At 34.2% G+C, this 96,676-nt stretch carries 91 protein-coding genes and 1 pseudogene; 44 read left to right on the top strand and 48 right to left on the bottom strand.

Annotated features, from left to right (window positions below; translation table 11 throughout):
* Window positions 1–214 precede the first annotated feature (214 nt).
* Complete coding sequence (locus B6C99_RS06150) at window positions 215–478, bottom strand: SWEET family sugar transporter (protein ID WP_254045950.1); 264 nt, start codon at window positions 476–478, stop codon at window positions 215–217.
* Window positions 479–705: 227 nt separating this feature from the next.
* On the opposite strand from B6C99_RS06150, the gene B6C99_RS13370 reads away from it, so the two are divergent.
* Window positions 706–948, top strand: coding sequence for a hypothetical protein (locus tag B6C99_RS13370; RefSeq protein WP_216819398.1), 243 nt, complete (start codon window positions 706–708; stop codon window positions 946–948).
* Between the two features lie 4 nt (window positions 949–952).
* Here B6C99_RS13370 and B6C99_RS13365 read toward each other — a convergent pair whose 3' ends face one another.
* Genes B6C99_RS13365 through B6C99_RS06140 form a run of 3 tightly spaced genes read right to left on the bottom strand, consistent with a single transcriptional unit; the run spans window position 953 to window position 2,389 of the window.
* Entirely contained in the window at window positions 953–1,177 is a 225-nt protein-coding gene (locus B6C99_RS13365; RefSeq protein WP_216819397.1) for a 2-keto-3-deoxygluconate permease, read from the bottom strand.
* Window positions 1,178–1,221: 44 nt separating this feature from the next.
* Window positions 1,222–1,440: a 2-keto-3-deoxygluconate permease gene (locus tag B6C99_RS13665; protein ID WP_216819396.1), complete on the bottom strand. Its 219-nt coding sequence runs from the start codon at window positions 1,438–1,440 to the stop codon at window positions 1,222–1,224.
* Window positions 1,441–1,498: 58 nt separating this feature from the next.
* Entirely contained in the window at window positions 1,499–2,389 is an 891-nt protein-coding gene (locus B6C99_RS06140; protein ID WP_086359038.1) for a dihydrodipicolinate synthase family protein, read from the bottom strand.
* Window positions 2,390–2,603: 214 nt separating this feature from the next.
* Here B6C99_RS06140 and B6C99_RS06135 point away from each other — a divergent pair, with 214 nt between their 5' ends.
* Window positions 2,604–3,356, top strand: a complete 753-nt coding sequence (locus B6C99_RS06135; protein WP_086359037.1) for an IclR family transcriptional regulator — start codon at window positions 2,604–2,606, stop codon at window positions 3,354–3,356.
* A gap of 54 nt (window positions 3,357–3,410) precedes the next feature.
* Here the strand turns inward: B6C99_RS06135 and B6C99_RS06130 are convergent, their stop codons facing one another.
* Window positions 3,411–4,631: an MFS transporter gene (locus B6C99_RS06130; protein WP_086359036.1), complete on the bottom strand. Its 1,221-nt coding sequence runs from the start codon at window positions 4,629–4,631 to the stop codon at window positions 3,411–3,413.
* A gap of 35 nt (window positions 4,632–4,666) precedes the next feature.
* Window positions 4,667–6,067, bottom strand: coding sequence for a PLP-dependent aminotransferase family protein (locus tag B6C99_RS06125; RefSeq protein ID WP_086359035.1), 1,401 nt, complete (start codon window positions 6,065–6,067; stop codon window positions 4,667–4,669).
* 150 nt (window positions 6,068–6,217) lie between these two features.
* On the opposite strand from B6C99_RS06125, the gene pdxS reads away from it, so the two are divergent.
* The 3 genes from pdxS (at window position 6,218) to B6C99_RS06110 (ending at window position 8,330) form a co-directional block, all read left to right on the top strand.
* The gene (gene pdxS / locus B6C99_RS06120) at window positions 6,218–7,105 is read left to right on the top strand and encodes a pyridoxal 5'-phosphate synthase lyase subunit PdxS (RefSeq protein WP_065578948.1); all 888 of its coding nucleotides are present in this window, start codon (window positions 6,218–6,220) and stop codon (window positions 7,103–7,105) included.
* The gene (gene pdxT, locus B6C99_RS06115; RefSeq protein WP_086359034.1) at window positions 7,105–7,698 is read left to right on the top strand and encodes a pyridoxal 5'-phosphate synthase glutaminase subunit PdxT; all 594 of its coding nucleotides are present in this window, start codon (window positions 7,105–7,107) and stop codon (window positions 7,696–7,698) included. The genes pdxS and pdxT overlap by 1 nt, the downstream gene beginning before the upstream one ends.
* A 227-nt stretch (window positions 7,699–7,925) precedes the next feature.
* Complete coding sequence (locus B6C99_RS06110) at window positions 7,926–8,330, top strand: GFA family protein (RefSeq protein ID WP_086359033.1); 405 nt, start codon at window positions 7,926–7,928, stop codon at window positions 8,328–8,330.
* 87 nt (window positions 8,331–8,417) lie between these two features.
* Here the strand turns inward: B6C99_RS06110 and B6C99_RS06105 are convergent, their stop codons facing one another.
* The 6 genes from B6C99_RS06105 to nlpD all read right to left on the bottom strand — a co-directional run bounded on the left by B6C99_RS06105 (window position 8,418) and on the right by nlpD (window position 13,539).
* Window positions 8,418–8,867: a pyridoxamine 5'-phosphate oxidase family protein gene (locus B6C99_RS06105; RefSeq protein ID WP_086359032.1), complete on the bottom strand. Its 450-nt coding sequence runs from the start codon at window positions 8,865–8,867 to the stop codon at window positions 8,418–8,420.
* A gap of 11 nt (window positions 8,868–8,878) precedes the next feature.
* Window positions 8,879–9,466 (bottom strand): UbiX family flavin prenyltransferase, encoded by a 588-nt coding sequence (locus tag B6C99_RS06100; RefSeq protein ID WP_086359031.1) that lies wholly within the window; start codon window positions 9,464–9,466, stop codon window positions 8,879–8,881.
* Between the two features lie 159 nt (window positions 9,467–9,625).
* Window positions 9,626–10,837, bottom strand: a complete 1,212-nt coding sequence (locus B6C99_RS06095) for an aldose 1-epimerase family protein (RefSeq protein ID WP_086359030.1) — start codon at window positions 10,835–10,837, stop codon at window positions 9,626–9,628.
* 95 nt (window positions 10,838–10,932) lie between these two features.
* On the bottom strand, window positions 10,933–11,511 hold the full coding sequence (locus B6C99_RS06090) for a thymidine kinase (RefSeq protein WP_143413923.1): 579 nt from the start codon (window positions 11,509–11,511) through the stop codon (window positions 10,933–10,935).
* A gap of 88 nt (window positions 11,512–11,599) precedes the next feature.
* Window positions 11,600–12,352 carry a 2,3-diphosphoglycerate-dependent phosphoglycerate mutase gene (gene gpmA, locus B6C99_RS06085; RefSeq protein ID WP_086359028.1) on the bottom strand — a complete coding sequence of 251 codons (753 nt, stop codon included), beginning with the start codon at window positions 12,350–12,352 and terminating at the stop codon, window positions 11,600–11,602.
* A 134-nt stretch (window positions 12,353–12,486) separates the two neighbouring features.
* On the bottom strand, window positions 12,487–13,539 hold the full coding sequence (gene nlpD, locus B6C99_RS06080) for a murein hydrolase activator NlpD (protein ID WP_216819395.1): 1,053 nt from the start codon (window positions 13,537–13,539) through the stop codon (window positions 12,487–12,489).
* Window positions 13,540–13,875: 336 nt separating this feature from the next.
* On the opposite strand from nlpD, the gene rsmI reads away from it, so the two are divergent.
* The 3 genes from rsmI to B6C99_RS06065 all read left to right on the top strand — a co-directional run bounded on the left by rsmI (window position 13,876) and on the right by B6C99_RS06065 (window position 15,931).
* Window positions 13,876–14,739 carry a 16S rRNA (cytidine(1402)-2'-O)-methyltransferase gene (gene rsmI, locus B6C99_RS06075; protein ID WP_086359026.1) on the top strand — a complete coding sequence of 288 codons (864 nt, stop codon included), beginning with the start codon at window positions 13,876–13,878 and terminating at the stop codon, window positions 14,737–14,739.
* 95 nt (window positions 14,740–14,834) lie between these two features.
* On the top strand, window positions 14,835–15,602 hold the full coding sequence (locus B6C99_RS06070) for a hypothetical protein (RefSeq protein WP_086359025.1): 768 nt from the start codon (window positions 14,835–14,837) through the stop codon (window positions 15,600–15,602).
* The gene (locus B6C99_RS06065) at window positions 15,602–15,931 is read left to right on the top strand and encodes a hypothetical protein (RefSeq protein ID WP_034901483.1); all 330 of its coding nucleotides are present in this window, start codon (window positions 15,602–15,604) and stop codon (window positions 15,929–15,931) included. The genes B6C99_RS06070 and B6C99_RS06065 overlap by 1 nt, the downstream gene beginning before the upstream one ends.
* A gap of 70 nt (window positions 15,932–16,001) precedes the next feature.
* On the opposite strand, the gene B6C99_RS13660 is transcribed toward B6C99_RS06065, so the two are convergent.
* Window positions 16,002–16,220, bottom strand: a complete 219-nt coding sequence (locus B6C99_RS13660; protein WP_086359024.1) for a SymE family type I addiction module toxin — start codon at window positions 16,218–16,220, stop codon at window positions 16,002–16,004.
* Window positions 16,169–16,861: an IS1 family transposase gene (locus B6C99_RS13040; RefSeq protein ID WP_143413924.1), complete on the bottom strand. Its 693-nt coding sequence runs from the start codon at window positions 16,859–16,861 to the stop codon at window positions 16,169–16,171. Before B6C99_RS13040 ends, B6C99_RS13660 begins: the two co-directional genes overlap by 52 nt.
* Before the next feature lie 279 nt (window positions 16,862–17,140).
* Here B6C99_RS13040 and ychF point away from each other — a divergent pair, with 279 nt between their 5' ends.
* Together ychF and moeA are read left to right on the top strand one after the other, a co-directional pair.
* Window positions 17,141–18,232 (top strand): redox-regulated ATPase YchF, encoded by a 1,092-nt coding sequence (ychF, locus tag B6C99_RS06055; RefSeq protein ID WP_086359023.1) that lies wholly within the window; start codon window positions 17,141–17,143, stop codon window positions 18,230–18,232.
* Window positions 18,233–18,357: 125 nt separating this feature from the next.
* Window positions 18,358–19,581: a molybdopterin molybdotransferase MoeA gene (gene moeA, locus B6C99_RS06050; protein WP_086359022.1), complete on the top strand. Its 1,224-nt coding sequence runs from the start codon at window positions 18,358–18,360 to the stop codon at window positions 19,579–19,581.
* Here the strand turns inward: moeA and B6C99_RS06045 are convergent.
* Genes B6C99_RS06045 through folB form a run of 4 tightly spaced genes read right to left on the bottom strand, consistent with a single transcriptional unit; the run spans window position 19,573 to window position 21,650 of the window.
* Window positions 19,573–20,001: an EamA family transporter gene (locus B6C99_RS06045; protein ID WP_086359021.1), complete on the bottom strand. Its 429-nt coding sequence runs from the start codon at window positions 19,999–20,001 to the stop codon at window positions 19,573–19,575. The two genes, moeA and B6C99_RS06045, sit on opposite strands and share 9 nt — an antisense overlap.
* Before the next feature lie 5 nt (window positions 20,002–20,006).
* On the bottom strand, window positions 20,007–20,213 hold the full coding sequence (locus tag B6C99_RS06040) for a hypothetical protein (protein WP_034902220.1): 207 nt from the start codon (window positions 20,211–20,213) through the stop codon (window positions 20,007–20,009).
* Between the two features lie 49 nt (window positions 20,214–20,262).
* Entirely contained in the window at window positions 20,263–21,261 is a 999-nt protein-coding gene (locus B6C99_RS06035) for an MBL fold metallo-hydrolase (RefSeq protein ID WP_086359020.1), read from the bottom strand.
* Between the two features lie 20 nt (window positions 21,262–21,281).
* Window positions 21,282–21,650 carry a dihydroneopterin aldolase gene (gene folB / locus B6C99_RS06030; RefSeq protein ID WP_065651006.1) on the bottom strand — a complete coding sequence of 123 codons (369 nt, stop codon included), beginning with the start codon at window positions 21,648–21,650 and terminating at the stop codon, window positions 21,282–21,284.
* A 98-nt stretch (window positions 21,651–21,748) separates the two neighbouring features.
* Here folB and rsmE point away from each other — a divergent pair, with 98 nt between their 5' ends.
* From rsmE to B6C99_RS05990, 8 genes are all read left to right on the top strand, one after another.
* Window positions 21,749–22,474: a 16S rRNA (uracil(1498)-N(3))-methyltransferase gene (rsmE, locus tag B6C99_RS06025; protein WP_086359019.1), complete on the top strand. Its 726-nt coding sequence runs from the start codon at window positions 21,749–21,751 to the stop codon at window positions 22,472–22,474.
* A gap of 195 nt (window positions 22,475–22,669) precedes the next feature.
* Window positions 22,670–23,626: a glutathione synthase gene (gene gshB / locus B6C99_RS06020; protein WP_086359018.1), complete on the top strand. Its 957-nt coding sequence runs from the start codon at window positions 22,670–22,672 to the stop codon at window positions 23,624–23,626.
* A 2-nt stretch (window positions 23,627–23,628) separates the two neighbouring features.
* Window positions 23,629–24,084 (top strand): GNAT family N-acetyltransferase, encoded by a 456-nt coding sequence (locus B6C99_RS06015; protein ID WP_086359017.1) that lies wholly within the window; start codon window positions 23,629–23,631, stop codon window positions 24,082–24,084.
* Window positions 24,085–24,105: 21 nt separating this feature from the next.
* On the top strand, window positions 24,106–24,663 hold the full coding sequence (locus B6C99_RS06010) for a YqgE/AlgH family protein (protein ID WP_086359016.1): 558 nt from the start codon (window positions 24,106–24,108) through the stop codon (window positions 24,661–24,663).
* A gap of 3 nt (window positions 24,664–24,666) precedes the next feature.
* Window positions 24,667–25,083 (top strand): Holliday junction resolvase RuvX, encoded by a 417-nt coding sequence (ruvX, locus tag B6C99_RS06005; protein ID WP_086359015.1) that lies wholly within the window; start codon window positions 24,667–24,669, stop codon window positions 25,081–25,083.
* Window positions 25,084–25,178: 95 nt separating this feature from the next.
* Complete coding sequence (purM, locus tag B6C99_RS06000; protein ID WP_086359014.1) at window positions 25,179–26,216, top strand: phosphoribosylformylglycinamidine cyclo-ligase; 1,038 nt, start codon at window positions 25,179–25,181, stop codon at window positions 26,214–26,216.
* A 289-nt stretch (window positions 26,217–26,505) separates the two neighbouring features.
* Window positions 26,506–30,048 carry a pyruvate:ferredoxin (flavodoxin) oxidoreductase gene (nifJ, locus tag B6C99_RS05995; protein WP_086359013.1) on the top strand — a complete coding sequence of 1,181 codons (3,543 nt, stop codon included), beginning with the start codon at window positions 26,506–26,508 and terminating at the stop codon, window positions 30,046–30,048.
* A 288-nt stretch (window positions 30,049–30,336) separates the two neighbouring features.
* A complete protein-coding gene (locus B6C99_RS05990; RefSeq protein ID WP_086359012.1) occupies window positions 30,337–31,524 on the top strand; it encodes a histidinol-phosphate transaminase in 1,188 nt (395 codons plus the stop codon).
* A 60-nt stretch (window positions 31,525–31,584) separates the two neighbouring features.
* Here B6C99_RS05990 and B6C99_RS05985 read toward each other — a convergent pair whose 3' ends face one another.
* The 4 genes from B6C99_RS05985 to zapB form a co-directional block, all read right to left on the bottom strand.
* A complete protein-coding gene (locus tag B6C99_RS05985) occupies window positions 31,585–32,121 on the bottom strand; it encodes a C40 family peptidase (RefSeq protein WP_086359011.1) in 537 nt (178 codons plus the stop codon).
* Window positions 32,069–33,427 carry a DUF3482 domain-containing protein gene (locus B6C99_RS05980; RefSeq protein WP_086359010.1) on the bottom strand — a complete coding sequence of 453 codons (1,359 nt, stop codon included), beginning with the start codon at window positions 33,425–33,427 and terminating at the stop codon, window positions 32,069–32,071. Before B6C99_RS05980 ends, B6C99_RS05985 begins: the two co-directional genes overlap by 53 nt.
* 1 nt (window position 33,428) lies before the next feature.
* A complete protein-coding gene (locus tag B6C99_RS05975) occupies window positions 33,429–34,730 on the bottom strand; it encodes a DUF2868 domain-containing protein (RefSeq protein ID WP_086359009.1) in 1,302 nt (433 codons plus the stop codon).
* Window positions 34,731–34,806: 76 nt separating this feature from the next.
* On the bottom strand, window positions 34,807–35,052 hold the full coding sequence (zapB, locus tag B6C99_RS05970) for a cell division protein ZapB (RefSeq protein WP_086359008.1): 246 nt from the start codon (window positions 35,050–35,052) through the stop codon (window positions 34,807–34,809).
* 100 nt (window positions 35,053–35,152) lie between these two features.
* On the opposite strand from zapB, the gene tpiA reads away from it, so the two are divergent.
* Window positions 35,153–35,917, top strand: a complete 765-nt coding sequence (tpiA, locus tag B6C99_RS05965; protein WP_086359007.1) for a triose-phosphate isomerase — start codon at window positions 35,153–35,155, stop codon at window positions 35,915–35,917.
* A gap of 54 nt (window positions 35,918–35,971) precedes the next feature.
* Here the strand turns inward: tpiA and B6C99_RS05960 are convergent, their stop codons facing one another.
* Window positions 35,972–36,199 carry a helix-turn-helix domain-containing protein gene (locus tag B6C99_RS05960; protein WP_086359006.1) on the bottom strand — a complete coding sequence of 76 codons (228 nt, stop codon included), beginning with the start codon at window positions 36,197–36,199 and terminating at the stop codon, window positions 35,972–35,974.
* 155 nt (window positions 36,200–36,354) lie between these two features.
* Here B6C99_RS05960 and B6C99_RS05955 point away from each other — a divergent pair, with 155 nt between their 5' ends.
* The 8 genes from B6C99_RS05955 (at window position 36,355) to B6C99_RS05920 (ending at window position 44,545) form a co-directional block, all read left to right on the top strand.
* Window positions 36,355–37,041, top strand: coding sequence for a LexA family transcriptional regulator (locus tag B6C99_RS05955; protein WP_086359005.1), 687 nt, complete (start codon window positions 36,355–36,357; stop codon window positions 37,039–37,041).
* Window positions 37,042–37,258: 217 nt separating this feature from the next.
* Window positions 37,259–38,377 (top strand): tRNA 2-thiouridine(34) synthase MnmA, encoded by a 1,119-nt coding sequence (mnmA, locus tag B6C99_RS05950; protein ID WP_086359004.1) that lies wholly within the window; start codon window positions 37,259–37,261, stop codon window positions 38,375–38,377.
* A gap of 1 nt (window position 38,378) precedes the next feature.
* Window positions 38,379–39,029, top strand: coding sequence for a high frequency lysogenization protein HflD (gene hflD, locus B6C99_RS05945; RefSeq protein WP_158092445.1), 651 nt, complete (start codon window positions 38,379–38,381; stop codon window positions 39,027–39,029).
* A gap of 30 nt (window positions 39,030–39,059) precedes the next feature.
* Entirely contained in the window at window positions 39,060–40,427 is a 1,368-nt protein-coding gene (purB, locus tag B6C99_RS05940) for an adenylosuccinate lyase (RefSeq protein WP_086359002.1), read from the top strand.
* Between the two features lie 118 nt (window positions 40,428–40,545).
* Window positions 40,546–41,463 (top strand): hydroxymethylbilane synthase, encoded by a 918-nt coding sequence (gene hemC, locus B6C99_RS05935; protein ID WP_086359001.1) that lies wholly within the window; start codon window positions 40,546–40,548, stop codon window positions 41,461–41,463.
* Window positions 41,463–42,197 (top strand): uroporphyrinogen-III synthase, encoded by a 735-nt coding sequence (locus tag B6C99_RS05930; RefSeq protein ID WP_086359000.1) that lies wholly within the window; start codon window positions 41,463–41,465, stop codon window positions 42,195–42,197. The genes hemC and B6C99_RS05930 overlap by 1 nt, the downstream gene beginning before the upstream one ends.
* Window positions 42,198–42,219: 22 nt before the next feature.
* Window positions 42,220–43,635, top strand: a complete 1,416-nt coding sequence (locus tag B6C99_RS05925; protein ID WP_086358999.1) for a uroporphyrinogen-III C-methyltransferase — start codon at window positions 42,220–42,222, stop codon at window positions 43,633–43,635.
* Between the two features lie 10 nt (window positions 43,636–43,645).
* Window positions 43,646–44,545 (top strand): heme biosynthesis HemY N-terminal domain-containing protein, encoded by a 900-nt coding sequence (locus tag B6C99_RS05920; protein WP_086358998.1) that lies wholly within the window; start codon window positions 43,646–43,648, stop codon window positions 44,543–44,545.
* A gap of 59 nt (window positions 44,546–44,604) precedes the next feature.
* Here B6C99_RS05920 and B6C99_RS05915 read toward each other — a convergent pair whose 3' ends face one another.
* Together B6C99_RS05915 and B6C99_RS05910 are read right to left on the bottom strand one after the other, a co-directional pair.
* Window positions 44,605–44,928: an AzlD domain-containing protein gene (locus tag B6C99_RS05915; RefSeq protein ID WP_086358997.1), complete on the bottom strand. Its 324-nt coding sequence runs from the start codon at window positions 44,926–44,928 to the stop codon at window positions 44,605–44,607.
* The gene (locus B6C99_RS05910) at window positions 44,925–45,620 is read right to left on the bottom strand and encodes an AzlC family ABC transporter permease (protein ID WP_086358996.1); all 696 of its coding nucleotides are present in this window, start codon (window positions 45,618–45,620) and stop codon (window positions 44,925–44,927) included. The genes B6C99_RS05915 and B6C99_RS05910 overlap by 4 nt, the downstream gene beginning before the upstream one ends.
* Before the next feature lie 220 nt (window positions 45,621–45,840).
* Between B6C99_RS05910 and gmk the strand changes: the two genes are divergently transcribed.
* Window positions 45,841–46,470, top strand: coding sequence for a guanylate kinase (gmk, locus tag B6C99_RS05905; RefSeq protein ID WP_086358995.1), 630 nt, complete (start codon window positions 45,841–45,843; stop codon window positions 46,468–46,470).
* Window positions 46,471–46,530: 60 nt separating this feature from the next.
* Here gmk and gloA read toward each other — a convergent pair whose 3' ends face one another.
* Together gloA and B6C99_RS05895 are read right to left on the bottom strand one after the other, a co-directional pair.
* Window positions 46,531–46,938: a lactoylglutathione lyase gene (gloA, locus tag B6C99_RS05900; RefSeq protein ID WP_086358994.1), complete on the bottom strand. Its 408-nt coding sequence runs from the start codon at window positions 46,936–46,938 to the stop codon at window positions 46,531–46,533.
* A gap of 228 nt (window positions 46,939–47,166) precedes the next feature.
* Window positions 47,167–47,658 (bottom strand): glycine zipper 2TM domain-containing protein, encoded by a 492-nt coding sequence (locus B6C99_RS05895; RefSeq protein WP_086358993.1) that lies wholly within the window; start codon window positions 47,656–47,658, stop codon window positions 47,167–47,169.
* A 163-nt stretch (window positions 47,659–47,821) separates the two neighbouring features.
* Between B6C99_RS05895 and B6C99_RS05890 the strand changes: the two genes are divergently transcribed.
* From B6C99_RS05890 to pgm, 3 genes are all read left to right on the top strand, one after another.
* Window positions 47,822–48,007: a hypothetical protein gene (locus B6C99_RS05890; RefSeq protein WP_086358992.1), complete on the top strand. Its 186-nt coding sequence runs from the start codon at window positions 47,822–47,824 to the stop codon at window positions 48,005–48,007.
* A gap of 21 nt (window positions 48,008–48,028) precedes the next feature.
* Window positions 48,029–48,532 carry a hypothetical protein gene (locus B6C99_RS05885; RefSeq protein WP_086358991.1) on the top strand — a complete coding sequence of 168 codons (504 nt, stop codon included), beginning with the start codon at window positions 48,029–48,031 and terminating at the stop codon, window positions 48,530–48,532.
* Window positions 48,533–48,606: 74 nt separating this feature from the next.
* Entirely contained in the window at window positions 48,607–50,244 is a 1,638-nt protein-coding gene (pgm, locus tag B6C99_RS05880) for a phosphoglucomutase (alpha-D-glucose-1,6-bisphosphate-dependent) (RefSeq protein WP_086358990.1), read from the top strand.
* A 61-nt stretch (window positions 50,245–50,305) separates the two neighbouring features.
* On the opposite strand, the gene B6C99_RS05875 is transcribed toward pgm, so the two are convergent.
* A complete protein-coding gene (locus B6C99_RS05875) occupies window positions 50,306–52,204 on the bottom strand; it encodes a hypothetical protein (protein WP_086358989.1) in 1,899 nt (632 codons plus the stop codon).
* 617 nt (window positions 52,205–52,821) lie between these two features.
* On the opposite strand from B6C99_RS05875, the gene B6C99_RS05870 reads away from it, so the two are divergent.
* The 9 genes from B6C99_RS05870 (at window position 52,822) to B6C99_RS05830 (ending at window position 64,925) form a co-directional block, all read left to right on the top strand.
* A complete protein-coding gene (locus B6C99_RS05870) occupies window positions 52,822–54,195 on the top strand; it encodes a sodium-dependent transporter (RefSeq protein ID WP_216819393.1) in 1,374 nt (457 codons plus the stop codon).
* Window positions 54,196–54,469: 274 nt separating this feature from the next.
* Window positions 54,470–56,344, top strand: a complete 1,875-nt coding sequence (gene htpG, locus B6C99_RS05865; protein ID WP_086358988.1) for a molecular chaperone HtpG — start codon at window positions 54,470–54,472, stop codon at window positions 56,342–56,344.
* 186 nt (window positions 56,345–56,530) lie between these two features.
* A complete protein-coding gene (licT, locus tag B6C99_RS05860) occupies window positions 56,531–57,376 on the top strand; it encodes a BglG family transcription antiterminator LicT (protein ID WP_086358987.1) in 846 nt (281 codons plus the stop codon).
* 175 nt (window positions 57,377–57,551) lie between these two features.
* On the top strand, window positions 57,552–59,453 hold the full coding sequence (locus B6C99_RS13355; RefSeq protein WP_086358986.1) for a beta-glucoside-specific PTS transporter subunit IIABC: 1,902 nt from the start codon (window positions 57,552–57,554) through the stop codon (window positions 59,451–59,453).
* Window positions 59,454–59,456: 3 nt separating this feature from the next.
* Complete coding sequence (locus tag B6C99_RS13350; RefSeq protein ID WP_086358985.1) at window positions 59,457–60,848, top strand: glycoside hydrolase family 1 protein; 1,392 nt, start codon at window positions 59,457–59,459, stop codon at window positions 60,846–60,848.
* Between the two features lie 80 nt (window positions 60,849–60,928).
* On the top strand, window positions 60,929–61,747 hold the full coding sequence (locus B6C99_RS05845; RefSeq protein ID WP_086358984.1) for a histidine phosphatase family protein: 819 nt from the start codon (window positions 60,929–60,931) through the stop codon (window positions 61,745–61,747).
* Window positions 61,748–61,922: 175 nt separating this feature from the next.
* Window positions 61,923–63,248 carry an OprD family outer membrane porin gene (locus B6C99_RS05840; protein WP_086358983.1) on the top strand — a complete coding sequence of 442 codons (1,326 nt, stop codon included), beginning with the start codon at window positions 61,923–61,925 and terminating at the stop codon, window positions 63,246–63,248.
* Between the two features lie 12 nt (window positions 63,249–63,260).
* Window positions 63,261–64,025, top strand: coding sequence for a histidine phosphatase family protein (locus B6C99_RS05835; protein ID WP_086358982.1), 765 nt, complete (start codon window positions 63,261–63,263; stop codon window positions 64,023–64,025).
* 360 nt (window positions 64,026–64,385) lie between these two features.
* Window positions 64,386–64,925, top strand: coding sequence for a methylated-DNA--[protein]-cysteine S-methyltransferase (locus B6C99_RS05830; RefSeq protein ID WP_086358981.1), 540 nt, complete (start codon window positions 64,386–64,388; stop codon window positions 64,923–64,925).
* A 199-nt stretch (window positions 64,926–65,124) separates the two neighbouring features.
* Here the strand turns inward: B6C99_RS05830 and B6C99_RS05825 are convergent, their stop codons facing one another.
* Both B6C99_RS05825 and B6C99_RS05820 read right to left on the bottom strand, forming a co-directional pair.
* Complete coding sequence (locus B6C99_RS05825) at window positions 65,125–65,562, bottom strand: hypothetical protein (RefSeq protein WP_086358980.1); 438 nt, start codon at window positions 65,560–65,562, stop codon at window positions 65,125–65,127.
* Window positions 65,563–65,694: 132 nt separating this feature from the next.
* On the bottom strand, window positions 65,695–66,840 hold the full coding sequence (locus B6C99_RS05820; protein ID WP_086358979.1) for a hypothetical protein: 1,146 nt from the start codon (window positions 66,838–66,840) through the stop codon (window positions 65,695–65,697).
* Between the two features lie 52 nt (window positions 66,841–66,892).
* Between B6C99_RS05820 and B6C99_RS05815 the strand changes: the two genes are divergently transcribed.
* Complete coding sequence (locus B6C99_RS05815; RefSeq protein ID WP_086358978.1) at window positions 66,893–67,096, top strand: hypothetical protein; 204 nt, start codon at window positions 66,893–66,895, stop codon at window positions 67,094–67,096.
* A 786-nt stretch (window positions 67,097–67,882) separates the two neighbouring features.
* Here the strand turns inward: B6C99_RS05815 and B6C99_RS05805 are convergent.
* The 9 genes from B6C99_RS05805 to ilvI all read right to left on the bottom strand — a co-directional run bounded on the left by B6C99_RS05805 (window position 67,883) and on the right by ilvI (window position 82,499).
* Complete coding sequence (locus B6C99_RS05805; RefSeq protein ID WP_086358976.1) at window positions 67,883–68,791, bottom strand: lysine exporter LysO family protein; 909 nt, start codon at window positions 68,789–68,791, stop codon at window positions 67,883–67,885.
* Between the two features lie 100 nt (window positions 68,792–68,891).
* Window positions 68,892–69,818 carry a VirK/YbjX family protein gene (locus B6C99_RS05800; protein ID WP_158092444.1) on the bottom strand — a complete coding sequence of 309 codons (927 nt, stop codon included), beginning with the start codon at window positions 69,816–69,818 and terminating at the stop codon, window positions 68,892–68,894.
* A 261-nt stretch (window positions 69,819–70,079) separates the two neighbouring features.
* Complete coding sequence (gene eno, locus B6C99_RS05795) at window positions 70,080–71,381, bottom strand: phosphopyruvate hydratase (RefSeq protein WP_086358974.1); 1,302 nt, start codon at window positions 71,379–71,381, stop codon at window positions 70,080–70,082.
* 46 nt (window positions 71,382–71,427) lie between these two features.
* Window positions 71,428–73,065, bottom strand: a complete 1,638-nt coding sequence (pyrG, locus tag B6C99_RS05790) for a glutamine hydrolyzing CTP synthase (protein WP_086358973.1) — start codon at window positions 73,063–73,065, stop codon at window positions 71,428–71,430.
* A 202-nt stretch (window positions 73,066–73,267) separates the two neighbouring features.
* Window positions 73,268–75,556 carry an IgaA/UmoB family intracellular growth attenuator gene (locus B6C99_RS05785; RefSeq protein WP_086358972.1) on the bottom strand — a complete coding sequence of 763 codons (2,289 nt, stop codon included), beginning with the start codon at window positions 75,554–75,556 and terminating at the stop codon, window positions 73,268–73,270.
* A 45-nt stretch (window positions 75,557–75,601) separates the two neighbouring features.
* Entirely contained in the window at window positions 75,602–77,881 is a 2,280-nt protein-coding gene (locus tag B6C99_RS05780) for an IgaA/UmoB family intracellular growth attenuator (protein WP_086358971.1), read from the bottom strand.
* Between the two features lie 75 nt (window positions 77,882–77,956).
* On the bottom strand, window positions 77,957–80,128 hold the full coding sequence (locus tag B6C99_RS05775) for an IgaA/UmoB family intracellular growth attenuator (protein ID WP_086358970.1): 2,172 nt from the start codon (window positions 80,126–80,128) through the stop codon (window positions 77,957–77,959).
* A gap of 158 nt (window positions 80,129–80,286) precedes the next feature.
* Window positions 80,287–80,781: an acetolactate synthase small subunit gene (ilvN, locus tag B6C99_RS05770; protein ID WP_086358969.1), complete on the bottom strand. Its 495-nt coding sequence runs from the start codon at window positions 80,779–80,781 to the stop codon at window positions 80,287–80,289.
* Window positions 80,781–82,499 (bottom strand): acetolactate synthase 3 large subunit, encoded by a 1,719-nt coding sequence (ilvI, locus tag B6C99_RS05765; RefSeq protein WP_086358968.1) that lies wholly within the window; start codon window positions 82,497–82,499, stop codon window positions 80,781–80,783. The genes ilvN and ilvI overlap by 1 nt, the downstream gene beginning before the upstream one ends.
* 317 nt (window positions 82,500–82,816) lie before the next feature.
* Between ilvI and ygfZ the strand changes: the two genes are divergently transcribed.
* A complete protein-coding gene (gene ygfZ / locus B6C99_RS05760; RefSeq protein ID WP_086358967.1) occupies window positions 82,817–83,695 on the top strand; it encodes a tRNA-modifying protein YgfZ in 879 nt (292 codons plus the stop codon).
* Between the two features lie 57 nt (window positions 83,696–83,752).
* Here ygfZ and B6C99_RS05755 read toward each other — a convergent pair whose 3' ends face one another.
* From B6C99_RS05755 to ppdD, 5 genes are all read right to left on the bottom strand, one after another.
* Window positions 83,753–84,919 (bottom strand): M20 aminoacylase family protein, encoded by a 1,167-nt coding sequence (locus B6C99_RS05755; RefSeq protein ID WP_086358966.1) that lies wholly within the window; start codon window positions 84,917–84,919, stop codon window positions 83,753–83,755.
* Window positions 84,920–85,099: 180 nt separating this feature from the next.
* Complete coding sequence (locus B6C99_RS05750) at window positions 85,100–85,840, bottom strand: A24 family peptidase (RefSeq protein ID WP_086358965.1); 741 nt, start codon at window positions 85,838–85,840, stop codon at window positions 85,100–85,102.
* Window positions 85,840–87,009, bottom strand: a complete 1,170-nt coding sequence (gene hofC, locus B6C99_RS05745) for a protein transport protein HofC (RefSeq protein ID WP_086358964.1) — start codon at window positions 87,007–87,009, stop codon at window positions 85,840–85,842. Before hofC ends, B6C99_RS05750 begins: the two co-directional genes overlap by 1 nt.
* 6 nt (window positions 87,010–87,015) lie before the next feature.
* Window positions 87,016–88,131, bottom strand: a complete 1,116-nt coding sequence (locus B6C99_RS05740; protein ID WP_158092443.1) for an ATPase, T2SS/T4P/T4SS family — start codon at window positions 88,129–88,131, stop codon at window positions 87,016–87,018.
* 33 nt (window positions 88,132–88,164) lie between these two features.
* Window positions 88,165–88,596, bottom strand: coding sequence for a prepilin peptidase-dependent pilin (gene ppdD / locus B6C99_RS05735; RefSeq protein ID WP_086358962.1), 432 nt, complete (start codon window positions 88,594–88,596; stop codon window positions 88,165–88,167).
* 84 nt (window positions 88,597–88,680) lie between these two features.
* Here ppdD and ampD point away from each other — a divergent pair, with 84 nt between their 5' ends.
* On the top strand, window positions 88,681–89,664 hold the full coding sequence (gene ampD / locus B6C99_RS13345; protein WP_086358961.1) for a 1,6-anhydro-N-acetylmuramyl-L-alanine amidase AmpD: 984 nt from the start codon (window positions 88,681–88,683) through the stop codon (window positions 89,662–89,664).
* 52 nt (window positions 89,665–89,716) lie between these two features.
* On the opposite strand, the gene mltG is transcribed toward ampD, so the two are convergent.
* Both mltG and alr read right to left on the bottom strand, forming a co-directional pair.
* Window positions 89,717–90,733 carry an endolytic transglycosylase MltG gene (gene mltG, locus B6C99_RS05725; RefSeq protein WP_086358960.1) on the bottom strand — a complete coding sequence of 339 codons (1,017 nt, stop codon included), beginning with the start codon at window positions 90,731–90,733 and terminating at the stop codon, window positions 89,717–89,719.
* A 3-nt stretch (window positions 90,734–90,736) separates the two neighbouring features.
* Window positions 90,737–91,810, bottom strand: a complete 1,074-nt coding sequence (gene alr, locus B6C99_RS05720; protein WP_086358959.1) for an alanine racemase — start codon at window positions 91,808–91,810, stop codon at window positions 90,737–90,739.
* 237 nt (window positions 91,811–92,047) lie between these two features.
* Here alr and B6C99_RS05715 point away from each other — a divergent pair, with 237 nt between their 5' ends.
* Window positions 92,048–94,183: a TonB-dependent siderophore receptor gene (locus tag B6C99_RS05715; protein WP_086358958.1), complete on the top strand. Its 2,136-nt coding sequence runs from the start codon at window positions 92,048–92,050 to the stop codon at window positions 94,181–94,183.
* Window positions 94,184–94,388: 205 nt separating this feature from the next.
* Here the strand turns inward: B6C99_RS05715 and B6C99_RS05710 are convergent, their stop codons facing one another.
* Together B6C99_RS05710 and B6C99_RS13175 are read right to left on the bottom strand one after the other, a co-directional pair.
* On the bottom strand, window positions 94,389–94,958 hold the full coding sequence (locus tag B6C99_RS05710; RefSeq protein WP_086358957.1) for a hypothetical protein: 570 nt from the start codon (window positions 94,956–94,958) through the stop codon (window positions 94,389–94,391).
* 364 nt (window positions 94,959–95,322) lie between these two features.
* Window positions 95,323–96,676 (bottom strand): annotated as a pseudogene (locus B6C99_RS13175) (hypothetical protein); the annotation flags it as partial.

Genomic DNA, 96,676 nt, shown 5'->3' with positions numbered 1-96,676 from the left:
GTATTTAATAAACCTGTTAATAACTATCTAATACTATGATTATTAACTTTTTATTTTAAAGATTAAATTTTAACCTTCAAAATTTTCTATATCTTTTAGTAAAAAGATCAAGTCTATTTTACAAAGATTATGATTTATTTGAGCGATAAAAAATAAAAAAATACAGCATAACATTTACATTATGCTGTAAAAAACACAAAGTAAAAACAATAATTTATAAAGCAGTAAAAAAAGCGATTAAACCAAATAATACACCTGGAGAATTAGCTATAGCAATTGGCCAATCTTTTTTTTCTTGTAACAAACCATAACAGACCCATAATGAGCAGTTGATTGCTGCAGCTAAAGGTTGAGTGGGATTGGTTTTAGCTCCATGAAGATTATCAATAATTTGTGGAATATAGGACACGTACATACCTAATGACGCAATAGTTGCAATAATACCCAAATAGTGAAAAGCTTTTGGCGAAAGATTCAAGATCAACCTACCTGCTTAAATATGAATGGAACAAACAATCTAACATATATAACAAAGGAGTTAAACCTTGCTATATAAGGTATTGAGATAATTTTTTGTAAATTAAATGATAAAATATTTTATCTACATTATTTTTAATAAATAAAACAATAGTATTTATTTGCTGTTGTTTGTTGAATTTCTGATTTCGTCTAATTTTAGAAGCAATGTAATTGTAATACAGTGATGTGATTATTAGTACAAATTTTGAGATTATTGCTACTAAAGTCGCAACTAAAATTGTCGCGATTGACACGATTGGCGCAAATGATGGTGCAATTTCCGCAACGACTAATGGTGTGGCAACCTTTGCTACGGCCTTACTTGAAATGGTAATAACAAATAGTGCAACAAAAACACCTAGTAACCCAGTTTTTAATATAACAGTAAGATCAATGGTATTAACTATAGCTAAAGGCAAAAAAGGATAAGTGTTCAAGTTCCAACACTAAGTAGATTTCTCAACTCTTCACCTAAATTACCAAGCACAAAAACAATAAAAAATGAAATTAATACACCAATAAGATGTTCTGGTTGGAATGATGCTAAACCAATAGAGCCAATGATAATCATGGTCATTAATGCTCCTGATTCCATTGATATCAATACTGATGCAACAATAGCAAACACAGATGAACCAGTAAAAAAACCTGTTTGCACTAGTCCTCATCTGGCTAAATCTGCGAAAAAATAAAAACACAACATTATGCAACAGCTAGTTTTGTGTCAACTAAGATACCGGATTTGCTCAACACTGTAACTGTGGCATTTACTTTAATTGACGTTCCCATGCAAAATAACCAAACTGATAATATAAATATGGCGCCAGCGATAAGTTCATATGTAAACGATTTAAAGTATTTTCCTGTCTCTGGTGTAAATGTATGTAAACATGCCCCTAAAAGGGGCAGTATTAGCCTCATTCCGCTGGGAACTTTATCAATGCATTGTTTTTATTTCATACAACCCTCTTTTGTTTTTTCATATTTTGAATAATTGTTTTACATTTTTTATCTGTTCAGCATTTAGTTCACCACCAAAATTTCTTGATTTAGCTTCTAAATAACCGTGTTTTTCAGCGACAGCTACTTTTATTGTGGTAACAAAGTCTTCACCAATATTATAGATATTTGATAATTGACTGATCTCTTTTTGTAATAGTTGGATCTGTTCGAAATCATTTTCTTTAAATGCTTTCATTACACTTGCGAAAAGTTCTGGCACAACGTTGTTTAAACCAGATAAAACACCTGCCCCCCCATTAAGTAAGTTTGGGATAAAATATTCATCAAAACCTGCAAATACCGAAAAATCTTTACGAATTGTTTGAGAAGCAAGCACAATTGAACGAGTGTGTGAGGCACAATCAATCGTATCTTTAATACCAATAAACCTTGGACAATTCACCATCAGTTTTGAAACAAGTTTTGCATCAACATCACAGCCAGTACGAGCAGGAAAATTATAAATAAACCAATCTCCAAGAAATAACGAATCCAGATATTTATAATATTCATACAATTGATTAGCTGTCTGAGCTAAATAGTAGTGTGGTAATACCATTACCGCCAGATATCCCGCTTCATACGCAGCGTCCGCTAAACGAACCATATCATTAACAACTGTGGTAGAAACATTGACAATTAGCGGCAAGTTAGTAAATTGATGAGCTTGTTTGATAATAGCTAATCGTTCGTTGATGCTTAATGTTGCAAACTCACCAATTGTACCCATCACCAAAATACCGTTGATTTTTGCATCGGTTAACATTTGGTAATGCTTTTCCATAGCGACAAAGTCAACTTTATTTTTGGTATTAAATGGCGTGATAGCAGGACAAATTGTTCCTGATATCTTAGGGGTTTTATTCATAATGTTATCCTTATTTTAACACCAATATATTGAAATAAAATTTAATCAATTATATAAAGGTCAATAATTAATCAATATAATAATTACTCAATTTTATTTTTTTACTTATTTGATCTGGATCACAAAATTATTCATAAAATGAATAAAAAGTTTTGCAAAAGATAATATATATATATTTAGACAAAATTAACTTCAATATATTGGTGTAATAAGTATGAATAAAATATCTCAAACTCCAGCCATCGATAAAGCTGCTCTAATTTTAAGTTTTATTGCTCAAAATGGTGGGATGACTTATACACAAATTTATCAAGGTCTTTCATTACCACAAAGTTCTTCGTCATTAATCTTAAAAAGTATGGTGACTAATGGTTTGTTACGGCAAAAAGGAAATAAATACTTTTTAGGGCTTAATCTGTATGAGTTTGGTAACAAAGCGATTGAGCAATTTAATATTAAAGATTTAGCTCTAGAACCACTTTCGTTTTTACGAGATAAAACTCAGCTAGCTTGTCATTTAGGTATTTTGGATGGCGATGCGGCAATCTACTTAGCTAAAATTGAAAGCGATAATGCAATACAGATTAAAAGTTGGTTAGGTCGCCGATTATCTTTACATAGTTCAGCATTGGGTAAGGTTTTGTTAGCTTGGTTACCGGAGCAATATATTGATGAGCTGTTTCCTAATGAACAATTACCGAGTAAAACCAAAAATACCATTGCAACCAAAACTGATTATAAAAAGGCATTACAAGTCGTAAGAAAACAAGGTTGGGCGTTTGACGATGGCGAAGATTATGATGAAGTAACTTGCTTAGCTGCACCGATTTTTGATAAACATGGTAATGTTATCGCCGCCATAAGTACCTCAGGAATAAGATTTCAAATGCCGCAAGAACGAATTGCTGAATTTACAGAGTATTTAGTGACCGCTGCCAGTATGTTAACTAGGAAAATAATTGGTTAGTTAAGATATAAACCTTTTTCAATATTCAATTTAATTGAAAAAGGTTTTAATGCGTTAGCAAAGACGAGTCTGTTTGGTCTCTTTGCCCAGCAATAATATTGCTAAGATAGCAACCAGAATTGATAAACTAAATAGAGCAAATATCATGCTTACACCAACTTGGTTAGCCATTAGGAATCCAACCATTAATGGACCTAGTATGCCACCAATTCGACCAATAGAGGCTGCCATGCCAGCACCGGTAGCACGAATATTTGTGCTATATTGTTCTGGAGTATAAGCATACATTGCTCCCCATGCCCCTAAATTGAAAAAGGATAATAACGCTCCACTGATAAGCAATTGGTTAATTGAGTCAGCAATACCAAATAAATAAGCACTGATTAAAGTACCCAATAAATATGCTATTAATACCCATTTACGCCCGACTCGTTCAATCAACCACGCAACTGTGAAATAGCCAGGTAATTGGGCTAAGGTCATCATGAGAATATAACCAAAGCTTTTTACCATATCAAAGCCTTTAAGCATCATTACGCTTGGTAACCATAAGAACATGCCATAGTATGAAAATACTACACAAAACCACACTATCCATAACATTATTGTTTGACGTCGGAATGAGTTTGATAATAGTGATTGTATTTTTTTGATAACTGGCTCTTTTTGAGCATAGCTATTTTGATGTTGATATGATTGTGAATCAGGTAAATTAAAGCGTAAGTAAAGCGCATAAAAAGCCGGTATTGCACATAATATCATTGCACCACGCCAACCAACTGCAGGCAGAGGAATTAGAAAATAAGCAATTAGCGCAGCTAAAATCCAACCTACTGCCCAAAAACTTTCAAGTAATACCACAATGCGCCCACGTACTTCAGGCTCAACACTTTCACTAACTAGCGTCGATGCAACGGGTAATTCACCGCCTAGCCCCATACCAATAAAGAATCGTAAAACTAATAAACTACCTAATCCCCAAGCAAAAGCACTTAAGCCACTGGCAATACTAAACATTAATAAAGTGAATAGAAAAGCTGATTTGCGCCCTTTTTTATCGGCATAAATACCAAATAAAAAGGCACCAACGGCCATACCAATTGAATTAACACTACCAATCCAACCAAGTTGTGACGGTGTTAATCCCCAATCTTGCTTTAAAGCAGCTAAAATAAAAGATAATAATCCAACATCCATTGCATCAAAAAGCCAGCCAGTGCCAGCAATAAGCAATAATTTATTGGTAGATAATAATGCGGTTTTAGATCTTTCCATAATCAATAAGTCAATACAAATTTTAGAATGTGTGATCAAAGCAAATTTTTTTCAAAATGTCCATAACTTAATCGGATAGAACCCACATTATCGCCAAAGTCAGAACCTTGCGAAACAATAATATGTTTTGACAACAATTGATTTAATATTGTCAGTTCTTGTGCAGCATTATTAACTGGTAAATGAGCATATAAATGAAAACCTCCGGTTGGGACTCGGTAAATAACATCACCATTAAAATAATCATCAAGCCAATCCATCAATTGATTAGCTTTATTCTGCAATTGTTGGCGGAGCCATTTTTGATGTGTTTGATAATGGTGACTTAAATATTCCTCAGCTAATAGTTGCGGTAAAATACTTAAGCCAGAGTCAATATGATGCCGGATATTGGCTAATTTTTCGATAATTTCACTTGGTGCTATCATCCAACCAATACGTATATTACGGCCGATATATTTGGATAAAGATCCTAAATAGACCACTTGATTACTTACATCAAATTTTTTAATCGGTAAAATATTGGTCTTTTCATCAAAAGCTAATCCACTATAGGCATCATCTTCAACAATACCAATACATTGTTTTCGACAAAATGCCAGTACCTGCTTCTTGCGCTGATTACTCATCACACAACCAATTGGATTTTGAAAGATAGGATTTAGAAATAACCATTTTATTTGTCGCTCTAAGGTAACTTTTTGTAAACTCTCTAAAGTAATACCCTCTTCATCACATTCAATACCGTATAAACGCAATCCTGCAGCTTGAAATAATGGTAATGAATAAAAATATGATGGTGATTCAATACCTATCGCATCGCCAGGTTTTAATAATCCTTGGGTAATCAAAAAAAGAGATTGTTGAGTGCCTGAGGTAATAAGAATTTGTTCGGTATCAACCACCATAGCAAATTGTTTCTTCATATAATGCGCAATTTGCTGCTTAAGCGAAGGAAGCCCTAATTGCAACATGTCGCTCTTCTTTTCGTAAGCTACCATTTCATGGGAAGTAATATTAGGTAATATTAATTTGGGGATCATATTAGTAGGCAAATCACCATTAGCTAAATCACAAATATGATCCATTTGTTGCCGAACCTGTGTCACTTTTTGTTGGTATACATTTTGACGATGATGATAAAAATTGGCTGGCAATCGCCAATTAATGGTCGAATAAGCTTGCATCCCCCATTTTTGTTCATTAACAAAAGTCCCACTACCCTGCTTTCGCACTAATATCCCCCGTTCAGTTAAGATATCTAACGCATGCACAATAGTTGAACGGTTAACTTGTAGATCCTTGGCTAAATTACGCTCAGATGGTAATCGTTCACCGGCTATTAACACACCTTGTTCGATATAGTTCTCAATCAATTGCGTGACTTTTTTAAATAATGCGCCATTAAAAGGGCTTAATTTTTGCTTATTCCACATCTTTTATTTACTAAGTTTTTTAGAACTTATTACCTTAAATGCAAAATTGGATGGGTTAATTATAGTCCAATTGGCTGTTTTTTGCAGTGCTTTAATTTTGAATAATAGTCCTGACATTAGACAACTAACTTTAATTAACAAGGAGTAGCAATGAAACAACATACCGGTACACAAACAGTAAAACGTGGAATGGCACAAATGCAAAAAGGTGGCGTGATAATGGATGTCGTCAATGCTGAACAAGCCAAAATTGCTGAACAAGCTGGTGCCGTAGCAGTTATGGCTTTAGAACGTGTTCCTTCCGATATTCGTGCTGCCGGTGGTGTTGCAAGAATGGCAGATCCAACCATAGTTGAAGAAGTAATGAAAGCTGTAACAATTCCTGTTATGGCGAAAGCAAGAATTGGCCATATTGTTGAAGCACGCATTTTAGAATCAATGGGTGTGGATTATATTGATGAAAGCGAAGTGCTGACGCCTGCTGATGAACAATATCACTTATTGAAAGATGAATTCACTGTACCTTTTGTCTGTGGCTGTCGAGATTTGGGTGAAGCATTACGCCGAATTGGTGAAGGTGCCTCTATGTTACGCACCAAAGGCGAACCCGGAACAGGCAATATTGTTGAAGCAGTTAGACACATGCGTCGTGTCAATGAACAAATTCGTTTAGTCGTTGGCAAATCAAAAGATGAACTTATGACATTGGCTAAAGAAATTGGCGCACCATATGAGTTAGTATTACAAATTAAACAACTTGGAAAATTACCTGTGGTTAATTTTGCTGCTGGTGGTGTAGCCACGCCTGCTGATGCAGCATTAATGATGCAACTTGGTGCTGATGGTGTATTTGTTGGTTCTGGTATTTTTAAATCACAAAATCCAGAAAAATTTGCTAAAGCGATTGTTCAAGCGACTACTTATTTTGATGATTATCCAAGATTAGCTGAATTATCCAAAGGATTGGGTGAAGCCATGAAAGGGATTGAAATCAGTAAATTAACCGAATCAGAAAGAATGCAAGATCGAGGCTGGTAATGACAAAAACTACCAACTTAAAAGCTAACAAAATCATTGGGGTGCTTAACTTACAAGGTGCCGTCACTGAACATTTAAACATGCTTGCTAGCATTGAATTGGTGCGTCCTATTGCAGTTAAAAAACCTGAACAATTGTGTCAACTTGATGGTTTAATTATTCCCGGTGGTGAATCAACAGCAATCAGTCGTTTAATTAGACAAAATGATTTATTTGAGCCAATCCAAGCATTTGCTAAACAAGGTAAAGGTATTTTTGGCACCTGTGCTGGGTTAGTTCTTTGCGGAACTGAAACCAGCCATAATGAGGTTGAACAACTGGGACTAATAGATATTATTGTCGAACGAAATGGCTTTGGACGGCAAATAAATAGCTTCGAAACAGTGTTAGATATTGCACCTATCGGTCAGCAAATTCCAGCGGTATTTATTCGTGCCCCCTATATTGCCACAGCAGGTAAACAAGTAAAACCACTCGCTTTTGTTGATAATCATTGTGTAATGGCGGAACAAGATAATATTTTGGTATGTTCATTCCACCCAGAACTAACTACCGATAACGGTATAATGCGCTATTTTGTTGAAAGATGTTAACGATTAAAATGTAGTCCATTTTTAAACTATAAAAATAGCAAATTTTAGTAATATTTGATTATTGGCACTAATTATTAGTGCCATTTTTTTGTCTTAAAAACCCTGTTCCTCAAATTTTTTGTGCTTTTGTTGAATTATCCTCATCATTTAGCTATCTATAGCTTATTTTAAATTTACATGTAAAATGCGGTAATAATACGGCTATAAATAATATAAGGAAATTAATCATGATGACAGGTAACTGCTTATGTGGTGAAATTGTCTATCAACTAAATAGTGATATCAAAGCGATTGTTTTTTGTCACTGTTCACGTTGTCGCAAACAAACTGGTTCAGCCTTTAATTCTGCCACACTCATTAACAAGGAAGATTTAACTTTCATCAAAGGGGTAGAAAATATAAAAGTTTTTTCTAACTTAGGTGTCAACCGTCATTTTTGTGGTAATTGTGGTTCACATCTATTTTCTAGTCGTGATAATGATAATAGTACTTACCGATTACGTATAGGATTGATTAATGAGCCAATTAATGCTGAAAAGCGTATACACATTTATACTGGTTCAAAAGCCAATTGGGATACTATTTGTGATGGCGATACTGAATATGAGGAAAATATACCATCCAAGTTGTGATAACTCATTTTTGATTTAAGTTATCAGTGGGTTTTAGTTTGTAATTAGATAATGATTATGCTAAAACCTAACATACCATTTATCAAATTAATTATTTATAAGATCTTCGTCTCGTTGCCAATAGCTTTTGTGCGCAAAACCAATTAGATTATTTGTCATCTTAATTTCTTGCAATCGTAGTGACCAAATCGGTGCTTTCATAACTCTTGCAAAAGGAAAGGCGGAATAATAAAGTTTATAAGCATTGCTAGCTTCATAATCAATGAGTTGTTCAGCTATAGCGCTAAATTGAATACCTTGAATTTTAGTTATCGATTTTGGATTAATACTTATAGTACCAGCAACATTTGGATTCTGTAGCATTGCTTGTGCATGCTTAGTTTTCAATTCCGATAAGAAATATAAACACCAGTTATCTTTATCAAATACATAGAATACATTACATGCCCATGGCTGGCTATTAGCTAATATCACACATAAATTTAGTACATGTTGTTTCTGGATAAATTGCGCTATTTTAGACTCGGTTGTCTTCATGATATTACTGATTATTCAGGCTTTTGATTAAGATGCATATCTTCACCCCAGCGAGGTAAACAAGGTACATCAATATCAAACAGATCAAGTGCTCTAGCAACACTATGGGTAATAAGATCATCAACACTTTCAATCTGTTGATATAACGCAGGAACTGGCGGAAAAATAATTCCTCCCATTAAAGTCACAGCCTCCATGTTTTTAATATGACCTAAATGTAATGGCGCTTCTCGCGTCATTAAAACCAATCGACGACGCTCTTTCAATACCACATCTGCTGCTCGAGTAAGTAAATTATCTGACAAACTATTCGCTATAGCTGAAAGTGTTCGCATTGAACATGGTGCAACTAACATTCCCATTGTTTTAAATGAACCACTTGCTATTGCAGCGCCAATATTATCGATCGGATATACAACATCAGCTAACGCTTGCAATTGAGTTAATTGTGATTTCGAATGTTCATAATGACCAGTAATTTTTGCCGCTTTTGAGATCACTAGATGTGTCTGAATATCCATTGGTTTTAATAGTTCTAAAGCTTTGATACCATAAGCAAAGCCTGTAGCACCACTTATGCCAATTATCATCCTTCTCATATTAATTCCTGTTTTTAAATAGAAATTCTAAATTTAGAATGTATTTTAGCTTAAATTAGCAATTTAAAGATAATAATATATTTTCTATGTAAAACTAGTTTAATCGAGGAGAAAAAGAACACCGTCAACTATGTCGCCAACGGTGATATTTGATATAACTTATTCTTTAGCCATTGGTTGTTCAATTACCTTCGTTTCTTGGCTTCCTTGGATAGCCTTTATTTTGTCCTCGTAAGTTTTCACCGCTTCTTTATCAGATAACAAACTATATTTTAACCTAAATTCGGCACTTTTCCCTGGTTCCAATTGACGAACACGTTTTTGTTCACGTTCGATTGTTACTGGATAAGCAAAACTTGTACCGGGCTCAATACCTGTTACATAACCTTGTTTGAGCGTATCTGTATTTTTCCATAAAGTAAGCACTGGTAACTCTTCGGTATTAAACTCAACACCTACTCCTTTATCACCAGTTTTATTAGCTAACATTACTTGAGTTTGTTTGTTTGCATCAGAATAAGGAAAAATGTTAAATACCATTTCATCAAAGTCTTTGGTTGGCCCCAAATAAGTTTGCCAATTTTTTAAACCTGTTGCTGCATAGTCATTAAACGGTGAAACTTCTTTAACTGGTGCAATAAATTTTGCTCCTTCTTCAAGAATCGGCGTACCAAAATTGCTATGATAAATGATTTGATAATCTCGAGGATAATCACCTTGATTTGTCACAGTATCATGAATTGTGAATTCTTTACTACCTGGAATGTAACTAAGTGTAACCCATGTTTCTAAATTAGTTTTTTTAAAGGCATTTTCTTTAATAAGACCTTTAATGGTTATGGTGTATGGAGCTTGATCCTCGATATCTATAAGCAGTTTTGAAACTGGGGTATTTTGTGCACGACCGTGAAGTGTATACATCATGCCATCCGCTTGAACTGCGTGTCCTGTCCATTCAAAACCACAACGAACCATCATTTCATTAAAACCGTCTAACCAACCAACTCCACCTCGGCTTTCTAAATTGATATATTTTGGATTGACAATTTCGTTGACTGGAGAGTCCCAACCTAAACGAATACCATCACCTTCAACAGAAATAATACCTAAGCCACGTGTTGGGCTTAATTTAATAGTTAATCCATTTTCACTGTTAATTGAAAGTAATTCTGAACCATCTTGTTTACCACCTTTAAGAATAATGTTATTAATAGTAAAATTGGGCACATCAGCGTTTATTTCTTGACTACTAAGTGACCATAACCCTTTTTGGATTCCATTATCTACATCAGTAATAACATAATTTTTTGCACTAGCAGAATACGAAACTATACCTAATAAAACAGCTAGTGATGTATTTTTAATTTTCATGAGATAAGTTCCTTGCAATAATTTAAAATTTTTGTACACCAAGTATAAACATTATTTTTTAATAGTATAATATTTATCCAAATGCACAAGTAAACTTAATGATTTGGTCTTACCTGTCCAGCTTTCCAGTGTTTTCGACAAACGGAATGATACTCACTATCACCTATATGTATCGAATTTCCAAATTTAATTATTTGCCCATTTTCTCCTTCTAAAAGAATCATGGTGGCTTTTTTACCACACCAGCAAACCGTTTTAAGTTCTCTATAATTATCAGCAATTTCTAATAGAGTTTTCGAACCTTCAAATAAATGCCCCATGTAATCTGTTTTTAAACCAAAAAACATCATAGGAACACTGTATTCATCACAAACATCAGATAATTTCCAGATGGTGTTAGATGATAAGAACTGACTTTCATCAATTAAAATACAAGCGTAATTATTTTGTTTGATGTGCTCAATTATGCCATCCACTGTACTATCGTCAAGTTGTAATGCTTTTTTACGTAAGCCTAGCCGAGATACAATTTCAACAGCAGAATCTCGAGTATCAACCGAAGATTTAAGCAATAATGTTTGCATATTATTACTTAAGTAGTTATGGTCGATTTGCAGTAATTCGGTAGATTTTCCAGCGTTCATTACGCCATAAATATAATAAATTTTCGACAAAATTAGCGTCTCAAAAAGTTAAATATTTATTCCCTGTGTTAGGAAATAAAAGGTAAGTTATTCAACTTACCCTTTAGATTAATTAATACTATTTTGCTTTACCTTGGTTCGCTACCGCTGCTTGTTTAGCGGCGATTTCATCAGCATTACCTAAGTAGTAGTGTTTAACAACTTTCATGTTGTCATCAAATTCATAAACGAGTGGCACACCTGTTGGGATATTTAGATCGATAATGTCATCATCACTGATGTTATCTAAATGCTTAACTAGCGCACGAAGTGAGTTGCCGTGAGCAGCAATAATTACACGTTCACCTTTAGCAACACGTGGCGCAATAGTTGATTCCCAGTAAGGAAGTACACGTTTAATTGTTAATGCTAAACTTTCAGTTAAAGGTAATTCAGATTCTGGTAATTTGCTATAACGTGAATCATGTCCAGGGAAACGTTCATCTGATTTTTCAAGAGCAGGTGGAGTAATTGCAAAACCGCGGCGCCATAATTTAACTTGCTCATCACCATATTTAGCAGCAGTTTCAGCTTTATTTAGACCTTGCAGTGCTCCATAATGACGTTCATTTAATTTCCAGCTTTTTTCAACCGGTAACCACGCTTGATCAACTGCATCTAAAACGTGCCATAATGTATGAATTGCACGTTTTAAAACAGAAGTATAAGCATAATCAAATTTGAAACCTTCTTGTTTTAATAATTGACCAGCTTCTGATGCTTCTTTATTACCTTTGTCAGATAAATCAACATCAGTCCAACCACAAAAACGGTTTTCTTGATTCCAAACGCTTTCTCCGTGACGAATAAGAACTAATTTTTTTACTGCCATGAATATAACTCCTTAGTTACGTAAAATAAAATGGTTAAATCAAATTGGTTTGCACTAAAACATATAATTAATTGGTGCATTTATCATTAGCTTATTATAATAAGCTAGTTTTCCACCTTTATTTAAAATATCAACTATTTCGATAAGTATTTTAATGGATCAACTGATTGTGCTTTATAACGAATTTCAAAATGTAATCGCACTGATGATGTCCCAGTTGCTCCCATAGTCGCAATTTGTTCGCCTGCTCGAACATTTTGTTGTTCTTTAACTAAAATTGTTTGATTATGTGCATATGCTGTTAAATAGTCATCATTGTGTTTTATAATAATTAAGTTACCATAACCGGGTAATGCATTACCAGAATAAACCACGCGCCCATTAGCAGCCGCAACAACTTTGGAACCTAAAGTACCTGAGATATCAATTCCTTTACTAGAATTTGAAAATTTTTCAATGATCTTACCTTGAGCTGGCCATTGCCATATAATATTAGAAACGTTCGAAGTAGTTGGTAAAGTTGTTGGCACTGATGAATCGACCGGTTCGGTTACAGTTTCAGTAGTTTCAATCGTATTAGTTGGCTGATTTTTACCAGATGTTGTAGTAGTTGTAGTTGTAACTGTTGTTACAACTGGCTTAGTCCTGATCGTGTTATTTGTAGCTGATTCAACATTGTGATTATTAGATGCAATGGCTTGCGTAGTTGAAGTTGTTTTTTTAGTTTCAACAATAGTTGTACCTCCACTGACATCAAGCACTTGACCAACATTAACTGCGAATGGTTCTCTTATATTATTTTTAGCAGCTAAGGCACGATAATCATTGCCGGTAACCCAAGCAATATAAAAAAGTGTATCACCTCTTTTTACTGTATAAGTATTACCTTGATAACCTCCTTTCGGAATATCATTATAATTACGATTATAAACAATGCGCTCATTAGATGTAATTACATCTTGTTTATTGCTATTGGATGTTACTGTTGAGCCAGATGCTGGCACCTGTGATGAATAATTTATTGAAGAAGAGCGATTACCTGTAGAAATATTTGTCGGAGGCTTAGAATAAACCGATGAAGTAGAAGAACTTGAAGAATCAGAAATATCGTCAATTTCAGCTGGATTAGTTTGTGTACATGCTGCAATCATCAAACTAAAACAACTTAATGTGAGTATTTTTTTCACAATAACACCTTTCATTAATTTATATTATTTTATATATGCACATTTTATCGTTTTTAAGACACAAAGCTATTATATTAATTACTTATAAAGTAAATCAATAAAATCAGTTGCAAAAATGTACAATTCTTGAGTAAAAGCTATAAATTCATCTCATTTAATGGCTAATTGTTCGCAGAATTTGCAAATAACTCTCCTATTCTAACTATCCTGTTATACGGCCGAATAAATATCATTAGCATAAAAAGCATTTCAGCCATATTTTAGCCGATAATGATTAACACTAATTTCACGGTAATGAGTATATACAATAAAACAAGGTTTGGTATAGTATATTTAATGTCTTACTACAAAATTTACAGTGATAAAAATAGAATGACTTTATATGTTGTTGCAACACCCATTGGCAATTTAGATGATATTACACTAAGAGCCATTAATACACTTAAAAGTGTTGATCTTATTGCGGCTGAAGATACTAGACATAGTGGACTACTATTACAACATCTAGGTATTAAAGCTAAACTTTTTGCTTTACACGATCACAATGAACAAGAAAAAGCACAAGTTTTGATCGAAAAACTAAAATCAGGTTTATCAATTGCATTAATTTCAGATGCAGGCACACCACTAATTAATGATCCTGGTTATCACCTAGTGAAAGCCTGTCGAGAAAATAATATAAATGTGGTACCAATTCCGGGCGCTTGTGCCGCTATTGCCGCATTATCGGTTGCAGGATTACCTTCTGATAAGTTCAGTTATGAAGGTTTTTTACCAGCAAAAACCAAAGCACGTCAAGATTATCTAACAGATCTTTGCCAAGAGAGTCGAACAATGATTTTTTATGAATCAACTCATCGACTGTTAGAAACCTTAAATGATATGCAAACAGTTTGGGGCAGTGATAAACATATTGTTTTAGCAAAAGAACTCACTAAAACATGGGAAACGATTGTCAGCTACCCAGTAGATGAGTTAATTGATTGGTTACAAGAAGATAATAATCGTCAAAAAGGCGAATTTGTTCTAATTGTTGAAGGACATAGCAAAACTGATAATGCTATGGATGCCAAAGTAATGACCACCTTAAAATTATTAATTAAAGAGTTACCATTAAAAAAAGCAGCGGCAATTACCGCAGAGATGTATGGGTTGAAGAAAAATCAATTATATCAAATTGGTTTATCATTGGAAAATTAGTCAAGAAGTCAATTAATACTTAATTATAAAGATAGAAATAACAAATTTTCAGTTCCAAAACTTAACACGCTAGTTTTGTTGTTGAGAATAACTCTTTGGCGGGTGACTATATCCGAGACGAACATAAAGGCAGTATTACTTACTGGAAAGATCAGGTAAGAGAAACGGTAGGTGAAAATACAATCTCGCAAATCACCAATGGTGTACTGACTGCTTATGGTGATACAGTCGATCTTGGTGTAGGTATTGCAGATACTGTTCTTGATGCAGTCCTTGCTTTGAATAGCTGCGCCGTAGGGGCGAGTTATTGTGACACAGCAATGAGTGACTTGAGAAAATCAGATCAAACCATAGGAAATGCCATGGATGCGATCATTAATGGTCAGGCATGGGACGCAATTAAAGGTAATGTTGTTAAAGCAGCTAATGGTGATCAGGTAGCCCTTGAGAATACTGCGGCATTGTTAACGAGTATAATTGCGCCATCTAAGGTATTAGGAAATATAGGTAAACCCGGTAATATTGTTAATAAGGTTGATGATATTGCTGTAAAAGGGAGTATTCCCGAAATTAAAGGTACTCAAGTCGGATTAAGAGATCCTGCTCAAATTGATTTAATGAAAAGCGATATGCTAAACGGAAGTTTTGAGTTCACGGCTACAAGAGGAAAAATTGCAGGATATATTGATAGTAAAGAAAATTATTATATTACCGGAGGTCATCATAGAATGGCAGCAGCTCAAGAAATATACAAAACTACAGGTGATGCAACATATATCCATAAGCTATTAGAAAATGGTAAATGGGATAAAACTAATAAAGTCCTTGTTGATGCACGGCCTCTACCAACAAGGAAACCATGATGAAGAAAAATGAAATATATGTGGAAATGTTAGGACGAACATTAACTTATATAAGAAACGTGCAATCACAAGACTCGATTAGAAAGGCGAAAGATATATCATGTTATTATGAGGCTGAATTAGTTCATAATTTATTAATTACTATTTTTGATGCTGAATTTGAGCAGCATGACATTTGGTTTTTAAATCATCAGGCTCGATATTATTATGAGAACTGTAATACCGAAATATCTATTAATTATGACAAGCAAGTTAGTTTTATTAAAGAACTCTTTGCTATGGTTCCTGTAGAACTTAAAAATAAGCTAACATGGAATGGACCCATATAATTTGATCCATTACATGCCATTAGTGAAGTTAACCTCAACTCAATGATAAGGTGGATTCTGACTATCCGTTTTACTGATTAAGCTTAACGGTGATATCACAGATGCGCTGCAGGGTCTGTTGTATCTCTTCGAGTAACTTACGGTTATCCATCTGGTGTTTAGGTTCGGTGGCGATGACTAAACAACCCTGCATCCCCCGGATAATCAGCGGTGTACCGGTGGTAAACCCGGCCTGATTTAGCCATTTACCCTTGTCTGCCGGTAATGCCGACGTCGCAAGGTTCGACAATGGTTAGCGAGTAAGGTAAAACCTTGCTGGCTCATTATCCAAAGAAAATAGCGTTGCCACTTAGCAGCGGTAGCGGTATTAATGCCCAGTTGCCGGTTCACTGTTTTACAGGTCTCGCCTTGTAATAACATATCAATAAACGGTAGCCATAACTCACAATGAGATAGCTTATCGAGCTGATATATCTTAAGTGGGTTAAAAGTACGTCGGCAGGCTTTGCAGCGGAAGTTAAGACGCTGACCGATACGAACGGTGTTGAGAGATGCACAATAGGCGCAAGGCATGACGGATGTGCTAAGCAGCTCAGAGAGCCATGACTTAAATGCGAATGCTTGCCGGGTGACTTCATCAGGCGTGGCCTGTTCAAGGTTAAGAACGGCTTGATAGAGGTCGGGCTCATGTAGCACTAGCAACTGGCGGATGACATTATCCCGTCGCCGTGCTGCTCTGGGGGACAGGTCAAACTGAGCGGCAATGAAGCTGTGAGGTTGTGCGGCCAGCGTAAAGGGTGCAATGTCAATGAGTAATGAAACCGGCTTAAGGCGTCGGCACAACGGGCTTGTGGTAGCAAGCTCAGGTAACTGCTGTAAAAAGCGCTGTGCGGCGTGATGATACTGATTAGGTAAAATAGCATGGTACATAATCGCCTCTTATAACGGTATAGACACGACAATAGCTTTAACAAATAATATAGCCTGAACAGTGCTTCTGGGGGAATTTTTTGCTAAAATAATGCGATTAATGACATTGGCTCTTTAACACCTTGAACCCACTAGAGAAATTAACTTCTGAATGAAGTTATGCCTCGGCAAAAACTGTTGAATATTTTATATCAGTATCAACATTAGTATAATTAGCCTAATTTAGTATATAATTGCCATCTATTTTTGAGATTTTTATAACACAAGGTAATAAACAGTATGGGATTTAAATGTGGTATTGTCGGACTACCAAATGTAGGCAAATCAACACTTTTTAATGCACTAACCAAAGCTGGAATAGAAGCTGCTAACTTTCCGTTTTGTACGATTGAACCAAACACAGGTGTAGTGCCAATGCCTGATCCGCGTTTAGATCAACTTGCGGAAATTGTTAAACCACAACGCACTTTACCAACCACAATGGAATTTGTTGATATTGCTGGACTAGTTAAAGGTGCGTCTAAAGGTGAAGGACTTGGTAACCAATTTTTAGCTAATATTCGTGAAACAGAAGCGATTGGCCACGTTGTTCGTTGTTTTGAAAATGAAAATATTGTTCACGTTGCAGGTAAAATCGATCCGGCTGAAGATATTGAAATCATTAATACTGAACTTGCGTTAGCTGATCTTGAGGCTTGCGAAAGAGCCATTACCCGTTTACAAAAACGTGCTAAAGGTGGTGATAAAGACGCCCAGTACGAACTTGAAATCTTAGATAAATGTTTACCTCATCTTGAACAAGGCAAAAAACTATTATTACTTGATTTTAGTAAAGAAGAATTAGATGCAATTAAATATCTAAGCTTTTTAACCCTAAAACCAACAATGTATATTGCTAATGTTAATGAAGATGGTTTTGAAAACAATCCATATTTAGAAAAAGTCAAAGCTATTGCTGAGCAAGAAAAAGCCGTCGTTGTACCTGTCTGTGCTGCTATTGAAGCTGAATTAGCTGAACTTGATGACGCTGATCGCGATGAATTTATGCAAGACCTTGGCTTAACTGAACCAGGCTTAAATAGAGTGATTCGCGCAGGTTATAGTTTACTTAATCTGCAAACTTACTTTACTGCTGGTGTCAAGGAAGTTCGGGCATGGACAATTTCAGTTGGAGATACTGCGCCACAAGCAGCAGGTAAAATTCATACCGATTTTGAAAAAGGCTTTATCCGAGCACAAACGATCGCCTTTGATGACTTTATTAAATATGGTGGTGAACAAGGTGCTAAAGAAGCAGGTAAAATGCGTTCTGAAGGGAAAGATTATATCGTGCAAGATGGTGATATTATGAATTTCTTATTTAATGTTTAATCTTTGTTGATGCCGTGTATTGCGGCATCATATATCATATATTTATATAACTCATTAGAGATTATCTGCAATCTATTAACTACTTGCCTAATATAACGGACAATCGATTACAAGGAGCTTCATTTATGTTATTAACCTTTGAACAAGCCAAAAAAAATATACTTGAAGCAGCAAATAATCATAAACCGGCAATGGAAAAAGTAGCATTATTTGATGCCTTAGATCGAATCACTGCTGAACCTGTTATTTCGCCAATTAATGTACCTAGCTTTAATAATTCGGCAATGGATGGTTATGCTGTAAGATTATCTGATATCAATCAATCGACGTTATTACCGTTAGCTGGAGTAATTTATGCTGGTGACGATATTTCATCACTAAATTGGCCTAAAGGTAGTTGCTTACGAATTATGACTGGTGCACCTGTTCCTAACGAAGCTAGTGCCGTTGTAATGCAAGAAGAGGCAGAACAAACTGAATCAGGAATTAAATTTTTAAAGGAAATAAAACCAGCTAGTAATATTCGTTATATAGGTGAAGATGCTAAACAAGGTGCGGTTATTGTCGAAAAAGGTTCTCGATTAACTATTCCGACCTTATCCAGTTTAGCAACACTTGGTATTGCTGAGTTAACAGTATATCGAAGGTTAAAAGTTGCAATATTTTCCACCGGTAATGAATTAACCGAGATTGGCACCCCATTAGCAAATAATAGTGCAATTTATGATAGTAACCGATTTACCCTCAAATTATTATTAAACAAATTAAATTGTGAAATTATTGATTTAGGGATTATTGTCGATAATCCGAGCAAAATTAAGCAAACACTCGAAACCGCATCCAAACAAGCTGATTTAGTGATTAGTAGTGGCGGTGTTTCAGTCGGGGATGCTGATTATACTAAAATGGCACTAGAGGAACTGGGTAAAGTTAACTTCTGGAAAATTGCCATAAAACCAGGAAAACCGTTTGCCTTTGGCAATATAGGTAATGCGTTATTTTGCGGATTGCCGGGTAATCCTGTTTCAACTCTCGTCACTTTTTATCAATTGGTTCAGCCATTAATATTGGCGCTTACTGGACAAAATTTAACCGAAGCTGAGTTATCACTTAAAGTAAAAACAGCAACAAATCTGAAAAAAAGTATCGGTAGATTGGATTTTCAACGAGGTATATTGCAAATTTCAGCTAATGGCGAGTTGGAGGTTGTTTCAACTGGTCAACAAGGCTCCCATCTCACGCAATCGTTTAATCATGCTAATTGCTTTATCTTACTTGAAAAAGATAGAGGCAATGTAACTAAAGGAGAGCTAGTAACTGTTGAGCTGTTTAATACACTATTAAAATAGTGCAACTAATATTGCCCCAGCAGCTATCATGGCAACGCCTATAGCCGAAAGAAATGAAATTTTTTCGCCAAATATGATGGCTGCAAAAATAACCGCAAAAACGACACTAAGTTTATCAATGGGGGCAACTTGCGATACTTTGCCTTCTTTTATTGCCATAAAGTAAAATAACCACGATAACGCCCCAGCAACGCCACTCAATGCAATAATAAGCAATGCTTTTTTATCATTAAAAAAAGTATTTATTAAATTTAGTTTTCCCTGTACAACAACAACACCAACTAAGAATACTGCCATCACTATAGATCTGATTGCTGTCGCAGTATTAGCATCAAGATGTTGTAAACCAATTTTACCGAGAATAGCCACACAAGCAGCAGTAATCGCCGATAATAATGCATAAATAAGCCATGCACTCATATAAGTTAATACCTATCAATTTGGAATAAATATTGCTGATTATTTGAATTTTTTTGACATTGCTCTGATTTATTCATTACTCCACGGCAATCTTCGAGAACTCCATGGGCTTTTGACCAATGATATTGTTTACCTTCATCATTTTTACCGCCACAAGCAGTTAACGCTAAACTAAACGTTAGACAAGTTAATGCAATAATTACTGATTTCATCATATTTCCCTCGCAAATATCAAAATGTGGTTTAAATTATTATTGTTAATTATTTTAGTTCATTATTAAGCTTATTGATAGCTAAGCTATCACCTATTTTTAATATATGAAAAGATCTATCTCCCTTTAATGAGTTTAATAATGTTGGTGGCTCATCTAATGGTTCATCTGCCAATTCAAACGCTCCCCAATGAATTGCAATGGCTGACTGACAGTTTAATTCATCATAAAGTTTTAAAGCTTGTTGTGGATCTATATGCTGCGATTGCATAAACCAACGAGGAGCATAAGCGCCAATCGGTATCAAAGCAATATCTATTTGCTTAAATTTATCTGCTATTTTCTTTAAGCTTGCACAATAACCGGTATCCCCCATAAAGTAGACAGTTTTAGTCGATAGTGGTTTATCAATATCTGTCTGCATAACCCATCCACACCATAATGCTTTATTAACATCAAACGCTCCCCGATTACTCCAATGCTTTGCCGGTGTAGCGGTAAAGGTAATTCCATTAACATTGGTTGACTGCCACCAATCTAACTCAATGACTTGCTTGGCCCCCCATTTTAATAATTTGCTTTTAAGTCCTAAGGGAACCAGAATAGTGAGTTGCGGATACCGCGTTATAAGTTGTTGAATACTATTAAAATCAAGATGATCATAATGGCTATGAGAGATTACAATTACATTAATTGAAGGTAAGTTATCAATGGTAATTGCTGGTTTTGTTCGTCGTTTCGGCCCAATAAATTGAACGGGCGATACTCGGTTAGAAAACACTGGATCAGTTAATATCCATTGTTCATTAAGCTTTATCAAGGTGGTAGAATGCCCGATCCACCAAACTCTATCACCGCTTAAGCTAATATCAATTGGACTAAACCAATTTTGTGTGAATGCTTGATATCCACCTTGTGGTGGTAAAACTTTACGTTGCAGTCGCCAACGCAAAGCATCAGTTAATTTAATTGAAAAAGGTTCAGTATTATCAAAACCTTTCTTTTTATGATGTGATTGATCACATATTATTTTGTTCGCTTTACTCATTAAGGGATATCTAAATGTAGTTATTTGGCTCTGCGTTCTATTAGTACCGCAACATTCCCTGCATTAGCAATAGCATCAGGTTTTGACACTTTTATTTTCAACCATTGTACAGAGAATTTCTCAATGACTAACATTGCAACACGTTCTGCTACTGTTTCAATCAATTCAAATTTATTTTGTTCAATAAATGACGTTATTGATTGCGACACAACAAAATAGTCTAAACAAAACTTCACATCATCACTTTGTCCGGCAGGTTGATTATCCCATGCCATTTCGAGATCAAGAACTAACTTTTGTTTAATCGTTTTTTCCCAATCATAAACACCAATTGTGGTATAAACCGTTAGTGATTCAATGAATACTCTATCTTTAATTGTTAAGGTCATATTCTATTCCAGATATAGATATTGTTTAAAATAGAGATTACCGAATCTTAATAAATTACGCTATAATTTATTTTAAATAATAGTAAATAATAGTTTATATGACGCGAATTTTTCAGCCTTACACAATTAATCAAAATAGTTTGATCACTTTAGATGATAATGCTTTCAATCACCTTATTCGAGTATTAAGAATGAAAACCGGGGAATCGATTACGCTTTTTGATGGTTCCAACCAAATTACGCCTGCCGTAATACATGAAATTAATAAAAAAACCGTTATTGTAAAAACAGCAAACAGTGTATTAGATAATCGAGAATCACCATTAAACATTCATTTAGGACAAGTGATTTCTCGTGGCGATAAGATGGAATTTACTATTCAAAAATCGGTCGAATTAGGTGTTAATACCATTACCCCCCTACTTTCAGAACGTTGTGGCGTCAAACTCGATCAAGAAAGGCTTGAAAAGAAAGTTCAACAATGGCAAAAAATTGTTATTTCGGCTTGTGAACAGTGCGGACGAAATATTATCCCAAACATCAATCCAGTAATGAAATTAGAAACTTGGTGTGCAAATTTAACCGATAGTTTAAAACTTAACTTACACCCTAAAGCCAAACAAGGAATTAACCAATTACCTTGTGATAACAAAAATATTAGTTTATTAATTGGACCGGAAGGTGGTCTATCTAATGAAGAAATTAGCATGACTCATCAATATCAATTTACTGATATTTTGCTCGGACCGAGAGTATTACGAACTGAAACAGCGGCGTTAACTGCAATAACAGCCCTTCAAGTTCGTTTTGGTGATTTAGGTTAGTCACAAGAAATAAATAAGTTAACAAATGATTGCTTTGCTTATTAATCGGTAACGAGTATGATAGTTGAAAATTTGATTATTATTGCTAATACCTCTTTCTACCTTGGTTTTATCTAAATTATTAAATAGGTAGAGCAGCAGCAAATCATCAACACCGAATTCAGTAAAATCAAATATAATCAGTAAGGAGTTACCATGATCAAACTTGGTATTGTTATGGACCCCATTAGCCATATCAAATTAAAAAAAGATACCAGTTTTGCGATGCTACTTGAAGCACAAAAACGCGGCTATCAACTTTATTATATGGAAATGAATGATCTGTTTTTACGCAATGGAGAAGCTAGTGCCACGACTCGTACAGTAACAGTTCATAACAATAGTGAGCATTGGTTTGATTTTGGAGACGAACAGACTATAGCATTAAGTGAACTTGATGTAATATTAATGCGCAAAGATCCGCCTTTTGATACTGAATTTATCTATGCAACCTATATTTTAGAGCGTGCAGAAGAGAAAGGAGTATTGATAGTAAATAAACCTCAAAGTCTACGCGACTGTAACGAAAAATTATTTACTGCTTGGTTTGCTGACTTTACACCTGAAACATTAGTTACTCGTCAAACATCACAAATCAAAGCTTTTCATCAACAATATCATGACATCATTTTAAAACCACTAGATGGCATGGGTGGTTCATCAATTTTTCGCGTGAAACAAGATGATCCTAATGTTTCGGTGATTATAGAGACACTTACTGAACATAATACCCGTTATTGCATGGCACAAACATTTATTCCTGCAATCAAAGATGGCGATAAACGGGTTTTAGTTGTCAACGGTGTACCCGTGCCTTACTGCTTAGCACGAATCCCACAAAAAGGGGAAACACGAGGAAACTTAGCAGCTGGTGGACATGGTGAAGTCAGACCATTAAGTGATAATGATTGGCAAATCGCTAACAGTATCGGTCCTGTTTTAAAACAAAAAGGACTACTATTTGTGGGACTTGATATTATTGGTGACAAACTAACCGAAATTAACGTTACTAGCCCGACTTGTGTTCGAGAAATTGAAGCTGCTAACCCAGATTTATCAATCACAGGTTTATTAATGGATGCGATTGAATCAAGATTAAATATAAAGAGTTAAAAATGATTAGAGAATATCAAACAAAAGATTTAGATGCCATAATGACAATTTGGCTTCAAGGTAATGAACAAGCACATAATTTTATCGATCCTGAGTTTTTTAAACAAAACTTTGAATTAGTGAAGATGTTGATCCCAATGTCAACAATATATGTTCAAGATATCAACGGCATTGTGGTTGGTTTTATTGGCCTAACTGAAAATTATATCTCAGGTTTATATGTTGAAAAAAATTCTCGTCATCAAGGTACAGGGTCAGCATTAGTTGAAAAGGCCAAACAACGTCATAACGAATTAATGGTACATGTTTACAAACAAAATAGTGATGCAATTAACTTTTATTTATCACAAAATTTTGAAATTGTTGGTGAATCAATTAATGAAGAAACCAATCATCCTGAAATATTAATGCGCTGTAATATTGAACATAAAGTCAAAATAGGTAAATGTGCATTATAAATTTAACAACAATGTGATCATATGAATTTAAAAAATCATTTTATTATAGCCATGCCTACTGTTAATGACTCAATTTTTAGTCGTTCAGTAGTATATATTTGTGAACATAATCGTGATGGTGCAATGGGGATTATTATTAATAAACCCATAGTTGATCTCAACGTAGAAACGGTATTATCCCGTTTAGAAATAACTGCATCAAAAAGTTGTGCTGAACTTGAACACCCGGTGTTTTGTGGCGGCCCACTTGCTGAAGAGCAAGGATTTATTCTTCATACTCCTCATCAAGGGTTTGCTTCAAGTATACAAATCTCTGATGATATCATGATTACTACATCTCTCGATGCATTAAAATCTATTGGCTCACCAGAACAACCAAAAGATCTTTTCTTAGCGTTAGGTTATTCTAGTTGGCAATCATTACAACTTGAAAGTGAAGTAGCAAAAAATGATTGGTTAGTTACCGATGTTGATCCTGCAATTATCTTTGAGGTGGCTATTGAAGATCGTTGGCAGAAAGCAGCTGAATCATTGGGCATTAATATTAAAACAATTTCACATCAAATGGGCACCGCGTAAGTTATGGCTACCATTATTGCATTTGATTTTGGAACAGCCAGCATCGGCGCAGCTATCGGTCAAGATATAACTAAGACCGCAAATTCACTTTGTTCATTCAAAGCTCGAGATGGCATTCCTAATTGGCAGTCAATAGAGAAAGTACTCAATGAATGGCGACCTGATTATTTAGTGGTAGGATTGCCACTAAATATGGATGGCACCGAGCAACCGCTAACCGCAAGAGCACGCAAATTTGCTAACCGTCTGCATGGAATGTTTGGCTATCAAGTTCATTTACAAGATGAACGATTATCAACCGTTGAAGCAAAATCACATATTTTTGCTTCACGTGGCTACCGAGCCCTTGAAAAAAGCCATGTTGATGCGACTTCGGCAATTATTATTTTAGAAAGTTGGTTCGAAAATAGAGAATCTTGATAATGAATAGATTATTTTAACAATAACTAGTCGCCAATAAATTTCATCCTTGCTAAAATAACAGGCAATTTTTTCTATTGAAAGGACTGCTCCCCGTGTCAAATAATAAATCTCTAAGCTATAAAGATGCTGGTGTTGATATCGATGCTGGCAATGAATTGGTTGATCGTATTAAATCTGTCGTTAAAGAGACCAAACGTCCTGAAGTTATGGGTGGACTTGGTGGTTTTGGTGCATTATGTGCAATTCCAGAAAAATATAAACAACCTATTTTAGTTTCAGGTACTGATGGTGTTGGCACTAAATTACGCCTTGCAATGGATTTAAATCGTCATGAATCAATAGGTATTGATTTGGTTGCCATGTGCGTTAATGATTTGATCGTTCAAGGAGCTGAGCCTTTATTTTTCCTAGACTATTATGCTACTGGCAAATTAAATGTCGATGTCGCCACAACAGTCGTTACTGGTATTGCCGAAGGTTGTAAACAATCTGGGTGTGCATTGGTTGGCGGTGAAACCGCAGAAATGCCAGGTATGTATCATGGTGATGATTATGACCTAGCAGGCTTTTGTGTCGGTGTAGTTGAAAAATCAGAAATGATTGATGGTAGTAAAGTTCAAGATGGTGATGCACTAATTGCCCTTGCATCAAGTGGTGCGCATTCAAATGGTTATTCATTAGTACGCAAAATTATCGAAGTAAGTGGTGTTAATCCAACGACAGAACAATTAGACGGAAAACCATTAGCAGACCACTTACTTGCGCCAACTAAAATTTATGTAAAATCAGTGCTTGATTTGATTTCGAAAATTGATGTTCATGCTATTGCACACATTACTGGTGGTGGTTTTTGGGAAAACATTCCACGAGTTTTACCTGATAATACTCAAGCTATTATTGATGAATCTAGTTGGCAATGGCCGGCCATCTTTAATTGGTTACAACAAGCAGGTAATGTAAGCCGTCATGAAATGTACCGTACTTTCAATTGTGGAGTAGGTTTAATCATCGCTTTACCAAAACAGTTAGCTGAACAAGCCATTAATTTACTTAACCAGCATGGTGAAAAAGCTTGGTTGCTTGGCGAAATAAAACACTCTTCATCAACTGAACGAGTTGTTATTCAGTAATATATACGATATCAATTTTTGTCTAGTAATAGTAACTAATCAGTCAATATTACTGGACAAAAATTATTGATATAAAAATCCTCAAAAAAATTCCTTTTAGTATCAATCTGCAATATCTACCTTATGTTTTAATATGCAAATCCCCTGCCTTTTTTATTTTTACTAAAAACGTATAGTTAGCCAAAAATTTAACTTAAAAATAACTAAAAGCTATCTTAGTTTCTGGTACAATAAGCAAAATTATTATAACTAAGTAATGTCATAATACTCTAAGATACAAGGTTTTTTAATGATCATATCAGATGCTAATAGTGCGGTGTCATCTGTCGCATATCGTGCAAACGAAGTCATTGCTATTTATCCAATAACTCCAAGTTCATCTATGGCTGAACAAGCCAGCACGTGGGCGGAGTTCAATAAACCTAATGTTTTTGGTGATACACCGAAAGTTGTTGAAATGCAATCGGAAGCGGGAGCAATATCAACTGTACACGGTGCATTAATGACTGGGGCATTAGCAACATCATTTACTTCATCGCAAGGTCTGTTATTAATGATTCCTTCGCTATATAAAATAGCTGGGGAATTAACACCATTTGTATTACATGTTGCCGCCCGTACTGTTGCAACTCATGCCTTATCTATTTTTGGCGATCATTCTGATGTTATGTCAGTTAGGCAAACTGGTTTTGCCATGCTGTGTTCTAGCTCGGTACAAGAAGCCCAAGATTTAGCCTTAATCGCACAAATAGCGACACTCAATAGTAGAGTACCATTTATTCACTTTTTTGATGGTTTTAGAACTTCACACGAAGTAAATAAAATTTATCCAATCAGTGATGAACAGATTCGTAATTTGCTTCCCAATCAAGCTATTGATGCTTTTCGCCACCGTGCCTTAACGCCTGATAACCCAGTCATTCGTGGTACATCAGCTAATCCTGATACATATTTCCAGTGCCGTGAAGCAGTTAATCCATATTATGAGAATACTTTCAATCATGTTGCTGATGCTATGCAAGCCTTTGAAAAAGAGACAGGTAGGAAGTATCAACCTTTCGAATATTATGGCGCAAAAGATGCTGAACGTATCATTGTCATTATGGGCTCCGGCGTCAGCACCACGAAAGAAGTTGTCGATCATCTGATTAAAAATGACGAAAAAGTTGGCGTCGTTATCGTAAGATTATTCCGACCATTTTCAGCAACTCATCTACTTGACGTTATTCCGCAAACTGTGAAAAAAATCGCAGTACTAGATCGTACCAAAGAACCAGGAGCACAAGCTGAACCTCTTTATCTAGATGTAATGACAGCCTTTGCCGAGAGTTTTTCACGTGGCGAACGAAACCATTTACCGCAAATTATTGGTGGTCGTTATGGTTTATCATCGAAAGAGTTCGATCCTCGCTGTGTGTTAGCCATTTTTAATGAACTAACAACAGAGAAACCTAAACCTCGCTTTACAGTGGGTATTTATGACGATATAACCGGCTTGTCACTACCATTACCAGAAAAATCCATTCCACAAAAATCAGCACTTGAAGCTCTATTTTATGGTTTAGGCAGTGATGGTACAGTTTCAGCGACCAAAAATAATATCAAAATCATTGGTGATAGTTCACCATTTTATGTACAAGGTTATTTCGTTTACGATTCGAAAAAAGCAGGTGGTTTAACCACTTCTCACCTTCGAGTTAACCTTGAACCAATAGATTCACCATATTTGATAACCAGTGCCCATTTTATTGGTTGTCATCAAGATCAGTTTATCGACAAATATCAAATAGTTGAAAAATTAAAAGATGATGGTATTTTCTTACTAAATACACCTTATAGTAAGGATGAAGTTTGGCATAGATTACCTAAAGAAGTGCAAATTCAACTAATTAAGAAAAGAGCACATTTTTATATAATTAATGCAGCTAAAATTGCTCGAGAATGTAATTTAGGGGCAAGAATTAATACGGTCATGCAGGCCGCTTTCTTCCATTTATCAGAAATATTTAAAAATGATTTTAGCATTTCACAACTAAAAGAAGTTATTGCCAAAAGTTACAGCAGTAAAGGACAAGATATTGTTGAAAATAACTGGAAAGCACTTGATTTAGCCATTGCATCTCTTGAGAAAATTCCATTAAGTTGCGTTGATGAAAGTAGTCCATCACGTCCACCAGTTGTACCAAGCAATGCTCCTGATTTTGTTAAAATGGTTACTGCAACTATGTTAGCTGGCTTAGGTGATAGTTTACCTGTTTCAGTTTTTCCTCCCGATGGAACATGGCCTGTTGGCACCACAAAATGGGAAAAACGTAATATTGCTGAAGAAATACCAATCTGGCAACCAGAATTTTGTACTCAATGTAACCATTGTGTGGTTGCTTGTCCGCATGCAGCCATTCGAGCAAAAGTTGTTGAACCAGATGATATGCTCAATGCACCTGAGTCACTAAGCTCACTTGAAGTAAAAGCTCGTGATATGAAAGGTCAACGTTATGTTTTACAAGTTGCGCCTGAAGATTGTACCGGATGTAATTTATGTGTTGAAGTTTGTCCTTCTCGTGACCGTAATAACTTTGATATCAAAGCCATTAACATGCGTTCACGAATTGACAATCTAAAAACTCAGCGTGCTAACTATGAGTATTTCACCGACCTTCCTGATCGGGAAATCAAAACATTAGAACGAATTGATGTACGTACATCACAACTATTAACACCGTTATTTGAATATTCGGGTGCTTGTGCTGGTTGTGGTGAAACACCATACATTAAACTACTAACCCAATTATATGGTGATCATCTTGCTATTGCTAATGCAACTGGTTGCTCATCAATTTATGGTGGTAATTTACCATCATCCCCATATACAACCGATCGCAATGGCCGTGGACCAGCTTGGGCAAATTCATTATTTGAAGATAATGCCGAATTTGCACTTGGTTATCGTATTACTTATGATCAACATAAAAAACGAGCATTACGTTTGCTTGAACATATTGCAGGTGAAGTTTCACCAGAGATTGTTATCAATTTACAATCACCAGATTTATCTATTGATGAAAAACGAACTCAAGTTAATTTATTACGTCAACAATTAGCACATTTAACTTCAGCTGAAGCTAAAGAGTTAATGCAAGATGCTAATTATTTGATTGATAAATCAGTATGGGCTATTGGTGGTGATGGTTGGGCTTATGATATTGGCTTTGGTGGACTCGATCATGTAATGAGTTTAACCGAAAACGTTAACATCTTAGTGCTTGATACCCAATGCTACTCTAATACTGGCGGACAACAATCGAAAGCAACACCAATGGGGGCAGTATCTAAATTTGCTGATTTAGGTAAACATAAAGCTCGTAAAGATCTTGGGGTCAGTGTAATGATGTATGGTCACGTTTATGTCGCCCAAGTTGCTTTAGGATCGCAATTGAACCAAACACTTAAAGCATTACAAGAAGCTGAAGCTTATGATGGCCCTTCTCTGGTTATTGCTTATAGCCCTTGTGAAGAACATGGTTACGATTTATCTAAATCTCATGAACAGATGAAAGATTTAGTTAAATCAGGTTTCTGGCCACTATATCGTTATGATCCGCGTCGTATGCAAGAAGGAAAACCAGGTTTAGTGTTAGACTCTAAAGCACCAAACAGTGAATCATTAACGGAAGTTTTACTTAAAGAGCAACGTTTCCGTCGTTTAGAAACACTCGAACCAGTTATTGCCAATACTTTACATGCGCAATCAACTAAAATGGTAAATTCTAAATATAAATTCTTGCAAATGCTGGCAACCTATTCTGATATTGAAACGCCAGCAGAGAGTTAATCACAAAATAACTATCAGGCAAAAATAGCCTTAGTTATGAGATATTAAGATCATTGTTAATATATTCATTAATATTAGCAATGATCTTAAATATTGACATAATGTAGTGCAAACTCGAACTAAATTAGTGCTTTTTTCAATCTAGCTATTTAGTATTCACACATCATAAATTCACCAATCTTTAATTTTATCAATTTGATATCAGCTAATTCTATCTGTTTTTTTTAATTGGTATAAATTTTGCAATATTTTATATTTATAAAAGCGGGCTGAACTGTGAGGTGAATTATGGTAACAAATTTGAACATTAGTCGTAGAACATTATTGGGTTTCTCTACCGCTGCTATTGCTGGGTTATCTGTAAATCAATTGTTATCTAAAGCTTATGCTAGCGAGTTACAAAAAACGATTTCATTTTCACTGCCAGTAATGGATACAGCTGTTACACCTAGCCTAGATAATCCTGTTAGACTCAACTTTAACGAAAATGCCATAGGCATGTCGGGAACAGCCAAACAAGCAGCCATCGATGCAGTACCAAAAGCGAATCGATATGCAAAAGCTGAAATTCCACTATTGAGTAAAAAACTAGCACAATATCATAATGTTAGTGATGAACATATTTTATTAACAGCAGGATCATCAGAGGGTATTCGTAGTGCTATAGCTGCCCACATAAACCCTAACACTCAACTTGTTATTCCAGAATTAACTTATGGTGATGGAGAACACTTCGCAAAAATCTTTAATTTGAAAGTAACTAAAGTTCCCTCTTTAGAAGATTGGCAAATTGATATTAACGGTTTGCGCAAGGCGGTTGAAAATCATCAAGGATTTTCGATTGTTTATTTAGTAAATCCTAACAATCCAACATCTACAGTAATTGGTTATAAAGAAGTTAAATCATGGATAACAAGTAAGCCTAAAAATACATTATTTGTTATTGATGAAGCTTATGCTGAATTTGTCAATGACCCTGCTTTCCGTTCTGTCGATAGTTTAATTTTAGAAGGTTATAGCAATATTATTTTACTAAAAACCTTTTCAAAAATTCATGCTATGGCCGGTTTGCGCGTCGGTTATATTGTTAGTTCCCCCGACAATATCAAAAATATTGGTCAATATGTAGCAGGTGAAAAACTTAATTACTGTGGTGTTTGTGCCGCTCTTGCATCAATCGATGACAAGCAATTTTTAACCTACTCAAAGAAAGCAACTGATGTATCACGTAATATTATGGAGAAAGTATTATCAGAATTAGGATTACACTATCTTAAATCGGAAACAAACTTTATGTTTCATAAAAGCCCAATTGAGTTGGGACAATATCGTGAATTAATGAAGAAAAATTTTATATTGATAGGTCGTGATTTTAATCCAGCTACCAACTGGTGTCGAATATCATTAGGAACACCTGGTGAAATGTTGTATGTTGCCAATGTATTGTATGGTTTAAGGGAAAAATCACTGATATAAAATTGAAACAACCATGGAAAAAATTCTAAAGACTCACTGTATATCAGTGAGTCTATAATTTTACTTAACTTTGGTATCGATAACTCGACGAGTCATCCAGTAATGTTTTTTCCAATAATCTTCTTTTAAACTAGAATAGATTACACCTTTAGAAGTTGACGCATGTAAAAACTTACCATCAGCATAGTAAATACCTACGTGTAAACCGCTACGACTACGACCGGTTTTAAAGAATACTAAATCACCCGCTTTAGGTGTAGTAACTTTATAGCCTAGTTTAGCTTGCTCTACAGTACTTCTTGGTAAAGTTTTTGATAATCTATTTTTAAAGAAATTCATAACCAAACCAGAACAATCACTACCAGCTAAGGTTGTACCACCATAACGATATGGCGTTTTTTTCCATTTTTTATAATGTTGATCGATTTTTGCCAAAATAACTGGATCTGATTTATTTACCGCTACTTGACCTTGACTACTACTACAACCAAACAATACAAACAGAGAAAAAATAATCGAAATTACTAAACATCGTTTTTTAACACTACCGCAATTGTTGCGCAACTTGGTTAATAACCGACTGTCTTTTTTTATCATTTCTTTTTGTTCCTTTATTTAAAGTCGACCAATGCGAATAACGTCTTGCTACCTTTAGACTTTTAGGTAACACACCTTTTTGCCACTCATTTTTATCTAGCTTAGATAATCTAATCGGGCTGGTGTTCGCATGGCTGCGATAATTTAAACTCTCTTTAAGTTGAACTAATCGTAAAGAAAGAAAACAAATAATCACATCATCAACACTTAATTTACTATATCCAGAAAGCTGATAACGCATTCTAGAACCGTAATGCTTTGCAGTTTGCATCAAACTGCCCACGGCTGCACCAATTAATGCAGCTGAACCAAAGGATAATCCACCAGTAGCTAAATCAATACTTGCTCCGATAGTTGCACCAGACACAAATCCTTTAGTCAAATGTATACCCATCAATTTCAACGCATCTAAATTAAACAAATCAGCGTTATATCTACCTTTAATTAAAGGTAGATTTTCTTCACTCTCTTGAGTTGAATCAAATTGATAGAGTTGCAATAAATCATTTATTACTTTTTGTTCACGTAACCTAACTTTATTTTGCATATCAGTTACAGCTTGCTTATCATCTGATTTTGCCATTTTATAAAAAGCAGTCACATCAACCAATGCTTCGGCAATAAGCTTATTTGCTGTATGATTACGTGATTCACGAATCCTCGTTAGATTATCTAACCAATTATCCAATATTTTTTTAGCTGATTCAATTAGTAAAGCTAAACTTTTGTATAATTTCTCTTCACCATCTATGGGTGGAAATACAGCGTCGAACCCAATGATAGCATGGATACCTATTATTGAAAGCAATCTTTTCCATTCCTTTTCATTCTGTTCTTTGGTTGAAGTAAAATTAAGGACAGCAAGAATAGGTTTATCACTATTCGCTAATATGGCTAATTCATCGTGATATTTAGGTAGCACAGGCTCTCTTACATCGATAACATAGATAGCTGCATCACAATTTAATACTTGTCTAATGACTTTTGCTTCTTGATTGAAGAGGTTTTCAGCTTCTGGACTTTGTAAAAAATTCGTTAATTTATCGATACCATCTAGCTTAGTATTAGCTGGTAGAATTTGTGTTATATAATCATAAAGCGCCAAACTATCTTCAAAACCCGGAGTATCATAAAAAGTAATGTCGGTATTATTAGACAAAGACAATTTAATCGATTCAACGTGTCTTGTTGTGCCCGGTTTATCTGAAACATCACCAAAATGACTATTATGCGACAATGCTCGCAAAAGTGAAGTTTTTCCAAAATTGGCATGGCCAACTATTGCTAATTTCAATGAAGTAATCATATTAATTATCCTTCTCTAACCAATTAGGTTCGGCTAATGGTAAAGATAACGATTGCCAATTATGAAATTGCTTACCGTGATTAATAAACCATATCCGAGTTTGCTGTGATTTATTAATTAGCTGTTGAATAAAGTTTAATAATCCACGATCAGGCGCGCGATCCGTATCGATGGCGATTAATAATTTTTTCGCTGGTTTTAATTGTAAGTAGTCCAATATAGCAACCCGTTGTTCACGGGTATTGAGAAAGCCATAGAACGGAACTGTAGTTGTAGGTTTCCAACTTTCAACGATATCCACTGCCACCAAATAGATACCATGCCCTTCTTCAATTTGCGAAATCGGCAATTGCCATCTGTTTTCACCTAATTTATCTTCATCTTCTACGTTAGTGACTAATGGCTGTAATTGTTGAGCTAGGATTTGATAATCAGGATCATCTAAATTTAACTTAATTTTTCGACTGGTTACCATCAAGGTGACACCACAAAAAATCATCAGAAGTAAACGAACAGTTAAGCCATAAAAAATAAAAACACCAAGTAACCATATCGCCCATGAAGAACGAATATCACCAGAACTTAATGCATGTTCACTCAGTTTAATCACATCATCTTTTGGAATAGAAAATCCAAACCAAGATGGCAAATAACCTAGATAATGAGTTAATTTAATAATTGAATCTGCACTTAATAAAGTTGTTTTCCATTCAAAACTATAATGTTGGGTAGAAAAAAGCACTAACAAAACAATTAAAGCACTAGTTAAAATAACTGTCCAAAACAAATTAAGAACAAAACCTAGCAACCAACGAATTCGGTAGCCAAATAATGAAACAAAAGCAGGAACAAGTTGTTGCACAGTCTTTTTTTGATAGAGTTTTTCCGCTATCCATAACCAACCATGAATTAATAAACTACCACCAAAGCGAGAAAAAAATAAAAATGAACAAAGCCAGATAATTAGCGTAATAAAATGAACACCCAATAAACTAAATAATGCCCAATATAAATTGATTGGATTTTGACTTAACGCTCCAAATGTCAACGAACTACCGATAAAAAGTGATAAAAACAATAATAACAAAAATGACAGCTTAATTGAGCGCAACATTACTTTTTGTGCCAAATATAAACCATTTTGTTTAGATAATAAGGTGGCTCGCGTAATAATACGATTAACCAAAGAGGTTGGCATAGCTTTAACTTGCCGATTAATATCTTGATCAGCAAAGCGTCCAGATTGTGACTCAATTAAATGAATAGTTTCAGTAAGCCATAAAGATTTTAGCTGTTCACGCATTTTTATTTAATTTTCACATTTAGGTTAGTCATAAAAGAAACGCGACATAAGTCGCGTTTAAAATAGTTTGAATCGTTTACTGGGTAATTTCACCAATTTTACTTAAAAGAGTTTGAATCCGTTGCTGCCAAATTTGTTGATCTTGTTTTAGTTTTTCATTTTCATCACGTAACGCTTTCATTTCATCAGAACTATCATTAATTAATTGCTCAAGTTCTTGATTACCTTGTTTTAATCTAGTGATTTCTTGTTGCAATGTATTAATGGTGTTAACAGTATGTTGAATTCTAGTTTCTAATTGATTCAATATTTCTAATGACATATTTTTCCTCAAGCTCAATTTATTTGGTGTATAATAAGTAGTATTATAACTAATTCATTCTGAAATCAACACCTTTTTAAATTTTAAGTTGGAGAAAAATATGCGAAAACCTCTCGTTATGGGTAACTGGAAACTCAATGGTAGTATCGGTATGGCAAAAGACTTGGTCACAGGGTTAAGAAATGAGCTATCAACAGATGCTAACTGTGGCATTGCAATTGCACCACCTAGCGTTTATTTAGATTTTGTAGCACATCAATTAGGTGGCTCAAACATTCTTTTAGGTGCTCAAGATGTCGGTATTCATCTTTCTGGTGCTTATACTGGTGAAGTATCAGCGACTATGTTAAAAGAAATCGGCGTAACTCACGTCATTATTGGACATTCTGAACGTCGTACTTATCACAAAGAATCTGATGAATTTATTGCCCAAAAATTTGGTGTATTAAAAGAAGCAGGTCTAGTACCAGTACTTTGTATTGGTGAAACTGAAGCTGAAAACGAAGCTGGCCAAACCCAAGCAGTATGTGCTCGTCAAATTGATGCTGTTATTAATGCATTGGGTGTACAAGCATTTAATGGCGCGGTAATTGCTTATGAACCAGTTTGGGCAATCGGTACAGGTAAATCTGCAACTCCAGCACAAGCACAAGCTGTTCACAAATTTATCCGTGATCATATTGCAAAACAAGATGCAGCGGTAGCTAAACAAGTAATTATTCAATATGGTGGCTCAGTTAATGATAAAAATGCAGCTGAACTATTTACACAACCAGATATTGATGGTGCTTTAGTTGGTGGGGCTTCATTAAAAGCTGATGCTTTTGCAGCAATCGTTAAAGCGGCAGAACAAGCTAAGAAATAAAACGTAAGACGCCTATTTTAGGCGTCTTTTTCTACTCAGTAGTACAATTGTAACTTATTTTTTACACTTCTTTTCGTATCTAGATGGCCAAATTTGCTCAACAGGCACTTGTAAATATTCAGAAATAATACGTTCATATTTAGGACAATGTCGATATAGTGCATTACGTAAAGTATCAGCCTGTAAACCACTTGAACGAGAAAGAGCTCTTAAATTTCCGCCTCGGATTTTAATCTCACCTACAACTCTTGATGGTGTCCAGTCTTGATCTTGTTCTCTCATTATGAGATCCTCTATTGGTTAAATTTTTTGCTATTGTAAAGATTATCGGTATTACGCGACTAAAGCGATAACAAGTTACCTGCAAAGAATAGCATATAAAAAAACGAATTAAAATAATAAAAACAAAAAAACATCTAGAAATGGAATGAAAAACAATGGAAAACAAAGTAAAAAAACAGTCAGAACAAGAAAAAACACGAACATTAACCAGTACAGGAGTAATAAATTTTAAAAATCGATTAACTATTGTTTTAGAAGGTCTTTCAGGTAACGCTTTTGCCAAAAAAGTAGGAATGTCAGAAGCAGTAATACGAGATTATTTATGTGGTAAAACCTATCCATCGCTAAATAGATTGGCAACCATAGCTCAGAAATGTGATGTACCAATCGAGTGGCTTGCAACAGGAAAAGGCGAATGTCGTTTACTTCCAGAAAGCCAAGGTAAAGGTTCTATTGATATTCCATTTCATCATCTCAATGAAACAAATAGTTCATTTTCAGTTTTGGAAACAATCCCATTTGATATCACCTTAATCAAACATCACAGTTGTGAAGTTGATAATCTAATCGCTGTTTGGGCTAAGGGTGACAGTATGGAACCAACCATATCCAATCATGATATTCTTATTATCAATAAAGCTAACGCTAAACCTATTGATGGTTTTCTTTATGCGGTACAGTATGATGATCATATAAGTATCAAGCGTATTCAAAATCAAGGTGCTAACTTAGTTTTAATATCAGATAACCCTAAATATCCAGCTATTGTGGTTGACAAAAAAGAACAACACGATTTTCAAATAATCGGCCATGTGGTCTATTTATTGAAAGATCTTAATTAAGATCACCATAATAATGCTATTTTAAAATTTAACTCCATTGATATTATCAATGGAGTTTGGAACTATAATTAATTTTTTTCTGCGAATAGATATAAACAGACAACTACTAATAAAAATTTGTTAGTCAAACCCTTATCCCTCTTTTGCATAGCCTTACACTTTTCATCATAATTATGCTAAAATCATCATAAAATTTTTGTCCATTGATTTAGTTATTATGCCAAATATAAACACTCGAAAAAAAGTCGTTGTCGGCATGTCTGGCGGCGTAGACTCTTCTGTTTCTGCTTATTTATTACAACAACAAGGTTACGATGTTGTTGGTTTATTTATGAAAAATTGGGAAGAAGATGACACAGAAGAATATTGTTCAGCAACGATCGATTTAGCTGATGCCCAAGCAGTATGTGACAAATTAAACATCAAATTACACACAATCAATTTTGCTGCCGAATACTGGGATAACGTATTCGAACATTTTTTATCCGAATATAAAGCAGGCAGAACGCCTAATCCTGATATTTTGTGCAATAAAGAGATCAAATTTAAAGCTTTTCTTGAATATGCAGCCGAAGATCTTGGCGCTGATTATATCGCAACTGGCCATTATGTTCGCAAGCGAGAAAATGGAAGTAAAGTCGAATTACTGCGCGGTATAGATAACAATAAAGACCAAAGTTATTTTTTATATACGCTAAGTGAAGATCAAATTAAACAAAGCTTATTTCCTGTTGGTGAACTAGAAAAACCACAAGTACGAAAAATCGCCGAAAAACTAGGCCTAGCAACCGCAGCTAAAAAAGACTCAACCGGGATCTGTTTTATTGGTGAACGAAAATTTAGTGACTTTTTAGCTCGTTATTTACCAGCACAATCAGGTGTGATTCGGACTGTAGATGGTGAAGTTATCGGCCAACACCAAGGGCTTATGTATCACACATTAGGACAACGCAAAGGACTTGGCATAGGTGGTTTAAAACAAGCAGATGATACACCTTGGTATGTTGTTGACAAAGACATAAAAAATAATGAATTAATTGTTGCCCAAGGTCATGATCATCCAGCTTTGTTTTCGGATGGATTAATTGCTCAACAACTACACTGGGTTGATCGTAAAGTTGTGACCAAACCTTTTCAATGCACAGTAAAAACGCGTTACCGTCAACAAGATATTGTTTGTAGTGTTACACCATTAGAACAAGATAAAATTCAAGTAATGTTTGAACAACCTGTTGCAGCAGTAACACCTGGACAATCAGCGGTATTCTATCAAGATGAAGTCTGCCTTGGTGGCGGTATTATAGAGGAACGAATTGTAAGCAGTAAGGAGCATTAAAGTGAATAGTAAATATCATCATATTGCAATAGCCCTTGCCGGCGTAACACAATGTGCGTCACTTATTCCCCAACTTGCTAATACAGGGGTTTGTAACAATACGCTTTATCAAATAGCAATTAAAAGTATATTCAATACATCGCCAAAAACCACTGATGATGTTTATGATGGTATTATCAATATTAAAACTGGTCTTGAAACACTTATCTCACTACTATCATCCAATCAAAAGCAACAAGTTGAAATCATCCGTTATTTGTTTGGTGCATTAAGTGTCACCAACAAACTTTTAAAAAATAACGATGCATTAGGTAAAATAGATCAACGTTTGCAACGGATATCTGGACTTTATTCAGATATGAATCAAGAGACAATCAGTAATCATGTTGATGATCTCTCTTATTCATTAGCAGGGATCTATTCGGATATCATCAGTCCCCTATCAACCAAAATCAAAGTAGTAGGTAAAGCGGAGTATTTACAAAATTCATTGGTGCAAGCCAAAGTTAGAGCTTCACTACTAGGTTGTGTTCGTTCTGCCATTTTATGGTATCAAGTTGGTGGTAGCCGTTGGCAAATTTTGCTAAGTCGTAAACGAATATGTAATGCAGCACAAGAATTATTAAAAGATATTAATCAACAAAGTTATTAAATTTAAAAAAATAGCAACGGAGTAAAACCGATGGAATTATCTGCTCTTACCGCCCTATCACCAATTGATGGTCGTTATGGTGACAAAACAACAGAATTACGCACCATTTTTAGTGAATATGGTTTGTTAAAATATCGTGTGCAAGTTGAAGTTCGATGGCTACAAAAACTCGCTAATCAAGCAGATATTCTTGAGGTACCAACACTAAGTGAGCAAGCTAACAAGCACCTTAATGAAATTGTTGACAACTTTAATGAACAAGATGCAATACGCATAAAAACAATCGAAAAAACAACAAATCACGATGTTAAAGCTGTTGAGTATTTCTTAAAAGAAAAAGTTAACACTAACGAAGAACTGCAAGCTATTAATGAATTTATCCACTTTGCCTGCACATCAGAAGATATTAACAATCTATCTTATGCATTAATGTTAAAAACAGCCAGAGACACTGTTCTTATCCCTTACTGGAACAAATTAATTGCAACCATCACTACGCAAGCTAAGACTTATCGTGATTTACCATTATTATCAAGAACACATGGACAACCAGCTACACCTTCCACCATCGGTAAAGAGTTTGCCAATGTTGCTTATCGATTAAAAAGACAGTTAAAACAATTAGAGTCAATTGAAATCCTAGGTAAAATTAATGGCGCTACAGGTAATTATAATGCGCATATGGTTGCTTACCCACAAATCAATTGGCATAAATTTAGTGAAGAATTTGTAACTTCATTAGGATTACAATGGAACCCATATACTACCCAGATTGAGCCACATGATTATATTGCGGAATATTTTGATTGTATTGCTCGTTTTAATACCATTATGATCGACTTTGATCGTGATGTTTGGGGGTATATCGCTCTACATCATTTTAAACAAAAAACCGTTGCTGGTGAAATTGGTTCTTCAACTATGCCACATAAAGTAAACCCAATTGATTTCGAAAATTCAGAAGGCAATTTGGGGCTTGCTAATGCAATCATGAGTCATCTTGGTAGTAAATTACCTATTTCTCGTTGGCAACGAGATTTAACCGACTCAACTGTATTACGTAATCTTGGTGTAGGTATTGGTTATGCGATTATTGCTTATCAATCTACACTTAAAGGTCTAAATAAACTTGAAGTCAATCAAGAGTATCTACTTGATGAACTTAACCGCAATTGGGAAGTATTAGCAGAACCAATTCAAACCGTGATGCGTCGTTATGGTATCGAAAAACCATACGAAAAATTAAAAGAATTAACGCGAGGTAAACGTGTCGATGCACAAGGAATGCAGCAATTTATCGATTCGTTAGCATTACCTGAACATGAAAAAACTCGTTTAAAACAGTTAACCCCAGCAAATTACATTGGTTTTGCCATCAATTTTGTTGATGAACTATAAATGACATAATAAGTGTTACAGCCTAAAGCTCAAATATAATGGGTTTTAGGCGAACCAATTTATGTTGAATGAAATATAACAACAAAATTATTTAAAGTTCGGAAGATAGGGAGCATCATTGAAAATCCGCATCGCAACAAGAAAAAGTCCCTTAGCCCTTTGGCAAGCTAACTTTGTTAAACAACAATTAATGACAATCCACCAAGATTTAACCGTTGAACTAATCCCAATGGTAACTAAAGGTGATGTACTATTGGACAGTCCGCTATCGAAAATCGGCGGTAAAGGATTATTTGTCAAACAATTAGAACAAGCCATAATAGATAATGAAGCTGATATTGCCGTTCATTCTATCAAGGACATTCCAGCTCAATTTCCTACAGGATTAACGCTTGCCACAATCTGTCAACGTGATGATGTTCGGGATGCATTTATATCAAATCAATATCAATGTTTAGATGATTTACCTGATGGAGCTATCATTGGCACCTCAAGTTTAAGACGTCAATGTCAATTACGGGCTAAATATCCACATTTAATAATCAAAGATTTACGTGGTAATGTTGGTACCCGTTTAGCCAAATTGGATAACCAAGAATATGATGGCATTATTCTAGCTGCTGTTGGTTTAAAACGACTAGAATTACAAGAACGAATCAAACAATACATTGATACTGACTTAATTTTACCTGCGGTAGGCCAAGGTGCCGTTGGCATCGAAACTCGAATTAATGATGAAACAATTTTGCAATTACTTGCGCCACTTGATGATAAAAATAGCCGAATTTGTATTCAAGCTGAAAGAGCAATGAATCAGGCATTACAAGGGGGTTGCCAAGTGCCTATTGCCTGTCAAAGTCTTTTAACTAACAATTTATTAACCTTAACTGGTTTAGTTGGCAGTCTAGATGGTTCAACAATTATTAAAGTTAGAGTAACAGGCGCAGCCATAGAAGCTGAGAGTTTAGGCGAAAAATTGGCAGCAAAATTATTAGCTAAAGGCGCTGATAAAATATTAGCGGAACTAATTAACTAATGATTTATATTACTCGCCCTTCCCCAGAAGGGGATAATTTAACCCTATTATTAAATCAAGCCAATATATCAGCAAAACATCTACCTTTTTTTAATATCTTAGCTGGTCAAGATCTGAGGTATTTACAGCAACAGTTGGATAACCTCAATCGAGGTGATATGGTTATTATTGTTTCACCACAAGTCACTTATATGATTGAACAACATCTGCCTAATCTCAGGTTACCTAATCACCTTCACTATTTTGCCATTGGCAAAAAATCTGCCGAATTATTTAGCCAACAAAATAGCGTTCATGTTGATTACCCAAATGAAGAAAATAGTGCTGGATTATTATCATTATTAAATCAACAACCCATAAGTGGTCATAATGCGTTGATTCTTTGTGGGGATAATGGCGGTCAACAATTATCTCAGCAGTTAAAGTTGCAAACAGTTAATGTGAAGACAATAGCATGCTATACTCGTCAAACTATTACTTATAAACCAAACATATTAGCCGAAAATATTACCCAACAAATCATATTAATTACGAGTGTTGATCACCTATTACAGCTAGATATTTACTGCCAAAATAAACATAAAAATGATGCACAACTAATCGTAACCAGTGATAGAATTTTTGCGAAAGCTAAACAGTTAAATTGGCAAAAAGTTTTAAAAATTGTTAGTGCAAATAATCAATTTTTATTTAAAACAATGATAACTCTATGTCATAATGCCAAAAATATTTAAAAAATCTAAATGGGGTTAATTTATGTCAACAAAATATTATGGTGCCAATGCAACACTATCCAACATCAGCACCACTTCATTTAGTCAACCGCCAATACCTAATGCAAACAAAGAAGCGAAAAAGACGATGAACGTAGATAAAAAAGAACCAATCAAAAAAACTTCTAGTCCAAAAATCGAACAACCAACCAATTCATCGGTTAATAGTAGTAAATCCCATGCACCTGTATCAAAACTATCAATACTTGCCATAGCATTAACAGTTTGCTTAAGTGGATTTGTTTATTTCCAAGGATATAAACAAATTGAAAATCAAAAACGAAAGATTTCCACCTTACAAACAGAGGTTGCAAACTTAAAGCAAAATACTAAAGCTAGCATACTTAATGATTTGCAAACTAATATTAATGATGCAGTCAATCAACAAAACCAACAGTTTACATCTTTATCACAGCGTGTTGATCGCCAATTAAATGAAAACCAAAAGATTCAACAACAATTAACCATACAAATTAATGATGCAACAAAGTTAAACGAACAAAATTTGAATACGATTAATGAACGTTTATCAGCCCTATCCACCCTTGATAATAATGTTTGGTTAATCTCACAGGCTAACTATTTAGTCCACCTTGCGGGTAGAAAAATTTGGAATGACCAAGATTATACCAGTGCCCGTTTATTATTGAAAAGTGCTGATGAAAGTTTGGCCAAAACCAATGATCCAAGTCTATTAGCAGCAAGACAAGCCATTAGCAAAGATATTAATGCCTTATCACAAATCAGTTTTATTGATGAAGATGGGATTATTATTAAACTATTAGGTTTATCTGAATCATTAACAGACTTACCTTTAGTCGGTAATTATAAAGAAGCTGCACAGGCAGTTAACCAAAATGAAATTAAAACCGCAAATGGGGTTTCAACAAATAATAAACCATCATCTAACTTAGCTGAAGATCAAGTTAGCTCATCAATAGATGATTGGTCAGACAATTTACTCGCTAATGCGGAAAAATTTATGGACAAATTTATCAAAATTGAAAAATTAGACGCAAAAGATAATCATTTTGCCACTTGTCTCGATAAAGCAGGTAGTGATGAAAAGCAAATTGTCAGATGCCAGATTTTAAAAACACCTTTAAGTTCAGAACAGACTCTGTATCTTCGTGAAAATATTCGTTTCCGGTTATTAATTGCGGCGCAGGCAGTACCAAGACATCAAGAACTCATATATCAACGTGCTTTACATGATGCTTCGACTTGGATTAATGCTTATTTCGATGGTAATGCATCAGCGGTTAAATTATTCTTAAATGATCTTGATAATTTACAAAAACAATCGATTAGTAATCAAAACATCCCCGATAAACTCGATAGCGTTATTGAACTTGAAAAATTAATGCAAACTCGAGTCAAATCAGCATTAGGTAAGTAGGAGAATAATAATGTTAAAAATACTCATTATTTTCTTAGTATTAGTCGGTGGTTTTTTTCTTGGCCCTATTCTTGAAGGCAATCAAGGTTCAGCGGTATTTGAGATTGCTAAATATAGAATAAGTATGTCTTTTAACTCATTTGTCATATTACAATTGTTAGGATTACTTGCCCTGTATCTAGTTTATGAAATATGCAAAAAAATCTTTAATTCAAAAACTGCTTTTGGTGAATGGTTAAGATTAAAATCACCGAAGAAATCGATTAAACGGGTTGAACAAGCGCAATTTTACCTTTTACAAGGTGATTATCAACAAGCTGCAAAACTATTTATGAAAAGTGCCAAAGGTGCAAAAAGCTCTACTTTATCTTATTTACTTGCAGCTCAAGCACAAATTGATGCAGACCAATTAATAGCTGCTAATCAATCTTTAGCCGAAGCGGCAAAATTTTGCCAACCAAAAGAGTTATTTGCTTTTCAACTAGTACAAATTCGTTTACAACTCAAAAATCATGAATATAGTGCAGCTAAAATCACAATTGAAAAACTAATAAACGAAAAACCGCGTAATGTTGAAATATTGAGATTAGCCGATCAACTCTATTATGAAACGGAAGATTATCAATCCGTTATTGATTTATTACCAATTATGTATAAAACTAAAGCTTATCCAGACTCTCAGCTCGATCAGTTTAGACAAGCAGCGTATATTGGCCGTATCAAGCAGTTATCAACCAACAGTGATCCACTTGCTTTGATAAAATGGTGGAAACAACAACCAAAAGTTATTGTTAATAACCTAGCTAACCAAAAAGCAATGGCCAACTATTTAAATCAATTAGGCCAAACAGCCGAAGCGGAAAAGTTGAATAAAAGCATTATAAAATTAGAACAAAAAGAAAGAACTTAAAAAATATTAAATAGTAAAACAGGGCAATTGCCCTGTTTTTGTTTGAATAGACAATCTATTTAGATAATAAAATAGCGAATTAATGCCATACTACTCATTCCAGCAATAACCACCCACATCAAGTTACGAGTCAAAACAGCAACACCAATAGTTGGCAGCGCAGCTAAGCAATATTCAAAATTAAAACTAGGAAATTCACCTTGTTTAACTATAAAAAGATTCTCGACAAACAGTGCGGTTAAAATACAAATAGGTACATAGGATAAAAAACGAATTACCACTTCAGGCAATTGCAATTTTCTGACTAATAAGAAAGGGATAACCCGAGGTAACCAAGTCACCAAACCACTACCCAAAATGATTAATATACTATAAATACTCATGCTTTACGCTCCACAATAATCCCCATAAAGCAACCGGCAAAAGTACTAAGTAATATCGCCATCTCGGATGAGACAAAACGTAATAAAAGAATCAAAATTACACTGACTGTCAAAATTACAATAACACGATTTAAAAGTGTTTTAGATTTATCAGCTGTTAGCTGTAAATAAAGTAAACCAATAAACATCGCCACTAAAGCATAATCTAATCCAAATTGTGCTGGATTAGGCAACCATTCACCAATCAATGCCCCAACTAAACATGATAGAATCCAAGCAGCATAAGCGGTTATATTTAGGCCATGCATCCATGCTGGATTTACGGGTTGTTTATTAGCAATAGCATTCATGGCTACCGCAAAACTTTCATCAGTTAATAAACTACCAATACCAATATTATTCAATAATGAGAAACGACGAAATGCCGGCGCAGTCGCCATACTCATCAAAAAATGCCGCGAATTAACTAAAAACACCGTGAAAATAATCGCAGATATTGGCGTTGCTACCATCATTAAACCGGTGATGATAAATTGTGATGCGCCCGCATAAATAATAATTGCCATGAGTGTCACTTCTAAAACCGATAAGTTAGACGCTTTACCCACAACACCAGCGGCAATTCCTATTCCAATATAACCCAATAAAGTTGGAATACACGCTTGTACACCATCTTTAAATGTTAATGACATTTTCCTTTCCTTAATGAAATAAATTGCTATCTAATAATTGTAATAATGTTGATTCAATTTCACTACTGCATTATTCGTTATCTAATTGATTGCTCAAAATAAAATCTATATATAACAATAAGCCACATACAGTAAGCAAATTTTGCTATAATAGCGCCTATCGACTCTTTGTGACAATAAAAATCACTCATTATCTTATTAAAAAACGGTAATATTATTTATGTATACGGGTACTTTATTCATTATCTCAGCGCCAAGTGGTGCTGGTAAATCAAGTCTTATTCGTGCCTATTTAGCACAAAAAAACCACCATCCAGCAAAAGTTTCAATTTCTCATACGACAAGAAAACCAAGGCCTGGTGAACAACAAGGTGAACATTACTATTTTGTTGATAATCAAGAGTTTGAATCATTAATTAAGCAGAATGCTTTCGTGGAATATGCGCATGTATTCGATCACTATTATGGAACATCTAAAGCCGAAATTGAGCAATCTCTATTGCAAGGTATTAATGTTTTTTTAGATATTGACTGGCAAGGTGCCGAACAAGTTAGACAACAAATGCCTGAATCAAAAAGTATTTTTATCTTACCGCCATCACTCAAAGAACTTGAAAATCGACTCATCAAACGTGGTCAAGATGATGCTCAGGTGATCAGCAAAAGAATGCATAAAGCTCAATCTGAAATTTCACATTTCAACGAATATGATTATGTGATCATCAATGATGATTTTGATGAATCATTAATTGCATTAAATGCCATTATGACTAGTGCTAGTCTTGAACAAAGCAAACAAGCCATAGCCCATCACCAACTATTAGCCGATCTATTGGCTGCCAAATATTAACTAAATTTTAATAACGAATATCGCCGATCACTCGGCGATAGTAAAATTTAACTAACTGAATTAATTACCTAATGCTTTAGTCGCTTGGCTATTTTGAATTAACTCTATTTTATAACCATCGGGATCTTCAATAAAAGCAATAATCGTTTTACCACCTTTAACTGGACCTGCTTCACGGGTAACTCGACCACCAGCTTGACGAACATCCTCACACATTTTAGCAACATCATCAACACCAATAGCAATATGACCAAAAGCAGTACCGTGATCATATTTTTCAGTTCCCCAATTATAAGTTAATTCAATTACTGAATTGGTTGACTCATCACCATAACCGACAAAAGCCAGTGAATATTGATATTCCGGGTTTTCACTGGTTCTAAGCAGTGTCATTCCCATAACTCGAGTATAGAAATCAATTGATCGTTTTAAATCCCCGACTCGGATCATTGTATGTAATATACGCATTACTATATAGTTCCTTATTTCTATTAAAACATTTAGTTTGAGTTTAGCGATTTGTGATTAGACAGGCAAATTTTTATGTCGACAAAATAATCAATTAGCTGATGAGGATAAAATAGCAAAGAAGATAAGTAAAATAAAAAGAAGCTTTCACTGATAACAAGTATAAGTGAAAGCAAATTCAGATAAAACTAACAAGATTTGAATGATAGATTTGAAATAGATCAGATATTATTTACCACTATATCTTGGTGCTACATTGATACGTTGACCATTAGTAATTAATTTAACATTTTGACCAGCATAAAACTGCTTAGCATCACCTTTTTGTATTATGACTATATTAGAACCATTCTCTTGCTTAATTTCTAACTCAACCGCGTCGGCCTGACTAGATTTGTTTTCAATAGAATCACCTAATATTGCTCCGCCTATAGCACCGGTTGCTGCTGCTAAAATCCGGCCTGTACCACCACCAATCGTATTACCCAAAACTCCACCGATTACGGCACCTCCTAAAGGACCAGATACATTGCCACCATTCTTACCATCAGAATTTGCTTGAATCTTAACTGCTCTTACCGACACAACTGTACCATAACTTACTTGTTGAACTTGTTTAGCTTGGTCTGCTGTATATACATCGCCAGAATAGATATCACTATTACTACATCCAGATAAAATTGCAGCTAGAATAGTTAATGTGACGATTTTTTTCATAATTTATTCCTCATATAATTTGAGTATATTTTTATACCATGTTTAGCATAATATTCTTTTGGAAAAACAACAATATCATTTTCATTATTTTATCATTTGATAATATAATTTTTGGCTAACTTGAGTTATACTCAGCTCAATTGTTAATCTACCATACAATAAGTACATGAAACGGTTATTTTTTCCTTTACTATTATCAGTTATGATAACGGCTTGTCATGATGAAAATCAGCAAACGACGATAAAAAACGAAACCGTCACACATCAATCTAAACCAGATTGTTTACAAGACAGGCCAACTAAAAGCTTAAATTTTGACGCCATTCCAGTTGATGGTTGTCCAGTACAATAATTTAATAGGCAAAGTAACAGAATGAAAACTATCGAAATCGACGAAGAACTTTATCAATTTATTGCGGGTCAAACTAAACATATTGGTGAAGATGCATCAAGTATTTTGCGACGTTTATTAAACTTTAACCAACCTGAAATCACTAAAATTGATCCTATATTAGCCAAAGAAAATCATTACCCAATTTTTAATGATCTCCTTACTAGCGACACTTTCACAAATGAAAAATCGATTATTAGTCGTTTTTTATTACTACTTGGTGCTTTATATAACTATAACCCTGCACTATTTTCAATTGCTACGACATCGTTACACGGTAGTAAACGCCAATATTTGGCTAAAGACAAACTTTTATTAGAAACATCAGGTAAAAATACCAAACCCCGAGAAATTATTGGTACTCCATATTGGGTAATTAGTAATACGAATACAGCGCGGAAACTATATATTATTGAATCAATTATGAGTGACATGGGTATCTCAGAAAGCATGATTAATCAAGTTATCCATGCTTTTTTACCGTAAACTATATAATAATTCACTAACATATTGATTATAAAAATGAATATAAAAATAAAGTTATGAGAGAGGAGTAAAAAATGGCTAAGTCAAGCCGTGCGGGATTATTAGCTCAACCATCTGACCTAATTAATATCCAAACATTACAAAATAACTATTATCAAATTCAACCAAATGTTGATAATGTTAGCCAATTAGTTATTTTTGGTACATCAGGTCATCGTGGTAGCTCAAATAAAGCAACCTTCAATGAAGCACACATATTAGCAATTGCCCAAGCGGTAGCCGAATATCGCAAAGCAAACAATATCACTGGACCATGTTTTATTGGTCAAGATACCCATGCTTTATCTGAACTTGCTTTAAAATCAGTGCTTGAAGTCTTTGTGGCGAATGAACAAACTGTAGTTATAGCGCAAAATTGGGGCTATACTCCCACACCAGTGATCTCTCATGCAATATTGACTTATAATCAGGATAAACAATCTCAATTAGCTGATGGCATAGTTATTACTCCATCACATAATCCACCTGAAGATGGCGGTATCAAATATAATCCGACTAATGGTGGTCCAGCTGATACTGATATAACTAAACAAATCGAAAACCGTGCTAATGAATTATTAAAAAATAACCTTAGTGGTGTTAAACGTGTTAGCTTAGAGAAAGCAATAAAATCAGACTACGTTCATACTAAAGAATATGAAACTGATTATGTTAACGATCTTGAAAATATTTTAGATCTGTCATTAATTAAAACATCATCGCTAAAAATTGGTGTTGATCCACTTGGCGGTGCATGTATTACTTATTGGCCCCGCATTGCTGAAAAATACGGCATAAACCTTGAAATCGTCAACAATAAAATTGACCCAACATTTAGCTTTATGCACCTTGATCATGATGAAGTGATCCGTATGGATTGTTCAAGTCGCTGGGCAATGGCCGGTTTATTAAACCTCAAAGATAAATTTGATTTAGCTTTTGGTAACGATACTGATGCTGACCGTCACGGCATTGTTACACCAAAAGGGTTAATGAATCCGAATGCTTACCTTTCAACTTGCGTAAACTATTTATTTCAAAATCGTCCACAGTGGCATCAAAATATCGCTATTGGTAAAACGCTGGTCACTAGCTCAATGATCGATCGTGTTGCTAGTAGCTTAAACAAAAAATACCTTGAATATCCAGTTGGCTTTAAATGGTATGCTGATGGACTTTATCATGGTAAACTCGGTTTTGCCGGTGAAGAAAGTGCAGGTGGTTCATTCTTAAGAACTAATGGCAAAGTTTGGGCAACGGATAAAGATGGCATCATTTTATGCTTATTAGCGGCGGAAATGACGGCTAAAACAGGCAAAAATCCACAGGAGCAATACCAAGAACTTGAAGCTAAATTTGGTGTTTCTTATTATGGTCGAATTCAAGCACCTGCATCATTTACTGAAAAACAAAAATTAGCCAAACTCGATGCCAGCCAATTAACCACAGATAAACTAGCTGGTGAGGAAATTACTCAATGCTTAACCACAGCACCAGCGAATAATGCGCCAATTGGTGGTTTAAAAGTGATCACTCAAAACGGGTGGTTTGCTGCTCGTCCTTCTGGTACAGAAGATGCTTATAAGATTTATGCAGAAAGTTTTATCGGTAATGAGCATCTATTAACTCTTCAACAAGAAGCACAGCAAATAGTCGCTAAAGCAATTCAATAAACTAAACTTAGGTAGGTTAATCAAAATTAACCTACTTTTTATTTATAATCGTAATTAACACTTAAGGTGTAACACAAGCAGCAAAAATACCATCTCCGAGAATCATATCAATTGTGTCGATATATCCTTCATTTACATATATAAATGGTTTTCCGTTATTTTTAGATTGCTCAGATTGTGAAGTTACATTATTTGTCCAATACTGATACGATTGCCAGTCTGTTCCTGTATAAGTTTGGCAAAGCATATTATGACCAGGATCATACAAATCATCTTCAGCCATACACCCCCATTCATTCGCAATTCCACCAATCCATTTTCCATTCTCCTGATAACTTAATTGTCGACGAGCATACTTACCATATCTATTAACATAACCGCCAATCCAACCATCGCCAGGATTGGTATTGGAAAAATCATTCACATCTGGCAATCGATAACCACTACCTAAACTTTTACAATAATCCCTTGCCTTAGCTTGATAATTTAACGCCTCATCGTTAGAACTAATAGGGCGAGAAGAATTTTCATTTTCATTACTAAAAATAATCTCAGGATTAGCAATAAACCAACGCATTAATTTAAATTCATAAATTAGCGTACTTTTATTACTATCAGCATATAATCTGAAAGTCATTGGTCTAAAACTCTTATCCGTAGAATTGAAACGTGGGCCGATTAAGGTTATTTTTATAGCAGGTTCAGCCAATCCATATGGTTCCGGTCCATGACCACTATGCTCCCATTCAGTGGTTTTACTTACACTTAATGATAAACTAACATTGCCCCCCTCTATAGATTGTACAGTACTGCCATTGGCAGCTAATACCGCTTCAGGTGTTATACCGCCAAATAGTAAATAAAAATACAATCCATGTGACCCGGTAGTTGGAAAGTTATTTTTAGTTATTGAAGTTTCACCTTGATAATTACCACTATTGGTTGCTCGCAATACCTTAATACCTTTACTTGGATACCCTCGATAATCCCCATAATCACTGCCATCCTCGACTTGTGCGACATCCCATAAAATTCCATCTACCTGATAATCAATACCGCCTAGACTTCCCCCATCAAAAAACAAATTTGGTTGGGCATAACAAACTTTTGGATCTAATTTTGGCGTTAAATAATAACTATGTGAGCCTTCTTGAAAATGATTTGTATTGGGATCACCATAAGGTGTAGTTAACTCACTATCACTAGCGCTAATAGTTATTTTATGTACCCCATCACATAAATCTGGAATGGTATCAGGATGACTTTTCACCTTCGATGTAATATCTATAAATGCGTTTTTAGCATTAATATCTGCTACGGCAGGATTACGGGCTTCCCATTTTATCTTAATTTCACCTGTCGCGGTTGCGGTGATTAGGTCATTAGTATCAAATCCATCACCATCATCATCTGCGAAATAATTATACGGTGCAGCAAGTAAATCAGTCATATTTATTACAGGAAACTGATTATTGCCTGATATAGGTAATGGAACAATCGTTTGTACACTGCCATAAGTATTTTTTTTATCAGGTAACTCGATCGGATTGGTTATACTTGATACATCATTTTGCGGGGTTATCACAGTACCATTAGGTAATTTAATTGCCAGTAGCTCTTCTGTACTAGTTATTTTACTAACACCATCATCTAGCGTTAAATATGGTGCATTACCTTTTATACTTTCTGTGGTAAATGAACTTAACGCGTATACAGGGCTAAATATAGTTGAAAAAGCCATAGAAGATAAACAAATCTTTTTCAAAGATTTCACTATTGTTTGGCAAACTGAGGATGAATATTTAAGTAGTGTTTGATTAAACGTTGAATTTCGCTTTATTGGCTTATTAATGAATAATTGCTGTATTGAAGGGACGTAACTCGATATATTTTCTTTATTGGTCAATGTTGTAATAACAATTAAATTAGAAATAGCACCTAAATAAGGGTATCTCAACATGTTCTTAATCCTTTAATTTATAATTTTTATCTAAAAATATGCAATCCTTGCAGGGAAAATTATATATATATTAGGTGATTATAGCAAACTCGAATTAGTAAATAATTATTAAGATTTTTGTCCTAGCCGGAAGATGTTCATTTCTAAACAACCTACACGACAGAAAACTAAGACCCGATATACTATAAATTTTGTTTGCCAAAAGGCAAAGTGCATTTATTCTTTTGAACACTTTTTTTAAAAATATTTTCAACAATATGATTTTTTTAAAACATTTTATTTTTATCCGTAAAAAAGGGGTTGCAATAGTCTAAATTTAATCGTCAAAAATGTCATTTTTCAACTTTTTTACTAGTTACATTCCATGCTATATCATATAGTGGCTTCTTAAATTTTTAATCACAATTCAGTTCAAATATAAAATTGAACCAATTTATAATATTGCTTTAAGAAATCAAATCTTTTAATAGTAATAGCTTTAAATGGTAATGTCTTCTTGTTTATAGACTTATTTCATGGCATGATTTAGCGCTTTATTTATCTAATAAAAAAATAGTTAGGCTTTTGCTGATACTAAAGTTAAATATTTAATCAAAAACTCTAGGGAAAATAGATTCATGAGTACAGGTACTATGAAGAAAAGTCATTCACAGTGGAGCTCTCGCATGGGATTTATGCTTGCGGCTGCCGGTTCTGCTGTGGGATTAGGTAATATATGGAAATTTCCATATATGGCAGGTGAAATGGGTGGTTCAGCATTTGTACTAACCTATTTACTATTTATGTTTGTCATTGGCTTGCCAATTTTAGTTTTAGAATGGTTAATCGGCCGTCGCGGACAAAAAAACCCAATTCATACCATGGAAGATGTTGCGGTATCAGAAGGTCGCTCAAAATTATGGCGCTGGGTTGGTATTATTGGTGTACTTGGCTCGTTTTTAATTCTTTCTTTTTATAGTGTAATTGGTGGCTGGGCGACTGATTATATCTTTTTAGCTATCAATGGTAGCTTTGATGGTGTTGATGGCGCAGCTACAGGACAAATTTTTAGTGGTTTCCTTAGTAATGTCGGTAGCCTTTTAACTTGGCATACCGTGTTTATGGCAGCCAATACCATCATTGTGGCTATGGGCGTTGGTGCTGGTTTAGAGCGCGCTTGTAAGGTTATGATGCCAGGCTTAGGTATTTTATTATTAGTGTTAGTCGCTTACGCTGCAATTGTTAGTGGCCCATCATTTGGTGTAGCGTTTGACTTTTTATTCACCCCTAATTGGTCAGCATTAAACGGTACCGCAATTTTAGCCGCTTTAGGTCATGCGTTCTTCAGTTTATCATTAGGTATGGGGATTATGATGGCTTATGGTTCATATCTTGGTAAAGATGTGAATTTACTATCTACTGCTCGCACCGTGGTTATTTTAGACGTTATTGTGGCCATGTTATCTGGTATGGCGATCTTCCCGTTAGTTTTTGCTAATGGTTTAGAAGCTGGTTCTGGACCTGGCCTTATCTTTGTTACTTTACCAATTGCCTTTGGTAATATGGCTGCTGGCTCAATTTTAGGTTGTTTATTCTTTATCTTCCTAACTTTTGCTGCCTTAACTTCATCAATTTCATTACTTGAACCAACTGTAGAGCTTTTAGAAGAGAAAACGCCTATGGGGCGTAAAACTGCGACAGTGGTTAGTAGTGTATTAATTTGGGCATTAGGTATTGCTTGTATTTTATCCTTTAATGAATGGTCAGATGTCACGTTATTTGGTAAAAATATTTTCGATTTACTCGACTATCTAACGAGTAAGATTATGTTACCTGTGACTGGCTTAGGAACTGTAATCTTCGGTGCTTGGATGATGAACCAAAAAATCATTCGTAAAGAATTGAACTTAGGCAATTTCTGGTTTGGTGTATGGTCAATCTTGACTCGCGTCATCATTCCTGTGGCCGTAGTAGTTATTTTAGTTTGTGGATTTTTACCAGAAACTCGATAATTAAATGGTTAGTAAATTTAAAAGCCTTGATTAATATCAGGGCTTTTTTATTGCCCAAATAACTAAAAAATCAGCAATTAATTAGTTATCTTAATACTCTCACTTGAAATTGTCTTTTTTATTCCCATATAACGATACAACAATTAATCAAATCATTATGTCAATGTTAATCAGTTAATATTAACGAGATTACATCTTATTTATCGCATTAGTAAGATGAACGTTTTGTGGTTAATATTAATTGAATTTGCAAATATAGCTGAGGTATTAGTCAATGAGTAAGCAAGGAACTGAAACACGTGGATTTCAATCCGAAGTTAAACAAATTCTTCATTTAATGATTCACTCTTTATATTCTAATAAAGAAATATTTTTAAGAGAATTAATTTCAAATGCTTCAGATGCAGCTGATAAGCTTCGTTTTAAAGCACTTGAAAATCCAGATTTATACGCTGGTGATGCCGAGCTTGGGGTTCGTATTTCAACCAACAAAGAAGCAGGCACCTTAACCATTGCCGACAATGGTATTGGTATGACTCGTGATGAAGTCATTGAGAATTTAGGAACAATTGCTAAATCAGGCACCAAAGCATTTTTAGAATCAATTGGTAGTGATCAAGCTAAAGATAGCCAACTTATTGGTCAATTCGGGGTTGGTTTTTACTCAGCATTTATTGTTGCTGATAATGTTACTGTTACAACTCGTGCGGCAACAGCCAAAGCAGATGAAGCTGTTATGTGGCAATCTGCTGGTGAAGGTGAATATACCATTTCTGATACTAATAAAGAAACACGTGGTACTGAAATCGTCCTACATTTAAAAGATGATGAAAAAGAGTTTTTAGATGATTGGCGCTTACGTTCAATTATTAGCAAATATTCGGATCATATCTCTTTACCAGTTGAAGTACAAACTACTGATGAAGAAAGCAAAGAAGTTAAATGGGAAAAAGTTAATAAGGCCCAAGCACTTTGGACGCGTAGCAAATCAGAAGTAACTGATGAAGAATATAAAGAGTTCTATAAACATATTTCACACGATTTTGCCGATCCGCTAAGTTGGAGTCACAATCGTGTTGAAGGTAAACAAGAATATACTAGTTTGCTCTATATTCCATCTAAAGCGCCATGGGATATGTGGAATCGTGACAATAAACATGGTTTAAAATTGTATGTGCAACGTGTTTTTATTATGGACGATGCAGAACAATTTATGCCAAATTACTTACGCTTTGTAAAAGGTTTAATTGATTCTAATGATTTACCATTAAATGTTTCACGCGAAATCCTGCAAGATAACAAAGTAACCCAGAATTTACGCAATGCATGTACTAAACGTGTTTTACAAATGCTTGATAAACTTGCTAAAGATGACAAAGAACAATATCAACAATTCTGGAGTGAATTTGGTCTGGTTTTAAAAGAAGGGACTGGTGAAGATTTTAGCAATCGTGAGTCTATTGCTAAGTTATTACGCTTTACTACCACTAACAGTGATAGCGAGGTACAGAGCGTATCATTAGATGATTACATCAGTCGTATGCAAGAAGGTCAAGAGAAGATCTACTTTATTACTGCCGATAGTTATTGCGCAGCCAAAAATAGTCCTCACCTTGAATTATTCCGTAAAAAAGGTATCGAGGTATTATTACTTTCTGATCGTATTGACGAATGGATGATGAGCAATTTAACTGAATTTGCTGGTAAACAATTCCAATCTATCAGTAAATCTGACGAATCAATCGAGAAATTAGCCGATGAAAATAGTGATGAACAAAAACAAGTTGAAAAAGAACTTGAGCCATTTATCGAGCGTGTGAAAAAAGTTTTAGCTGACAAAGTTAAAGAGGTTAAATTAACCCATCGTTTAACTGATACACCGGCAATTGTGACGACAGCTGCAGATGAAATGTCTACCCAAATGGCTAAGTTATTCGCTGCTGCAGGACAGAAAGCGCCAGAGATCAAATACACATTTGAGATTAATCCTGATCATCAATTAGTTAAACGCATCGCTAATACTCAAGATCAAACAACATTTAGTGACTGGGTTGAGTTATTGTTAGATCAAGCGCTTCTTGCTGAAAAAGGATCATTAAGTGATCCAAGCAAATTTATTCAGACTATGAATAAATTACTTGCTCAATAATTAATTTTCAATTCCTAATTTTCAACCCGACATGGCTTGCCCGTCGGGTTGATTGCTACTTTTTACTGCAAAAGATCAATAAATTTTAAGCCAAATTTTGATACCTATCACACTTTTTCATTTTATTACTTTCTATTTTTGTTAAGCTAGACATAATAATTTAACCTTTAATTTAGACTGTAACAGATGAAAGTTCATAAAATATTAAATAATAATGTTGTGGTAACATTAGATGCAAAGGGAAATGAATTAATTGTTACTGGACGTGGGGTAGGATTTAAAAAAAGGGAAGGAGACAAAATTGACCCCCAACTTATTGAAAAGCAGTTTTCATTGAATAATCAAGAATTACTGCCAAAGTTTGCTGAGTTGCTTTCGGAAATACCTATCGAAATTCATACAACTTCAGATATCATTATCAATTATGCTAAGAAGCAGTTAGGTGGCAAATTACAAGATAGTATCTATATTTCTTTAACTGATCATATCTATTTTGCTATTGAAAGGCATAAGCAGGGATTTGATATTCCGAATAATTTTATTTGGGAAATAAAAAAATTCTATCCAAATGAATATCAAATTGGTTTACATGCTTTAACAGTGATTAAACAGCGTTTAGGCGTCGAACTGCCCGAAGACGAAGCAGGTTTTATTACTTTTCATATAGTCAATGCTCAACTAAATGATACCATGCCGAATATCGTTAATATGACGAAGATCATGCGTGAAATTTTAAATATTGTTAAATACTATTTTAGGTTTGAATATGATGAAAATAGCCTTTCTTATCAGAGATTTATCACTCATTTAAAGTTTTTTGCACACCGCATATTAAGTAATGATAAATCCGTACAACAAGATACAACATTATACGAAATCATTCGCCAAAAATATGAACAAGCTTATTTTTGTACAAAACAAATAGATCTACATTTAATTCAACAATATCAACATCCATTATCTGACGATGAAAGCTTATATCTTACCATTCATATTGAGAGGTTAAGAAAAGAGCTAAAAATAATTGTGTGACTTAAATCACAAATTAGCTAAATATCAGTAAACAAGAGAATTAAAAATATGTTATTTTAACTTAGAAATTTTTGGATTGTTATTGTATCAATAGTTATTATTGGTACAAGCAAAACCTAAACCCCTAATGGACTTGGGGTTTAGGTTTTTTTTTGCGCTTAAATAAGGATAAGCTATGAAAAACAAACAACTTGCCGAAGTAATTATTGAGCATGTAGGTGGTAAAGATAATATTATCAGTCTAGTGCATTGTGCAACTAGGCTTCGATTTGTATTAAAGGATGAATCAAAAGCAAATGCTGAATTTTTAAAAAAACAAGCCGGTATCATTACAGTTGTACAAAGTGGTGGACAGTTCCAAGTCGTAATCGGTAACAGTGTTGCAGATGTATTTAATGTCATCATGCAATTAACCAATCTCAATGAAAAACCAACCAACGATGCACCACCGGCTGCCCCTAAAGGTATTGTATCAAAACTGATTGATTTAGTTTCTAGTATCTTTATCCCTGCACTAGTCGTACTTGTTGCTGGTGGTATTTTTAAAGGGGTAGTAGCAATATTACAAGTTATGGAACTTGTTCAAGCCGGCTCACCAACCCTTAACTTCTTAAATGCGATTGCTGACGCCCCATTCTATTATTTACCAATCATTTTAGGATTTTCAGCGGTTAAAAAATTCGGTGGTAATCCTTATGTAGGTATGGCATTAGGTGGTGCATTGGTTCATCCTAGTGTAGTTGGCATGTTAGGTAATGCTTTTGAATTACAGACAGAATTCTTTAACATTCCAATAAAATTAATTCGTTATCCTTCATCTGTTTTCCCAATAATATTAGCTGCATGGTTCTATTCATTATTAGAACGCAACTTAAACAAAATCATGCATGACTCATTCAAAAAGTTTATTGCTCCGTTATTTGGTTTGATAATTACCGTACCACTAACCTTTGCTGTTATCGGTCCAGTTGTTTCATTCTTAAGTGATACAGTTGCTAGTGGTATCATCTATGTTTATCAACTTAACTCTGTCATTGCTTCTATGATTTTAGCTGCTCTTTGGCAAGTGATGGTGGTATTTGGTATCCATTGGGGATTAGTACCTTTTGCGATGAATAATATCTCGGTTTATCAAGAAGATTTTATGATTCCAATCTTATTCCCTGCGGTATTCGCTCAAGTTGGTGCGGTATTAGCGGTTATGTTACGCAGCAAAGATCCACAAGTTAAAACCTTAGCAAGTTCATCGGTATTATCTGGAATTTTTGGGGTAACCGAACCGGCCATTTATGGCATTAACTTACCATTAAAACGTCCATTTATTATCGGCTGTATTTCGGCAATGATTGGTGGAGGTATTGTTGGTTATTATCATTCGGTCATCTATTCATTCAGCTTTATTAGTATCTTCTCATTTTTACAATTAATTCCACCTACAGGCATTAATGAAAAATTTTATGCGGTAGTATTTGGTTCTCTTATTTCATTTGCAGTAGCCACATTAGTCACTTATCTATTTGGTATCCCAAAAGATAAAAAACAAAATAATGAAAATGAAATAGAAAATTCTGATTCAAACAACAATAAAACTGATAGTGATGAACTAGTAAAAACAATCACTATTGCCAGCCCATTAACTGGTCAACTTATTGACTTAAAGGAAGTTAATGATGTTACTTTTGCGAGCGGTTTAATGGGTAAAGGTGCTGCAATTATTCCAACTATTGGCGAAGCTGTCGCACCAGAAGATGGTGAAGTAGTGTCACTATTTAGAACGAAACATGCTATCGGTTTCCAAACTAAATCAGGTGCAGAAATACTTATCCACATTGGTATTGATACAGTGAAGTTAGATGGCCAACATTTTGAAGCTCATGTAGAAAGTGGTCAAAAAGTGAAAAAAGGTGATCGACTAGTAAGCTTTGATATTGAAGCAATAAAACAAGCCGGTTTTGAAGTAACTACACCAATCATAATCACTAACAGTGATGACTATATCGATGTGCAGTGCATATTTAATCAAGATAATATTCAACATGGTGACGCACTATTAGCGTTAAGTGCAAACAAGGAGTAAAACATGACTAATACTTTTCCTAATGATTTTTTATGGGGCGGCGCAATTGCCGCTAACCAAGTCGAAGGTGCTTATAATGAAGATGGTAAAGGTCTTTCAACATCAGACTGTACTCCTAATGGTCTATTTGGCGATATAGTTGATCGTAATAATGTCCAAATTAACAGTATCAAAGATCGGGCTATCGACTTTTATCATCGCTATCCAGAAGATGTAGCCCTGTTTGCAGAAATGGGATTTACTTGTTTAAGAACATCTATCGCATGGACACGTATTTTTCCTAATGGCGATGAAGAACAACCAAATGAAAAAGGTTTAGCATTTTACGATAAACTGTTTGATGAAATGTTAAAACACAACATTACGCCTTTAGTCACCTTATCACACTACGAAATGCCCTATTACCTCGTTACTCAATATGGTGGTTGGGGAAACCGTAAAGTGATTGAGTTTTTTACTCGCTATGCCAAAACTGTATTTGAACGCTATAAAGATAAAGTGAAATATTGGTTAACATTTAATGAAATTAATATGTCACTACATGAACCATTCACCGGTGTCGGTTTAGCTAGAAATAGCAGTAAAGCAGAAATCTATCAAGCTATTCACCACCAATTAGTAGCCAGTGGACGGGCTGTTAAACTTTGTCATCAAATTATACCTGATGCAAAAATTGGTAATATGTTACTTGGCGCTATCGCTTACCCTCTTAGTCCAAAACCAGAAGATGTTTGGGCAACGCATTTAGAAAATCATGGTTGGTTGTTCTTTGGTGATGTGCAAGCACGTGGCTATTACCCAACGTATATGAATCGTTATTTTAAAGAAAACAATATTGAATTAACGATTACCGATCAAGACCGTGAAGATTTAAAAGAAACTATCGATTTTATCTCGTTTAGTTATTACATGAGTTGTTGTGGAACAGCTGACGACTCACTTCGTCAAAAAGGTAACATTCTTGATATGGTACCTAATCCACATCTCAAAGCGTCTGAATGGGGCTGGCAGATCGACCCAATCGGTATCCGTTACTTATTAAACTTGCTTTATGAACGTTTCCAAAAACCTCTATTTATTGTTGAAAATGGCTTAGGAGCTAAAGACAAACTTGAAGCTGATGGCACCATTAATGACGACTATCGAATTAATTATATGAACGATCATTTAGTGCAAATTCGTGAAGCGATTAATGATGGTGTTGAAGTGATGGGATATACCAGTTGGGGACCAATTGACCTAATTAGTGCATCTAAAGCAGAAGTGACCAAACGATATGGTTTTATTTACGTGGATTTAAATCAAGACGGTTCTGGTACCCTACAACGTTATAAGAAGAAAAGCTTTTATTGGTATCAATCAGTCATTTCATCGAAAGGTGCTAATTTAAAATAATGATGATTCCGGTAGGTCTTCATTTGCCCTACCGGTAATTTCACTCATCATACTAATGACTATGCCATATGAGGCTAAAGATGAAAAATAAAAAAATTAAAGCAGTATTCGTTACTAGTGCACTGTTATTAACAACGCTTGCTACTGGTTGTAGCAATCAAGCAAATAATGCAACAAACAATAATAGTGATGATGCCATAAATATTTATTTTGCTCGACACGGTAAAACTTTATTTAATACCTATGATCTTGTACAAGGTTGGGCTGATTCACCATTGACTGACAAAGGTATTGAAGTTGCTCGTTATTTAGGAGAAGGTTTTAAAGATCAACACATTCAATTTGATGCTTATTACACCAGTGATGCTGGACGTCAGCGTGAAACAATGCAAGTTTTGTTACAACAAAAAGGTGTTAAAGATTACCAGATCCAAGAATTAAAAGGTTTACGAGAAGTCTTTTATGGCGGATTTGAAGGTGGAAGCAATGCCAAAATGGTATCTGCATCCATGAAATCTCTTGGTTTTAAATCTGTTGATAGCTTTTATAAAAGTTATGTGCAAGGACAAATTCCCGTGGCAACTCTAACTGATGCCATCGCTAAGAGTGACCCTAAACATCAAGCGGAGAACTTTGAGCAGGTTAAAGAGCGTACCCAAAATGCTCTGCATAGCATTGTAAAAACAGCCCAGAATAAGCATCAAAAAAATATTTTGGCTATTTCATCTGGAATGTCAATGCAAGCTATGATTTCTGATTTAACCGATAACCCAAATAAAAACAAACCATTGTCAAATGCTACCGTGGTTAAAATTGTGTATCAAAATGGTAAATATAGTGTAGTTGAAATTGGCAGTATGGACTATGTTAATCAAGGTAAATTATCACTAAATAAATAAACAACTGGAGGCAACCAAATAGCCATAATCTGAATAAAATTAAATGATTAGCAATTAAATTAGTAAAATAGGATTGTTACTGCTTAGGCAGGCAAAACCTAAATATCAGCCCTACCAATAGGTTTGTGGGCGGTATTTAGGTTTTTTTTTGGGAAAATAAAGATAGGATATAACAATGAAAATAAAGTACCTTTCGCTAGCACTTCTTAATATTATGTGTTTTTCAGCTGTTGCGGCTGAAGCAAATTCGCTAAATACTGATAATAGTTTTTTCAAAGATAGTAAATTTGAATTTTCAACACGTAATCATTGGAAGTATTTAAAAGAAAATGCATCGCAGCCCAAAGAAGTTCACAGTGCATGGGGACAAGCATTAACACTTAACTATAAATCAGGTTATTGGTTAGATATCTTGGGATTCGATGTTACTTATGACAATGTCATCAAACTTGGAGCCAGTGATTACTTTGCAACTCGTAACTTACTTTATAATGATGGTAAAAAAGCGGATAAACACAATGCACACGGTTTTAACAAATTTACACAACGTTATGCTAAAGTCAAACTTGGTAATAAAGATATTAATTTTAATGGTAAAGCTGGTTGGCATAGTTTAAAAGATATGGGAGTAATTAGTTCATCGCAACATTTAACCCGTAACAGTTATCTCGGTTATAGTGGAACACTTAAATACTCTAATTTGGCGTTATCGCTAGCTTATATTGATAGTGCTCTACCACGTGAATCGGCCAAAAAAGTGCATTTTTATAGTTTAGATAGAAAATCTGAAATTGATAATATCAAAACAGCTGAAATCGCCTATAACGATAAAGTAATTAAACTTGACTACTCTTATGGTGTAGCAAAAGATTATATTAAACGTCATGCGATTGAGTTTTCTTATAAACCGATAGAAAAACTAACCGTTGGCTCACAAATCTATGGCAGTACTGCTCTTAAAAATCATGACAAAATGAAAGCCAATGTGCGTGATTTTGATGATTCAGCGTGGCATTATGCAGCCGATGTTGAATGGAAAGAAGCAGATTGGAGTGCCAAATTCGGTATCGCTTATACCGATGCCAATCGCAAAGGCGCTATCGGTTATTATGGCCGTCACATAGGTAAAAATAACCGTGGCCGTTATAATGGTATGGCTGCTGCAGGTGCTGACTATATGCGTGATGGCGAAGTGGTTTTATCCAGCGTGTTAGGCTATGACTTCTTTAAAGATAATACCACTGGTTTATATCTAAACTATGGTGAATTTAACTATAAACACGAAACCCTAAAAAATGGTGAAATCAACGTGTTTAATATCTGGAAACCAACCAGTGGAACATTTAAAAATCTATCTATTTTGTCAAAATTTGGTTATGGTTGGTCTTATAAAACCATGAGCAGCAAAGACATTACTCCTAAATTAAGAGACGGCCATGCGCAACGTTCACCAACATTATCAGCAGAAACCGTAATTGATTATCGATTTAACTTGTTTTAAAAGGACGAAACTATGAAAAAACTTATTAAACTTATTGGATTAACCGCAATTCTTACTGCATCACTAGCACAAACTGTTGCTGCCGATGTGAATATCTATTTTACTCGTCATGGTAAAACTATGTTTAATAACGTGCATCGTGCACAAGGGTGGTCAGACACGCCTCTTACTAAACCAGGTATTGAAGTTGCAGAACAACTTGGCCGAGGTTTAAAAGATGTTGATTTTATTTCTGTATATTCAAGTGACTCTGGTCGTGCCAGACAAACAGCTCGTATAGTTCTTGAATCTAAAGGTGACACAAAATTAAATATCAACGAAATGGAAGGCCTGCGTGAAACTTGTTTTGGTGATTTTGAAGGTGATCTTGACCCAAACATGTGGAATCCAGCTGCACAACATCTAGGTTATGAGTCAGACAAAGCCCTAATGGCGGATTTAGCTAAAGGTAAAGTTACTCTTAAAAAAATGATGGATGCGATTAAAGCTGTTGAGAAATCTGGTCAAGCTGAAGACTATAATGCCGTTAAAACTCGTATGCAAGCATCATTAAAAGCGATTGCTAAATCTGCTCAAGAACAAGGTGGTGGTAATGTATTGGTGGTCTCTCACGGTATGGCTATTATGGCAATGGTTGAAGAGATGTTAGACAAACCAATCACTAGTGGACTTGGTAACGCTAGCGTAACTAAAATCCGTTATACCGATGATGGTAAATTTATCGTTGAATCATTAGGCGATATGAGCTATGTAGAAAAAGGTAAAGTAGCAGAATAATCTTTACTAAAAGACTCACATTAGTGAGTCTTTTTTCAATTTTTATTGAGTAACATCCTATTAACTCTACTAATGTAAATCACTTTATTTTTATCGGCATTAATATATAAAAATAATAAGCTTGTTTACTCATATTTATCAGTCCAATAACTTTATAATATGATATTAATCAATTTATTACCAAATGTAACTTTAATAAATTTTTCTTTAATATTATTTATTGCAGATAATATGAAAAAAAGAAAAAATCTTTATAAATACTGAATTGAACAATCTAAAATAAACAACTATTTTTACTACTTAAATTACATTAACTGGTTATAATAAAGTATCGCTTAATCGGTAATATTAGGATTTTTCATGTTTTATATTAGCCACTATTCGTCACCAATGGGATTGATAACTTTAGCTAGTCAACACAATAAATTAATTGGTGCCTGGATTGAAGGACAAAAATATTTTGGCCAAATTGTTAATTCGACCAAACAAGAAAAATCTAATTTAGCAATATTTAATCAGACTAAAAAATGGTTAGACGACTATTTTCTAGGAAAAAAACCATCTATAAAGCAATTATCATTGGCTCCTCAAGGTAGCGCATTTAGGCATATGGTATGGGACATATTAGCGCAAATTCCTTACGGAGAAGTCATTACCTATGGCTATATCGCAAAACAAGTGGCATTGCAATGTAATAAGCCACATATGTCCAGTCAAGCCGTTGGTGGAGCGGTTGGTCACAATCCTTTATCAATTATTATTCCTTGCCATAGGGTTATTGGTGCCAATGGTAACTTAACAGGTTATGCCGGTGGAATCGACAAAAAAATTTGGCTTTTGCAACATGAACAAGTTGATATGCAAAATCTTTTTATTCCTAAAAAAGGCACAGCTATTTAACAAGAGTTTACTGGTTCACTTTTACAGCATTAAACAAGCCCTTTTCGTAATTTTATAACGGTTTTAATGTTCATTTTTTGAGCAAAAAAAATTACGCCAGTCGCTAAGCGCGACTGGATGCAATTTTTGGGACAGTTTTTCGATAAAGCTTAAGTCAATTGATAACAGATATTTTTCTTTATTCCAATTTTTCAAATGATTATATTCTATTTCGCTTAGCATTAGTTACCAAATGAGCTTCGTCCTTTCTAGTTGAAAGATGGTTTGAAGTAGGATATGCAATATTAGAGTTCACTGATACCATTTCCAATTGCTCTATTGCAGTAAATTGCAATTTCTGCCATTTAATAAATTTTGTTAAATCAACCTGCAAATTCCATTTTAATTGATAACCATAAGATTGAGGAATAAGTTGGTCTGAGAAAAGACCAATTAACTTTGGTATTGATATTCCAGCTTTCAATACTTTTTTATTATTCAATTTTTTATATTGTTGACAATAAACTTTCAAATTTAAATTTAATTTCGTGGTGGCTAAATAGAGCGATACTCCATAAACTTGTGCAAACATTCTCTCACGAAAGAAATAGATACAATCAGACTGTTGACTTAATTTTAGTTTTTCTTCTATATTCATGGATACATAATTCATTTCAAATTAAAAATTTGAAATCCCAACTATATCAATTCTTAAATTAATACTATTAAGATTACAAAAAAGTATTTTGTGCATTTGTATATTTTTGAGCAATTATTTATTTACTAATCACTACGGCGTAATACAAGCAGTTAAATACAAACGTTCATCTTCAGCTCGAGTACCAACAACTCCCCACCTTGAATCTACCACATATAATGTATCTTTATCACCTGGATAACGGCTTTTATAAAAAATATCACTAGACCAATAAATTGAAGCATCAAAATAAGGATCCCGATAATCAGGCCACTCACTATTTTCATAGTCATTGTGGGAATTAGTAACACTACCCCACTCAGCAAACAGCCCGCCCATCCATGTTCCACTATCGTTCTTATAACTAATCATCCGACGATATTGTTCTTTAACACCAGGAATTCCATTATTCCAACCTATATAAATATTATTTTTATCGTAATCACGATTGGAATTGGTCAATTCTATTATTTTAGGCACACGATATCCTCCAGTTAACTTATTGCATAGATTTATTGAGTTAGTATAACTTCCTGATGGTTCCAAAAACGAAATATACCATCTCTGTAACGTAAAGGTATAAAAAACATTTGTTTTGTTATAATCCGCATAAAGCCTAAATGTAGAAGGTTTAAATTGACCGCCATTAGTTGAAGCTGATGGACCTTTTAACGTTACTCGCAAAAATCCTTGATGGTCACTTAAAGCTAAACTTACACCACTGCCTGATATTTGTGAAACGCTTTCACCATTAATTTTAATTAACTCTTTAGCTGATAAACCGGCTATTTTTAAATCAAAAAATAAATTATTTGATCCAGTAGTAGGAAAATTATTTTGAGCATTATTAGGATTATAAAAGATAAAACCTTTGCCCTTTTTCCACTGATCATTTATGTCATTTTCATAAACTACATTAGGTTTTGCATAACAAAATTTGGCGGTAGACATCACTTTTGGATAAATATAGTAGCTATGTTCAGTAGCAGGAAATGTCCTAGTATTAGGAATACCATAAGTAGTTGAAATAGAGCCTTGTGTTGCTGATACTGTTAATTTATATGGTGCCAAGCAACCATCTAGTAATGAATCAACTTTATTCTTTACTAAATTAGTTATATCATTGCCCTCATAATCCTGCCATGTCACTTTTAAATTTCCAGTCACTATCGGTGACTTATCGTTACCATCACCATCTATATCCCACCAATAATTTGAACCAACAATAATATCACTCAAGGATTTTGTAGGATAATTTATATTGTCAACCGGAAGAGAAACAAAAGTTTGAATGTCGGCAAACTTTGTATTGTCAGTATTAAGCCTAATAGGTTGTGTCGCACTTGATGTATCAGTTAATGAGCTTATTTTTTCATCATTAGGTAAAATAATTGATAATAAAGGCGAAAGATCGGATTGTGTTTTGTATTCATCAAAAGTTATATATGGTGCGCTACCATTGATAACGTTAGCGGATGTTGCAGATAATGCATGAACATTGTGAGTTATAATTAAAAAAACAATAAAAACTAGAAAATGTTTTTCTTTATAAAAAAAGAATCGTTGATTTAATAAATCATGGCTGGCTGGCTGGCTGGCTGGCTGGCTGGCTGGCTGGCTGGCTGGCTGGCTGGCTGGCTGGCTGGCTGGCTGGCTGGCTGGCCTCTAAACAACTGTATTTTAACATTTTTTTAACCCTTTATCAATACATCTGATTGTTTTATTTAACTAAAAATAACCTACTTATGAAAAAAGTATAAATAAACTAATTAACATTAGCAATTCTTATTTATTGATAAATTGTAAAGATAAGTAAGGAAAATCAATCTATTAATTTTTCTAATTAACATTATGACTTTTTTGTACTTTCAAAAAATCATCATTAATTAATAATGATCCGAAGAAATGATTAAAATTTAATGAAGTTTAGTTAAAAAAGCACGTTACACAAATAGCTTGCACATAAAAGAAGTTTTTGTAATTAAGTTAGTTATTCAGCAATCAGTAAGTTAAAGTTAAAGTATAATTATTACCATTACTAAACATCATTAATGGCATTTTTACTTACATAATTTAATTTTAAATCCATATCATCAGTAAATTTAAACTGTTTATTTATGATAGTGACTAAATCAATATTTCGATAAACATAATTGTCAAATAGGCTATATTTTAATTTAACTTTGCCTGAATCATTGTTATAAGTTTGGATAGTTATAATAGCTATCAAAAATAAAATATTGATTTATTTTTAAATTTATTCAGTTAAGTTTAAAAAAATTTAAAATAAGCCAGAATTAAATAGAGTCATAAATATTGGCATTATTAACGTTAATAAAAAACCTTGAACGATTGCTGGTGGTACAATACTAACCCCTGCTCCTTTTTGTAGCATAGGTAAGGTAAAATCCATTGAGGTTGCACCACATAAACCTAGTGCTGTAAGTTTATATCGTTTGATTAAGGTAGGAATTAAGATAATGGCACATAATTCTCGTAGAATGTCATTTAAGAAAGTAGCACTACCAATGATTGGACCATGAGCTTCAGTCATCAGTATTCCCGATAATGAATACCAACCAAATCCTGATGACATTGCCAACCCTACTCGCACTGGTTGTGCCAATATGAAGGAGGCAATAATACCACCTAAAAAGGTACTTAGAATCACAATAATGGTAGTAGCAATACCCACTTTATTTAATAAAATCTGTTTTAACGAAATATTATTACTACGCAACTGAATACCAATAAATAAAAGTAAAAACACTAAAACCACTTTGGTAATATCTTCACTATATTGCCAAATAAACAGTGGAAAAAGTCCTGCAACAAATCCTGCTATCAATGCAATACAGACCTGTAAAGATTCCAAGATCATTTTAAATCGTGATTGATAAGTTGTATTACTATGTGAAGTACGCCATGGTAAAAAAAGATCAACAATAGCTAAAAAAATAAAATTACCGCCAAAAGTACAGATAAAAATAATACCAGTATAAAATAAGATAATTTTTAAATTAGCAGCGAGATTATCTAAATGAGCTAGTTCGGTTCCCATTATAAATAATATAAAATAGACCATCCAACTTAAGATCTGATTAATCTTGGTTATCCACTTTTGCTCTTTGAATTTAATCAAATAACCTAAACATAACGGTACTAAAGCAATAAGAATACCAAAATACATATTTCATTCCTTAATTATCATTTTTATATTAAAAGTATTAGATATATTTGGGTCTTGTGTAATATCGCTTGCAATATAACGCAAGCGATAGATTTAAAGATTATTTTAATGATGCTAATTGTGTTTCAATATTGTTCTTAAGCTCATCTAATAATGCATAACGATTGCGATACTCAGAACGCTTTTTACTGGCAACCTCTTCCAGTGATTTGCGGTTAATCTGGTTTGGCAATATAAATAACGATCTTGAATCTTGCTTACCATCAATAGTTAACCAAAAATCATCATAATCCGATAAGATTCTTTCTTGTCGACTGTTATAACGCCAGTTGTTGTAGACATGAGTTTTATTGCCTACCGCTATAATCTGTTCAAGTTGAAAATAATCAGCAATTATTAACGCAGCCTCAACTGCCACACGTTTAGGAAAAAGCCCATAGCACTGTTTTGTTGCCTGTTGTACTCGGGTTCGAGCTTCATGATGCCCTGTTCCTTGTAAGCCGGAAATAAAAAGCGTCGACTTTTGTTGATATTGCGCGATAGTAAAAGTTAACGTCGCTAAATCAATACCATCATTATCATAAAAATAGAGGCTGAGTTCCCCTTCCCGAGCATATTTATTACGTGCTTGAATCGCAATTTTTATATTGGCGTCATTTTTTGCCCTAATACTGGCTAATTCAAAGGGGATATCTAAGTTATAGAAGGCTTTTGTCATGGTATCAGAACGATTAGCAAAAAAATCATAATGATAAGCTAATGCCTCGTACCGTTCTTGTTGGTTCAAACAAGAAGCTAAATAAGGTCGTTGTAGTTTACAAGGTAAATTAGTTTGGCATGATAAATAGTAACCAAGTAACTTGTATTGTCTTAATTTGTCTAATAATTTAAGCGTAATAGAACTTAAAAATAGAGTTCGAAAAAAAAATTTATAACGATAAGTCGGATTAAGCCATAATTCGTTAAGTGGTAATTTACCTGAACAAAGCCAGTTAAAAAGTTGCCATTTACTTTTAGGCTGGGACATATTCGTAATATTATTCATAAGCAGAAAAAAGTATTCGTATTGGTTAATATATAAAAAGGATTATATGTGGTTAAATTATAAATTATCAATTGGATATTTATGATTATTTTCAAATTTAAGGCACCATTTCAATGTAAGTGCCTAAGAGTACAACACAACCCAAAGCAACGCAACCCTTATGGTGTTATGTCATCGCTTAAGTAATAAAAAACGGTGAACTAAGTCACCGTTTTATTAAAAAGCATCGTTTATAAAAAGGAATTATTGACCTTTAACTTCTTTTAAACCGTTAAATGGTGCTTTTGAACCTAGAGCTTCTTCAATACGGATTAATTGGTTATATTTAGCAACACGGTCAGAACGGCTCATTGAACCAGTTTTGATTTGACCAGCAGCTAAACCAACAGCTAAATCAGCGATAGTTGAATCTTCAGTTTCACCTGAACGGTGAGAGATAACCGCAGTATAACCCGCATCTTTCGCCATTTTAACAGCTGCGATAGATTCAGTTAAAGTACCGATTTGGTTAACTTTAACTAGGATTGAGTTAGCGATACCTTTCTCAATACCTTGTTTGAAGATTTTTGTGTTAGTTACAAATAGATCATCACCAACTAATTGGATTTTGTGACCTAATGCTTTAGTTTGGTATGCCCAACCTTCCCAATCGCTTTCGTCTAAACCGTCTTCGATTGATACAATTGGATATTGTTCAGTTAAGCCTTCTAAGTAGTGAGTGAATTCTTGAGCAGTAAACTCTTTGTTTCCTTCACCTTTTAATACGTACTTACCAGTTTCTTTGTTGTAGAACTCAGAAGCGGCACAGTCCATCGCTAAAGTAATGTCTTTACCTAATACGTAACCAGCTTTTTCAACTGCTTCTTTGATGCAAGCTAATGCTTCAGCATTTGAATCTAGGTTAGGCGCAAAACCACCTTCGTCACCAACAGCAGTGTTCATGCCTTTAGCGTGAAGTACTTTTGCTAAGTTGTGGAATACTTCAGAACCCATACGGATTGCTTCACGTACAGTTTTAGCTCCAACTGGTTGAATCATAAATTCTTGAAGGTCGATGTTGTTATCAGCGTGTTCACCACCATTGATGATATTCATCATTGGTAATGGCATAGAGTATTGACCCGGAGTACCATTAAGATCAGCAATATGTTGATAAAGAGGTACACCTTTCGCTGCTGCTGCCGCTTTAGCTGTCGCTAAAGATACAGCAAGAATTGAGTTAGCACCTAAGTTTGATTTAAAATCAGTACCATCTAAATCAAGCATGATTTGGTCGATTGCTGCTTGATCTAACGCATCTTTACCAACAACTGCTTTGGCGATTGGTCCATTAACGTTTTCAACAGCTTTAAGTACACCCTTACCTAAAAAGCGAGATTTGTCACCATCGCGAAGTTCTAACGCTTCACGTGAACCTGTTGACGCACCTGATGGAACGATTGCAAGACCAACAAAACCACCTTCTAAATGAACTTCAGCTTCAACAGTTGGGTTACCACGAGAGTCGATTACTTCACGACCATGTACTTTAACGATTTTTGCCATGTTATTTTCCTCTATATGACAGATGTATACCTAATGTAAATATAAACTATTTTTGCTGCTGATCTTGATAATCTTTGGCAGCTTTAACAAAACTACTAAATAATGGGTGTCCATCACGTGGCGTTGATGTAAATTCTGGATGAAATTGACAAGCAACAAACCAAGGATGATCTGGTATTTCAATAATTTCAACTAATCTTTTATCAGTTGATAACCCTGTCACTTTTAGACCAGCCTTGACAACTTCTGGTAACAAGTTATTATTAACTTCATAACGGTGACGGTGACGTTCAGTTATCGAATCTTTTTTATACATTCCCGCAACTAGTGAATTTGGTTCTAAATGGCAGATTTGCGAACCTAAACGCATGGTGCCACCTAAATCACTATTTTCACTACGATGAACAATTTGACCCGATTCGTCGCTCCATTCAGTAATTAGTGCAATAACTGGGTTTGGACAATCTTTAACAAATTCCGTTGAATTAGCATCTTTAATACCTGCAACATTACGTGCATATTCAATTAATGCAACTTGTAAACCAAGACAAATACCTAAGTAAGGGATCTTGTTTTCACGAGCATAACGTGCAGCCATAATTTTACCTTCCACTCCACGATAGCCAAAGCCACCAGGAATTAATATCGCGTCTAAACCTTGTAATATTTCGGTGCCACGTGATTCAAGATCTTCTGAATCAATGTAACGAATATGAACGGTTAGACGATTTTTTAAACCACCGTGTTTTAGTGCTTCGTTCACTGATTTATAAGCATCTGGTAAAGCAATATATTTACCAACCATACCGATAGTTACTTCACCAACTGGGTTAGCCTCTTCGTAAATGACTTGTTCCCATTCAGATAGATCCGCGTCTTTACATTCAAGATGGAAGCGATTGCACACAAAAGTATCTAAATTTTGTGATTTTAATAATGCAGGGATTTTGTAAATCGAATCAACATCTTTAAGTGAAATTACCGCACGTTCAGGCACATTACAAAATAGCGCAATTTTAGCTCTTTCATTAGCTGGAATTGCCCGATCTGAACGACAAATTAATACGTCAGGTTGAATACCAATTGATAATAACTCTTTAACTGAGTGCTGTGTTGGTTTAGTTTTTACTTCACCTGATGAGGCAAGATAAGGCACTAATGTTAAGTGCATAAATAGTGTATGTTCACGACCAACATCAACCGCTAATTGACGAATTGCCTCTAAAAATGGTAGTGACTCGATATCACCAACTGTGCCACCTACTTCAACGATAGCTACGTCATAACCTTTGGCACCATCAATAACTCGATCTTTGATGGCATTAGTGATATGAGGAATAACTTGGACTGTCGCGCCTAAATAATCTCCACGACGTTCTTTGCGTAAAACGTCAGAATAAATACGTCCAGTTGTAAAGTTATTTTTTCGGCTCATTTTAGTGCGGATAAAACGCTCATAATGACCCAAATCAAGATCGGTTTCGGCACCGTCTTCAGTCACAAAAACTTCACCATGTTGAATTGGGCTCATTGTTCCCGGATCGACGTTGATATAGGGATCAAGTTTTAGCATGGTGACTTTTAAATTGCGGGCTTCTAAAATTGCAGCTAATGAAGCTGCGGCAATGCCTTTACCTAGAGAAGAAACGACACCGCCTGTTACAAAAATATAATTCGTGACCATTAATACCAGACCATTATTAATTTAGTTGAATAATATAACACAAGTTTAAACCATAAAAACTAATGCAATATATGATGAATCAGACGGGAAAATAGTATAACAGAATATGGCTTAGCTCACAATTGAATAATTATGTTTAATCGATAAGTTACTCACTTCGCCTAGTAATTTGACATCTATTATTTCAATAACCTATCTAATATTAATTTCCAACCGTTGAATGGTTTCTTAAAATTTTATCACTATAATTAGAAATGATTTTTTCAAATCGTAATTGATTGGCAGCTTTTTTCCAAATAAACAAAGTACAATTAATTAAGGTAATTAAGATAACAAATAGAAACACAAAATTGTTGATCAAAATCGGCGATAAAAATGAAAATAGCTGATTTTTATCAATACTATAGATAGGATCTGTTGAAATCGTTAGTTTTGAAACTGTTCCATTATGGTAACTCACATTAGTGACTACACCTGTAATTTTTAAATTAGCATTATTTCCCATTAAAATACCATTATAATAATCAAGTTGTTCTTTGAAAATTTCATTATTATATTTGTAGTTATAATTTTTATCATAGAGTGGGATCAATTTAGTAAATTGTAAACTAAGGTTATTTTCATCATTTTGCAGCATTGCTACTTTTTCTTTAGCATCAAAGATAAAATGTTTAAGAATATTTTTTCGATATTGAGCAATTAGTTGGACAATATTTTGCGCCGAGGTTAAATTTACTATTTTTTGAATGTTGTAATGCGATTTGGCATAAGCCACCACGTCAGACCAATTGTTTAAATCAACACCACTTATCTCTGACAGTAAATTGGCTAGACTGTTTTTAATTTGGTCACAAGGTTCAAGGTTTAGATGTTTACAACTGTCATCAAAGGTTAGAATAGCAGTCTCAATATTATAGATTTTTATCAATTCAACTATATTTTCGTTTTTCGTGTATTGTCTGTATTTTGGATTATTCCTATATTTGTAGTCATTCTCTAAACGCTGATTTAAATATTTGTTGGCTAACGCTGTCTTTACAATAACTTCTAAATCCTTTGTTATTCTTAAAATATTGCTATCATAAATCGCTCGTGTTGATTGAGGCCATGAAGAAAAAAGATTAAGTTTTGTACTGTCTATTGGATTGATATTAACAAATATTTTATTGCATTGAAGATGATGTTCTTTTTTACTTTCCATATTTTGAATATCACACGAGACACTTGATAAATCGAGATTAATCCGATCCATAAATTTAATGGCTATTTTCTTTAAGTTAGTTTTATCATCAATGTTCCAAGTAGTGGTTTGTGAGGTTAATTGCTGATAGCTAAAATCAAATTTTTCACCGGCATTGGTAAAGTAGTAAATTAATACAACCAATATTAATCCTGTAATAGTCAATATAACATTATGCTTGATAAATTTTGGTGCACCATAATTTTTCACTTCTTCACTTATTGATAAATAATCGCCATAACTGAGTAATTTTCGAGAATTAATTTCGACCTCCATATCAATTGGAGTTTCACTTTTATTTGATATGAACATTCTCCAGTGTTCGGGAGTGTTAACATAAAAGTATGATTCAATACCCAATTTTTGCGTTTTGATATGGTTGACATATTCAGTAGGTATTTCTCGTTTTATATGCGATGCTATTATAGCTAATATAAAGCATATGATTGAGAAAACTGCCAACAATAGCGATTGAAAATGCTCTAAAACCAATAACCCCATCACACCTAATACAAACAAAAAAATCATTAATTTTCCGGAGTTACTTTGGTCTTCCATTGCAGTTTCAAATTGATTTTTTTCTCTTTTGTTAACAATCTCAAAAGGTGGTATCTTTTCTGATTCTTCTGTTAGAAGTTGGGTAATGGTTTCATTAGACTTTTCAGCGCTACTCAAACCAATAGGTTTCAAATTACCGGTCTGCCAATAATCTTCAATTTGCCCCTCTTTTCGACCAGTTAGATTTAGACCTGCTTCCAATAACTCACAAGTGTTTATTTTAACGACAATGGCATAACTTTTAGTAAACACAACTTCAACGGTATTGATATAGTCAGACTTATTGTTAGGCAGTTCGCTACCAAAACTATAACGAAGCCCTAAAATACGGTAAGACATATTGTAAGGAAAGAATAACCGTATATAACCCATCTTGTAATAGTAATTATTATTTTGTTTATCAGGATAATCTTTTTCAATATAAGCTTTAATTCTCGTGACATCATAATTGATTAATGAACTTTGCCATTGATAAGGAGGAGGAATATGATCTTCATTATCAAGATAAGGTTGAAGAAGAAGAATTTCTTCTTCAGTTAACTGTCGAATAGCATTTTCACGAATAAAAGGATCAATTTCGGCTTGCTTTTTTTGGGAAAGTTTATCTAGTTCTTTTTGAGTCAAGATACCTATGCGTAGCACCAAGAAAGCAAGAGCTGGAATAACGATAAAACAGATAATATTTGCTAACATACTATTGATATCTTCTTATTAAAACCTTTTAATAAAGATTAATAACTAAATTAACCTATCTTGATAATATTTAATGATTTCTTTAGAACGATTTCGATTAATTATCGTTTTCTGAACTAGTTTTACAGCATTAATCATAGCGATTAAAGTCGTCATGACAAACATAATAACATTAATAATAATCAATAAATTTGATGATAACTGTTGATTTTCGTCCAAATTATAATGATGATTTGCGTTCACTTTCAGGTCAGAAATACTCTGTGTTTCAAGATTATGTCTATCAGAATTTTCAACCTTGTGATAAAGAATATCACTTACTGAACCAACGATATTAATATTCGCAGGAATACTGTTGTTTAAAATAGCAAAATAATAATTAATATAACCATTTTCATCGAACCTCATCGAATTACTCATTACTAATGGAGCCATGTCAACATAGCTTTGATTGGTTAATGTAATTTTTACACCGTTGTCAGATTGATATTTAGAAATAACATTCACTAATTCACTTTTAAGTTCTGATTTAAATGGTTCAAGCGCCTGTTTGAGACTACGCATTTTGCGAGTTTCGACTATTTCACTAAAACGAGGATTTTTTGTAGATTCAGTCAATAAATCATCCCATGTAATATTTGCCTTGCTCCTACTGGAATCAAATAAATGTGTCAGATTGTATTTGACATTGTCACATTCTTTAATCGGTAAAATCTTACAAACCATATCAATATCAATTACCATTTGACCAATATCTGCTATTTTAGAAAATGAATTTTTAACATAACGTCCATCATTTGAACTGCGGTTAAGCATATCAACATATAGGCTTTGTACATTTTGAAAACGCAACATTTCCGTATCAACCACGTCATTAACAAATGACGTATCAAAAATATGTTTTAATGAACCTTCAATGGCCATGACATTATTTTCCTTTAAAGCCATTGGTTCATTATTGATAAAGAAGTTATGACATTGGTATTCTTCGTTTAAATCATTGACATCACACGATGTATTTTTGATGTTGATATTCACAATGTCACCGGGCTTAATAACACTATTTTTTAAAGTGGTAAAATCTTTAATTTGCAGATTTTCAGATTGTTGACTGTAATATTGATAAGCAAAATAACCATTATTAACTGGATCAGTAAAGTAATAGAGAACAGCAGATAAAATTACACCAATCACGAATAAAATCTTATTTCTTGAAACTAGCTTTGGTGGTCCAAATTGCTCTACTTCATTATTAATGGATAAAGTCTGACCATAGCGAAGTAATTTTTTATTATCATTACTGATAACCATTTCAGTCGCGAGATCTGAAGTCTCAGGAATAAAATTTAACCAATACTTGGGATATTCTAAAACCATGAGATTTCCTACCTCTATGGAACAAGTGTTAGGATCTTTATCATAAATTTTTGCTTTAACGACGGATACTTGCTGTGAGTTTAAATAATCTTTAGGTTTATACCAAGCAAAAAAGGCAGCTGCGCCGAGACAAATTAAGATTAAAATAGATATCTGATCATTTTCTCCCAACCATGAGCGTATCAAGAAAACCGTAGCTAAAATTAAGCAAAGCGATGTCAACCAACCAAGGCTATGTTTACGACGTATAGCAGCTTCAAATTGAGTTTCTTCTCGTTGATAGAGGAGTTTATAGTAATTTTTTGATGCTTCTAAATAAGCCTGATTATTATCTAGATTTTTACTATCATTATAAATGCTGAGTGATTCAACATCAGAAGAATTAATACCATCTTGACGATGAGTAGTATTGTGTTCTTCAAATAATTCATTGTCAAAAATCTTTTCTTTAGATTTAGTTTGCTTTACATCTCTGAATAAATATTCCTCATTTGGATCATAATTTTCAAATGCTGTTTTGATATCATAATCATTTACTTTAATAACGATCCCATAATGTTTGGTAAATACAACTTCAAAAATATTTGATTCATCAATATACATATCCATATTATATGGAAAGAATATTTCAATATTATCGACATCATAATAATAGGCGATTTCTTCTGTGTTGCTATAAAGACTTTTACGAGTACAAGTACCAAGTAAATACGATACTTTGTTATCAATCAAGGATGATTGAAAATTATAAGGATAAACTGCTAATTTACTAGTTAGAAAGGGTTGTAACAGTTCTAGTTCTTCATCGGTTAAATCTCTTATTCGTTCACGTTGTCTTATATGATCATTTAAAACGTTCTTATTGATACTACGATCACTTTTATAAAGAAACCAACTAATTAATCCAAAAATTAAAATACCTATTTTAAAAACTAAATACAAATCCATTGTTATTCCACAAGCTGAAATTATTGATTATTTTTATAACAAAAAATGAAAATTTAATCCTGTCGTTATTAATGTCTAGCCATAGTAATGTACTACTCTATCCGAATAATATTTAGTGATTAGTTTAATACGACGTTGATTAAATATAATTTTATAAAGTAGTGTGACCCCATTAATTAATGCTACTGCTGCCATAATAATGAACATAATAATATCAATAATAACTGGCGACGTTAATGAAAATAGTTTTTCTGAATCAACCTTATAATAATCTTTAACATTAAGCTTAAGTTGTGAAATGCTACCATCTTCGCGATAGCTAATATCGCCTACTAGTCCAATCAAATTAATTGCATCATTTGCATTAGCTTCATTAGTTAAAATTTTATAGTAATAATCTAATGATAATTTCAAATCTTCCTTAGAAGATGCATTTTCAATACTATCTGATTGAGCTATTTGAATATAACTATTTTCTATTAATACAATTTCAACTCCTAAGCCATTAAATTGATAATTATAAACAACATTTTTCAATTCATATAAAATATCTTTTTTAATCTTATCAATATAAGGGATAAATTCTTTAATTTTTGATATTTCTATTGATTTTGAAAAATTTGGATTAAGTTCAGCTTCAGTAACTAATTTAGTCCATTCTGTTTCATCATAACTTCCTTTATTAGTATATAATTCAATTAATTTATATTTAACCGATTCACATTCAATTTCAAGGATGTTACAAATTTTATCAATATCAATAACCATCTGTCCCATATTTTTCAAACTTAAATAAGATTCACCTTTATAAACTAGCATTCGGAGCGTATTTGGATCTATCACTGCTTCAATGAATTTTTCATCAAATACTTTGTTTATAGTATTAAACAAAAGCATAAATTGATTATCTTCATTTTCCAGTGGCTTATCCTTGATAGCCAAGTGATGACATTTAGTGTCAATATTTTTATTTCTCTCTTTAATATCACATGAAATACCGTTGATAGAGATGTTAATAAGATCCCCTCGCTTAATATCACTATTATTTAAGCTGGTTAAATCATTGATTTGCCAATTTTGTAATTGATGGCTGTAATATCGATAAGCTAAAAAACTATTGTTAATTGGATTAGAAAAAATATAGAAGACGATTGCCAATATTAACCCTAGAAAAAATAAAGCGTTATTGCGAAAAACAAATTTTGGTGGTCCGAATTGTTGCACTTCCCGATGAATTGATAAAATATTCCCACAACGCAGTAATGTATTAAGATTACCTCTGATGTCCATTTCGGTGGTTGTTTTTGATACTTCAGGTAGAAAACGTGACCAATACTTTGGATAACCTATATTCGTTTTATGATCGACAATTAAGGTGTGAGATTTAGAATTTTTATTGAAAGTATTAACCTTAATGGTTTTCACTTGTTGTGGTTTTGATTTTAGCTTAGATTTATGCAAAGCAAAAAATACAGCTACAACAAAACATATTATAATTTTGATCAGAGTAGATAATATTTGGTCATTTTCAGCTAACCATTCACGAATAAAAAGAATAGTTGCAAATAATAAACAAAATGAAGTTAATATGCCATAGTTGCTTAGATTGCGAGATTTTAATTCCAATGGTGTTTCTTCACGTGTAGACAAAGTTTTATAATCAACTTTTACGTCATTATTTACTGAAGTGAAATCGGCGTTCTTAGGAGCTGCCTCTGATTTTGGAACATCAGTCGTTTTTATTCTATTAGGATCATAATTGTCGAAAGCAAACTGAATACCACAATTGTTGACATTAACTACATATGCATATGTGTCCGTAAAAACGACTTCAACAACATTATACTTTGAAAGATACATATCTAAATCATACGGAAAGAAAAGATCAATATTATCGATTTCATAGTAATAACACCTTTTGTTGTCTTCGGTGATTACTTTTCTTCGAATACAAGCTCCTTTTATTACCGATACTTTGCAATCAATTAATGGTTGGAGTTCATAAGGTCGAACAGATATTTTATGGCTTGTGAAAGGTTCTAATAGTTTTAATTCTTCATTAGTTAAATCTCTATATGACTCACGATTTGCAATAAAATCTTTTATTTTTTTCTTATTTTTATTACGATTTTTGCGATCATGTCTAACAGAAAAGTAACCAAAAATGAAAATGAGTATAAAGGCAAACACAATTACACCGGAGAAGACATTAAATATCATCACAATCCAAAATAATGCATCCAACATTCTTTATTTCCCTATATTACCGCGCGCGAATGTTAAAAAACGGACAACTATATCATTTGTTTGATATTTATCCAATATTTTTTCAAAATTTATTTAATGTTATTATAGATTTATAAAAAAGGCGCTTAATGCGCCTTTTGTTTTATTTAGAAGATTATTTATTTAACCGTTTTTTCGCTGCGAGATAAACCGATGATCCCTGAACGGACAATTTCTACTATATTGCAAGTTTCACGAATTGAAGATAAGAATGACTCTAATTTTTCACTGGTACCTGACATTTGAACAATATAGTGAGTTGCTGTCACATCAACAATCGAACCTCTAAAAATATCGGCACAACGTTTAACTTCATCTCGGGCATCAGCTGTTTTAGCAGCAACTCTGACTAACATAATCTCACGCTCAACATGTGGACCTTCGGTTAAATCGTTAACGCGATAAACATTAACTAGTTTATGTAACTGTTTTTGGATCTGTTCTAAAACATGTTCATCACCTGAAGTTTGAATCGTCATGCGACTCATGGTTGGATCTTCGGTTTGTGCGGTAGTAATGGATTCGATATTAAACCCACGTTGTGAAAATAAACCAATAATTCGTGACAATGCGCCTGGTTCGTTTTCAGTTAAAATTGATAATATATAACGCATTAGGTTCTCTCCGTTTTACTTAACCACATTTCATTCATTGCTCCGCCACGAATTTGCATTGGATATACATGTTCGGTAGCATCGGTCATGACATCAATAAAAACTAAACGATTTTTTATTGAAAGAGCTTCTTTAAGTTTTGGTTCAAGATCTTCACGCTTATCAATCCTCATGCCTACATGACCATATGCTTCGGCAATTTTAGCAAAATCAGGTAATGACTCCATATAAGATGACGAATGACGACCGGCATAAATCATATCTTGCCACTGTTTAACCATACCTAAAAATCGGTTGTTAAGATTTAAAACAATCACCGGTAAGCCATATTGCAAGGCCGTTGAAAGCTCTTGAATATTCATCTGAATACTACCGTCACCGGTCACACATACTACATGCTTTTTAGGAAACGCAAGCTTAACTCCCAAAGCTGCAGGTAAGCCAAAGCCCATCGTACCCAGACCGCCAGAAGTAATAAAGTGACGAGGTTTGTCAAAGGGATAATAGAGCGCAGTAAACATTTGATGTTGACCAACATCAGTTGCAATATAAGCATCCCCCTTAGTCAGCTTATATAAAACTTCAATCGCTTCTTGTGGTTTAATACTTTTGCCTTCATGACTATATGCTAAACATTTACGCGCACGCCAATGATCGATCTGCTTCCACCAATCGATTATCGCATCTAAATCACGATCAACATTAAGTTCATCAAGTTGCGATAACATAGTTTCAAGTACTTTTTTCGCATCGCCTACCACCGGAATAGCGGCTGATACCGTTTTCGAAATTGAGGTTGGATCGATATCAATATGAATAATTTTGGCCTTAGGGCAATATTTTTCCACATTATTAGTGGTTCTATCATCAAAGCGAGCACCAACGGCAAAAATCACGTCGGCATTATGCATGGTCATATTGGCTTCATAGACACCATGCATACCAATCATACCTAAATACTTTTTATCGGTTCCAGGAAAGGCGCTGATTCCCATTAAGGTTGTTGTAACTGGCAAATTTAATTTATCCGCTAAAGATTTAACTACCTGACTGGCATTGGCACTAATTACCCCGCCACCAATATAGAGAACCGGTTTTTTAGCCGACAACAATGTAGTCAATGCTTTTTTGATTTGCCCTTTATGCCCTTGAATAGTCGGGTTGTAAGATCGCATTGTTACGGATTTTGGATAATTATAGTTATATTTATTTGCCGGATTAACGATATCTTTCGGCAAATCAATCACGACCGGGCCCGGCCGACCAGTTGATGCAATATAAAACGCTTTTTTAATCGTTTCAGGGATATCTTTGCTGTCTTTTATAAGAAAACTATGCTTAACAATCGGTCGAGAGATGCCAACCATATCACACTCTTGGAAGGCATCATTACCAATTAAATTACTAGCAACTTGACCTGACAAAATAACTAATGGTACAGAATCCATATAAGCTGTGGCAATTCCCGTAATGGTATTGGTTGCACCCGGACCGGAAGTAACTAAAACCACGCCGACATCACCTGTTGCTCGGGCATAACCATCAGCCATATGCACGGCAGCTTGTTCGTGACGCACCAAAATATGCTCAATTCCACCTAAAGTATGCATTGCATCATAAATATCAAGAACACTGCCCCCTGGGTAACCAAAAATTTGCTTAACTCCTTGGTCAATCAAGGATTGAATGACCATTTCTGCGCCTGACAGTTTTGCCATGGTTGTTGCCTCCATTTATAACTAATTTGTCATTATTAGTTCCATTTTGCATGAACTAATACAGAAAATCAATTAAGTCAACAATATAAGTTATACACTTCTTAATTTTGGATTCTAGGCCTCATTTTTGAAAGAAATAACTTGTAAATCTCCAATTAATCTATTTTAATGCAATTATGTTAATCTTTAGTTTATGATAAATCATGGATTTTTATTTGATTTATTTTAAATTATTAGATATTCCTTGTTGCTCTTTTATACGTGATTTATGCTAGTCATTTTGTACAAGAGTTCTTTATTCTTAACAGGTATTTTTAATGAACAATTCTTATTGTAAACCAATTTCCTTATCTGACTGGCAATTAGTCAAGGTTTCAGGTATTGATAATCGTACTTTTATGCAAGGTCAGATTACTAATGATATTAATCAACTTAATGAACATACTGCATTATTTGCAGCTCATTGTGATCCCAAAGGACGAATGTGGAGTAATTTAATTTTATTCCAAAGAGATAAGGATATATTTTATATATTACGTAAAAGTGTTGCCGAGAAGCAAATTTCAGCCCTTAAAAAATATTCTGTTTTCTCTAAAGTAATAATTGAACCAGTTTTAGATTTAAATCTTGTAGGTTTAGAGTGTGGTGATATTGAACAATCTATTATTTTAGACTTAATTGGTAAAACGTGTTTAACAATAAACAATATTACTTACATCAAAATACCATTACCCGAAATGCGAGTGATAAAAGTATCATCTGAATCTTTGCCTAATAACTTACAACCTTCCAGTTATTGGTTAAAATCTGATTTGGAAGCAGGATATGCCATTATTGATAAACCAAATATTGAAAGTTTATTACCCCAAGCATGTAATTTACAACATTATAATGCTATTAGTTTCAATAAAGGCTGTTATTGTGGACAAGAAATGGTAGCGAGAGCACAATTTCGTGGTGCAAATAATCGTGGGCTTTATTTACTCAATGGTCATAGTAAAACACTTCCTATAATTGGTGATAAGCTTGAATATGAACTTGAAGGCAACTGGCGTGAAGGAGGTCAAGTATTAGCTGCATTAAAACTTGATCAAAATGATGCAATTTATGCACAAGTGGTATTAGCTAACGGAATTGATATCGAAACAAAATTCAGAGTAAAAAATCAACCAGATAGCATATTGAATTTTAATTAATAAATTACATTCATTAATCAGGAATAATTATAAAATTATCCCTGATTTTTTTATTGCTTAATTTCCTAATTCTTGATTAACGATTTCGACAAAATATTCAACCCCAGTCGTGAGAATTTCATCATTAAAGTTATATGACGGATTATGAACGTTAGTCCCCTTTCCAGCCCCTATTTTAATATAAACGCCAGGTACTTTTTGTAACATAAAAGCAAAATCTTCTGATCCCATAGTTGGTGGTGAATCAATAATAACTTTATCGTTACCCACAATTTTTTGTGCAACTTTAATAGCAATATCAGCTTGTTTAGTATGATTGATTGTTGCTGGATAACGACGTTGATAATCGACTTCAGCTTTGGTGCAAAAAGTCAAGGCTGTTCCGATTGAAATATGTTTGATTCGTTCTTCTGCCAAATATTGATCTTCAGTACTTAACGCCCTAACTGTACCACGAATCACCGCATGTTGAGGAAGCACATTCCAAGTGTCACCACTATGAATTTGTGTCACACTAACCACCAGTGAATCTGTTGGATTTAAATTACGGCTAACAATAGTCTGCAAATTATTCACAATATGAGTGGCAGTTAAAATGGTATCTTTACCTAAATGCGGTGCAGCCGCATGTGCACCAACACCTGTGATTTTGATTTCAAAAACATCATAAGATGCCATTACTGGACCATGATTAATCAAAAAATGATTTAATTCTAAATTAGGTTGATTATGCATACCGTAAACAGCTTCGATCGGAAATTTTTCAAATAGACCATTTTCCACCATCACTCTACCACCACCTTCGTTCTCTTCAGCAGGTTGGAAAATTACAACTACCGTACCCGAAAAATCACGATTAGCACTTAAATATTTTGCCGCACCCAATAATGTTGCCGTATGACCATCATGTCCGCATGCATGCATTTTTCCGGGAATTTTCGAACAGTAATCGATTTTATTTTCCTCAACTATATCCAAGGCATCTATATCCGAACGTAAACCAATCGTACGGCCTTTATTCTTACCTTGGATCACCCCTACCACACCAGTTGGTGCAAAATCGGTATAGAGTTCGGTAATTCCAAACGATTTTAGCTTTTCAATAATATACTCAGTAGTCAGTTTTTCTTCAAATGCGGTTTCTGGGTGAGCATGGATATGATGACGCCACTCAATCATCTCATCTTTTAATGCTGCAATACTTTTTGCGGTAGTACTAGTCATTAATTATTCCTTACATTTAATAATAAATCTGAAAGATTTTATTAGTACTATAATCCTGATTGAAACTGAGTAAAAATAACTAATTTTCCTAACGTTATCCTTTTTAGTTATAAGCAAATTAATACGGTAAATTAATAAGAAATCAAAAAGATAATGATTTATAAATCAATCAATTAAAAATCAAAATCTAAACCAATAGAGTATTATATAGCCGGATAATAATAAAAAAGGGCCAAAAGCAATATGCATTGAGGTTCTGCATTTTGCCAAAATAAAATAGAATATTCCTAATAATGACGCCATAATTAGCAATATCGGTATAAATTGACAAGGTACCCATGCCCCCAAAGCCGCAGCAAGTTTAATATCACCATCACCTAAGCCAACTCGTTTAGTTAGGAAAAAATAGCAGATGGCGGGTAATTTAAGCATCAAATAGCCATAAAAAATACCCGTTAAGGAATCATTGATGGTTAAGGAACATAGATTAAAATAAGCCATTATCAATCCCCCCCACATCAACGATTGAGTAAAAAAATCAGGCAGTAAAAAATAGTGAAAATCAATCAATGCTAAAACCAAAAAACAAGCAGCAAGTAACATTAATAAACCACTTTGAAAAGTGAGTCCTTTGTCCAAGTAAATCAATAAAAATAAACCTGCTATTGACAGTTCAAAAAATAGATGATGAAAAGTAATTTTACGCTGACAAAAATAGCAACGTCTCCCTAACATCATCCATGACAATATCGGAATCAAATGCCAAGTATAAAGTTGGTGATGACAATTCTTGCACTTAGAGCGAGGAATACTAATAGCCACTAAATAAGCAAATAAAGATTGCGAAGGAAAATAACGCGAATAAGCAACTTGTACAAAACTACCTACTGCAAGACCAACAAAAAAAACCATTACAGCCATTAATGAATCACATCTCCCATTTGAAATATTGGTAAATACATTGCAATAACTAATCCGCCAATGATCAAAGCTAAAAATGACATCAGTAATGGCTCAAATGATTTTACTAAATTATCTGTTAAGGTTTGATTTTGTTGTTGATAGTATTGAGATAAATTATTAAGCATCACATCCAACGAACCTGACTCCTCACCAACATGAACCAATTGCACACATAACTTAGGAAAATAGGACGATAACATCTGACTAAACGCATTACCTTGCTCAATACCGTTAATCATTTTTCTGATAATGTCACGATAGTAATCATTTCCTGTAATATTTGCTGAAGCAATTAGTCCTTTCAGTAATGGAATACCAGCTTGCTGAGTGATCGCTAAAGTATGAAAGATTTGCATTAAACACTGCGACTGAATAAGTTGTCCAAATAATGGCAACCTTAATTTTAACCGATCGATTGATAACTGATAACGTTTTTTTAAGAAATACAGAAATATAAAATAACCAATCATTAGTGCTAATAATACAATTAATCCATTTTGTTGAATGCCATTCGCAAAGTCTATCACTAGTTGAGTAAAATAAGGTAACTGAGCATCAAAGCTCTGATAAATGTCGGAGAATTTTGGCAACACAATAAACATCATTACCATAATAACTAGCACTGATACTGATAATAGAAAGAGCGGATAGCTCATTGCCTTTTTAATCTGTTTTTGCAATTCCAATGATTTTTCAAGATGTAAAGTTAACTGTTCAAAGCTGTGATCTAATTGGCCTGTTAATTCACCGATGGCGATAATTTCACAGTAAAGTGCCGGAAATACTGAATGATGATGTTGTAAAACTATCGATAACGATTCACCTTTGACTATCTGTTGACTAATATTTGCCAACAAATATTGCCATTGTGGCTTGGGTTGATCATCAATGAGTAATCTCAAACTATCAATGATCGATAAACCCGCCTTTAACATGGTGGCTAACTGTTTAGTGATAATTAACAAATCACTAGGCTTAAAACTCTTATTGGTAATGATATTACCGACACAAATTTTAATCGCAACTTGCCCTTGCGATAATAGCTGTTTTTTCACATCTTGCTTAGATGTAGCAATAATCTTATTTTGCTGAAAATTAATGTCATACCAAAAATATAGTCGCTTCATTTACAATTACCCAATAATTACCTCACCTAAAACTCGATTTAATTCAGCCAACGTAGTAACGCCCTGCTGCACTAATTGATAGCCCGCTTGCATTAGGGTGACTCTATTCTTAGATAAGATGGGTTGATTGGTTAGAATCTGCTGTTGCACGTCTGGCGTGATGATTAAAAGTTCATATAAACCAACTCTCCCTAAATAACCACCAACACACTTTTCACATCCCATAGAAATATAATGTGGCGAAGGTTGGTTACCTATTAAAACCAGTTCACTAGCAACCACTTTACAATTTTGGCAAAGTTTACGCACTAAACGTTGAGCAATAACCAATTTTAAACTAGATGATAAAAGATAATTTTTGATACCCATCTGATTTAATCGAACAATCGCTTCACCACTAGAATTAGTGTGTAAAGTTGACAACACCAAATGCCCAGTTTGTGCTGCTTGAATAGCGATTTCAGCGGTTTCGTGATCACGAATTTCCCCTATCATCATCACATCCGGATCTTGGCGTAACAAGGAGCGCAGTATGACCGAAAATGTCAGACCAGCTTTAAAATTAATCGCGGTTTGATTGACTCCATCTAAAGGAATTTCGATCGGATCTTCAACACTACAAATATTACGTTCAGCTTTGTTTAATCGTTTTAAAGCACTATACAATGTCATGGTTTTACCACTGCCGGTTGGCCCAGTAACTAAAATCAATCCTTGCGGATAATCCAATATCTGTTTAAATGTAATTAAATCTTGTTCAGTTAATCCTAAATCATTAATGGTCATCTCTGATTCATGATTATCCATGACCCGTAATACAATCTTTTCACCGTTGATCACAGGTAAAGTAGCGATGCGCATGGCATAGTTATTTATCACCAATTGGCCATCTTGTGGTAAACGATGTTCAGCAATATTTAAATTAGCCATAATCTTCAACCTAGCAGCTATTTGCTTAGCAAGACTTGGTGGCGGCATTAGTATATTTTGTAAAACGCCATCAATTCGCATGCGAATTCGATAGTATTGATGATAAGGTTCGAAATGGATATCGGAAGCACGCTTTTCCAATGCTGATAGCAACAGTTTATTGAGACTTTCTACTAATTGGGCTTCTTGCATAATCATCACATTTATTATTTGAATTTAAAATCATTAAAATTTAAAAATATCTTCGCAAACAGCATTTAAACTGTTATCAACAGGACTACTTACACAAGTACGTGACCAATCTAAATTACCTAACGATGAGTTCAACTTTGGTGTTAATGTTGTGGTTAAACTCGATAACGCACTTTTTCCAACGATAGTAATCACTCCATTAGTAACCGAGATTGATGTCACATAGTTAGTCGATCTTGTGGACGGCACACCATTCTCTCCACTACTACATTTATTTAATGCACCTTGTTCAGCAACACAAATTTCAATAGCTGTCTTATATGCGGTCATTAATTGAAGCATATCAGTTAAAGCGGCCTTTTTGACATAGCCTTGGTAAGCGGGCAAACCAATAGCGGTTAAAATAGCAATCACCACAATGGCGATCATTAACTCAAATAGTGTAAATCCAGATTGTCTGTCCATGAAATTCCCGAACGATTAATTAAATGTTAGATAGAATGACTTTATAGCAAACTGAAGAAGTGAAATAATAACCAGATAGAAAATTTGGAAGTTAAAATACAAATTGATTATCATAATCAACATTGTATTAATCAACGTTGTGAACAAGATCTCAAAAACACTAAACGTATTGGAGTTGCCATGCCTTTAAAAAGTTCACCTTTAAATATCATTGATGGTTGGATTAAAAATGTCAAACAGATCAAATCACCTTACTATAACGATAGGCCAGCTAGTCAACCTATCTCATTATTAGTTATTCATAACATAAGCCTACCGCCAAACCAATATGGTGGCCCTTATGTGGAACAACTCTTTACTGGCAAACTAGATCCAAACGGGCACCCTTATTTTGCGGAAATCCACCAATTGCAAGTATCAAGTCATCTGTTTATAAGACGCGATGGTGAAATTATTCAATTTGTACCATTTGACAAACGCGCTTGGCATGCTGGTAATTCAGTATTTGAAGGTAAAGAAAATTGCAACGACTTTTCAATTGGCATTGAAATGGAAGGTTGTGATACTGATAACTTTACCGATGCCCAATACCAACAACTTACCAACGTCACCATAGTATTACAACAAACCTATCCAATCAAAAATATAACTGGACATAGTGATATTGCCCCAGGTCGTAAAACCGATCCGGGTCCCTATTTTAATTGGCACTATTATCAAACATTGGTTAACCAACAAACCCAAATTAATGCCATAATTAACCAAATTAACTCAATTAAACATGAACTACATCATCTTAATTTATGGCAACCATCTCCACCAGCTGCGGAAGCCTTTTTAAGTGAGCAGCCATTTGCACTCGACACTATGCAACCTCATGAATGGTTTCAATGGATCTTTATTCCACGTATACAAGCATTGATCGATGCCAAATGTGAAATACCAAAATTTGCTCTGCATCCTTATTTTGAAGAGGCATTTAAAGAAGTTCAAGAAATTGAAATAAATAAATTATTAACATTAATTAAACAACTAGATGAATTGTCGATTGAGCAAGCAATAACTTAATAGCAAAAATAAAAAGGTAGGTCAGCCACATTAGTGGCTGAAAATAGGAAGATTAATTAGTCATACGGCGGTATTCATTAACCGCTTGTTGATGATTACTATAGGTACTACTAAACGTATGCCCTCCCATGCCATTAGCTACAAAAAATAGATAATTTGTTTTAGCCGGATGCGCCGCTGCTTCAAGCGAAGCTAAACTTGGCATAGCAATTGGCGTAGGTGGTAGCCCTTCAATCACATAAGTATTATAAGGATTATTAGTATCAGTCAAATCAGTTCGTCTAATTGTTCCGGTATAATTATCGCCTAAACCATAGATAATCGTTGGATCGGTTTGCAACTTCATATTTGCTTTTAAACGATTGACAAAAACCGAAGCAACGTTAGCTCGCTCTGAACTCACACCAGTCTCTTTTTCAATAATTGAAGCAATAATCAGTAATTCATACGGGGTCTTATAAGGCAGATCTTTATCACGATTATCCCAAACTTTTTGCAGGTTACTCTTCATCGTCATATAAGCACGCTTTAGGAGATTAATATCTAAACTATCTGCCGTATATTGATAAGTATCTGGTGACAACCAACCTTCTAGCTTTCCACCTTCAATACCTAACATCTGAGCAATTTCATCATGTGACTTTCCGGTTAATGTTTGTTGAATATAAGGAGTATTACTCAGCACATTCAACCAATCCTTAGCTCGCTTACCTTCAACAAATTGCACATAAAAACTACTCTCCTTTCCCGACACCAACAACTTTATAAACTCTTCAACAGTCATATGAGGATGTAATTGATACGTCCCAGCTTTAATGGAACTTAAAGAAGGATCAAGTTTATACAAGTAAGGTAACAAATAAGATTGTTGCATTAAATCACCCTCCTTAACTTGCATAACTAATTGATGCAAAGAAGTACCTTTTTTCAACACAAACATCTGATTATCAGCCGTGATATTCATATGTTGCTTAGAAAATTGTTGTAAATAATAATAACCAATAGCTAACGAACCAACAGTGATAAGAATCACCGTTAGCAACGTGTACAAAAAAATTTTTTTAATCATAACTTAATCTTTATAACGAATTTTTGCGCGTGAAGTTAAGCGCGTTAATAACTCATAAGCACTGATACCTGTGTGCTTAGCAATTTGTTCTACAGGCAACTCCTTACCCCAAAAAATGACTTCATCTCCTGGTTTGTCTTGGCAACGTAGGCCTAAATCGACCACAATCATATCCATAGAAACTCGACCGACAATGGGTACAAGTCGGCCATTAATATAAACAGGGGTTTTATTAGGAATACCACGCGGATAACCATCACCATATCCCATCGCGACAACCCCTAATATTGTATCACATTCACTTCTCCAAGTTTGACCATAACCAACCGCTTGTCCTTTTCCATGCTTACGCACAGCAATTAATTCAGATTTAAGCGTCATCGCTGGTTGTATATCAGTGATCGCTTCATCAAAAGGTGAGACCCCATACAACGCAATACCAATACGAATCATATCACGATGGGAATCAGGCCAAGCAAGAATACCGCCTGAGGCCGCAATCGATTGCTGACAACTATCAACCGAACGAGCAAATTCATCAAAGATGGCCATTTGAGTCTTGGTTTGTGAAGAATTTAACTCATCAGCGCTGCTAAAATGGCTAAGAATATTGATCGGATGACGAATTGCTTTACAATTCGTTAAGCGATTAAACTCGCCAACGGCCTCATCAGAATGAAAACCTAAACGATGCATACCGGTATCGATCTTAAACCAAACAACGATTTCATTGGGAAAAGGAATCGTATTTAAAACGTCAATTTGCCAACTTGAATGGATAACAGGTTGTAAATTAAAATCAAGCAAATCATTAATATCATCGTGCGGAAAAAAACCTTCCAAAAGTACAATAGGACTACGAATACCAACTCGACGTAAACCTACTGCTTCAGAAATACGGGCAACACCAAAACAATCAACTTTATCATCCAATAACTGAGCAACGCCTTCCATACCATGACCATAAGCATTCGCTTTAACTACAGCCATTAAAGAACTACTAGGCGATTTTTGTTTAAAAAATTCAATATTATGTAAAATTGATTTACGATTAACTTCTACTACAGCAATAGACATTTTATATAACCTAACTTAAATATTTAGTATTTATTGTAAAATTTGTTACGAATAATCACAAATAAAAAATCCGCTATTCATATGATTTTGTGTTTAAAAATGTGAAGCGGTTAAAAAATAAGCCACTCTCAACATTATCAGAATTCGAACTAATTTAATTATTTACACTTTAAATAATAATGATTATCATTTGTATATAATTATTAATTCCTAAAAAAGTTAAGATAAAGAACCATTATGGCAAAAAAAAACCTTAAAGCAAACTACTATATAGCAATATTAACCATCTGTTTTTGTACAGATATTTCGGCGGAAGAACGAAAAAGCAATCCACAAGATACCATTATCGTTACTGCAGACCGTAACAAAAAAAGCGTATGGGATAGTTCGGTATCCGTTAACGCTGTCAATCGCGATGAAATTGAAAAACTCAATGGCGACTCGGTCGTTGAAGCATTACGTGATATTCCTGGTGTTGAAATTACTGATAACGCATTAGCTGGACGCAAACAGATTATGATTCGTGGTGAAGCCCCTTCACGTATATTGATGTTGATTGACGGACAAGAAGTTACTTACCATCGTTCAGGACATGGTTCGAGTGCTGGAGTATTAATTGACATGGAATCTGTTGAGCGCATAGAAGTCATTAAAGGACCTCACTCTGTACTATTTGGTTCACAAGCTATTGGCGGTGTGGTTAATTTTATTACACGTAAAGGGAGTAAAGATGGAAAACCACTTAACGGTGATGCAAAATTAGTCTATAACCAGTCAACCGATGGCTTTACTGAAATGGGCACAGTTAATGGCACCATCGATGGGATATTTGATTACCGTATTAGTGGTACTTACTCTGAAAATAATGATCGCAAAGCTTATCAAGGCAAACTACATGATACTGATTTTGATAATAACAGCTTAAGTTCATGGTTTGGACTCAATCTTGATAAACACAAACTTGGTCTATCACTCGATCGCTACAAACTTAATACCAAAACCTACACTGACAAAGACGACAACTCACCGGAAGTGAAAGAGTTTTGGGTAAAAATACCTGAACTAAAACGCGAAAAAATCGGATTCTTTTATGATTATGATGTCGATGGCGACTTGTTAAAAAAACTTCATTATGATGCTTACGCCCAAAAACTAAATCGTGAATTTAGAAACCATGTTGTAGTATCACCGGCCCCAGTTATGAAAGTAACCACCAATACGGCTACCAATGATGAACAAAAAACCTATGGTATGACATTCCAATCCGATATTGAACCACGTAGAGATATGAAGCTCATTACCGGTATACAATATCAACAAGATAATGTCGATCAAGACTCGCACAATGTTGTTATAACAAAAATGCCTTCACCAAGAGCAAGCTATACTCAACACAAATACTTAACCAATAAATGGCAACAATCCAGCATCGCACTATTTGGTCAAAATGATTGGAACATCACCGATGATATTTCTTGGAATTTAGGTGCTCGACAATATTGGGTCGAATCAAAATTAAAAAATGGTCATACCACTATTAACAAAATCCCGGCTATGGGTTCAGCGACCTCTAACCATAAAATTGATGGTAAAAAGAAAGATCATGACAATAACTTTGTAGTATCGTCAGGATTAACTTACTCAGGCATTGAAAACACTCAATTAAGAGCCTCTTTTGCACAAGGATATGTTTATCCAACTCTTGCTCATCTTTATGCAGTCACCTCGGCGGCTTCACAAACCATCTATGGGAACTCTCATCTAAAAGCTGAAAAATCGAATAATTACGAAATTGGTTTACGTTATAATAACAACAAATGGTTAGTTGATGGTGCTATCTATTATTCAGATGCAAAAGATTACATCACACAAATGAATTGTAATGGCTCTGCAATTTGCGATGGAGCATCAGGGCGTAACATTACTTACTATGGTAATGCCAACAAAGCCAAGACCCATGGTTTAGAATTAAGTCTTGAATATCTCGATCTACCGGTAAACCCTTATCTCAAAGGTAACTACTTAAGCCGTAAAATCGAAACCGAAAGCTACAAAACGCGTGACAGCGGTAACCCCCGCTTTACAGGCAACGCTGGGATAAAACATACTGCGTACTTTGAAAAATTTGATATTGATTCTGACCTATTTATGCGATTTGCTACCAAAGCCACACAACGCAGTGATTCAGCCGTTTACCACTACAGTGGATGGTCCACATTGAACTTATCAACTACCACATCGTTTGGTGCTGATCGCCAGTACCATATTGGGTTAGATCTAAATAATATCTTAAACAAAAACTATACCACAGCTTACGAATCTATTCCTGCTGCTAAATTCCACGCTATCGTCAGCGCCAGCATGAAATTTTAATGATTAGTATAGTGTAGACTATATAAAAAACTAAAACGGGGTAGCAAGAACCCCGTTCCTCAAATTTTTATATCACTAATTTGTTTCTGATTTAATTTAAATAGTTAGTTTCGATGTCTTGCATATTTACGCATTGTTGGAACTTACACTCCTACACAGATATCTTATTATATTTTCAATCAGTTATTTATTATTATAGAACTTATTAATATTCCCATAACTGTTGTCTAATACTTTCTATAAAATTTTCCATAATAATTGGCAAACATTTTCCTTTTTGCCAATTTTTTAAAAAATTTAATTGTTGTTGGGTTAATTGAATATTATGAGGTACCGAGTTTAATAAATTATTATTCATAGATTTATTTAATTTTTGCTTAAATATTATTTCTCTTTTCTCAAGATGATTAGAATCTTGATTAAAATTTTGCGTTTTGATATTTTTCTTATTTGGAAAGTCTGACTTTAGACTTAATTTATGCTGAAACCAATTCTTATAATTAGATAAATCAAAATCTCCTCTTAATTCATAACCCCATTCTGTTTTATATACATTACTTAATCTCTTCATAATTTGTTTTTTAGGAAACGCACAAAAAACTATCTTCCTATTATTAAGTTTTTTAATCATATTGTTCATAACTTTTAAATCGTTATAATAATATTGAGTTAAAATGTACGCTGATTGATTATAAGCTCTTAAAAAGATACCTTCTTCAATTAAACTTAAATAATTACGTCGTTGGGATATAATTAATTTTTCTTCTATAAGCATGTCTGTTTTTTAATCATATTTTTCTCGGCGGTGTATCGCTTTGCGCTACTTCGCCGGCACTAATAGTGCTGTCCGCGAGCGCTGTGCGCTTGCGAACAACATAAACATATCCTACAAGATATCATGTTTTATAAATAAATTTTTTCCTATTAACTTTTTGTTTTTCACACATAACATCTTTCAATTTATATTTTATTACCAATATTTATCGCTATACTTTGATATTTCAAATAAAAAACTATTTAACACAACCTTCCGTATTAGAACTTTTGTCAATTACTTAAATAATAATTTCATTCATATTATTGTGTTATTTTAATATCCAATTTTATTAAATTAATAAACTCTAAAACCTTTTAATAAATCATCCTTTACAAGCAACATAATGTCCATTTGTATCCACTCCAACTCCGACGTCGCCAAGATATAAACCTATCCTAAAATGAGCTGAGTTTTCTCCAGAAAGAGAACCCCAATATTCTGAAGTCCAATATAATTGATCTGCCCAATTTGATTGAGGATAATTTTTTTTGTTTATTGGTCCCCATTCACCTAATATTGAACCATCAATTGCTCGAGTAAATGCGTTATATACATATAACCAATTTTGTGGCGCTTTATTTCTTGGAGAATTGGTAAATTCTGCTCGAGTTAGTAACTTACAATAACCAGACGCATTCCACCAATTATATGCCCAATCATAAGGTATAACCCAATTACTTCTTGGATCAAAACTATAGTCAAGTTTAATTGAAGTGTTTTTCTTATATGTTGCTCTAACCGTAACTTTTCCCGATGGTTTATCATTTAAAAGTATATTACCATATTTATCAATTGTTACTTTTCCGCCAGGATTAACAGGAACACTAAAAGTATAATCGGATTGTGCGCCACTCATTAGCAATTGAAATTGCGCCCCTTTGAATCCACTAGTTGGAAATAATTTCCCAGTTAAAGTATTAGTAACCTTATATCCATAATCAGGTACATAATCACTAGTATATCCTCCACCATTACTTACATGAGGTACAGAATATTGTTTCATATTCCACCAATTTTTATCGTTATCAAAACTAAAATCATTATTTTGGTTATTGGTTAACCATTGCATTTCTGGTGATATAATAGTTGAGTTAGGTTTGGCATAACAAATTTGCGGTTTTACTGCAATTTTATACGCTTTCTTTAATGTTACTAACCCACTTTTCCTTGGTATTCCATATTGTGAAATGGCTTGTATTTGATTAAGTATCTCTAACCTTAGTGGCATTGGATAACCACTCCCACAACCAATTATATTATTTTGCTCCTTATCGGAAATTTTAACACCATTCGCATCAAGCCACTGCCAAGTGGTGGTTGTCGTCAAGAATGGTTGAACTGGATCGATATTATCTCCATCGTCATCTTGATAATTCTTTTGATTATCCAGTGATTGATAATTTAATTGTTTTATAACAAAGTCATTTAACGTTAAATTGCCATCAAACTCTTTTATTTCATCTTCTTTTATATTTCCTGTTGACTCACTATAAAATACCTTATTTACTGTAAAACCATGATTGTCTGCTGCTAATCTTACATTATCAACCTTAGGGCTATTTCCTTGAATAACATTGACTGTAAAACTACTTAAACCATAAGTACAAGGTACCACAGCTAGATATAAGAAAATAAGAAGCCATTTCGGTTTAGATAATTTCTGGATAGAATAAAAT

It is taken from the genome of Gilliamella sp. N-G2 (genome assembly GCF_002142215.1).
In the GTDB taxonomy this organism is placed as follows: Bacteria; Pseudomonadota; Gammaproteobacteria; order Enterobacterales; family Orbaceae; genus Gilliamella.
The sequence above is the reverse complement of the archived record's forward strand: the minus strand, read 5'-3'. Positions and strand labels throughout refer to the sequence as shown.

Bases quoted from the DNA above. Each gene is read 5' to 3' on its own strand.
- pgm (WP_086358990.1), top strand. From the start codon at position 48,607: ATGGCTAAGTCAAGCCGTGCGGGATTATTAGCTCAACCATCTGACCTA.
- B6C99_RS06095 (WP_086359030.1), bottom strand. From the start codon at position 10,837: ATGAAAATTAAAAATACATCACTAGCTGTTTTATTAGGTATAGTTTCG.
- B6C99_RS06110 (WP_086359033.1), top strand. From the start codon at position 7,926: ATGATGACAGGTAACTGCTTATGTGGTGAAATTGTCTATCAACTAAAT.
- licT (WP_086358987.1), top strand. From the start codon at position 56,531: ATGAAAGTTCATAAAATATTAAATAATAATGTTGTGGTAACATTAGAT.
- B6C99_RS05955 (WP_086359005.1), top strand. From the start codon at position 36,355: ATGGAAAACAAAGTAAAAAAACAGTCAGAACAAGAAAAAACACGAACA.
- gpmA (WP_086359028.1), bottom strand. From the start codon at position 12,352: ATGGCAGTAAAAAAATTAGTTCTTATTCGTCACGGAGAAAGCGTTTGG.
- B6C99_RS05750 (WP_086358965.1), bottom strand. From the start codon at position 85,840: ATGGCTGTAATGGTTTTTTTTGTTGGTCTTGCAGTAGGTAGTTTTGTA.
- ilvI (WP_086358968.1), bottom strand. From the start codon at position 82,499: ATGGCAAAACTGTCAGGCGCAGAAATGGTCATTCAATCCTTGATTGAC.
- B6C99_RS05785 (WP_086358972.1), bottom strand. From the start codon at position 75,556: ATGTTAGCAAATATTATCTGTTTTATCGTTATTCCAGCTCTTGCTTTC.
- B6C99_RS06130 (WP_086359036.1), bottom strand. From the start codon at position 4,631: ATGGAAAGATCTAAAACCGCATTATTATCTACCAATAAATTATTGCTT.
- B6C99_RS05885 (WP_086358991.1), top strand. From the start codon at position 48,029: ATGAAAACTATCGAAATCGACGAAGAACTTTATCAATTTATTGCGGGT.
- eno (WP_086358974.1), bottom strand. From the start codon at position 71,381: ATGGCAAAAATCGTTAAAGTACATGGTCGTGAAGTAATCGACTCTCGT.
- ychF (WP_086359023.1), top strand. From the start codon at position 17,141: ATGGGATTTAAATGTGGTATTGTCGGACTACCAAATGTAGGCAAATCA.
- B6C99_RS05915 (WP_086358997.1), bottom strand. From the start codon at position 44,928: ATGAGTATTTATAGTATATTAATCATTTTGGGTAGTGGTTTGGTGACT.
- B6C99_RS05800 (WP_158092444.1), bottom strand. From the start codon at position 69,818: ATGTCCCAGCCTAAAAGTAAATGGCAACTTTTTAACTGGCTTTGTTCA.
- B6C99_RS05925 (WP_086358999.1), top strand. From the start codon at position 42,220: ATGTCAACAAAATATTATGGTGCCAATGCAACACTATCCAACATCAGC.
- mnmA (WP_086359004.1), top strand. From the start codon at position 37,259: ATGCCAAATATAAACACTCGAAAAAAAGTCGTTGTCGGCATGTCTGGC.
- ruvX (WP_086359015.1), top strand. From the start codon at position 24,667: ATGGCTACCATTATTGCATTTGATTTTGGAACAGCCAGCATCGGCGCA.
- ppdD (WP_086358962.1), bottom strand. From the start codon at position 88,596: ATGGACAGACAATCTGGATTTACACTATTTGAGTTAATGATCGCCATT.
- B6C99_RS05825 (WP_086358980.1), bottom strand. From the start codon at position 65,562: ATGAATATAGAAGAAAAACTAAAATTAAGTCAACAGTCTGATTGTATC.
- B6C99_RS06105 (WP_086359032.1), bottom strand. From the start codon at position 8,867: ATGAAGACAACCGAGTCTAAAATAGCGCAATTTATCCAGAAACAACAT.
- B6C99_RS05870 (WP_216819393.1), top strand. From the start codon at position 52,822: ATGAGTACAGGTACTATGAAGAAAAGTCATTCACAGTGGAGCTCTCGC.
- pyrG (WP_086358973.1), bottom strand. From the start codon at position 73,065: ATGGTCACGAATTATATTTTTGTAACAGGCGGTGTCGTTTCTTCTCTA.
- B6C99_RS05840 (WP_086358983.1), top strand. From the start codon at position 61,923: ATGAAAATAAAGTACCTTTCGCTAGCACTTCTTAATATTATGTGTTTT.
- htpG (WP_086358988.1), top strand. From the start codon at position 54,470: ATGAGTAAGCAAGGAACTGAAACACGTGGATTTCAATCCGAAGTTAAA.
- B6C99_RS13665 (WP_216819396.1), bottom strand. From the start codon at position 1,440: ATGAGGCTAATACTGCCCCTTTTAGGGGCATGTTTACATACATTTACA.
- B6C99_RS05815 (WP_086358978.1), top strand. From the start codon at position 66,893: ATGTCGGCAAACTTTGTATTGTCAGTATTAAGCCTAATAGGTTGTGTC.
- B6C99_RS05980 (WP_086359010.1), bottom strand. From the start codon at position 33,427: ATGATTACTTCATTGAAATTAGCAATAGTTGGCCATGCCAATTTTGGA.
- B6C99_RS06040 (WP_034902220.1), bottom strand. From the start codon at position 20,213: ATGAAATCAGTAATTATTGCATTAACTTGTCTAACGTTTAGTTTAGCG.
- rsmI (WP_086359026.1), top strand. From the start codon at position 13,876: ATGTCTTACTACAAAATTTACAGTGATAAAAATAGAATGACTTTATAT.
- B6C99_RS06015 (WP_086359017.1), top strand. From the start codon at position 23,629: ATGATTAGAGAATATCAAACAAAAGATTTAGATGCCATAATGACAATT.
- B6C99_RS06140 (WP_086359038.1), bottom strand. From the start codon at position 2,389: ATGAATAAAACCCCTAAGATATCAGGAACAATTTGTCCTGCTATCACG.
- purB (WP_086359002.1), top strand. From the start codon at position 39,060: ATGGAATTATCTGCTCTTACCGCCCTATCACCAATTGATGGTCGTTAT.
- B6C99_RS05835 (WP_086358982.1), top strand. From the start codon at position 63,261: ATGAAAAAACTTATTAAACTTATTGGATTAACCGCAATTCTTACTGCA.
- B6C99_RS06135 (WP_086359037.1), top strand. From the start codon at position 2,604: ATGAATAAAATATCTCAAACTCCAGCCATCGATAAAGCTGCTCTAATT.
- B6C99_RS13040 (WP_143413924.1), bottom strand. From the start codon at position 16,861: ATGTACCATGCTATTTTACCTAATCAGTATCATCACGCCGCACAGCGC.
- B6C99_RS05740 (WP_158092443.1), bottom strand. From the start codon at position 88,131: ATGCAAGAAGCCCAATTAGTAGAAAGTCTCAATAAACTGTTGCTATCA.
- ygfZ (WP_086358967.1), top strand. From the start codon at position 82,817: ATGAACAATTCTTATTGTAAACCAATTTCCTTATCTGACTGGCAATTA.
- B6C99_RS05710 (WP_086358957.1), bottom strand. From the start codon at position 94,958: ATGCTTATAGAAGAAAAATTAATTATATCCCAACGACGTAATTATTTA.
- B6C99_RS05755 (WP_086358966.1), bottom strand. From the start codon at position 84,919: ATGACTAGTACTACCGCAAAAAGTATTGCAGCATTAAAAGATGAGATG.
- ilvN (WP_086358969.1), bottom strand. From the start codon at position 80,781: ATGCGTTATATATTATCAATTTTAACTGAAAACGAACCAGGCGCATTG.
- tpiA (WP_086359007.1), top strand. From the start codon at position 35,153: ATGCGAAAACCTCTCGTTATGGGTAACTGGAAACTCAATGGTAGTATC.
- B6C99_RS05910 (WP_086358996.1), bottom strand. From the start codon at position 45,620: ATGTCATTAACATTTAAAGATGGTGTACAAGCGTGTATTCCAACTTTA.
- B6C99_RS06065 (WP_034901483.1), top strand. From the start codon at position 15,602: ATGAAGAAAAATGAAATATATGTGGAAATGTTAGGACGAACATTAACT.
- gmk (WP_086358995.1), top strand. From the start codon at position 45,841: ATGTATACGGGTACTTTATTCATTATCTCAGCGCCAAGTGGTGCTGGT.
- alr (WP_086358959.1), bottom strand. From the start codon at position 91,810: ATGTCTATTGCTGTAGTAGAAGTTAATCGTAAATCAATTTTACATAAT.
- gloA (WP_086358994.1), bottom strand. From the start codon at position 46,938: ATGCGTATATTACATACAATGATCCGAGTCGGGGATTTAAAACGATCA.
- B6C99_RS05805 (WP_086358976.1), bottom strand. From the start codon at position 68,791: ATGTATTTTGGTATTCTTATTGCTTTAGTACCGTTATGTTTAGGTTAT.
- B6C99_RS06010 (WP_086359016.1), top strand. From the start codon at position 24,106: ATGAATTTAAAAAATCATTTTATTATAGCCATGCCTACTGTTAATGAC.
- B6C99_RS05890 (WP_086358992.1), top strand. From the start codon at position 47,822: ATGAAACGGTTATTTTTTCCTTTACTATTATCAGTTATGATAACGGCT.
- moeA (WP_086359022.1), top strand. From the start codon at position 18,358: ATGTTATTAACCTTTGAACAAGCCAAAAAAAATATACTTGAAGCAGCA.
- B6C99_RS06035 (WP_086359020.1), bottom strand. From the start codon at position 21,261: ATGAGTAAAGCGAACAAAATAATATGTGATCAATCACATCATAAAAAG.
- B6C99_RS05985 (WP_086359011.1), bottom strand. From the start codon at position 32,121: ATGATAAAAAAAGACAGTCGGTTATTAACCAAGTTGCGCAACAATTGC.
- B6C99_RS13350 (WP_086358985.1), top strand. From the start codon at position 59,457: ATGACTAATACTTTTCCTAATGATTTTTTATGGGGCGGCGCAATTGCC.
- nifJ (WP_086359013.1), top strand. From the start codon at position 26,506: ATGATCATATCAGATGCTAATAGTGCGGTGTCATCTGTCGCATATCGT.
- rsmE (WP_086359019.1), top strand. From the start codon at position 21,749: ATGACGCGAATTTTTCAGCCTTACACAATTAATCAAAATAGTTTGATC.
- hofC (WP_086358964.1), bottom strand. From the start codon at position 87,009: ATGAAGCGACTATATTTTTGGTATGACATTAATTTTCAGCAAAATAAG.
- B6C99_RS05975 (WP_086359009.1), bottom strand. From the start codon at position 34,730: ATGCGTGAACAGCTAAAATCTTTATGGCTTACTGAAACTATTCATTTA.
- B6C99_RS06045 (WP_086359021.1), bottom strand. From the start codon at position 20,001: ATGAGTGCATGGCTTATTTATGCATTATTATCGGCGATTACTGCTGCT.
- B6C99_RS05960 (WP_086359006.1), bottom strand. From the start codon at position 36,199: ATGAGAGAACAAGATCAAGACTGGACACCATCAAGAGTTGTAGGTGAG.
- B6C99_RS05715 (WP_086358958.1), top strand. From the start codon at position 92,048: ATGGCAAAAAAAAACCTTAAAGCAAACTACTATATAGCAATATTAACC.
- zapB (WP_086359008.1), bottom strand. From the start codon at position 35,052: ATGTCATTAGAAATATTGAATCAATTAGAAACTAGAATTCAACATACT.
- B6C99_RS05780 (WP_086358971.1), bottom strand. From the start codon at position 77,881: ATGGATTTGTATTTAGTTTTTAAAATAGGTATTTTAATTTTTGGATTA.
- pdxS (WP_065578948.1), top strand. From the start codon at position 6,218: ATGAAACAACATACCGGTACACAAACAGTAAAACGTGGAATGGCACAA.
- pdxT (WP_086359034.1), top strand. From the start codon at position 7,105: ATGACAAAAACTACCAACTTAAAAGCTAACAAAATCATTGGGGTGCTT.
- mltG (WP_086358960.1), bottom strand. From the start codon at position 90,733: ATGATTAAAAAAATTTTTTTGTACACGTTGCTAACGGTGATTCTTATC.
- B6C99_RS06100 (WP_086359031.1), bottom strand. From the start codon at position 9,466: ATGAGAAGGATGATAATTGGCATAAGTGGTGCTACAGGCTTTGCTTAT.
- folB (WP_065651006.1), bottom strand. From the start codon at position 21,650: ATGACCTTAACAATTAAAGATAGAGTATTCATTGAATCACTAACGGTT.
- B6C99_RS05990 (WP_086359012.1), top strand. From the start codon at position 30,337: ATGGTAACAAATTTGAACATTAGTCGTAGAACATTATTGGGTTTCTCT.
- B6C99_RS13355 (WP_086358986.1), top strand. From the start codon at position 57,552: ATGAAAAACAAACAACTTGCCGAAGTAATTATTGAGCATGTAGGTGGT.
- B6C99_RS05930 (WP_086359000.1), top strand. From the start codon at position 41,463: ATGATTTATATTACTCGCCCTTCCCCAGAAGGGGATAATTTAACCCTA.
- gshB (WP_086359018.1), top strand. From the start codon at position 22,670: ATGATCAAACTTGGTATTGTTATGGACCCCATTAGCCATATCAAATTA.
- B6C99_RS06125 (WP_086359035.1), bottom strand. From the start codon at position 6,067: ATGTGGAATAAGCAAAAATTAAGCCCTTTTAATGGCGCATTATTTAAA.
- B6C99_RS05830 (WP_086358981.1), top strand. From the start codon at position 64,386: ATGTTTTATATTAGCCACTATTCGTCACCAATGGGATTGATAACTTTA.
- B6C99_RS05875 (WP_086358989.1), bottom strand. From the start codon at position 52,204: ATGTTGAGATACCCTTATTTAGGTGCTATTTCTAATTTAATTGTTATT.
- B6C99_RS05775 (WP_086358970.1), bottom strand. From the start codon at position 80,128: ATGTTGGATGCATTATTTTGGATTGTGATGATATTTAATGTCTTCTCC.
- B6C99_RS05845 (WP_086358984.1), top strand. From the start codon at position 60,929: ATGAAAAATAAAAAAATTAAAGCAGTATTCGTTACTAGTGCACTGTTA.
- B6C99_RS05920 (WP_086358998.1), top strand. From the start codon at position 43,646: ATGTTAAAAATACTCATTATTTTCTTAGTATTAGTCGGTGGTTTTTTT.